This is a genomic window from Geitlerinema sp. PCC 7407 (assembly GCF_000317045.1).
In the GTDB taxonomy this organism is placed as follows: domain Bacteria; phylum Cyanobacteriota; class Cyanobacteriia; order PCC-7407; family PCC-7407; genus PCC-7407.
This window is the reverse complement of sequence record NC_019703.1, coordinates 3,182,151-3,297,493: the sequence shown is the minus strand read 5'-3', so window position 1 is coordinate 3,297,493 and position 115,343 is coordinate 3,182,151. Positions and strand designations below refer to the sequence as shown.

The window sequence follows — 115,343 nt, the reverse complement described above, 5'->3', positions numbered from 1 at the left end:
CTGCTGGTCACGATCATCACCGGCACCTGAAGCTGGTTGAGACCCGTCTCGCCAAAGACGCTGCTCGTGATCGGATTGATGGCGATCGCCGCCTTGATGCGGGGGTCGTGCAGGGTGACTTGGGACGCAGCCGTCTGGGTTTCCAGGGCGCGGCACTGGAGCAGCAGTGACAAATTCCAGGTATTAATCACGTCCAGACAATCTTCTTGCAGTCGCGGAAAATTTAGCGTCGCTCCGGCCGCCGCCAGTGCCGTATAGCCGCCAAAGGACTGGCCCAAAATGCCGATTTGATCCAGATTAAATCGGCCTTCTAGGGCGCTCCCAGATTGATTGAGGGTCGTGATCGTGTCGATCAGATAGCGAATGTCAAGGGGACGATTCACAAACTCCATCGGGTCGGCCACTTCGCTGGCGCGCCCCTCGATGAGGGCCTGGAGCTGGGCGTCGTTGCTGCCGGGGTGCTCTGGCACCGCGACCGCAAAGCCGTAGCTGGCCAGGTGAGCGGCCAAATAGGCAAAGGTGGTGCGATTGGAGCCGAGGCCGTGGGAAATAATCACCACCGGAGCATTGGGAGTCGCAGGCAGATAAAAGTCCACTGGAAAGGTGCGATCGCGGCTCGGATCGCGCAGCCGCAGCGTCTCGCGCCGGTAGTCCACCGGCCCGCGCGATCGCACATCCACCAGTTCTCCGCTCGGCAGCGGCGGCGTCAGCAGCGCCTCGGTGCGCGCCTGGGTCTTGACGGCCGCCACCGCCTGCCGCGTCTCCTGGACGATCGTGCTCAGCTCATCAGCAAACTCCAGACTCCGTCCCAGATCCACCCGAATGCCCGGTGTCGGAAACTGCTGCATCACATTCAAGAGGGTCATGCCCTCGGGCTCCGCCGCCGCCAAAATCAGCGCGGCCCGCAGGCCCAAAAATCCCGACTGGCGCGCTTCGGACTGGATCACTTGGCCCAGGCGATCGAGCAAAATTTCGCCCTGGGGCGAGTAGAGAAACTGGGACACCGCCACCGCATCAAAGCCAATGGGCGTCAGCAGCACCTCCCGCAGCTGAGCCAGGCGCTCTGGCCCCGCGTACTGCCCGTACAGGGCCAAATCCCCCGTGATTTCGCCGGTCCGCGCATAGATCTCTAGCTCTTTGATCGTGATGGATCGGCCCAGCAGTCCATAGGACAGATAAATCCGCTCAGCGCCCAGGCTGGGCTGGGCTGCCAGGAGGCTCCAAGGCAAAAGGCCTAGGCTAATGAGCTGGCCGAGGCGGGGCAGCAGCCGAGACCTGCGGAGGCGATCGCGCAGGGTGTCCCCGGGCGATCGCCCTCCAGCCGCAGAAGAACGTGAATTCATACTTATCCTTGCCTTGGATTGCCAGTCAATCGACAGCCACACCAACAGAACGCGCTATCTCAATGCCTCACTCAGCGTTTTCCCAGTTCCTGAACCTGCCCTAGGGATTTCTCTTCTACAGCCACTCTTGGCCCGGCGCTGCCCCGACTCGCTGCAGGCCCAAGCGCACCACCGACAGCGCCAAAATCACCAAGAAGAGAACCAAACCGATCGTGCAGGCGTAGCTCACTTCCAAATCCTGGAAAGCGCGCTCATAGACGTAGTACACAATCGTCTTCGAGCTGTTGTTGGGGCCACCCTGGGTCATGATGTAGATCTCTTCAAAGACCTTGGTGGCCGAAATCGCTGAGATGACCCCCACCAGCAGGAGGTAAGGGCGCATCAGCGGCACCGTCACGTCCCAGTGCTTGCGCAGCCCGTCCGAGCCGTCGATCGCCGCCGCCTCATACAGCTCTGCGGGAATGGCCTGTAGCCCAGCCAGATAAATCACCATGTAGTAGCCTAGCCCCTTCCAGATCGTGACTGCCATCACGCTAAACAGCGACCACGTCGGCAGGGTCAGCCACGGAAAACCCTCCGAACCCGGCAGCACCAGACGGACGACATGGTTGAGCAGGCCGTTTTCGTTATAGAGCCAGCGCCAGGCGATGCCCGCCACCACCATCGAGATCACCACCGGGGTGTAGTAGGCGGCGCGAAACCAGCTGATGCCCCGCAGCTTTTGGTTGACGAGGATCGCCAGCCCGAGGGGCAGCACCACCAAAACGGGAACGACCCCCACCAGATACACAAAGGTATTCCGCAGGGTTTGCCAAAAGACCGGATCGCCCAGCAGCCGCTGAAAGTTGCCAAACCCAATCCACAGGGGCGGCTGCGTGAGGTCGTAGCTGTAGCGCGTGAAGCTCAGCAAAAAGGCCTGGACCGCTGGCCAAAAGACGGTCAGGCCCAAAAGTGCCAGGGCCGGCAGCAAAAACCAGTAGGGCGTGAGCTGCTGCTGAAGTTTTGGCCAGTTTTGGGGAATTGGAAACTTTGTCGTCATGGGGAGAGGTCACTACGCGGGGAACGACAACGGGCGATCGCCCGACTGCTTGGGAGAGCTGCTGTTGATTAGCTAAAGCAGTAGAAGCCTCACGCCATCATCCTTGGCTTGGCGTGAGATAATGACGCTCCTCTGACCTATGCCCCAGGCTAGGGAAGGGAAGGGGGGGAAAACGAGCAAATCTTTCATGGCACAAAGTAAGTGGGATATAGTCAGGGCAAGGGTTTGAGCCAATCGCCGCCCTGAAATTTGAACCACGACAACTCAAAGTATGGGGTTGCATCCAGTCATAGCGAATTCGCGTTTCTGTGGATGCGTAAAACTTTGACAGTACCGAGGTTGAACATACATTGGTACTTGTTCAAAGTCTGCGGTAGGGCATTCCGTGGACTCAAAATAAAGCTCAGGATACGCCCGATGCAATAGCAGGGGTCACTGAGAAGCCTACACCGTATACGTCAGTATCGATGTAGGAGTCTGTCACAGCAGGTTTGGGCGGACTGTACTACGCCTCAACGAGCGAGCAGTCGGTGACGGCGACTGCAAAAAAACAGCTAAAAAAGCGGCAGATTGAAGCCGAGGCTGACGCCGACGAGCCCCCCATCAAAGTCCACCAAGTCGTTGCTGGAGTTCCCGAAGCGATATCCACCGTACACCGTGAGCTGGGCGCGCTCCGAAAACTGATAGTTCAAAACGCCCAAGAGCTGCTGATAAAAGTCATCGCGATCGCTCTCGGTAAAGTTGCTCAGGCCGAGCTGGTAAGCCAGACTCGCCTGAAATTCTTCGGTGACGTCGTAGCGCAAAGACGCGCCGAGGGAATTCAAAATGCGGCTGCGGTTGTCTGGATCGGCAAAGCTGACCTGAAGCTGATAGAGCGTGTCGAGAGCGAGCTTGTCAGTGAGCGGATCGGTGCGGCCCAGGGCCAAGCGGAGGGCGTGGTCATTGAGAAAGCGATCGCCCCCTTCCCGATAAAACAGGTTTTGGTTGCTCCAGCCCACCTCGCCGTACATCCGCGGCGACAGAGCATGACGCACGCTCGCCTCAAAGCGCAGCTCGTTGTAGTCAAACTCTGACTGGTCCTGATAGCGCACCAAGTTGCCGCCCACGGAGCCGATCAAGGCCGTCCGGGAGCTGAGGGGATAGACGCCCCACAGCTCCAGACCCGTCTGGATCAGACCGTCGGCGATCGGATCGCGAATCGAAAAAATATTGTCGCTGCTGAAATAGGTAGCGTTCCCCAGCAGATAGAGGGCGGGGGGTGGCGTGGGCGGCGTGGCTTCTGCGGTGGGCGTCGGCAAGGGGCGCACGCGAATCACGCCCAGTTCCGGATCGCCCAGCACCTCGGACTCGCCCGTGCCGTCGGTGGGGGTGGCAGGAACGCCGATGGGCGGGGCGGGCTGGCCCGGGCGAGGGACGGTGTCAAGCTGCCGAGAGGGCTCTGTGGGGTCTTGAATAATGGTCGAGGGAGGAGACTCTTGAGCGAACTGGCTAGGCCCTGAGGGAGCCGAGACCGGACCGAGCAGGCGCGCCGGCGCGTCCGGCGGCAGCTGCAAAAAGTCCGGGGGAGAAAAAGGGATGCTCTGGGCCGGAAACGGGCGATCGCCGCTCGTATCCAAAACAGCGGGCGCGTCCTGGATCGCCGTTATTTCGCTTTCCTCGGCTAGCGCAGCCGAGGGCTGAGCAATGAGGGCGATCGCCCCTATCCACGGGCCAACAACCCCCAGCGTCCCCAGTCCCAGAGGTCCTAGAACGCTGTCATGACCCAAGAAACAACTCTGATACATAGGTCTCTCCCATCCCTTGCTGTCAGCTTTCAGACGGCTGATCGTGCACTTCTGATCCTTGCGAGGGATGAATTGCACAAATCGTTAGCCTAGCATTGCCCTCAGTGGGTTCACGTAGAAATCACTGCTCTTGCCTAACCCTGATTCTCAGCGACCGGAAGCACCTGATTGAGTGAATTTAACAAAATTCTGTCAATGGAGAGATTTTCGCGCCGCAAAAAGCGCTGAATTGAAGAACTAACAATTTTCGACACACCCGCTGGGTCTGGTGATTACACTGAGATGAGGGGTGGGTGCAGATCAAAGAAGTCCGCGATCGCCAGACTGCAAGGCTTGGACGATATGCGCGACCATAGAGATGGGAGTATCAGGGAACCTACCAGCACCGCAACGGGTTCAATTGTGAATTGGCGAGCGGCGACACCCCTGCGCCTGGTTTTTATTTGGTTCTCAGCCGCGAGGAAAGAAGACTATGTCTCGGCGTTTAATCCTGGTCTTGACGGTCCTAATCTGGAGCCTAGGGGCACAAGCGAGTTACGCCCTGACTCCATTGACCCGGGCGACCGTGCAGCAGATCCGCAATATTGTTCGGCTCCAACCCCAGCGCCAGCCGGCTCGACCGGCCCGCCTCTCCGACCCAATGGTGCCTGGGGATGCGCTCTCGACGGGAAGTGGCTCTTCAGCGGATGTCGTCTTCAACGACGGCTCCCTCGCCCGCTTGGGCGCTCAAGCCCTCTTCAACTTCAAGCCCAACACCCGAGACATTGACCTGCGCGGTGGTACGGTCTTGGCTCTGATTCGGCCTGGTCAAGGCTTGACTCGCATTCGCACTCCCAACGCGACGGCGGGCATTCGAGGTTCTGCCTTGTTTGTGCGCTATGTGCCCGAGACGCAGACTAGTATTGTTGCGGCCCTGACCGACTCTGGCATTACGGTGTCGAATGAGCAGGGAACCCAAACGCTCGCCGCAGGCCAAATGGCGGTGTTTGAGGGCGATCGCCTGCAAGGCGTATACGAATTTGACCTGAGCTCCTTCTACGCCACCAGTGAAATCGTCAAGGGCCTAGATCTCTCCTCCGAAAATCCCCAGGCGATCGCCATTGAAGGGGCTGCCCTCGATGAAGTGCGAGCCGAGATCCGTCGGGGTCTGGCGTCCCAAGGCTCCTTGGCAGAAATGCCCATGCAGGAAAATCCAGACTTTCTCAGCGCGGTCTCTACCCGCACCGAAAGCTCGCCACCAGAGGGCGTTCCCCTGCGCCCCACGATTGATGTCCACCCAGACCGCTTGCTCGAAGCAGGCGAAACCCAGTTTCTAGAGGCGGTGCCAGCGTCCCAGTTTGAGCCCAACCCGGTGGCGCCGGCCCAGCCTCAGCCCGCAATCATGCGGGGCCTCGACATGATCCCGACGCGGCCCGGTGCTAGTCCCGCGCAGCCCGCGACCCCAGCCCAGCCCAACGGTCCTGGGACCCCAGCCCAGCCCGCGATCCCGGCCCAGCCCGGCGGGCGCGACAACAACGCGGCGACGCCTGCAACTCCGGCCCGGCCCAACGGTCCTGGGACTCCGGCAACGCCCGCGACCCCGGCCCAGCCCGGCGGACGCAACAACAACGCAGCGACGCCCGCGACCCCAGCCCAGCCCAATGGTCCTGGGACTCCGGCAACGCCCGCAACTCCGGCCCAACCAAATGCAGGCAACCCCGCTCCTCAGGGGCCTGTGGCTAATCAGCCGCCTCTCCAGGTAGACCCAGCGCCAGATCCTGCGGGGACGCCTACTACGCCAGCCGAGCCGCCAACGACGATCCCGGTCACTCCGGATACGCCTCCATCGCCCCAGCCAGAGCCCGACGTCACGCCGATGCCGGTGGAGCCACCCATCTCCGTTAACCCCGCTCCTGTGCCGGAGAGCACACCCTCTAGCGACGTCGGAATTGGTCTGAATTTGGCCAATTTGGGGATTAATCTGGGGGGGAAGCCAGGAAAATCTCCTAACCCGCCAGCAAACCCACCCGATAGACCCCCGGGCAACCCGGTATTTGATTTGCCTGGCTTGCCCAGACAAAACTGAGATTGTGTTTATTGGGCCTGAACGGTTTGCGGCGCTAGGTTGACGGTGGGCTAGCGTCAGGGGCGATCGCCGTTTCTGGCTCTTCAGAAACTTGGGCAGTATCAAAGCCCTCCGGCCACAGCAGCGTCGAGGGCCGCTCGTCCTCGCCGTCATCCAGGGCGTTTGCGAAATTGCCAGAAACAGCCGTCTCAGGCTCGCTCTCTTCGGCGATCGCGCCGCTGGACTGGAGCGATCGCAGCGCTGCCAGCGCCTCATCCGCAGACTGATAGCGCAGCTTGAAGTCATAGCGCACCATCTGACTCAGAATCATTGCCAGCTCGTGGCTCACGCGGGCCCGATGTTGCCAAACGAGATCCCCCGTCTTCGGGTCTTCCTTGAGCTGGTCCGGGGGAAGCCCCGTCAGCGCCTGAATGGCCGTCATTCCCACCGCGTACAGGTCACTCGTAAAGCGCGGCATCCCTGCGCACTGCTCGCTGGGCATGTATCCCCGCGTGCCGATGCCAATGGTCAAGGCCGCCTCTGTCCCGCCCTCGCCGCTGGCCTGGGTCTGCATCTCCTTGACCGCCCCAAAGTCAATCAGCACTAGCCTATTGTCGCTGTGGCGCCGAATGATGTTATTCGGCTTGATGTCCCGGTGAATCACCCCGTGGTGGTGGACAAAGATCAGCACCTCCAGCAAGTCCTCGAGCATCCGCAGCACGCGCGCCGAAGGAATCTGCTTACCGAGGGGGAGCTCCTCGCTGAGGGGATGGCCAATGATGAATTCCTGAATCAGATAAAACTCGGCATCTTCTTCGAAATAGGCCAAAAGCTGCGGAATTTGGTCATGTTTGCCGAGCTTTTCGAGGGTGGCGGCCTCTCGCTCAAACAGACGCCGCGACAGGGCCAAGACCTTCACATCATTGCTGGCGGGCCGCAGCTGCTTCACCACGCACTGGGGCGTGCCGGGGCGCTGGGTGTCTTCGGCGATGTAGGTCGCGCTAAAGCCTCCAGAGCCCAAGACTTTTAGCACGCGGTAGCGATTGCCGAGCAGCTTGCCCAGCACTTCCTGCTCCCGCTCGGCCAGCAAGTCTTGAAAATCATCCTGCTGTCCCAGAATTTCTTGGACGAGGGGCGCGCCAGCGTAGTGCTTGAGGGTGCGACGGAGCTGGCGGCGACGCTGCTGGTCTTGCCAGTAGGTGGTCCCCATGTAGCCAAAGCCCCCCAGGGCGATCGCCAGGATCGGCGTAGCCGTGGGCACTCGGCGCTGGGCATAGGTAAATAGGCTATAGCTGCCAATCAGCCAAGTCAGCACCAGTGCGCTCAGCCAGAGAAACTGGTGCTCCAATCGGCGCTGCCGACTGAGCAGGGCGCTAGCTCCCAGCACCAAAACCAAGACCAGTCCGCCTCGCGCCCCCGACCCGGGTAGCAAGTCGCCGATCGCTCGTCCCTCCAGCAGCGTCGCGATGCCATTCGCGTGGATCTCGATGCCTGCCATGGGCTGAGGATACAGGAGGCTGAGGCCAAAAGGCGTGTTGTGAAAGTCTTGGGCCGATGCTGCGGTGGCGCCGATCAGCACAATTTTGTCTTTGAAGTAGGCGCCGCTCTGGAGGTAGGTATTCCAGTTGCTCGGATCGAGAACGTGCCAAAAGGGGATTTGCTCGAAGGTTCCGGAAGGCCCATAGAAAAAGATGTCGCTGCCGCTGAGAGGCGGCGTGGAGGCCTGGGCAGACGCCAGGACTGCCTGGTCAAAGGACGGCACGTCGTCGGCGATCGTCTGTAAAAAGTCGCCATGATCTGGATTATTGCGCTGGACGTGCCAGAGATAGCGGCTGTTGAGCTCTTGGACTTCGCTGTTGGCACTCAGGGGATAGTTGATGTATCCCGTGAGGGTGCCCCCGGTCAGGAAGCGAGTTTGGGGCTCAGCGAGCTGAAACACGTAGCCGCCGCGATCGCTCCCCTCCTCAAACTGCGCTGCCAGCGTCACCTGGGAGCGGTAGCGCGCCAGGGTTTTGGCAAAGCGCTCGTCATCCGCCTCGCCATAGATGCCCGGCGCATCAAAAATCACGTCGACCCCGACCGCCTTGGCCCCCGCCCCTAGCAAGCGCTCGATGGCGATCGCGTAGGCCGTGCGCTGCCAGGGCCAAGATTGCAGCGGCGCCAGGAACGGGTAGCGCTCGGGCTCCATGGCGTGGATTTTGCCCTGCTGGATCGACTGCTCATCGATGGCCAAAATAACAATGTCCTGGGGCGGCGTCCTGGGACCGCGCACCTCAAAAAAGAAAGCCTGATTTTGGCGCTCTAGGAGCTGGACCAGGCCCACTTCGGTTGCCGTCCCCGCTGCTGCCAGCAAGGCGATCGCCCCCGCCAGGCTATGGCCCAACCGTCGGAGCGTCCACCACTGACGAGCTCGCAGCTTCAAGCGCTGGCCCAGCGACGTGGTATTGCTAAAAGCAGGTTTTTCTGCGGTCATCGGAAGCCTCCGAGAGACCCCGTCGTTGGAGGGCGGGGCGGAATAGGAGCGGCAATTGAGCGGGGTTCGATAGCAACCATTGTGCCCAAGTCCAACCCGAGGCGAAGACGATTTCTTTCCCAAGATCGACCTAGCTCAAGATTGGTCTGGGATCCCAAGCGACAAAAAAGCGCGTCTCCCTGCCCCTGATCTCCACCGGCGATCGCCCCTTTCCGTAAATTCTTTGACCGGAAAGGCTGTCCCGCGAGTCCCGGCTCTATCGCTGATCGAGCTTTTCTGCCACCATGAGCGAGAGGGCTTTGCAGTGCACCCTATAATAGGATCAGCTCAAAATACCCTCTTAATTCAGCCTATTTCCTACTCTAGACTTCCTTCAATGAGAATCCCAGTTAATTTTGCTTCTACCTAACCCTTACTCATCTGTGTAGTCAATTCCTAAAGAACTAAAATTACCCTTAACTCAAATACTTCTTTAGGCTCAAAACTTCGGTGTGAGGGAAATCAATCTCCCTTGCAGGTCTTTTCACCAATGCTAGCCAGCCCATAAAAGGACGCTGGCTCGGCTCAATTCTACAAATTTTAGGTCTAACCTTCTATGAGTTATCCCAAAAATCGGCTGTCGATTTTCGTCGACGGCAACAACATGTTTTATGCACAGCAGAAAAACGGTTGGTTCTTTGATCCTCGTCGCGTTTTAGAGTATTTCACCCGAGAACCCGGTATTAACCTGATCAATGCTTTTTGGTATACCGGCATCAAAGATCCTCAAGACCAGCGAGGTTTTCGAGATGCCCTGATCAGCTTAGGCTATACGGTCCGAACTAAAATTCTTAAAGAGTATTACGACGATAACTCGGGACGCTACTCCCAAAAAGCGAATCTCGATATCGAAATTGTTATTGATATGTTTAATACCGTTGAGCAATACGATCAGGTGATTTTGTTTAGCGGTGATGGTGATTTTGAGCGGGCGATCGAGCTGCTGCGATCGAAAAGTACGCACATCACGGTTGTTTCTACAGAAGGCATGATTGCGCGCGAGTTGCGCAATGCCACAGACCGCTATATTGACCTGAATGATATTCGCCCGTTTATCGAAAAAATGGATGCCTGACTGGCGAAAAGATAGCTTGCCCAGGTTGAGCGATCGCCGGCCCGACTTTTCGGAGTTCTGGGATACGGCGAGGTAAAGCCAGCGACTAGAATGGTCTTACGGTGGGTACGGGGGCGATCGCCCCGCAGCGGGTCTAGATGCAGCGGCCTGGGGCTGCTCCCCCCCTGTGAATGCTGCTGGTGACGACCCTTGATACTCTGATACTCAGCGCCTTGCTCCTGTGTTCAGCCATCGGAGACTGGGGCTGCTGTTCGCCCTGAGCGATGCGCCTCAAGCCCCGACGGCGTCTGAGATTGCTTTTTCCCTGCTGATTTTCTTTGAACTTCTGCGAGTCCTCAACAACTATGAGCACAAACCCCCCTCAGGATCGAATCATCATTTTTGACACCACCCTCCGCGACGGGGAGCAGTCTCCTGGCGCAACGCTGAATGTGGATGAAAAGCTGACCATTGCGCGCCAGCTGGCTCGGCTTGGGGTCGATGTGATCGAGGCGGGGTTCCCTTTTGCGAGTCCTGGGGACTTTGAGGCTGTACAAAAAATCGCTGCTCAGGTAGGTTCTCCCGACGGCCCCTCGATCTGCGGTCTAGCGCGCGCGACCCAGCAGGACATCAAGGCGGCGGCGGAGGCCCTCAAGCCAGCGGCCAAGCCTCGCATTCACACCTTCATTGCGACGTCGGACATTCACCTCCAGTACAAGCTGAAGAAGACGCGGCCCGAGGTGCTGGCGATCGCCGAGGAGATGGTCGCCTACGCCAAATCCTTCGTGGATGACATTGAGTTCTCGCCGGAGGATGCGGGCCGATCGGAGCCGGAGTTTCTGTACCAGGTGCTCGAGCGGGCGATCGCCGCCGGTGCCACCACCATCAACATCCCCGACACCGTTGGCTACACGACGCCAGCTGAGTTCGGCGCCTTGATTCGCGGCATCAAAGAGAACGTCCCCAACATCGACAAGGCCATTATTTCGGTCCACGGTCACAATGACCTGGGCTTGGCGGTGGCAAACTTCCTGGAAGCCGTCAAGAATGGTGCTCGTCAGCTCGAGTGCACCATCAACGGCATCGGTGAACGGGCCGGCAATGCTGCCCTCGAAGAGCTGGTCATGGGGCTTCACGTGCGCCGCCGCTACTTCAACCCCTTCTTGGGCCGCCCACAGGACTCCGAAGCGCCCCTCACCAACATCGACACCCGCCAGATCTACAAAACCTCGCGCCTGGTCTCGAACCTGACCGGGATGCTGGTCCAGCCGAACAAGGCCATCGTCGGCGCCAACGCCTTCGCCCACGAATCCGGCATTCACCAGGACGGCGTCCTCAAGAACAAGCTCACCTACGAGATCATGGACGCCCAGTCTATCGGTCTGACCGACAACCAAATTGTGCTGGGCAAACACTCCGGCCGCAACGCCTTCCGGACGCGCCTGCGGGAGCTGGGCTTTGACCTGGCGGATCAGGACCTGAATCGGGCTTTTGTGCGGTTCAAAGAGCTGGCCGACAAGAAAAAAGACATCTCCGATCGTGACCTGGAAGCCATCGTCAACGACGAAATCCAGCAGGCCCCAGAGCTGTTCCGGCTGGAGCTGGTGCAGGTCTCCTGCGGCAGCAACGCGCGGCCGACGGCGACGGTCACCCTGCGGACGCCCGACGGTGAGGAGCTGACGGACGCGGCCATTGGCACAGGGCCGGTGGATGCGGTGTACAAGGCGATCAATCGCGTGGTTGAGGTGCCCAATCAGCTGGTGGAGTTTTCGGTCCAGTCGGTGACGGCCGGGATCGACGCCATTGGCGAGGTGACGATTCGCCTCAAGCACGAAGATCGGCTGTTCTCGGGCCATGCCGCCAATACCGACATCATTGTGGCGTCGGCCCAGGCCTACCTGAATGCCCTGAACCGCCTCTGCGCGGCTTTGCAGCAGGGAGCGTCCCTCCATCCCCAGCGGGGCGCGGGGCTGACGTCGACGGATCCGGCGATCGCCCAAAGCCGCATCTAAGCCTCAACAGCTTCTAGGAAGTCACGTTTGCTGAGCCAGGAGCGCCCATGACGGGTGCTCCTGCTGAAACTCTGAGTTTTTTTGTCTATGCCCTATACTTCGCTCCCGGAGCTGATCGCCCAAGCCAAGGCCGGTCAGCAAATTGTTGGGTTGCCGACGGATACGGTGCCCGGCTTGGCGGTGCGCCCCGATCGGGGCGAGCTGATTTTCGCGGCCAAGCAGCGCAGTGAAACCAAGCCCCTGATTTTGCTGGGGGCCAGCGCCGAGGATTTGTGGCCCTTTGTGGGAGGTAGCGCTGAGGAGCAGGCTCTCTGGCGATCGGTGGCGGAGCGTCACTGGCCCGGAGCCCTGACGCTGGTCTTGCCCGCTAGCGATCGCGTGCCCTCTGCCATCAACCCCACCGATCCGACCACGGTGGGCCTGCGGGTGCCCCAGCGGGCGATCGCCCGCCACATCCTCGCCCAGACCGGTCCCCTGGCCACCACCAGCGCCAACCTCTCCGGGCAGCCAGCTTTGCAGACCCTTGAAGACATCGCGGCTCAGTTTCCCCAGGTGCTGCTGCCCCAGGCGGCGGAGGTGGCCGCCATCGAAGGCGATCGCCCAGCCACCTCAGGCACGCCCTCGACGGTGGTGAAGTGGACCGGCACAGACTGGGAAGTGCTGCGCCAAGGGGCGATCGCCCTGCCGCTGTAGCCTCTGGTATGGGCAGCTTGGCCCTACCACCATCTCTTTTCTGGACTTGTTGGAACGTAGTCTAGACGACTTCTTTTTCCAACTGCGCTTACGACTGGGTTCGCTCATTTTCTGAGGTCTCTATCTCAGGAAAGAGCGAATTTTTTGTTGCCAAAGTCCCTAAAGCCTGAGTGGCTCTGGAACACCTTGCTAAAATCCGAATTTCCAGAGGTTTTGGGCAACAATATCCCAAAATCACAGATCTGTCCGCGTGTAGATTCAAATTAGGCCGAAATCAAAGATGGTTATATAGGGTTCAGTCAGATGTCCAAGGGACAAACAACTGCAACCTCTACGGCGATTTTTTAAGCTGTTGCTAACCATTCAAATCAAAGTCTTTCGATTTTTCTGACTGATTTTTGTAGGCTAAATTCCTGAAATTTCAAGGAAAAAGCCTGCTTGTTTGTAGCGACAGCCTGTTAATCCAAGTTTTGGAAAAATGGGCGATCGCCGTCAAGACGCTGTGTGATTCTCCAGCAGCATTTTAGGACGCCAAGCTTTTGCTGGCGGCCAATGGGGCCTAAGTTCACCAATTTCTAAGATGAACTTCTAGGATGAGTTTTCTCATCAGAAAAGGTGACATTAAAGCGCCTTAAAGCGCTGCTTTGAAAGAATCACAGTACACCTGATGTTAAAAACGTGAGAATTTCATTATGAAAACCATTCGCCAAAACTTTTCTGCAATTGTCAAAGCAGCTCGAGTTCTTGTTTTGACCTTTGTCTGCACGCTGTTTGTGTTTGCTAGTGCTGCGCCTGCCTTCAGCAGCGATCTGCGCAAGGGTGAAGACGCCCTGAAGGGAATCCAAAAAGAATCGGAGCAGGTTCTGCGCGGCAACTCCGTCTCTCCCTCTCTGAAGGAAACCCAGCGCAAAGCCAATGAAGGAATTAACGAAGTGCAGGGCGCGGCTGACGCGGAGAAAATGAATCGCCCCAGCAACTCCCAAGGGGCCAAGACCGTCGAGGAATCGGCTAAAAACGTTCTGGAGTCGATGAAAGAAAAGGCTGAGGACGTGATTCGCTAGACTAGCTAGATTGCTGCTCTAGAGGCTGCAACGCCAAAGGACAAGCTTTTGATCCCCCCTTCATCATGAAGGGGGGATTGTTTGTGTTTGGGGGCGATCGCCCCAAGAGTCGCTAGTAACTAAGCCTAGTCGCAGGAAATAACGTAAACCCAGTCTTTGTACTGCGGATCGCGGTTTTCGGTGATGGCCGTGATTTTCTCGCGAAGCTGGTCGGTGATCGGGCGATCGCTGGAGAGCTTGTAGTTCTCGACTTGCTTGACCGGCGTGATCTTGGCCGCTGTCCCGCTTAGGAAAACCTCATCGGCGATCAGCAGCTCGGACTTGTCCACCGGCCGCTCGATCACCTCGAGGCCCATGTCCCGCGCGATGGTGATGATGCTGCCACGGGTGATTCCCTCCAGGATGTCCTGGTCGGGGCCGGGGGTGATCACCTGGCCGTTGCGGACGATGAAAACATTCATGCCCGAGGCTTCGCAGATTTTGCCCTGGGAGTTCATCAAGATCGCCTCGTCGTAGCCCGCTTCCACCGCTTCGGTCTTGGCCAGGGAGGAGGTGATGTAGGCGCCGCTGATCTTGCCGCGCAGGGGCAGGCTGCGGTCCTCTTGGCGGTACCAGGAGCTGATGCGGCAGCTCACGCCCTCGGGGGAGAGGTAGTCGCCGAGCTCTAGACCATAGATGAAAAAGTCTTTTTCGATCTTGTGGAGGCGGGGCGAGATGCCGAGGTCTGAGGTGTAGACGAAGGGGCGAATGTAGGAAGAGCTGCCAGGACGGTTTTTGCGCACAAATTCAACGATGGCCTCCTGAATTTTGCTGGCGGGGAGGTCATAGTTCAAAAAGCGAGCGCTGTTGCTGAGGCGCTTGCAGTGGAGGTCGAGGCGGAAAAGCAGATATTGGTTGGGATTTTCGGGATCGGCGATGCAGCGAAGACCGCCAAACGCGCCGGTGCCGTAGTGCAGCGCGTGGGTGGCAATGGAGATTTTGGCGTCTTCGAAGGGAACAAACTGGTTCTGAAAGTACGCAATGGGCAGGAAGTTGTGCATGGTTACGGCGAATGATGGTGCGATCGCGGACAGCAGCGAGATTCAGGGCGGCTGAGCGCTAGTGCAGCGCTGAAAAGCTCTCCGCAAAGCGGTTGGGCTTGGGTGCGGAGGAGGTCGCGCGGAAAGTGTTCTGCAAAGCAATTGTCGCGCAACTCGGCCCCTGAGAAAAACCCACGGACCAATTTGGGCGATCGCCCGATCGCTGTGCCGAACCTCTGCCGACGTTCAGGATCAGCGCCCCCAGGGCGGCTATCCGCCGATCCGGGCGCGCATCTGCTGCTGTAGGCTGCGGGCGTCGCTGTAGTCGGGGCGAATTTCCAGGGCGCGGTTGACCGACGCTAGGGCCTCTTCGTAGCGTCCCAGGTTCCACAGGGTGGCGCCGCGGTTGTTCCAGGCTTCGGCCAGTTGGGGATTGAGCTCGGTGGCGCGGTCAAAGGCAGCCAGGGCCTCGGCGTCTCGCTTGAGCATCAGCAGAGCGGCCCCGCGGTTGCTCCAGGCTTCGCTGTAGTTGGGGTTGAGGGCGATCGCCTGATCGTAGGCGGCCAGGGCTTCGCCGTGGCGGCCCGTGGCGTCGAGGGCAAACCCTCGGCTCCAGTGCGCTTCGGGGTAGTTGCTATTGAGGGCGATCGCCCGGTTGCAGGCTGAAAGCGCCTCATCAAAGCGCCCGAGCTTGTTCAGGGCGAAACAGCGTCCCTGATGGGCCTCCGCCGAACCCTCTTGAAGGGCGATCGCCTGATCAAAGGCACTCAGCGCCTCGGGATAGCGCTCGGCTTCTTGGAGTTTTTGGGCGCTTGCTAGGACCTGGGCGGCCTGCGGTCCCGAATTGGCCGGGGTTCCGGCGGGCGTCGCAGGCTGGGCCGCCGGGGCCGGAGAAGCCCCCGTCGGTGAGGCTGTGGCAGCGGCTGGGCTAGGACTCGCGCTGGGCGAGGGGCTGGGCGCGCTGCTAGGCGTCGGCGAGGCAGTCGGCGCTGGCGACGCTGCGGTTTCCGGAGGACTGGCCTCGGGAGACTGACTGGCCTGGACAGAGGCCTCCAGGGACTGCGGGCGATCGCCCAAGAGGCTCCACGCTCCCCAGGCGGTTGCCCCCAGGAGTAGCGCCGCCGCCACCCAGGTGATCGGCTGCAGCGCCAGCGGCGTTCCCCTAGAGGCACTCTGCGACGATCCTGTGACCATCATCGGGACCGTGGGGCCAGTCTGGCTGGACTTCTGAGGGGTCCAGCTGCCCGCGAGCCCCGCCTCCGGGACTAGGGTACTGCCCACAGAGCCCGCGTCAACGGTGGTCCCCTCAGTGGCCAGCGGACCCTCCAGACCCGGAATGGCTTGGGCCGGAACGCTTGGCCACACCACGGTGGTGGACGCCTCGCGCAGCTCCTCGGGGAGCGCCTCTAGGGCCTCTAGGGCCTCGACAGCCGTCGCATAGCGGGCTCGGAAGTCGTAGCGAATCAGCCGGTCCAAAAAGTCCGCCAGCTCGGGCGTCGTGTCGGGAGCGCGATCGCGCCAAACCACTTCCCCGGTTTGGGGATCTTCCTGCAAGTGGCGCGGATGCACCCCGGTCAGGGCCTGAATCGCCACCTTACCCACTGCATAGAGATCGCTGCTAAAGCGGGGATTGCCGCCCAGCTGCTCGTTGGGCATGTAGCCCTGGGTGCCAATGGAAATCGTCAGGTTCGTTTGGTGAGTGCGCGTGTCTGCCAGCTGAGTGCTCACCTGCTTGACAGCCCCAAAGTCAATCAGCACAATGCGGCGATCGCGCTGACGACGAATCAGGTTGGCCGGCTTGATGTCCCGGTGAATCACGTTCTGCTGATGCACAAAGGCCAGCACCGTCAGCAAGTCCTGCAAAAGCGCCACCACCTGCGCCTCACTCCAGGGCTGATTGCTCTGGAGCTCTTGGCTGAGCAGCCGACCTTCCACCAGTTCCTGAGCCAGATAGAACTCCTGACTTTGCTCAAAGTGGGCCAGCAGTCGGGGAATCTGATCGTGGCTGCCCAGCTGATACAGAACCTGAGCCTCCGTGTCAAAAAGGCGGCGAGCAGTCTGGAGACTGGCGCTATCTGAAACTTGGGGCTTGAGCTGCTTGACGACGCACCGCGGGTGTCCCGGCAGGTGCAGGTCCTCGGCCAGGAAGGTTTGGCCAAAGCCCCCTCCCCCCAGACGGCTCAGAACGTGGTAACGCCCACCCAGGGGCTGGGGCTCGTCGGTGGACTGCTGTCGCCGGAGAAAATTCAGTGCCATGGTGCGAGTCTTGATGGAACCTGCTGGAACATTCATCCCGGGTGGGGGCGATCGCTCTTTGATTTTCCTGCCGACTCCCCGGACGAAATCGGATGCCAGGAGGATGGATCAAAGAGCGTCTGGGCTTGCTGGGACTCGGTCTGGGGAAGGATCCGAGGTCGCGTATGATGCTGACAAAGGCTTGGCCTGCTTCCCTCGGGCTGACGCCCAACGGCTGGAAATAGTTTCACAATGGGCCTAAACCCTACGCGATATCCAGCCCAGTCACAGGAATATTTGAAGCTCGGCGGCGATCGCTCCTTCAGTATTCTTGGGATGCTCTATTGTGGTGTTCCCTAATTTCGGATGATCCTAACCAATTTCCCTTCCATCTTGACTTGAAAGAAGGCGTTGTATGTCTGCTGAGCCCCTTTACATTCAACTAATCTGGGAAGAGCCAAGCACCCGCGAAGTGCAGCGCCCCCTCCTAGCGGCCCCGGTGGCGATCGGCCGAGAGCTCGATCAAATGCCTGAGGAGCTGGGCGGTCAGGCGGTGTCGCGCCTGGTTTTAGACGATCGCCAGGTCTCGCGCTTTCACGCTTTGATCACGGTGACCGGCTCTGAAATCTATGTCGAAGATCGCAGCGCCAACGGTACATTTCTCAATGGCCAAATGATCCGCGGCGGCAAGCAGTTGTTTTCTAACAAAGACACCCTGCGCATCGGTCCCTACAAAATCACGGCGACGCTCATGGGCGGTGAGGATCTCAATGCCACGGAGCTCAATCCTCGCGAGCACACGAGCTTTGAGCGCCAGGAGCACCCCCCCTATCGCAATACGATGCTGATTTGGACAGTGGGGGGCGTGCTGCTGCTGTTGATGGCGGTCGGTGGCTGGGCCTTGGTTAGTATGTTGCTGTCGCGATCGCGCCCCCAGCTCCAGGAAGCGCCTGAGCCCACCAGCCAGCGCCTGCTGTGGCAAGGACCTGTGGCGGAGCTCCCAGGGGGCGATCGCCCTGGACAAAGCTAAGCTGCTCACATAGGACTAGACCGGAACACCATGCTGGGATTGACGCGCAGATTGCAGCGCAGGAGCGGGCGAGAAATGCAGGGACGTCTTGGGAGACGCCGAAGCAAGGGATCCTGGATCTGGCTGGGGGTGCTGGCGATGCTGCTCACCGTGATGCCGATGCCCACCCTGGCCCAGTCAGCACCAGACCTAAGCGCTGCCAAAGCTCCGGTGGTCCTAGATGGCCGAGAGCTCTTTGCCATCGGCAACTCGGGCAACTTCACAGCGGAGGAGCGGGCCGACATCATCAATACGGCGCTGCTGGCGGAGGTGGAGTCTGGGAAGCCGGTTGACCTGACCGTGGCCCAGGACAATAACTCAATTACCCTGCGCAGCCAAAGCACCGATCGCGCGCTGATGACGGTGACCCAGGGGGACGTGCTGCCGGGCCTGAGCGCTTATTCCCAGGCGCTGGTGTGGCAGCAGGATCTAGAAATGGCCATTCGCCGAGCGCGGCTGGAGCGATCGCCGCGCTATGTTAACGAGGCACTGCTGTTTGCGGCAGGAGTCCTGCTAGCGGCGATCGCCGGCCACTTTGGGCTCCGCCTCTTTGCCCGCATCGCCAACCGCCAGGTTACTCGTCTGCTGGGGCACCCAGCCTCGCCCCTGCACCCCTGGGAGCAGACCATCAAGCTCTTTATCCAGCTAGCGCTGCTGGGCTTTCAGACGGGGCTGTGGGTGGCGGTCGGCGTCTACGTTACCGATCTGTTCCCCCATCTGCGCAGCGGTCGCTACAAAATCTTTGACCTGCTCAACGCTCCTGTGGTGAGCCTGGGCGATACCTACTATTCGGCCCTACAGCTGCTGCTGCTCTTGGGCTTCACGGTGGGCCTCTGGTTTGCGGTTCGGGCACTGACGCGGCTGTTCAAGGCCTACGTGCTGGCGCGCACTGGCGCAGACTCGGCGATGCAGGAGGTAATCGCCGTCCTGACGCAGTACATCCTGATGTTCCTCGGGCTGATTGTGCTGCTGCAAATTTGGGGCCTTGACGTGGGCTCCCTGGCGATCCTGGCGAGCGTACTGGGGGTGGGGATTGGCTTTGGCCTCCAAAACATTGCCAATAACTTTATTAGCGGCCTGATTATCACCCTGGAGCGGCCGATTCAGGTGGGCGACTTCGTCAAGGTGGGCGAACTGGTGGGAGTTGTCGATCGCATTGGCGCGCGCAGCACCGAAATCCGCACCCTGGACCAGGTGACGATCATTGTGCCAAACTCGCGCTTCCTCGAAAGCGAAGTGATCAACTGGAACCACGGCAATCCTGTCAGCCGGATCAAACTGCCTCTGGGGGTGGCCTATGGTTCTGAGATTGAACGAGTGCAGGCGGCGCTGCTGGAGGCGGCGAAGGAACATCCCGATGTGCTGGTCAGCCCGACGCCCCAGGTCTGGTTTAAGGGGTTCGGGGACAGTGCGCTGAACTTTGAGCTGCTGGTGTGGATCGGGGAGCCCAAGAAGCAGGATCGCATCAAGAGCGATTTGTACTACCGCATTGAGGTGAATCTGCGGCGCTATGGGGTCGAGGTGCCTTTTCCCCAGCGAGACCTCAACGTGCGATCGCCCAATTTGGAGGCTTTTTTGGGGCGGTGGTTGCAGGATCATGCGCCGGCCCCGGAGCCCCAGCTGTACTATCCGGACGGGGCAACTCGCGATCGCCCTTCTACCCCTATTTCTCCTGATCCCCAGCTCATTCTTCCTGAGCGAAGTCCCTTAGCGGTGGGAGCTCACGGCCCTTTTCCCTGCGGCTTTTCGCTGGAGGACGTGGATCTGACGGAACTGGTGGCGGCGATGCAGGGCGAGCACGGGGTGGAGGTGCGCGATCGCCGCTACCTGTTCCATGTCTACCCCGATTGCTTTGTGGGGTCTGAGGCGGTGGAGTGGCTGCTCCAGGCCCTGCGCTGCTCTCGGGATGAGGCTCTAGAAGTGGGGCAAAGGCTGATGGATGAGGGGTTCATTTACCACGTCCTCGATGAACACCCTTTCCGCGATGGTTACTTCTTCTATACGTTCCAAAAGCCGAGTCAGGCGTCCTGAGCTCCCGCCGCAGCTTGCCTCCTAGACACCAGCGCTAGGCAAAGAATCGGCCGCTTGGCGCTGCTGCTCGAGGAAGCACACTAGCTCTGCAACGGTGACAAAAAGATTGAGGCCGAGGCTGTCGTAGATGTCGACGGCGAAGCAGTCGCGGAAGTCGTCGCAGAGGGCCTCTTCCCAGTCAAACCAGCACACGAGGGTCCACTTGAGGTCTTCGTGCAGGCGATCGCCCGGGCGAACCTGCGCCAGCGGCAGCCCCGAATAAATTTCGAGATGACGATAGGCAAAATCAGCGGTCTCTGGCGAGACGCCGAGGGGCCGCCAAAGCTGCTCAAACCACTCAGTTGGACTTAGGGCAGGGCGATCGCCGAGAGACTCCTGGACGCTTCTGCGGACTTCGAGGTCAGGACTGAGATCGGCGTAGGTCTGGACGCTATGAAGGATGTTTTTGAACTGTCGCCACATGTGCTGAGCGCCGCTAGCCTCGTTTGCTTGCTGCACTCAGTATTCCCACTTCCTGGCCGATCTCAAGATCGCAGGTGGATTTGCCAGAGCGATCGCCCGCTGAGAGGGCAGTTGGCGCCTTTTTGCCGCTCGCCTAGGAGGCGATCGCGCCCTTTATTCCTCAAACTGCCAAAGATCGCGGGCCACATTGGCGTCAAAAATTCGCTTGGCCCGCAAGATCATCAGGACTCGCCCCAGGATGGTCATATCCGGCGCCTCTTCGAACCAGTGGATTTGCAAGTCGCCGCTCTCTGCGCTCTCTGCGATGAAAAACGCGTCCGCCTCCCAGGTTCGCTGAGCCCGATCGACCACCACCATCACCTCTTCGGGCGTCTCGAAGGGGGTCGGTAGCTCCTGGCTAGTGGTCAGCACGGCCACGGGATCTTCGGCATTCACCAAGACCTGCCAGCCCGGCAGTGGCACCCAGGCCCCGGTCCCAGAAAACTTGACGATGCCAAAGGGCGGCTCATCTTCCGAAAAGGGCACGGCCTGGAGATCGTCGCGCTTGAGGGGCAGACGGCCCGCCACGGGCACGATGCGCGGCGACTCCTCGTCCGACTCCATCCGGTAAATTGGCATCAAAGGCTTGGGCCGGCGGGCCACCACTGTGAAGTCGGTGAGCAGCTTTTCGAGGTATTGGCGAGCCTCGGTGCTGTGGACGAACTGCAAGCCGCGGGCGATCAGGCGCGATCGCTCTTGGAGATCGTCCTTTTGGCGGGCTAGACGCCAGCACTCATAGGCGATCGCGTCTCCCGGATGGTTTTTGAACGCCTCGGGCACATTGCGGGTGCGCGAATAATCTCGCATCGCCTTAGCCAGATCATGGGCTTCGTCCATGTCCATCTTGCGCTCGTAGGCAAACGCCGCTGCCGCTTGGCGCTCGGCATTATTCAAAATCCGGAACTCATAGAGGATGTCGCTGCCCTTGCGCTCGAAGTACTCCCGGACAGCCTCCTCCACGTTCCCGCTCGTGATCGACGCAAACACCTGCGCCCCGACGATCACTTGGTTCTGCTGCACCGGCTCGAAGCCCGTCTCTTCGAACAGCGACTGAGGATTGAAGCCGGATTTCAGCAGCTTTTGGCATGCCTCTCCCCAGCCCACCCAGTTTCCTTCTTTGCGCCGGAGCTGACGCACGAGGTCTTCGGTTTCTTCGGGGCTGAGGGAAATGGACGAGTTGAGGGGAGAAGCCGAAAAGTCTGTCATGAGAACCCTAGAGGCTGACCAGCAAAACATTCAAACACAGGTGGACCCGGAAGGCCCGATCAAAACTCTAGCGCGATCGCCGACCTCCTTGGCCCTCTTTTCCCAACAAAATTCCGATTCCCCTTGACGAACCCCGATCCTTCAAGGCATTATAGATTTCGCGTCACGGGGGTATAGCTCAGTTGGTAGAGCACTTCAATGGCATTGAAGGGGTCAGCGGTTCGAATCCGCTTACCTCCATCCGTAAGACAAGCACCTGCGCAAAGCTCTAAAAAGCCAAGCGCTTCTGAAGCAAAAGAGGGACTCCCAAAAAGAGTCCCTCTTTTGTTTTGTTTTTAAACTTTTCAGCCTTGAGCTCAGCCGCGCCAAAAGTCTGCTGAGCTCAAACAATAATTATTCGTCTAAAGCTTTATCAATTTTCTCGGGAACTCTAGAACTGCTCACCCCTGCGTGCATTTTTCAGGTATCGCTTTTGGCCACCAGGAATGAGCTGAAATCGTTCTCTCGTCGATCGCTAAGTGCCATGACCTCTGATCCGATGTCCTTTGCTGATGCAGCTTTCAGGATTCTGCAATCTGCTGGAGAGCCATTGCACTATCAAGAGATCACGCGGCGATCGCTAGAGCAAGGCTTCCTGCAAACCGATGGCAAAACCCCTGACGCCACGCTCAACGCTCGGTTGGCCGTGGACATCAAGCAAAAAGGTGAACAAAGCCCCTTTGTTCGCATCAGGCCAGGGGTCTTTGGTCTGCGCATCTGGGGATTAGATCCGTTTATGCCCAATCAAAAGCCCAGCGCAACCAACAGCGAAAATCAACGCGTTCGAACACCACTGTTTCCAATTTATTCAGAAGTCCGTTTGGTGTTGCCGATTTGGCAGGGACACCTGAGGGCTCAGATTACGGGGTTGCGCTCTACGCTATCTGCGCTGTGGGGTAGTCCCCAAGCTCCTGTGGACTGGACCGATCCGGATGTTTGGATTCCCCAGCGCCTCCAAGGGAGCGATCGCGAACTGGCAGAAGCCATCTGGAAAAAGACCGATGGCAAGGTCAACCCTCGGCATGTTTATGGTCACTGGCTCTTGGCCTGTCAGTATGGCCTGCTGGCCGAGAATGCCGCAGGTCCGATGCTTCTGACTGATCGTGGCAATGACTTTGTGACTCAGGAGCAAGGGGACGCAGTCGCCTACATTGATGAGCATGAAGGCTTGCTGAAGATTCTGACGATAGTGGCCGAAAAGGGGACTGGACGACACAGTGACTTCGTGCCGGAGTGGGCCGAGTATTTGCAGCGTTATTCCCGCTTTGGGACCGATGGCACCATCAAGGACACCCTGTGGTGTCGTCTGCGAAATCTGCTGGAGCGAGGATTTCTCTCCAGAACTGGCACAACCTACAGCATCACGGATGCGGGCCTAGCCTACTTGCGGCGGACGGGGGGCTCTGAAGATACCGATAGTCCTGACGAGTTGCAAGAAATTTTGACCCTTGTTAAGCAACAAAGTGTCAGCATTCGCGCCAAAATTCGAGACCATTTGGAAGCGATGGATCCGATCGCCTTTGAGCATCTCATCAAGCAGCTTTTGGAGGCGATGAACTATCAAAATGTCATGGTTACAGCGCCCTCAAATGATAAAGGAATCGATGTAAAAGCTGATATTGAAATGGGTATTACCTCGGTGCGGGAGGTAGTTCAAGCCAAGCGCCAAAAAGGCAATATTCAGCGTCCTGTGCTGGATGCTCTGCGGGGCTCTCTGCACCGATTTGACGCGGTTCGAGGGACTATTATCACGGTGGGGGATTTCTCGAAGGGAACGGCGGCAGCAGCCGTAGAGCGAGGTGCTGCTCCCATTACCCTGATCAATGGCGAGAAATTAATTGACTTGCTGATTGAGCACAAAATTGGCGTTCGTACGCGATCGGTGGAAATTTTGGAGCTTGATCCTGACATGTTCAAGTTCACTGAACTCAAGTCAAAGGAAGAGGAGGAATTTGTCGGAAGTTAGTTGAAGTTTTGGAGTCAACAGAAACAAATAAAAAAAGAGGGCGATCGCCCTCTTTTTTATTCTGTTTTTGAACAGTCTAGTGAACTGTTAGTATCTGTGCCTTTACAGGTGTTTACTTGCTACCGACGAGCACTTCCCCTTTGAGCATTCGCTGGGCTGCGTCTAGCAGCGCCTCCTCCAGGTAGGGCTTCGTGAAGTAGCCGCGAGCGCCGAGCTGCACCGCCATCTGACGGTGACGATCCGCGCCTCGGGACGTCAGCATCGCGATGGGGAGGCGATTGAGCGAAGGATCTTTCTGCATCCGCGACAGCAGCTCTAGGCCGTCCATGCGAGGCATCTCGATGTCGCAGAACACCAAGTCGCAAGGCAAGCCCGATCGCAGTTTCTCCCAAGCCTCTTGACCGTCGCGGGCCTGCTCCACGCGGTACCCAGACTTGTTGAAGGTCATCGACAGCAGCTCGCGCACCGTGATGGAGTCGTCCACGATGAGTACCGTCGGCTCGGTCTTGACCACTGGGGGCTCCACTGGCACCTGATCGCCTTCTTCCCACAGCGCGCCGCCCACATCGCGGCGGGCTCGTCCCAGCGCTAGATCGATCAGCTCTAGGACGTCCGCGATCGGCATGATTCGGCCATCCCCGAGCACCGTTGCCCCAGCCACGCCAGCGGGTTTGGGCACGGGGCCTTCTAGCTGCTTGATAACGATTTCCTGCTCGCCCAAGACCTGGTCGACCTGGAGCGCAATGAAGGTTCCCGCACTGCGCAGCACCACGATGGAGATGATGTCATCGTCTTGGTGACCGCCGTAGACGCTACCGCGACCCAGGAACCGGTTGTGGCGCAGCAGCTCTGTCAGCGGCCGGAAAGGCAGCATCGTGTCGCGCCAGAGGATGCAAGGCTGACCTTCGGCGTTGGTCTGGATGCGGTCCTTGGGCAGGTCCAGCATGTCCTCGACCCCGTCCATCGGGAAGGCGATGCGGGCGTGGTTGCTGATGCAGCACAGCGCCTTGGAAATGCTGAGGGTCAGCGGTAGACGGATCGTGAAGTTGGTGCCACGTCCCAGGGTGGAGTCGGTGTTGATGGCGCCGCGAATCTCGTTGAGACTGGTGCGCACAACGTCCATCCCGATGCCGCGACCGGCGAAGTCATCGGCTTTGTCACGAATGCTGAAGCCGGGATGGAACAGCAGGTCGTAGACGTCGAGGCGAGACATTTGCTTGGCTTCGACGGGGGTGACCAAGCCCCGCTCGACGGCTTTGGCTTTTACCCGGTCGACGGGGATGCCGGCCCCATCGTCGGAGACCGAAATCACGGTTTGGTTCCCTTGGTGGAACGCGCGCACGGTGATGCGGCCAGTAGGCGCTTTGCCAGAGGCTTTCCGGACATCCGGAGCCTCGATGCCGTGGGTGATCGCGTTGTTGACCAGGTGGGTCATCGGATCGTAGAGCTGCTCTAGGATCATCTTGTCGATGAGGGTGTCGCGCCCTTCGATGACGAGTTCTGCCTGTTTGCCACACTTCATGGCGATGTCTCGCACCGCTCGGGGCAGCCGGTCGGCGATCTGAGCAAAGGGCACCATTCGAGAACGGTTGAGTCCTTCCTGAAGCTGGGTGGTGACTTGGCGGAAGGAGCGGGTGACCTGGTCGGTCTCGTCGACGATGTACTCGATGTCAGAGGAGGCCTCCCGTACCCGGACGATCAGCTCGATCATTTCCTGGGAGAGGGTGTGGAAGGAGGTGAATCGGTCCATCTCCAGGGCGTCAAAGTTTTCGCCGGTGGCGTGGAAGGCGTTGGAGTCTCCTTTTTTGTGGCTGCCCGGGGCGATCTGGTGGGTCCGGCGGCTGGAGAGCAGGGAGCTCTCGAGGAGCGATCGCTCGTAGAGGTCACGCATCCGCTGGCCCACGTCGCTGAGCTGCTGCACTTGGTAGAGCAGGTTGTCGAGGAACTGGCGCAGTCGCTCTTGGTCTTGCTCGAGGCTGTTGCGGTTGACCACCAGTTCCCCGACCAGGTTGTTGAGGTTGTCGAGGTGCTTGACGGGGACGCGCATGGTCTGCTCGACCAGGCCGCGGGGTCGACGGCTGAGGGTCGGCGCGGGGCCGCGAGCGGCTTTGGTGGAGGGGCCGAGGGTGTTGTCGGCGTCCTCTAGGAGTTTCTCGAGGTCGGCGAATTCGTTGTCGATGTCGCTTTCGATGTCGATCTGGGTGACGTGGGGCGCTGCGATCGCCGGAACTGCGATCGTCCCGTCGTCTAGAAGGGCGGCCAGCTCATCAAAAACTTGGCGATCGCCGGTTTCGAGGGGCAAGCTGGACTCTTCCGCCAGCAGAGACTCGAGCTCGCGGGCTTCCTCCGGGGCGAGGGTCTCGGTGACGGCGATCGCCCCTGTGTCGTCTGCGAGGAAAGCGGGAACTTCATCGGCGATCGCCAGCAGATCGTCATCAAAACTCAGATCTGTCTCAATCCCGCCCATCTCAGCCGACTCTAGGCCGAACAGATCCCCCTCAAAGGTATCTGTCTCCCCGGCGCCAAATAGGCTTTCTGTCAAATCGGCATCGCCTTCATCCATGCCAAAAATCAAACCATCCGATGTCACCGCCCCGTCCAGGCCAAAATCATCGGCCGTAGCGGCAGACTCTTCGCCCAGCTCGAAGTCAAACATGGCCGAAGACTCGCCCTCTCCGACCTCAGAAGCCTCTGTGCCGAAGAGATCGCCCAAATCATCATCAAGGCTCAAGGATTCCTCAGCGCCTAGGTCAAAGCCCAAGTCGTCAGCGGCTGCCTCAGTCTCGAAGCTCGGCTCAGCAGGCTCCTCGGCCAGATCCAGCCCGAAGTCCAGCTCATCGGTGGTTTCAGCAGCTGCAAAGTCTAGAGATTCTGCCTCGCCTCCGAGCTCGAACCCAAGGTCAAACTCATCGCTCTCCTCGGCTGCGTCAAATGCCAGGGATTCTGGCTCCTCGGTCAGGTCTAGGCCAAAGTCCAGCTCATCGGTGGTTTCGGCTGCCCCAAAGTCCAAGGCCTCTGACTCCTCGGCCAGATCCAGCCCGAAATCCAGCTCATCGGCAGCTTCAGCGGTTTCTGCAACTGGCTCTTCCAGACCCAGGTCAAAGTCCAAGTCTCCAGCTTCCTCACCAGCACCCAGATCGAAACCCAGGTCTTCCGATTCGCCAGCACCCAGATCGAAGCTCAAGCTCTCTGAGCCTTCCAGATCAAAGCTGAGTTCCGAGGCCGCTTCGGTCTCCTCCAGCCCAAAGTCGAGCTCATCCGCGGCTGCCTCAGTCTCACCGAAATCAAGGCCTAAGTCGTCGGTGGCTTCAGCGGCGAGGTCAAAGTCAAGCTCTGAGGTTTCCTCAGTGGTCTCGAGGCCTAGGTCGAATTCATCAGTGTCGCCCAGGTCCAGTCCGAGCTCACCGCTGTCCTCGGCTGTCTCGAAGCCCAGGTCGAATTCATCGGCGGCGCCCAGGTCAAAGCCCAAGTCGTCAGTGGCTGCCTCGGTCTCGAAGCTCAGCTCACCAGGCTCCTCGGTCAGGTCTAGGCCAAAGTCGAGCTCATCGGTGGTTTCAGCAGATGCAAAGTCTAAAGATTCTGCTTCGCCTCCGAGCTCGAACCCAAGGTCAAACTCATCGCTCTCCTCGGCTGCGTCAAATGCCAGGGATTCTGGCTCCTCGGTCAGGTCTAGGCCAAAGTCCAGCTCATCGGTGGTTTCGGCTGCCCCAAAGTCCAAGGTCTCCGACTCCTCGGCCAGATCCAGCCCGAAATCCAGCTCATCGGCAGCTTCAGCGGTTTCCGCAACGGGCTCTTCCAGACCCAGGTCAAAGTCCAGATCCCCCGCTTCCTCACCAGCACCCAGATCGAAGCCCAGGTCTTCCGAACCTTCCGGCTCAAAGCTAAGCTCTGATGTCGCTTCGGTCTCCTCCAGCCCAAAGTCGAGCTCATCCGCTGCTGCCTCAGTCTCACCGAAATCAAGGCCTAGGTCGTCCGTGGCTTCGGCGGCGAGGTCAAAGTCGAGCTCTGAGGTTTCCTCAGCGGTCTCAAGGCCTAGGTCGAATTCATCGGTGTCGCCCAGGTCAAAGCCCAAGTCGTCAGTGGCTGCCTCAGTCTCGAAGCTCAGCTCACCAGGCTCCTCGGCCAGATCCAGCCCGAAGTCCAGCTCATCAGTGGTTTCAGCAGCTGCAAAGTCTAAAGATTCTGCCTCGCCTCCGAGCTCGAACCCAAGGTCAAACTCATCGCTCTCCTCGGCTGCGTCAAATGCCAGGGATTCTGGCTCCTCGGTCAGGTCTAGGCCAAAGTCCAGCTCATCGGTGGTTTCGGCTGCCCCAAAGTCCAAGGTCTCTGATTCCTCGGCCAGATCCAGCCCGAAATCCAGCTCATCGGCAGCTTCAGCGGTTTCTGCAACTGGCTCTTCCAGACCCAGGTCAAAGTCCAGGTCTCCAGCTTCCTCACCAGCACCCAGATCGAAACCCAGGTCTTCCGATTCGCCAGCACCCAGCTCAAAGCCCAGGTCTTCCGAGCCTTCCGGTTCAAAGCTGAGCTCCGAGGCCGCTTCGGTCTCCTCCAGCCCAAAGTCGAGCTCATCCGTTGCCGCTTCAGTCTCACCGAAATCAAGGCCTAAGTCGTCGGTGGCTTCAGCGGCGAGGTCAAAGTCAAGCTCTGAGGTTTCTTCAGCGGTCTCGAGGCCCAAGTCGAATTCATCGGTATCGCCCAGGTCCAGTCCGAGCTCACCGCTGTCCTCGGCGGCCTCGAAGCCCAGGTCGAATTCATCGGCGGCGCTCAGATCAAAGCCCAAGTCGTCAGTGGCTGCCTCGGTCTCGAAGCTTAGCTCAGCAGGCTCTCCTCTCTCTAGGTCAAAGTCGAGCACATCCGCTTCTGCGGCCTCGAATCCCAGAGATTCGGGTTCCTCAGTCAGGTCTAGGCCAAAGTCGAGCTCATCGGTAGCTTCGGCCGCTGCGAATTCCAGAGAGTCTGACGCGTCTGCTGCTAGTCCGAAATCCAGATCATCGGCGGCTTCAGGAGTTTCTGCGATCGGCGCTTCTAGGCCGAGGTCAAAGTCCAAAGCCCCGGCTTCCTCGCTCGTGTCGGCCAGATCGAGGCCGAGTTCGGGTTCTTCGAGACTATCAAGCCCAAGATCTTCCTCGCCAGCTGTAGCTTCTGGAGCCGTAAGCTCTTCGGCGGCAAAGCCTAGATCAAAGTCATCTGCGATCGCCTCCGTTGCGCCCTCCATGTCCAGAGACGCTGCGGTTTCGGGCGCTGGCTCACCTGCTAGATCTGCCAAACCTAGATCAAGGTCTGGTGCCTCCGCGAAGCTGTCGTCTAACAGCGCCGCAGCCTCGGTCTGCGCTGCTTGATCGGCCCACAGGTCTTCCTCAAGCTCGATCGCGGCTTCTGCCGCTGGTTGCGCTGGCTCCTCACTGAGCAAATTCTCGGTAGATGCGAAATCTGTCAGAGCAGACGCTTCTAGGCTGGTTTCGCTGATGTCGGTGCCGAAGAAGTCCTCAATCTCGTTGCTGGTGCTTGGGGAGCGATCGCCTTTTTGATCGCTATCAAAGAAGGTCTCCCAATCGTTGCCAGTACCAGTCTCGGAGGCTGTACTCGCTCCGGTCGACTGCTCAAAAAGATCCGCTTCGAGGCCGAGGGCTGGCTCTTGGGTGTCGTCAGGGCTCAGCTCCCAGTCATCGGCGGCGATCGCCTCGGAGGATTCGCCAAAGACATCGGCCTCAGGAGCGCTGGTCTCGGAGAACAAGGCTGCTTCGGGGGCTGTGGCCTCCTCGGGAGGCGTATCCCATGCATCTTCTTCGAGATCGAAGGACTCTAGACCAAGGGCCTGATCGATGGCGGCATCGGCTGCGGCGTTCTCGCTCTCGATCGCGTCCCAGGCAAGCTCTGGGCCTGTCAGCTCGAGGCCGGTGCCGTCGACTGGAGTGTCGTCAGTTAAGCCTGCTAGATCTGCGAAGTCTTCTGCTTCCTCTGCCTCCGCTGCTGAGCTTTCTGGCGCCAGATCGAGTTCGGCAGCATCCCAGTCTAGCCCTGAGAAATCGTCCTCGGAGGCTGAGGCTGCTTCTGTTTCGTCGACTTCTGAAAGCGCTGCTGGCGCTGGCTCGGCTGAGTCAGCAAAAGCGTCGAGCGACATCTCAGCAAAGGCATCACCGGCCTCAGCATCGCCGTCAAAAAGATTGTCCGTAAGCTCGCTCTCGCCAGCCGATCCGCCGAACAAATTGGCAAGCTCGCTGCTTTCGGCGGCGCCGAGTTGGTCGGTCCGCTCCTGAGACAGCCCGCTGCCAAAGAGGTTGCCCAAGTCGTCTTCTGGTGAGGCGATCGCCGCTGTTTCTTCCAGACCTAGGTCCAGGAAATCCTCATCGGCGGTCGTGCTTTCGCCAGGTTCCTCCAGCAGGGCCGCCGAAAAATCCAGTTCAGACTCCGCTACTTTGTCAGCGTCACCGCTTTGGGCCTCCGTCAACAGATCAAGGCCCTCCAGCTCTTCGTCTAGACCCAGGTCGCCCAACCCATCCTCAAATGAGGCGCCAAAGTCGTCTTGTAACAGGTCTTCCGCTTCATCAAAGGGGCTGGACGAATCCTCGTTGAGGTCTGTCATCAGCTCCTCATCGTCCACTGGCATTTCCCCGAAGAGCGAACCGAGGGCCGCCAGCTCAGGAGCCGGCTGGCTGACCGCTGACGGGGTTTCAGCCTCAAGATCAACGGCGTCAATTTCGGCAAACAGGTCGCCCAGATCTCCCGACGGCTGGCTCAGATCGCTAGGGGGTTCGACCGTTACTGGCTCGAGCAGATCGTCAAAGAGGCCAGCGGAGTCGTCACCTAGATCAAAGTCAAGGTCGGCGATCGCGGCTGTTTCCTCGCGCTGCTCCGCCGCCTGCAAAAATCCTGAAAGATCGTCTTCAGCGCTGCTGCTAGACGCGGTAGATTCCTCAAACAGCAGATCGGCAAAGTCATCGGAGAAGTCGCTCGCTGCGTCGAGGTCCAGGGAGCTGAGAATCTCGTCGGCGGTGCTGCCCAGAATCTCTTCTTGCTCCCAGGTGATGTCGAGATCTGGCACGTCTCCCTCGAAAAGGTCGGCCAGGGAATTGAGCTCGGCCATGCCGACTTCGGGGCCGGGGCGATCGCCCGTCGCCTTGTGGAAGTCCAAATCCGACGCCGACACAGCTGCTGGAGCTTGGTTAGTCGAGCTGTCGGCGATCGCCGAGAAGTCGAGCTCTCCGGATGGCGATTCGGCAAACATCGCATCTAGGCTCAGCTCACCCGTCACAGCCGTCACTGGCAGCAGCTCTTGCAGGGCGGGACTCACCGCAATGTCGGCACTCCGGCCCGCCAGCACCAGTTCCTGGCCCTGCTTAATCTCCCGAATCACAATCGGGGCCAGGGTGTGATACGTGTTTTCGGGACTGGCGATCGCCAGCCGAGCCGACTCTAGCAAATCACACCAGTTGCGCAGATCAAACTGTTCCCCCGTGCGCTTGAGGCCGCTACAAATCTCTTGCAGCTGCTGTCGCCGCTCCAGCGTATCTGCCTGCTTAAACAGCTGCAGCATATCTCGAAGCTGGCGGGGCACATCGCTTTGGAAAATGAGCTGTAGCGCACTTTCTTCTTCGGCTTGGACAGGAGCACTGGCAGACGCTGCAGCCTCGGGCGCAATCCAGGTCTCTTGGGTCTCTGGCGTGATCACCCCTCCCGTTGCAGCAACCATCTGGGTGAGACGGCTGCCCAGCTCCGCAAATACAGGCTCTACTCCAGCCATAATCTCGCGAGCCTTCTCCTCCGTCAGCCCAAACGGAGTTTGCAACTGCCCCAGCAGCTCCTGCAGCGTGTCCAGGCAGCTCAGCAAAAGTGACTCAATGTCTTGGTCAACCTTGACGGGGTGCTCTTTCAAAATCTTGAAACAGTCTTCCAAGCGGTGGGAAGTTTGCTGGATGCTGTCAATGCCGAGCATGGCAGCCCCACCCTTCACCGAGTGAGCCGCGCGGAAGAGCTCATTGAGCATCTCGGGATCTTCCAGGGTGCTTTGCAGGTTCAGCAAACCTTGCTCCAGGGTATTGAGGTGGTCCCTTGCCTCCTCGATGAAGTACCCCATGATCCGCTGTTGTTGTTCTGACTGCATAGCGGTATCCCTTCCCCTAAAAGTTCTAGATGGCTCCAGAGGCGATCGCGATGTGCTTGCTTCTGGTTCCAGAGCGCCCGACATGAAGGCACGGCCAGTGGAAAAAACTCCACCGTCCCTTGTCCTCTTCACACCACCGACTGCGGCTTTGGTGACCCTCAGCAGCCCTCTCTGGCTTTAATGTATCCGATCTCTCACCAATCGACATGAAGGCTTGTCTGTCCCCATTTCAAGACGATTGGGAGGAGTCGATCGCCTCAACTTTAAACCGTTCCACCGAGGTCAGCAGGTCCCGCGCAACCCCCACCAGACTTTGCAGAGAGCCCGAAACTCGCTGAGCTTCCTGGGACGTTTCCTGCGCCGTCAACTCCACCGATTGCATCACCTGGGCCACGGCTCGAGAGGTTTCGGTTTGCTCCACCGTATCCGCCGTGATGGAGCGCACCAGAATGTCAATGCGGTTGGACACTTGAATGATGTCTTCGAGGGATCGCTTGGCTTGTTCTGCCAGCTTTGTTCCCTCGATCACCTGCTGGGTGCCTTCTTCCATCGCCGTCATCACGGACCCCGTCTCGCTCTGGATCTGGAGCACGATTTGCTCAATCTCCTTCGACGCCTTGGCGGCCCGGTCTGCCAGCTGTCGCACCTCATCGGCCACGATCGCAAAGCCTCGGCCCGCTTCTCCCGCCCGCGCCGCCTCAATACTGGCGTTGAGGGCGAGGAGGTTGGTTCGAGACGCAATCTGAGAAATCAGCGCCACAATCTTCGAGATTTCCTGGGACGACTCAGCGAGGCGCTTCACCTTCCGGGTGGTTTCCGCCACCGTTTCGCGAATCGTCAAAATACCCGCCACGGTGCGCTCCACTGCCTCGCCCCCTTTCAGAGCGGTCGACGATGCTGAGCGGGCCACCTCTTCTGCTTCCCGGGCGCTCTCGGCCACCCGCTGAATCGAGTCCGTCATCACCTGCACCGAGTTCAGCGTGACGGCCAACTCCTCCGCTTGCCGGAGGGCGTCAGAGGACAGGCCCCGGGCGAAAATCTCGTTGTCCGTAGCGCTCTTGCTCACCTGGCGAGCGGCGGTCTTCACCTGCTGCACGATTTCCCGCAGGTTCTGAATCGTCAAGTTGAAGGAGTCAGCAACGGCGCCCAAAACGTCTGCCGTGACCTCTGCCTGGACAGTCAAGTCTCCTCGGGCCGCCCCTTCCACGTCGTCCAGCAGACGAATCACTTGGCGCTGGAGGTCTTCTTTGGCCTGCTCTTGCTCTTCGGCCTTGCGCTGCGCTTCGCTGGTGGTGGTGAAGATCACGCGGGCCATGTGGTTGAAGCCGGAGGCCAGCTGACCGAACTCATCTTCCGAAAAGACCGTTGCCCGCGCTCCCAAATTGCCTTGGGACACGGACTGGAACTGCGATTGTAGATCGTCGGTGGTTCGCTTGACCTGCCGAGCCATTGCCTGGCTCAGCACATAGGTCGTGCCGCCGCTGGCCAGACCGGGTGCAAAGACCATGGCAAGCTTGGTCCATGGAGGAGAGTTGTTTGCAGAGATATGGACTGTCACGGCTACGGCGGCAGCCGAAACGAACCCGGCAGCGATCGCTGTATATATTTGCTTGGCAGCCAAGGGTGCATTTTCGAAGAATGCAAGCCAGCCCTGCTCGATGGAGACGGCGGGTTCTTTGATCTGGCTGTCGGACTGGGTGAAGCTGGGCAGATGCTCGGAGGTGCCGGAGATGCTGAACAGCTCATCTTCGCCTATCACCGAGCGATCGCCGTCATCCGCGAGGCCGCTTGCAAAGTCGTCGAAGCGCACCTCATCTGTGGCCGCTTCAGTGCGCCCGGTCCCCATGCCAAAGCTGGTGCCAGCCGAGGGGGTCGTAAAGCCCGCCGAATTTTCTGACAAATCGAAGTCGGGCAGATCCCCTAGGTCGTCAAACTCATCGAATTCGTCTAGAAAGTCAACGTTGCTCTGGCTACCGAGGGAGTCAAAGGAATCCATCGCTGAGAGGACGGGCGCGCCGCCGTTGGACGAGCGATAGGCCGCGTCTTCATCGAACGTGTCGAAGGCGTTGTCGTTAAAAGCGTTGTCGTCAAAGGCGTCATAGCCGCCAAAAGACTCAGCCTCGTCCTCAGGCTGGGGTGGAGCGATAAACGTCTGCTCGTCTTGGTCATAGGTTGGCTGAAAGCCGCCGTAGGGTGCGCTGCCCATCCCGGCTGCGTCAGCCCCTGCATCCCCCATGAAAAACGTTTCGTCCTCGGTTTGGCTGTAGCCATAGTCGAAGGATTCTAGGCTGCCTTGGTCTTCGAGGGTGCTGCCTGCGTTGGCCCAGTCGTCGGCGCTGCCCTCGTCGCCGAGGCCAAAGTCCCCTGGATCGAAGGTGTCATCGTAGCTCCCCGCGTCTGGGCTGTAGGAAGCCGGATAGTCCGGGGCCTCCGGAGTCTCTGGGGCGGATGAGGTGTCGAACGGGGACTCTGGGGCGATCGCGCCGTAGTCGGCCTCCTCAGCGCCAAAGTTAGGCTCATCTGCAAAGAAGCTCTCATTGTCAGCAGCGGCCTCCTCGGTGCCAAAGGCATCGTCTAGGGCGAAGGGGTTGCTGGCTTCTGCAAAAGCATTTGCTTCGTCGGTACTCAGATCGGCGTCGAGGCCAAAGGGATTGTCAAAGGGAGTCTCGGGCTCAGAAGGGGCGATCGCCCCTTCTGAGCCCATCGTGCCAAAGGGGTTGTCCGCTGCCGCCGCCGATCCGCCAAAATCATCAAAATTAAAGTCCGAAGCATCCCCCAACAAGTTCTCGTCGAGATGCTCATCCTCAAAAGACTGCCAGCTCTCCGCGCCAAAGCTGTCAGCGGCAAAAGCATTGTCTGCTTGGGCAAAGGCATCGTTTGGCGTTGCAGCAACGTCGGCGCCGTAGGCCTCTTCTAGATTGCTAGTGTCAGGGACACCATAGGCGTCCGGCCCGTAGGCGTCGATGTCACCCTCGGCAGCAAGATTGAACTCAGAGGTGTCAAAGGCAGCCGCAGCGCCACCACTGCCTGCGAACTGTTCGGCGTAAGCAAGACCGCTATTGGCATAGTCAATAAAATCTGGCTCTGAGGTCAGCCCCAGCACCGCTGAGTACTCCTCCTGAGCAACCTGATACTGCTGCAAGCCGTAGCAGTAAATGTGCCCCCTCAGCAGGCGTGCACTCGGATCCTCGGGAAAGTCCTGCACCAGTCGGTCAATGACACTGGCCGCAGTCTCATAGTCCTGCTGCATGTAGGCCATTTGGGCCTGTTGGTATTCTTGCGCGTAATCGATGCTCGAACCCATCTGCCTTCTCCTGCCGTTGCACGTCTGCCGTTTCGCTAGAAGCTCACGCTATCTGTTGTAATGCTTGTTAAGGGCACCCCGATCGCTTCTACCGTAGCTCGTCTGTTGCCAGATCGGACCTCCTAGAACTTGGGGAAGCAAACCACTGCTCAAAGGACCGGCGCGCCTTCGATGATGACTCGGCTGCCAAACGGGGCTGTGCTTCATGTTGCCCACCGTGCCGATCGCAAAATTGCGATTTGGTCCAAAAGCCGAAGCACTGTATCAGCGTCTGGATTGATGACCCACTCCCCCCGCAAAAATGGAGCCATGCTGTCGGGGACGCTCGTAGGCATCTGGATGTCTTCGATATCGAGCCAATCCATCTCATGGATGCGATCGACGGCGAGTCCCATCATGAGGTCCTGATCTTCGATCGCAATGACAGAAATGTCAGGTCGGTCGGTGTTCAGGGGGGCTGAGTCTCCCAAAAACTGCCCCAGATCGGCCACCCAGATTACCCGCCCCCGCACATTGAGCGTGCCCAAGAGGAGGGGTGAGACATTAGGAATGGGGGTAATGCGATCGGGGGTTGGGGAGATGACTTCGCGAATGCCGATCGCTGGCAGCGCAAACTCATTACCTGAGGGAACAAAGAACCGAAGATGTAACTCTCCTTCTGGACTTTCCAGTTCTTGAAACTCTGGTGCTTGATCTTGGCCTCTGCCAGTCAAAAAATCAGGATTCCCGACCATCGGCGACTCTACCCTCGCAGTAGTTGCTTAACGGTTCCTACCAGCTCGGTTGGCTGAAAGGGTTTGGCAATGTAGGCATCGGCTCCCTGCTTCATGCCCCAGTAGCGATCGAATTCTTCGCCCTTGGAGGAGCACATCACAATAGGGACATTTTGGGTCTTGGGGTCAGCTTTGAGGCGGCGACAGACTTCGTAGCCGTTCATGCGGGGCATGACGATATCCAGCACGACGAGGTCTGGACAGTGCTTTTGCACCTGTTCCAAGGCTTCGACACCATCAGTGGCGACGGCTACGCTGAGACCGCTTCCTTTGAGGAGGTCGGTGATCATTTCCCGTTGCGTGACGCTGTCTTCCACAACCAGAACTGTGCTCATTGCAATTGACCTCTTGATACCCCGTCCAAACTAACCTGCATTGAGTCAATGAAAGCGATCGCAACTTGGGCGATTTCCCGCTGTATAGCTTGTATATTAATCCGAACCTTGACAAGTGCAGGCGGCGGATTCCGGAAACGAACGGATGAGCTTAGCTCCCCTCCGTTAGATTGCCCAAAATCACCCTCAAACTCTGCAAAGATCGGAGAGTCTTTGGGAGTTTTGAGCACGAATTGTTGCATCTTATTCGAAGGAAAGTCAGGGGCTCCCGAAAACAAAGTTGGGCTTGGGTGCGTCAAGTATAAGACTAAATTTTGATTTTGCTAGGGACCGGAACGGGCAGGCGCAAGAACCGGGCGGCGGAAGGCCCAACGTGAAGGCTAGCGACTGGGGATATCAAAGCAGGCTTTGATCAAGACGCTGATGATCGTATGGTGGGGCGATCGCCCTCAGCAAAAAACCGCGAGCACGGAAAGTGTCGCAGAATCAAGGCCTCCAGCGATTCAGGATGATACCGAATCTGCCTGATCGTGAATGTTAAGTTTTACTTCGTCTCCGAGGGCTTCAGCCAGCAAGACGTCCGGTTTTGGCAGCTCAGGATTGCCCACGCCGACGTACTTTTCAACGAGCATCAGCAGCTCACTCTCGCCAAAGGGCTTGGTCAGATAGTCCGTTGCGCCGACGATCCGGGCTTTGACGCGGTCAATGAAGCCATCCTTGCCCGTCAACATAATGATGGGAGTCTGCCGAAAGGCGGTGGAGCTGCGCAGCATGGCGCAGATTTCGTAGCCGTCTAGCTCTGGCATGGCGATGTCACACAGGATCAAGTCGGGCTTGAGGTGAAAGACCAGGCTCAGGGCTTTGAGGGGGTTGCCAATGGCGGTGGCTTCGTAGCCGTGACGGTTGAGAATGTATTCGACTGCTTTGCGGATGGTGGTGCCGTCGTCGATGCAGACGATGCGCGGGGGACGGGCCTCGGGCCAGGTGCTGAGGCCGCGGCTAGCGTAGCTCGGGGCGGCGACGGTGGGATAGACGAGCTGGACGAGGCCCTGCTGGATGTAGGGATAGACGGCGCGGGCGACGGTCAGGATGTCGCGGTTGAGGTAGCGGGCCATCTGGCGAATGGAGGTCTTGCCGTCGATCCAGCGCTCGACGGTTTTGAAGGTGGTGATGGGCAGGGCTTCGCGCAGCTGCTCTGGGTTGGCGATCGCCGGACACTGGTCTGGGGACTGGATGTGGGGATGAAGCTGCTTCCAGGCCTGAACCTGCTTGATGATGTCCGTGACGATGGGCGCGATCTCGAGGGTGGTGAGCTGGGGGGTGAGCGGCGGACTGATTTCAAAAATGAAGGAGCCGTGGTGCAGGCTGAGCAGATCAAACAGCGTCTCGTGCACCATGCTGCGGATGATGCTGCGTCCTTGGGAGGGAGTCAGGAGGTGGTTTTCTAGGAGGGACCACAGATAGCCGTACTCGGGAGCGTTGATGGAGGCGATCGCCGACATCGAGACGCTATCGAGGGCCGCATCGACTTTGTAGCGCCGCAGGTAGTCCCGCAGCCGCAGCAGATTGCCGTCTCCGCTGGTGGCATAGGCGATGTGACCATTGACAAAGAAAACGAACCAAGAGTGCTCCGACGGCGGACGCGCGCGATCGCTCGGCAACCCCCCAAACGGCGACGCCGAAACATAGGTCTCCACAAACAATTCACCGGTTCGCTGACCCAGCTCAATGAGTTGGAGAATGCTACGAATATCGATTTCGTTTAAATGTCCCTGCATGCAGCGCCGATGCTCTCCTAAGGGCCTCCGGGGGCGTCTCTCCGTCTTCACTCGCGGCGATCGCCTCAGGGTCTGCCCTAAGCCGTGCCAACACGTTAACTTAAAAGTTAACTTGATTGTAAAACCTCCTTGAAGTCCCGCATCTTAATATTCCTGTCCGGAAACGCCATCGCCAGAACCAGGGTATAACCTGTAGTAGCAACCATTGGCCTTGGACTGGGTTTCGGCGAGTTTCATCGAGAACCCATTGGCCGTCGGTCAGGATCTCGGGATAGCATTCAATAACATGGCAGACGCAACTTCGGGGCGATCGCTCGTCTTGGTGTGTTTCGCGTTTTTCACAAACATTTCTCCCTGCGATTTGATTTACCATGGCGATTAATCTGTAGGGGGTTAAGTCTGTTGCAGGACTGGGCATAGACACGGAAGAGGACTATCGGCGTGCTGTATCTAGCGGAAGTACAAAAAACCACAGCGAGCTTTGGCCTAGGCGGCAAGGTAGAACTAAAGTTGCTAGCCTGCCAACGCTCTGAACAAAACTGGACGGCAGTTCCTGGAGAAGAAGTCATTGCAGCAGAAGAAGCTAAAAACTTCAACGCTGGGGCTCTAGTACTTGCCGACCTAAACAACAACCGTCAGGTCAAACGGGTGCAGGAAGCCGGACGGCAGCTAGTCAGCATCCTGCAAAACTTCTCCCGCATGCAGGAGAAGTTCAAAACCCAAGAAGAAGAAATCGAGCAGTGGAAGCAGTCCTTGACCTACCAAAGTCAAGAGCTCAACCGCCGCGAAATGGAAATGGAAGCGCGGCGCGAGCAGCTTCAAGCCCTCGAAGAAGACTCTGAAAAGCTAGAGCAGCAGCGCCAGGAAATCGCCGGAGCCCGTGAAGAAGCCGATCGCCTGCGCGAAGAAATCGAGCGCAAGAGCCAAGAGCTAGAAGGCGCCTGGGAGCACCTGCGGGGCGAGATGCGCCGCCTAGAAGAGACCAAGGAAGACATTCAAAAGTCGGCGGGTCTCGACGCTGAGCAGGCCAATAAACTCCACGAAATCCTGAGCCGTATCTCGGGCGCTGTCGCTCCCACCGACCAGATCCGTGAGCAGGTCAATCAAGCCTTTGGCCTGATCAGTGGTCAGCAGACCCTCCTCGATCAGCACTGGCAGCGTCTAGAGCAAAAGCGCAGCGAAGCTGAGCAGCTCCAGGCAGAAGTCGATCGCCAGAGCCAGGATCTCGAGACACGCTGGCAAGAATGGCACCAAGCCCAAGTCTCCCTGGACCAAGCTTGCGGTGAAGTCAAAATCCAGCAGACCACGCTCCAGCTCAAGCAAGAAGAAGCCCAGAACCTGAGCCTGCTGCTGCAAAATCAGGAAGATCTCTATCAGCAGATGTATCGCCTGGCTGAGTCATCTGACGATGTCCAGGTCAGCGCCCGCATTGACCTGGAAGCCCTCGACAAGATGCCCGTTGATGAGCTGCAATCCCTGGTCCAAGACCTCCAGCGCGACCAAGATAAGGTCTATCACTTTGTGAATGACCAGGAAGAAGAGCTGCGCCTACAGATGGAAGAAATCGAAGCGCTCCAGCAGAAGATTCAGAGCGCCAATGACTACGATCGCCTCGCCCTGGAAACAGAGCTGGCCGAGGAGCAAGATCGCTACCAGATGCTGAATGAAACCCTCGTGGGCCAGCGCCGGAACCTGCGGGAGCGCCAGGAAGTCTTGGCCAAGCACCAATCGGTGTTGCAGCGCCGTCAGGGAATCCAGGTGGACTCGTCCCAGGAGCGTCCGACGGTGGACCTCGGGCCGGTGCTGTCCCAGCTCGATAGCCAGCGGCAGCAGCAGGCAGAGGTGCTCCAAAAGCTGGAGGGCCAGGTCTCTCAGATGCGGGGCGCGATCGAGCAGGCTCAGGGCATGATCAGCCAGCAAACGGGAGAGCAAGACGCCAAGCGCAACGAGCTCAAGCAGTGGGAAGAAAACCTGCGATCGCAGCGGAGCACCGTGGCTGAGCTGTGGGGACAGGTCAACCTGTATCAGGAGTGGCTGCAGCCGACCCAGGACAGCCTCAATGGGTTGCGCCAGGCTTCTGAGGCGATCGCCGGGATTTTGGGACAGTTCCAAGAAGCCAGCGACTACCAGCTCCAGGCGATCGCCGACATGCGGCAGGTGATGCAGAGCCTGGTGGCCGAGCAAGCGCCGGAGCTGGCCGCTTCTTAGTCGCTTGTGCGGGGTGCCCTTGCCTGGCGCGTTTTGCTCAGGTTTTGGCCAGGATTGACGTGTTTGGATCGATAGTCCTATGACCTTGGTGGGCCGGGAGAACGCTCTCCCGGCCTTTTTGCTCTGCGATCGCGCGTATCTTGGCCCTAGGACATTGGCCCGACCAGCTCGATCCACTCACCCTGGACTCGGGCGATCGCCCCGCCCGGAAAGGGGTCGCTCTGGTGGCGCTGGGGGGCGCTCAGCAGCGCCACAACTTTCTCGATATCGCCGAAGGTAGGCTGCTGAGGCAGATGGAGCTGTAGCCACTGGCGAAGCGATCGCCGCTGGAGGGCAAGAGGAGCGCCCTGGAGAATGCGGCGGTTGATCCGGCAGGATGGCTGATCGGCAGCAGGATCCTGGGCGCGCAGTCGCCAGGCGGTGGCTTCTGCTTCGAGATACTGCACATCGTCCTGGAGCAGCTCGGCTGTCTGGGCCAGGGCCTGCTCGGCCCGTGGATTGAAATGGTCGCTTAGGTAGGGCAGCAGTTCCTGCCGAATCCGGTTTCGCCGGTAGCTCAGGTCTTGATTGGTGCTGTCTTCCCAGACCGGCAGCTGCCCGGTGCGGCAAAAGTCGCCGGTCTCGGTCCGGGTGAAGTTGAGCAAGGGGCGCACTAGCTCGACATCAGCCGCAAGGGGTCTGCGCCAGGTGAGGGCCTGGAGGCCGTCGGCCCCGCTGCCCCGCAACAGGTTAAATAGCAAAGTCTCGGCGCGATCGCTGGCGGTGTGGCCCGTCAGGATGCGCGAGAACGCCCCTTGCTGGGCGATCGCCGTCAGGGCCTCATAGCGCCACTGCCGCGCCGCCGCCTCGCTGGGGAGCGATCGCCCAGCCACCTCCTGGAAGTAGTCAACTCCCCAGGCCTGGGCCAGCGATCGCACATGACGGGCGTTGGCCTCGGAGTCTGGGCGCCATCGATGGTCGCAGTGAGCGATCGCCAAGGTCCACTCCCACTTGGGCTGAAGATCAACCAGCAGCTTGGCCAGACAGAGGGAATCCTGGCCGCCCGAAACGGCAATGAGCAGGCGCTCCCGAGACAAAACCAAAGCCCGCTGCCGCAAGGTTTGGTGTAACCGAGCGTGCAGCGGGCTCCAGGGCGAACGAGGTCTCACTGGGACTCTAGAAAAACCAGCCGTAGGAGTGGAGTCCTTTGCCCAGCAGGTTGACCCCCAGGTAGCAAACCCAGACCACCACAAACCCGCTCGCTGCCAGCAGCGCCGGTCGCCGGCCTTGCCAACCCCGAGTGATGCGGGCGTGGAGGTAGGCCGCAAACACGAGCCACGTGATCAGCGCCCAGGTTTCTTTGGGGTCCCAGCTCCAGTAAGAGCCCCAGGCTTCGTTGGCCCACACGGCTCCAGCAATGATGCCGATGGTCAGCAGCGGAAAGCCCAGGCCCACCATCCGGTAGCTGACGTTGTCGAGGGTGTCGGCCAGACTGAGGCGCTGGGGAGAAAGGCTGGTGGCAGCGACAGCGGCGCTGGCGGCGGTGAGGACAGCGGTGCTGCCCGGGCGATCGCCTCCGGCCAAGACCGGCGCTGAAGCTTCTTCTGCTCCGTCGGCCCGCCGGACCCGATAGGTCCGGAAGCCCCCCGTGCCTACCGAGCTACCGCGCAGCTCCACGGCCTGGCCCCGCGTGACCACCAGGAAGGCGATCGCCATCAGAGCTCCCACCATCAGGGCGGCATAGCTTAGGAGCATCACGCTGACGTGCATCATGAGCCAGTTGGACTTCAGGGCCGGTACCAGGGGCTCAGCGTGCTGCATCGTGTCGGGCAGCGACAGCGCCGCAAAGGCCGTAATGCCCATGGCCACCGGAGCAGTCACCGTGCCCACCAAGCGGCTTTCGCTCATCCGCTCGGCCACCAGATGCATGGCCGTGATGCCCCACGCCACAAAGAAAAGGGACTCGTAGAGATTGCTCAGGGGGAAGTAGCCAGCATCTAGCCAGCGCGCTCCCAGCAGGGCCGCAATGCAGAGATTGGCGATCGCCATGCCCGCTGTGCCCACCGTTGGCAAGAAGCGCAACCCAGGGAAGGCAGCCCCCAGCCAGTACAGCAGCATCGTGATAAATAAGACGGCAAAGGACACGTTATCCAACGTGGCTTGCAGTTCAACCAAATTCATGGTGTGTGCTCCGGCAAAAAAGGAACGAAGATTCTCAAAAGACGGATATCAAAGCGCTTGGAAGGCGATCGCGTTGCGGCTGAGCGGGGGCCTAGGTCCCCGAGCTTCTGCTGGCCGACGCCCTGGCAGGGAATCCCTGCAAGTCCAGGGACCAGCGGCCGGGATGGTGCTGCTCACCAAAACACTATCCTATCGACTATTGGGCGTCTCTCCTATGGGAGAGGCCAAGGGGCGATCGCCTTAGCCAAAGCAGCAGAAGCCTCACGCCACCATCTTTGATTTGACGTTGAGATGAATGCGAACGAGCGAACGACGCTCCTCTGACCTATGCCGCAGGCGCGAGGAGGGGAGATGGAGGAAACGAGCAAATCTCTCATGATACAAAACGGGTGAGATAATCAGGCTAAGGGTTTGAGCTAATCGCCGCCCTGAAACTTGAACCTTGACAACCTGGAATAGGGGGTTCTGCCTAGAAACAGACGATTCGTCGTCGCATCTGTGGGCAGGTAAAATTCCAGCAGTACCAAGGAGAGAACAACACTCTTTGTATTGTTCCGGTGCGGTGGGGCATCCCGTATCGTCAATAAAGCTCAGGAAACGCCCGATGGGATACCAGGGGTCACTGAGAAGCCTACGCTGCATACGTCAGTATCAGCGTAGGAGTATGTCACGTGCTGGATTTGACAGCGCCGCTCGCCTCCTCCGGTCCGCGCTGAGCTGCGGTATCGCCGGTGCTGTCCGGCAGCAGGCGGCTGCTGGTGGGGCTGGGCAGGGGGCGAACTTCGCCGACCTTCTTCAGCCGCAGCAAGATATCAAAGCGGGTATTGCGCCCGTCGCGAATGGCGGCAGTGATGCCGATGGTGCGCATGGCTTCGATGAAGGTGCGCTGACTTTCGGGGAGCTGGACCCAGGGCTTGAGCGCTTCGAGGGTGCGATCGACGTCAATGAAGAAGCGGCCGTTGAAGGGCTGCTGAAGCTGGTTGGACGGCAGCGATCGCTGGAAGAGGCTGTTTTCTGAAAGGGGGGCGGCGGGCTCGGGATTGATGGTCTGGGCAATGGTGTCGCCGACGCCCAGGGTGAAGAAACCGACATTGCCGCTGAGCCAGCCGTGGGTCACCGTAATGGCGCCATACTCCGAGGTCCAGTTGACGACGGGCTGGCCATTGACCCGCGCTTCGTTCACCTTCAGGCGATACTTCTCGGCCATGGTGCTGTCTAGTTTGGCCATGGTTTCCTCGGCGGCCGAGCGATCGCTGGCCTCCACCAAAAACATCAGGCCCACGGGCAGGTTGGGCGGGGCGCTGCTAGTGGTGGGCACCAGCGCCAGGGACGCTTCCCCTTCCATCCAGCTGAGAAAGTCTTTTTCCCAGTCTAGGCCGACGGTGGATTGCAGGGCCTCTTTGAGCCAGCTGGGGCTAAAGGGGGCGTTGGGATTGGCTTCGGCTGCGGGCTCGTAGGACTCCCACAGCCGCTGGAAGTTGCCGTCGGAGAGCATCATCAGGGTGTTGGCTGGTAGGCGGCTGGGCAGCTCGCCGGCGTCGTTGGCGATCGCGTGCTTGCGATCGCTGTCCGGCCGCAGCCAGGAAACCCCCTGAAACAGCACCCCCTCCTCTTGGAGGACGGCGTGGGCCACCATGCCCTGATTTTGGCGCAGGAGGCTGATGGCCTGGGGCGGAAAGGGCTGGGCCAGCGTTGCGGCGGTGTTGGTGGCCAGGGCCGGAACATTGAGATAGACCCGGAAAATCGGGGGCGGCGTTTGCAAGTTGGCCAGGGCGTCCACAAACCCCGGCGTCGTCACCAACGAGCGATCGCCCTTGAAGGTATCGATGGCTTGCTGCACCCCTTCCACGCTGGTAGACACCACCAGATACTCTTCCCCCAGCTTGGCCATGGCGTAGGGCGTGGCGGTGCCGGCGGGCGTCGTCTTGATCGGAATCTCTTTGTAGGTTTCCTCGCTCCAGGCTTCTCCTTTGGGCGGTTTATTGAGCAGAGGCTGCAGGCGCTCGGGGTTGGCGATGGGCATCACCCACAGCAGGCTCTGGGGATCGATGGGCGCTGGAGGAGTGGCGCTAGAGCCGGTTTGGGCCTTGGCCTCCCCGGGCGGCGCGCTGGCCAGGACCGCCACCGTAATTTCACGGCCGACCCAGGGCCGGATGTCACGCTGAAAGTTGTAGCCGTTGGCGCTGAAGAGGCGATCGCGCCACTGGGTGAGCTGGGTATCAAACGCTTTCTGGGACTTGGGGGTGCCGAACGCGCGCAGCCGGTCCCACTGAGCAGCGTCGGTGGACAGCGAAATCGTCGCGATCGCTTCCTCGGGAATCACTGCGCTGCCCGGGGGCAAATCCGTGGTGACGGGCCGCCGCTGCATGAGCCAATAAGCGACTGCTCCGCCCCCGATGAGCAGAACCGCTGCGCTAAGCGTCAGCAAAATTGAGGAGCGCTTTTTCTCTTTCTCGGGCATGGGCTTGTGCAGAGTCAGCAGTGCAATTGCCAATGTAGCAGGCTCACGGGGACGGTCGCGACGGGGGCGACAAACCCCTAGCCTGCGGCGGTGGACTGGTGGATGGGGCGATAGAGGGTGTCCCGCTGCTGGGCCGGTCGGCCGAGGGAGGCGATCGCCCCTCGCAGATCTTCGACCTGCAAGCAGGTTCCTCCGGTCGCTCCCGCCATGCTGGTGATGTGTTCTTCCATAAGGGTTCCCCCCAGGTCGTTGCAGCCCCAGGTGAGGGCTTCGGTTGCCCCAGTCAGCCCCAGCTTCACCCAGCTCGGCTGATGATTAGCAATCCAGTTGCCCAAAAAGATCCGGGCCACCGCCATCAGCTGGAGGGCGTCCGCCAGGACGGGCTGGTCGCGACCCACGCGCCGCCGGAGCGCCTTGGGAGCCTCTTGGCCCACGTAGGGCAGCAAAATAAACTCCGTAATCCCCGTTCCGCCGGGCAGCGATCGCTGCTGGAGCGATCGCAGCTGACCCAGGTGACGCATTTGCTGGGCCGGGGTTTCGATGTGGCCCGACAGCAGCGTGCTCGTGGTGGGCATCCCCAGGCGATGGGCCGCCGAGACAATCTCCAGCCAGGTGGCCGCGCTGATTTTTTCGGGACACAGCACCCGCCGCACCGCATCGTCGAGCACCTCGGCCGCCGTACCCGGCAGGGAGCCGACGCCCGCTTCCGCCAGCGCCGCGATCACCGCCTCGTAGCTCAGATCATCTTCCCGAGCGATGAACTGGATCTCCTGGGGCGAAAAGGCGTGGAGGTGCAGGGCCGGAAACGCCGTGGTCAGGGTTTGGACCAGATGAACGTAGTAGGGCAGTGACTTGCCGTCGCGCTTGGCGTGGACATTCAGGCCGCCCTGCATGCACAGCTCCGTCGCGCCGCGCGCCACTGCATCCGCCGCCTTGGCCACCAGGGCGTCTTCGTCCAGCCAGTAGGCCCCTTCGTCCTCCAGGTCTCGCCGAAACGCACAAAAACTACAGTGCTGCTCGCAGATATTGGTGAAGTTGATGTTGCGGTTGACCACGTAGGTCACGGTGTCCCCAGCCTGACGCTGGCGCAGCGCATCTGCCGCCGCCCGAATGGCCGCGATCGCCCCCGGATCGCTCTGGCGCAGCAGAACTTCGCCGTCCGCCTCCGAAAGATCCTCGCCAGCCAGGGCGCAGGCTAAAATCGCATCAATCGTCCGGTCCGCTGCATGGGTCAAAGAAAAAGACATCTCAGGGCACTTGCATGGATTAACAGCCGCCGACCCCTTTGCACGGTGGTCAAGGAGTCTTCTCACGAAAGGACCGGCCCAAGCCGATCGGTCTTTTGGCGATCGCCTGCCACCGGGAAGGTTGCAGTATCAAAGGACAGACTGCCTGATCGCCAAGACGCAGTTTCCATTGTGGCAGCCCGCACCGGAATTCCCCAGGGGGGTCGTGTTAGTACTCTCATGGGAATTCTAGAGACGGGCGATCGCCACCCCAGCGCTGGCATCTCTCAAAACCCCTTCAAAATCCTCTCTCAATTCGCACTGATTCATTTTTTATCTGCTCGTTGCCCCGTTCTTCGTCCTGCTCAGTCCTTGTCTACGCTCAGGAGAATTCAAAATGTCTGTGAAAAAACTGATAGCCCCCGCCGTTGGTGCCGTCATTGTTGTTGCAGGCGGCCTAGCTGCCTATCAGTTTCTGTTTAAGGGCGGGCTCAAAGATGCCTCTAGCCCCCTCGCCAGTGCTGAGATCGTCCCGGACGAAGCCCCGCTGGCGACCTTTATCTCGATGGATTCCCAGGGTTGGGCAGAACTGCAAAAATTTGGCACCCCCGAAGCCCAAAAACTGGTCGGCTCCAACCTAAACTCCTTTAAATCTCAGCTCCTCGCAGGCTCCGAGCTCAATTTTGACCAAGATCTCAAGCCGTGGATGGGAGGGCTGATGGCTACCTTTGTCCCGGCGGCCCAGGGCGCTCCGGCGGAGCAGTCTCAGCTGCTGATGGTCGTGGGCGTCAAAGACAAGCTCAAGGCCCAGCAGTTTGCCAACAAGCTCAAAGAAGACAAGACGCTACAGACCAAAGAAACAGATTACAAGGGCGTCAAAATCACCGAATCTACCCGCAACAGCACCAAGCTGTACTCTGCCCTCCTCGGTGATCACCTGGCCCTCTCCCCGTCCCAGACGGTTGTCCAGCAGGCCGTAGACACCTTCAAGGGAGAGCCTTCGCTGGCGGACGTCAAGGGAGCCCGCCAGACCCTGTCGCGATCGGTGGACCTGCCCAACTCCATTGCCCAGGTCTACATCACTGACTACGCGGCGGCGATTCAGCAGCTGTCTGCCAGCAACCCCGGCGCGCCGCTGCCTGCCTCGACCCTGGAGCAGCTCAAGCAGGTGAAATCTGTGGTGATGGGCGTGGGAGTCGATGATGACGGTCTGCGGATCAAGGCCCTGACCCAGGTGGATCCCAAGGCGGTCACGGTGAAGTACGAGACGGTGCCGGGGAAGGTGATCAGCGAGTTTCCGGCGGAGACGATCGCGCTGGTGTCGGGCCAGGGACTGAAAACGCTGTGGACGGGTCTGGTGAATCAGGCAGAGACGGACCCCGCGACGCAAACCCTGGTCACCCAGGTGCGCCAAAACCTCCAAATGGTGAATTTAGACGCCGATAAGGAGGTGTTTGGCTGGATGGATGGGGAGTTTGCGCTGGGGGCGATCGCTGCTAATGAAGGGGTGCTGGCACCCTTTGGGGCCGGGGCGGCCATGGTCCTGCAAACGAGCGATCGCGCCACGGCCGAAGCCACTCTCAAGAAGCTAGACACCCTGGCCCAGGGCAATTTCTTGACCATCGGCCAAAAAGAGGTCAATGGCATCCAGGTGACAGAGTGGCGGCTGCCCCAGCAGACGATCTTGGGTCACGGCTGGCTCGACAACAACTCTATCTTCATTGCCATGGGCGATCCGCTGATTGGCGCGATCGCTGCTAAGCCCGAGCAGCCCCTCGACAGCAGCCCCAACTTCAAGGCCGCCACAGCCTCCCTGCCCAAACCCAACGCGGGCTACTTCTACGTCAACATGGACAGCGTCATGACCCTGCTCGATCGCTCCATCGTGCAGCCCCAGCAGGGCGTCATTCCCCCCAACGCCAAGGCTGTGCTGACCTCGATTCGGGGTGTGGGCGTGACGGCGACCTGGCCCGAGAAAGGAACCAGTGAGCTGGAAATGCTGGTGTCTCTCAAGCCGACCTCGGAGTTCACCCAGTCTCAAAAACCGGCTCAATAGACGCTTCAATTCAGGGCTTCAATTCAGGGCTTAATAAAGCCCTGAATTGAGTGGGGGAGAGCGCGCCTCTTCCTAGATCAAAAGCCGAGGGCGATCGCCCTCGGCTTTGGGTTGTGCGCTAGAGACTGAGCGCGTCTAGCGGAGCCGTTTCAGAGCTCTTCTATCGCTTGCCGTTACTGTTGCCGTTGCTGTTGCCGTTGCTACTACCGGCGGTGGCCAGCACTCGCTCGGCTTGCTTGTCCGGCACCTCCTGCAAGTGGGAGTGCTGCCAGCGGAAAGTGCCGACCCCCATCGTCATCGATCGTAGCTCCACGATGAAGTCATGCATCTCAGCTTCTGGCAAATAGCCCGAGACCTTGTCCCAGCCTTTCCAGTCGGCGATGCCCTCATAGCCCAGGATTTGGCCGCGGCGGCCATTCACCAGGCGCAGCACATTGGACGTAAAGTCGCTGGGAATCCAGACCTCAATGGCGACGATCGGCTCTAGCAGGGTCGGTGTGCACTTGGCCATGCCCTCCTGCATCGCCATGCGAGCGGCCTGTTTGAAGGCTTGCTCGGAGCTGTCTACCGAGTGGTAGGAGCCGTTGGTCAAGGTGACCGCCACATCAACCACCGGGAAGCCGAGAGGACCATGGGCGAGGGATTCCCGCACCCCCATCTCAACCCCGGGGATGTACTGCCGAGGCACCACGCCCCCCACGATGCTTTCTTTGAAGCTGAAGCCTTCGCCCCGGGGCAGCGGCTTGATGTCGAGATAGACATCCCCAAACTGTCCGTGACCGCCGGTTTGGTGCTTGTAGCGACCGTGAATGGACGCTTGGGCCTGGCGGATGGTCTCCTTGTAGGGAATTTGGGGCAGGTGGGTGCTCATGGGCAGGTTGTACTTCCGCCGCAGCCGGTCGAGGGCCACTTGCAGGTGGATGTCGCCTTGGCCCCACAGGATGACTTCGTGGGTGTCCCCGTGCTGTTCCCAAACTAGGCCAGGGTCTTCTTCGATCAGCTTGCCGAGGGCGCTGCTGAGCTTGACTTCATCGCTGCGCTTCTCGGGGGCGATCGCCAGCGCAAAGACCGGCGGCAGCTTCTCGGCCCGCGGCAGCTCTTGGGTCGCGCCGCCGTTGAGCGTCAGCGTGTCCCCCGTTTGCAGTCCCTCGGTGCGGCTCAGGGCCACCACGTCCCCGGCTTCCGCGCGGTTGAGGCTCTGCTGCTGCTGGCCTAGGAGGCGGTACATGCCGCCGATGCGAATCCCGTTGATGGTGGCGTTGTCCTCGAGGACGCCGCTCCACACGCGCACCAGAGACATCTTGCCGCCCTGAGGCGCGTAGTAGGTTTTCAGGACTTGGGCGATCGGCTCTGTCTGGTTGAGCTTGAGGCCGCGCCGCTCCACGGTCACCTCCGGATCGGGCGCTTCGCGCAGCAGGGCGTCGAGGAGGGGCCGCACGCCGTAGTCCTCAGAGGCCACGCCCACGAAGACCGGCACAATCAGGTCAGCGCCTAGCTCCATCTTGAGATCTTGCAGGATTTCTTCCTGGGGCGGCTCGATCTCTTCTAAAAGCTCTTCCAGCAGATGATCGTCAAAGTTGGCGAGGGCCTCGAGCATTTCCTCGCGGGCTGCATGCTCTTGCGCTTTGAGGGCGGCGGGGAAGGGCACGGGGTCAGCGGGCGCGCCTGCGTGGTAGTGGAAGGCCTGCTCGGTGACGAGGTCAATAAACCCCGTGAGGTGCTCTCCTTGGCCGATGGGATATTGATGCGGAATCAGGGGCCGACTGGAGACTTCTTTGAGGGCGTGGAGGACGTCCATATAGTCGCCATTGCTGCGGTCCATCTTGTTGATGAAGACCAGATGGGGAATTTCCCAGTCGTCTAAAAACTTAAAGAGGGGGGCGAGGGTGAGGGCGCGATCGCGCTCTGGTTCACACACGACGATCGCCGCATCAACCCCGATCAAGGCGTTGTAGGTTTCCTGAACAAATTCAATAGAGCCGGGACAATCTAAGAAAGAAAAACGAACGCCGCCATACTCGGTCATGGCGGCGTTTACTTCAACGGTCATCTGGCGATCGCGGGCCTCTGGCGAAGCATCCCCTACGGTGTTGCCATCCTGGATTCTGCCCTTGCGGGAAATCGCTCCGGTAACGGACAACAAGCTCTCTAGTAGGGTCGTTTTGCCGCTCAAATAAGGACCCACGATCGCCACGTTTCGTGAACGGGACAGGACTTTTTCGTTCATCATAAAATCTCCTTGGCAGCACCCCCGAAATGACTTTCCGTTAGTACTGCGATCGCAACTAAAATTCAGTCAATCCCTAAGTAAGAAATCCAGGAAAACTCTTGAAGCGAAATGATATCTGCTCTTACTTAAGCTCATTATCCCGGCTTTGATTCTGTTAGGACCGAATTGCAATTAGTTTTAAGATTCGGTTGTTAAAGCGTTAAGGATATTGACGATTTCGAGTGGTTTTTAACCTTCCTTCATCTCGAAATGCAGAGATTTGCATCGAGATTTTTGACGTCCTTCGGCTGCCCGGGCGTGAGAGGCTGAGGCGAAGCGGGTGCCCGGTCAGTAGCCCTTAATCGGCCATGGCCATTCATCGGAAGAAGCGACAGACGAAATAAAGCAGCTTCTCAACAGATTGACTTCTAGAGCCGACTGCGGGGCGCTGTTGGGTAGGCGAGGCGCGCAGTCTACCTCATAATCCCAAGGCTTTGCGGGCGATCACCAATAATTCTTAATGATTAAGCTAAAATTGTTGAAGTCTGTGAACGTTACCGCTCTAGCTTGGCTCTCCTCCGAAACCTCCCTATCCATCGATAGGCGAGCATTCCTCGGAAAACGTCATCTTTTCGAACGTTCTGCTCCGACAATCCCTTAGTTTCAACCTATGACTCTTCCCATTCGTAACGTCGCCATCATTGCCCACGTCGACCACGGCAAAACCACTCTTGTTGATGCCCTTTTGAAGCAATCCGGCGTTTTCCGCGAAGGGGAAGAGGTTCCGGACTGCATCATGGACTCCAACGACCTAGAGCGGGAGCGGGGCATCACGATTCTGTCCAAAAATACCGCTGTCCGCTACGGCGAAACCCTGATCAACATCGTTGACACACCGGGCCACGCTGACTTCGGGGGCGAAGTTGAGCGCGTCCTCGGTATGGTCGACGGCTGTATCCTGATCGTCGACGCCAACGAAGGCCCCATGCCCCAGACCCGCTTCGTGCTCAAAAAAGCGCTGGAGAAGGGCCTGCGTCCCATCGTCGTCGTCAACAAAATCGACCGTCCCCGGGCTGACCCCCACTCGGCTGTCGACAAGGTCCTGGACCTGTTCTTGGAGCTGGGCGCTGACGACGACCAGTGCGACTTCCCCTACCTGTTCGCGTCCGGTCTCGGCGGCTTCGCGCGGGAGACCCTCGAGAGCGACAACGCAGACATGCGGCCTCTCTTTGAAGCCATCCTGCGCCACGTTCCGCCGCCAGTGGGCGATCCGGAGAAGCCTCTGCAGCTCCAGGTGACGACCCTCGACTACTCGGAGTACCTAGGCCGCATCGTCATCGGCAAAATTCACAACGGCAGCATTCGGGTGGGCCAGCAAGCGGCTCTGATCACCGAGAGCGGCGCTGTGGTGAAGGGTAAAGTGACCAAGCTGATGGGCTTTGAAGGCCTCAACCGTATCGATATCGAATCGGCGACCGCCGGTAACCTCGTGGCCGTGGCGGGCTTCAGCGACGCCAACATCGGCGAAACGATCACCTGCCCTGACAATCCCCAGGCGCTGCCGCTCATCAAGGTCGATGAGCCGACCTTGCAGATGACCTTCTCGGTGAATGACTCTCCCTTCGCGGGCCAGGAAGGAAACTTTGTGACCTCTCGCCAGGTGCGCGATCGCCTGATGCGCGAGCTGGAAACCAACGTGGCTCTGCGGGTCGAAGAAACCGATTCCCCGGATAAGTTTGCGGTCTCTGGTCGCGGTGAGCTGCACCTCGGCATCTTGATCGAGACCATGCGTCGTGAAGGCTACGAGTTCCAGGTGTCCCAGCCTCAGGTGATCTACCGGGAAGTGGGCGGCCAGCCCTGCGAACCCTACGAGTGCTTGGTGCTGGACGTGCCCGAAGAGGCTGTGGGCGGCTGCATTGAGCGCCTCGGTCAGCGTCGCGGCGAAATGCAAGATATGCAGGTGGCCGGCAATGGCCGATCGCAGCTGGAGTTTGTGATCCCGGCGCGGGGCCTGATTGGTTTCCGCGGCGAGTTTATGCGCTTGACCCGTGGGGAAGGCATCATGAACCACAGCTTCTTGGACTATCGTCCTCTGTCGGGGGATATCGAGACTCGCCGCAACGGTGTGCTGATCTCTTTTGAGGAAGGTGTGGCGACTTTCTACGCCCTCAAGAACGCGGAAGATCGCGGCTCCTTCTTCATCACGCCGGGCACGAAAGTGTACAAAGGCATGATCGTGGGCGAGCACAACCGGCCTCAGGATCTGGAACTGAATGTCTGCAAAACGAAGCAGCTGACCAACCACCGCGCTGCTAGTGGAGATGAGCTTGTGCAGCTCCAGTCACCGGTGGAAATGAGCCTAGAGCGGGCGCTGGAGTACATCGGCCCCGATGAGCTGCTGGAGGTGACGCCGGAGTCGATCCGCCTGCGGAAGCTGCCAGCAAAAAAGCTCGCTAAGCGCTAAGACGGCTTCTGTGTTTCAACTTCGTCTCAATTCAATCTTGAAGTGCTAAGCCGATAAGGCCGCCATTTCGTGAATTTGAGATAGCCAACCCTTGGGGCGATCGCTCCAAGGGTTTTTTGCGTGATCCCCGAGCCAGCCAACAAAAAAACAAGGGGCGATCGCCCCTTGCTCGCAGCACTAACCTAATTTGTCTTTACTGGCTTGGCCGCCCTAGGCTGCGACCGGGAACTCGCCCAGCATCTTGACCTCTGGCATCAACGCCAAAGCCCACTGCTGGCTAACCTTTTCCTGCACATGGCAGATCAGGCGGAAGATGTCGCTGGCTTGGGCCCCGCCGCAGTTCAGAATAAAGTTTGCATGACGCTCAGCAACTTGGGCTCCCCCAATTTGGTAGCCCTTGAGACCCGCATGCTCAATCAGCCAGCCCGCCGTCTTGGGGCCGGGATTACGAAAGACGCTGCCGCAGCTTGGCAGGTGATAGGGCTGCGTGCGATGGCGGGACTTGAGATGCTCGTTGGTGAGCGCAGTCACGGCCTCGGGATCGTGACCGGGCTGTAGCTGGAAGGTTGCCTGGGTGACAAACTGGCTCCCGCCTTGCAGGATCGAGGTGCGATAGCGATAGCCGAGATCCTCAGAGAGCAACGTTGCCGCTTGGCTATCGGGGGTGATCACGTTTGCGCTGAGCAGGATGTCAGCCATGCAGCCGGTGTGGGCACCGGCATTCATGACCACAGCGCCCCCGACGGTTCCAGGAATGCCCACTGCCCACTCTAGGCCGCTCCAGCCGCGAGAGGCTGCTTGCCACGCGAGGCGCACCAGGGGTTCGCCGGCCGCAGCGGTGATGCGCCCGGTTTCTTCGTCAAAGTGAGTCTGCCGCAGATGACGGGTGCAAATAACCAGCCCCGGCAAGCCGCGATCGCTAATGAGTAGATTCGAGCCTGCGCCCAATAGCGTGATAGGCATCGGTTCGGGCTGAGACTGAGCCCACTCTAGGCTGAGTTCTAGCTCTGTCAGAGTGCGAGGAGAGACCAGCAGCTCAGCCGGACCCCCGACCCGAAAAGAGGTCAGGGGCGCAAGGGAGGCTTGGCGCTTGATCAGGCAGTTGGTACCTCGCAGGAGGATCGGATCTGTAGAAGTGGTAGAAGGCGTTGAGCGGTACACAGGGGAGCGAGATTTAGGCGTTTTTAGGCCGATGGGATCGTTAATGACCGACGAAGAGGTCGTTCTGGGAGGATCTTGGGAGAGCGTCATGATAAGTACAGCCGTTCATTTGTCTCGAATGATGCGCCAGCTAAGGACAGCGTCGTCCCCTTAGCTCAAGAATCAGCGATGTGATTGGGCTTTACAGAGACCTGTTCAGGGGGCATTTGGAGAGAAGCCACAACATCAGGAATCACCTGATTGAGGTTGCCTGCTCCCAAAAACACGACCAAATCTCCAGGCTGTAGCGTTTGGGTCAAGAAGGTCCGCACGTCGGCTAGGGAAGCTTGGTAGTGCACACAGGAATGATGCTGGGCGATCGCCTCAGCTACCTGCTCTCCAGAAATGTCAACCTCTTTGATCTCTCCTGCACTGTAGATGTCTGTTGTAATAACGACATCTGCCGCAGAGAATGACTGAGCAAATTCATCGAGAAACGTAACGGTACGACTGTAGCGGTGAGGCTGGAAAACGGCAATAAGACGGCGATCGGGGCGATCGCTCACCTGCAAGTGAGCCGCAGCTAGCGTGGCCTGAATTTCGCTGGGGTGGTGAGCGTAGTCATCCACAAAGCGGATATTATTCACCTCGCCCCGCAGCTCGAAGCGGCGGCGAGCGCCATCAAACGTCGCGATCGCCTCAGCGATCGCCGCAAAATCGAGCCCCAAAAGGCGACCAACCGCCACCGCCGCCAGCGCATTGCTGAGATTGTGGCGACCGAGCAGCTGGAGCTTGAGCGTGCCCAGCGCCATACCCCGCTCCCACACCTGAGCCGTCGTACCATCCGCCCGGTAGCTCACCTGATCAACGGCGTAATCCGCGCCAGAATCACGATCGAGGCTGTAGCTAATGGAGGGCTTGAGGCGATCGCGCACCACCGTGCAGTCCCAGCAGCCCACCAGCGTCTCGCACTGACGGTTAAACGTCTGGAACGTCTCGATCACCTCATCTAGCGTGCTGTAGTGGTCTGGATGGTCTAGCTCAATATTGGTGACCACCCCAATTTCAGAGCGGAACTTCACTAGCGAGCCATCCGACTCATCGGCCTCTGCCACCAAAAGCGAGCTCTCACCCAAGCGAGCATTGCCTTCCCAGGCGCTAACTTCTCCTCCCACCACAATGGTTGGATCGAGGCCCGCCTTTAGCAGCATGTATCCAATCAGGCTGCTGGTCGTCGTCTTGCCATGGGTGCCAGCGACCGCAATGCCCCGCGATGCCTGGACCAGAGCTGCTAAAAGATCTGAGCGATGGAAAACAGGACAGCCTAGATCGAGTGCCGCTTTATACTCAGCATTTCCGGTACTGATGGCCGTTGAGCAAACCACCTGTGGAAGCGTGTGGGGATCGGCTGTACAAATGCCCCCGTGGCCGCCAACGATCCCAACTAATTCTGTTGATTTCTCCAGAGTAGCTGCCGTTTCCAAGCGAGCATTTTTTTGGAAATACTCTAAATTAGAAGCGTCCTGACTCAGAAAAATATGAGCCCCCAGCTCCTGTAACCGCTGGGTAATGTGATTGAGGCGAATGTCTGAACCGGATACAGGCAGCTTGCGCTTCGTTAAAATATAGGCTAGGGCTGACATTCCAATTCCACCGACGCCGATGAAATGGAATGGTTTGCCGCTGAAATCAACAGAATTCAGCATTTTTACTCCTCACACACCACACCACACCGATAACACGCGATATCATATCAAGAATTGCTTTTTTGCGACATGACCTGCTAGGGATTTGTGCTTTTTGACCCAAGTCGCTTTCGCAAAATTAATCTGCAAAAACTCAGTCTCCTGGCATAGTCCTACAGGCCGGGCAGCGCTCTTATCTGTCTCTATTGATACGGCGAAAAGCAAATATCTATCCGGAAGTTTATAGAAGATTAATTGCTGCTTTTGACCGCAATCTTTTGCAGTTAACCCGAATATGGGAAGAATAGCAGTCTTCGGCGGCACCTTTGACCCAATTCATCGGGGCCATCTGGCGATCGCCCACGCTGCCTGCAAGCTGGCCGACCTCGAGCAGATCATCTGGGTCCCGACCTACGATCCGCCCTACAAACAGCGATCGCGCCCGGCACCCTACTACCACCGCCTCTTCATGGTGAAGCAAGCGATCGCACCCTTCTATCCCGCTTTCACGGTCTCTGACATTGAAGCACGTCACCCCGACCCATCCTATGCTGTTCATACATTTTTAGGGCTTCGGTCCCAGTATCCTCACCATCAGTGGTCTTGGCTCATTGGTCTAGACGCCTTTATGTCTTTACCTCGCTGGTATGGTCGTCAGCACTTTGCCGAGGCTTGTCAGTGGTTGATCGTCCCTCGGCATCTGTTAGCAGCTAGAGTGCCCGCGATCCCTTGTGCAGCTAACACCCAAAGCTTAGACACCACCCAGCAAGCTATGGCCGCCTGCCAAGCAGTCGCCCAGCAAATGGCCCAGCAGCACCTAAAAATTCAGTGGCAAATCTTGGGCATCCCTCCCGTGGCAGTATCGTCGAGCCTGGTGCGATCGCGCTGCCAGTCTGGACAGCCGATCGGCAACTTGGTGCCCAAATCTACTCGCCACTATATAGAAGTGCATCGACTGTATCAGGATTTTGCGGAAAGTGGATCTTCATGAGCCGCTGGGGGCGATCGCACATGCCCCTTGGAGGACCAGATCACTCCTCGTCACAGGCTTCGTCACAGGAGACTTGCCAAGTTGATGGTCATACCAGCGGCTGCCTTCCTGTCCAGTACTTTGGCGATCGCATTTCCTTATAGAGTGTTTCTGAACGTGACCCAAGATGTCTCACAATTTTAGGTGTAATTATACTTAGGAATTTATACTCAATTTTACAAAATTCACAACCCTAAAGATACTAGATTTTTGCTTGCAGAGACCCAGCCTCAATGCTGTCGAGAATTTACAACCTCGAAAAGCTCCCTAAAAGCTGACATCTACCGCTGACTCTCATAGACCAAGAAAGCTGACTTTGCAGTCTTGCTGACAGCAGCACCGTCGGGGTGAAACTGCTGCCAGGACGCCCAGAGAGACGCTAAACCCCTGATCGACCATTCCCCCAAACGCAGAGCCAGCGAGGCAATTTCAGCAGGCCTGAGACAGACAAAATTTAGTTTTTTTGTCATCTAAGCCTTGATGATTGATATCCCCCTAATAAAAGCCTTGTTAAAGAAGTTTTCTCGAAAAAATACGTAAATTCTAGATCTATCTGCCTTAATCCTTAGGATGGTTATTCAAACAAAAAATCTGAGCAAGAAAAATTTGGTCTAAATGCAGATACGGATGAAATTAGAATGGTTGTATACCGCAAAATTCGCCTAGAAAATATGAAATTCTGAGAAAATATTTTTAATTAAAAATTGTAAAGATGTCTAATTGCTCCAAGAAATTTCATCGCTTTAATCAGGCTGTCTTTAAATCGAATTTAATCGTATGTCTTCAAAAAAATGAAGACAAACTTAAAAGAATAAATTTTTCGAGGGCACTTTCAAAAATATTTTATGTACCTTTCTAAACAAGGCAAAATAAAAATATTTGCTTCAATCCTTTGTAAGGCAAGGATCTCAAGAATTGCTGAATCTTGAATGAATTGACCGAAATCCTATGGTATTCAAGCTTTAAATCTTCAAAAAATGACATTAAAAATAGATTCTTGATGCCATGATAAAGCCGATGAACTGAAGGTCTGTATGGTACGACATTCATGACTCCAGCCAGGGGATCAAGATGATTTTAATCCTCGAACTGACACCTTTCTCGAAACTCGAGAATAGCTTGGCGCAGTCTCCTTGCGATCGCTCCCCTCAGCTCCTCTGGAGAGCCTGTCCTGGGTCCTGAATCGAGGCCGTCCTCCCATTGAGCAAAATTTTGCAAGGGACTTAACCAGGGATTCATGAACGTGTATGATTGGGTTCAATACTAGGCATTTATTTAGTACACAGAGGGCGAGACGCAGTGATTAGAGTAGCGATCAATGGATTTGGACGGATTGGACGCAACTTCTTGCGGTGCTGGCTAACTCGGACCAATAGCCAGCTGGAAGTTGTTGGTATCAATGACACTTCCGATCCGAAAACCAACTCTCACCTGCTCAAGTATGACTCCATGCTGGGGACGCTGAACGCGGATATCAGCGCAGATGAGAACTCCATCACCGTCAACGGACACACCATTAAGTGCGTTTCCGACCGAAACCCACTCAACCTCCCCTGGGCTGACTGGGGTGTTGACCTGATCATCGAATCCACTGGCGTCTTCGTCTCCGAGGAAGGAGCTTCTAAGCATATCGCAGCGGGCGCGAAGAAGGTTCTGATCACTGCTCCTGGCAAAGGTGGCAACGTCGGAACGTTTGTGATGGGCGTGAATTCTGACCAGTACAAGCACGAAGATTTCAATATCGTCAGCAACGCCAGCTGCACCACCAACTGCTTGGCGCCGGTGGTGAAAGTCCTGAACGACAAGTTCGGCATCATCAAAGGCACAATGACCACGACCCACAGCTACACCGGCGACCAGCGTCTGCTGGATGCGAGCCACCGGGATGTTCGCCGCGCTCGGGCTGCTGCTCTGAACATCGTTCCAACCTCCACCGGTGCTGCTAAGGCTGTAGCGCTGGTGATCCCCGAAATGAAGGGCAAGCTGAACGGCTTGGCTCTCCGGGTTCCCACTCCCAACGTTTCTGTTGTGGACTTCGTTGCTCAAGTTGAGAAGAAGACCTTCGCAGAGGAAGTGAATGAAGCACTGCAGGAAGCCGCTGCTGGCCCGATGAAGGGAGTCCTTGAGTACAGCGATCTGCCTTTGGTTTCTTCTGACTATCGGGGTCATGATGCTTCCTCCATCGTGGACGCAAGCCTGACGATGGTGATGGATGGCGACTTGGTGAAAGTGGTGTCATGGTATGACAACGAGTGGGGCTACAGCCAGCGGGTTGTTGACCTGGCTGAGCTCGTTGCTCAGCGCTGGGCTTAATCGCTTCAACGCTTAGCCACCCTATAGTTAAGCCCCTCAACACGTCGTGTTGAGGGGCTTGCTGTTTTTGCTGCTGCTGTTCCCTTGTCTGCCCTTGCAAGCAAGGGGTGAAATGTAGGAACGGTTGCCTTAAAAGTGCTGAAACCCCTGGTCGAGACTTAGCGTTTCGAGGGGATGGTGATGAGCCTCGATGAGCTGAACCTGGGGTTCGGCGGTGATGGTGCCCACGACGCAGGCGGGCGATCCAAGCCTCTGTACCAGGCGATCGCCGATCGCCTTGGGTAGAGCCAGCACGAGCTCGAAGTCCTCGCCTCCGTAGAGAGTCCATTGGCGAGCCTGATCGAGGCCCACCCACTCAACGAGACCCGGGGGAATCGGCAGGCGATCGCGCTCCAAATGAGCCCCGACGCCGCTAGCTCGGCAAATCTGAAGAACCGCGTCCGCCAAACCGTCGCTGCTGTCCATGCCGGCGATCGCCCGCTGCGAACTGATTTCGGCACAGATTTCGGCCAAGATCGGCAGCACGTCCAAGCGAGGCTGGGGGCGCTGGTGGGCCTGAATCCAGCGATCGCGATCCGGCCCGGCGACCTCCCTGCTCCGCTCAGGATGCAGCAGCAGCTCGAGCCCTGCCCGAGAAGCGCCGTGCCAGCCCGTCGCCACCAAAACATCCCCCGGCTGAGCAGCACTGCGCCGAAGAATGCGGCCCTCGATCGCCGATCCCAGCGCCGTAATGCTGACTGTTAGGACCGGACTCCGGCAGACGTCGCCGCCTAGCAGCGCCCCACCATAGCGATCGAGACACGCCTTCAGGCCCTCATACAGGCCTTCGACCCAGGCAATAGGCGTCTCTCCTGGCAGCGCCAGCCCGACCGTAATCCCGAGCGAATCCGCCCCCATCGCCGCTAGATCCGACAGATTGGCGGCGGCGGCTCGCCAGCCTGCATCCGCAGGTGACGTCGTCCGCACGTCTGGCGACGCGAGACCCAAACTAAAGTGAACGCCATCAACCAAGACGTCTGTGGTAGCGACCAGCGATCGCCCTGAGGGCACGCTCAAAACCGCCGCATCGTCCCCAACGATTTGGGGCGGACAAAATCGCTGCAGCCGCTGCAAGAGAGCCTGCTCACCGAAGTCCCGAACTCGCACTTCGCCAGCCTCGGGACCTAGATTCGTGGAGGTCATGCCGCAGGGGCTACCAGGTTCTCAGCACCGCGAATCACCTTGGCTGCTTCGATCTTGTCGCCCTGCTTGAGCTTCTCTAAGACCTCTTTGCCTTCGGTAACATAGCCAAAAACGGCATAGCGACCATCGAGGAGGTTCAGGCCCGCAGGCGTCAGCTCTGGCTCAAACAAGAAGAAGAAGAACTGCGACGATCCGCCGTTGGGCTCATCACCCGGACGCGCCATGCCGAGGGTGCCAAACGCAGAGAAAGGCAGCACAGGCTCTGCCCGGTAGAGACCCAAGTCCTCAGTGGTGGCGCCGTAAATCGGTTCTGAATCGCCCTGAAGCAAGACCTCTAGCGGAATGCCCCGATACTGGCCGGTTTTGGGATCGATAAACCCTTCTTCGGGGCCTGGGGGATCGCCCACCTGCAACACGTAGAAGTCTTCGGCCCGAATGAACTCTAGGCCGTCGTAGAAGCCACGCTGTACCAGGTCTACAAAGTTACCGGCAGTGACCGGTGCGCTGTAGCCATCCACTACGGCTTTCACTTCACCTTTGCTGGTTTCAAAACTGATGGTGGCTCGTCCCTCGAGGCGAGGCAGATTGGCGTATTCGGCGGGCACGCTGAAGGGAAAGTCGGAGACCATCAGCTCTTCGAGGTCACTCACGCGATCGAGGGCCTCTCCCCGCTTGAGCCAAAGCGCTTCTTTGTCTTTGGCGTCGCTGATTTCTTGGAGCTCGGCTACGTTGGCCTGAATCTCCTGGATGAGAGCCTCGGCTTTGGGGCGATCGCTCTGGGCCACCGACGCCAAAAGGGCCTCCGGCTGATTCAGAACGCGCTCTGCAATAACAAGATCTTTCTTAATAGCGTTCCAGCGGCGGTTGGCGCGCAGCTGGGTCGCAATATCTTCCAGGTTGGCCTGGAGTTTGCGGACGGGGGCATTGTCGATGGGCAGCGCGTAGCGCAGGAGGGCTTTGCCATCGGTGATAGCGTTGCCCTGGGGCAGGCGGCTTTCGCGCGCGGAGCTGCCGCCTCCATCCCACTGGGCAGCGCTGAGGCCCGTCGACATCACAATCAGCAGCAGCGCTAGTGCACCATTTTTTATCCAGTGCTTGATAGCGGCGAATTTTGAATGGCTCCAGAGCATCATAGGTCGATCGTTGACTACAGGATTGGATCAGATGGGCGATGCCGGTGACCACCCCAAGCGCAGGCATTCTATAAACGAAGGGCTCGGGAATGAGACGGCCTTCTTCATCTTCCCACAGGGCTGCCCCCCTCCTCGGCGCTTTGGCATCATAACCAGGGGCGATCGCCCGGACCTAGCCAGAGAACTTCTGGCGTAGCACTGCTAGGGAAATACGCACAGAGCGGTACAATAAATTGCCGATTGTTCTCCCCAAGCGCGAAGTTCATGATCTCCAGCAACGACTTTAGACCCGGTGTCACGATTGAGCTAGATGGGGCAGTCTGGCGTGTCGTGGAATTTCTCCATGTGAAGCCAGGAAAAGGATCTGCCTTTGTCAGAACCAAGTTGAAAAGCGCCCAAACCGGCAGCGTGATCGAGCGGACCTTCCGGGCCGGGGAGACGGTTCCCCAGGCAACGCTCGAAAAGCGCACCATGCAGCACACCTATAAAGAAGGTGATCAGTACGTCTTCATGGATATGGAGACCTACGAGGAAAGCCGCCTGTCTGCCAATGAAATTGGCGATCGCGTGAAGTACCTCAAAGAATTGATGGAAGTAAACGTGATCACCTGGAACGGCCAAGTTCTCGAGGTAGAGCTGCCCAACTCGGTGATCCTGGAAGTGACTGAAACTGACCCAGGTGTCAAAGGCGACACAGCAACGGGCGGTACCAAGCCTGCCATCGTTGAGACCGGTGCCCAAGTAATGGTGCCGCTGTTCATCTCGGTGGGTGAGCGCATCAAAGTCGATACCCGGAACGATACCTATCTGGGCCGGGAATAGCGCCGAAAGTCTGCGGGCAGCGCCTTCGCTTGTCCCAATGCTTTCTTGTTCAATTGTGGGGTCATAGGCACTGTGCAACTGAATTTAAACGAACTCCGTGAATTACTCGCAGCCATCAACCAGACAGACTTCACGGAGCTGACGTTGAAGGATGCTGAGTTTGAGTTGACGATTCGTCGCGGTGGCCGGACAGAGTATCTGCCGGTTGCCGATACGGTTTTTGCGGGCGAAGGGAGCACAGTGACGCTGGGGATGACTCCACCAGCGGCGGTGGCACCGCCGACTGCTGCTCCTCCGGCGGCTGCTGAGGCGAGCCCGAAGCCTGCGCCGGCACCCGCTCCTCAGGCGGACCAAAAGCTGCTGGATGTTACTTCGCCGATGGTGGGAACGTTTTATCGTTCTCCTGCGCCGGATGAGCCGCCGTTTGTGGATACGGGCGATCGCATTCGTCTAGGCCAAACGGTGTGCATCATCGAAGCGATGAAGCTGATGAACGAGCTCGAAGCAGAAGTGGCAGGCGAGATTGTCGAAATCTTGGTCCAAAATGCAGAGCCCGTGGAGTACGGCCAAGTGCTCATGCGAGTCCGACCCCTTTAAGGCATTCTCATAGCGATGTTAAACGGCAGATGGAAAATGTTCTCGTCCATCTGCCGTTTTTGCTGGGTTGATCGCTCTGGCCATTTTGCCAATCCACGCGTCATGCCCAGGCGTGGCGGAGCGCTGGAGAGCCCCTGAGTCTCGGGATAGGGCGATCGCCTTCTCCAAAAGAGTGCTTGCGGGAATACAGTCTAGGATGCGGCGATTGGAGTAGGCTGAAGGAGCAATGCATCCTAGGGCTAGGGTGTTGAGGTATTTTGATTGTTTGGAGCGCTGGCGATGATGCCGTAGCGACCCTTTAGACAATTTCCGACAGAGGCAAAGGTCACTCATGTCCGACAATCGTTCTGGTGCTTTCGTTGGTGGGTTTCTCCTTGGTGCGGCGGTGGGAGCTGTGACCGGGCTGCTGATCGCTCCTCGCCCGGGCCGTGAAACTCGGCAACTCCTCAAAAAGTCCGCTGATGCTTTGCCAGAACTGGCTGAAGATTTATCGACGAGCGTGCAGCTTCAGGCTGATCGCCTCTCTGAGAGCGCGCTGCGCAACTGGGATGGCACCTTGACGCGGCTGCGAGAGGCGATCGCGGCTGGCCGAGAAGCGAGCTACCGCGAGCGGCAAATCTTTGAGCAAACGGAGCCGATCGCTACCCCCGCTCGAGACAGCAGCGAAGCCAAAGCCTTCGAACAGCTCTGATCTCGACACGACCTCGCTACGAGAATAGGCTACTCTATTGCTGACCCTGACCTTGAGCGCCGGCGATCGCCGATCCGCGTTCCTCCAGGGTTGGCAAGATTAGAATGACAGGCATGGTGTCTATCTACCTTCCGACATCGCCTCGCTCGTTCCCCGCTCCGATCCCTCTCAGAAGTCCTGGTAATGGATCCTCTCTTTTGGCTAGGCCTCTCGATCTTGCTCGTTGCTGTCAGCCTGACCGCGCTGCTCTTCGTCGCCATCCCCGCTTTTCAAGAACTGGGACGAGCAGCCCGTAGCGCCGAAAAACTCTTTGATACCCTCAATCGCGAACTGCCGCCCACCCTAGAGTCCATTCGCCTTACGGGGCTTGAGATTACCGAATTGACCGAAGATGTGAGCGATGGTGTCCAGAGTGCTGGACGCGTGGTGAAGCAGGTCGATGACAGCCTGCACGGCGCTAGGCAGCAAGCAAAGCGAGCCCAGGCGACCGGGCGCAGCTTGGCGGCAGGCGTCCGCGCCGCTTGGCGAACTTTCACCCGTCCGGCGCCCGCCCAGACCAGCGGCCGCCGCACCCCCAATCGCCTCGCTCCCTCTTCGCGGCCTCCCCTCGATCTGCGCGAGGAGCGGACCTACTACTCCAGTGAGGCCGCGGACACCGAAGAAGAGAAGCTGCCCTTGGGGGCCTCCGGTCGAGAAGAATTCCCAGAAACTCCTGAGCCGCGCACTCTAAATGGTCGCGAATCGACCGAAAACCTCTATCGCGTGGCCAATCCAGCAGATGCGTCTGCGGCCGACGAAGCCTGAGCCTGGCACCCCAAAAAGCGCAAAAATCATTAAATAATTTCTGTCATTTCTTTTAAACAATTCTGGCGACCTAGCTGCGCAAGATGCTGAAAGCAGCCTTTGCAAACTCTCTAGCTGGGGAGCTGCTTTCGTCTGGCGGGGCTCGGGCTGCTTTGGCCGATGTCGCTACCCGAGAGACCTCGGATAGCCGCTAGCGATCGCTGCGGGTCCGTAGTATTCTATTAACTTAAGGTAAACAAGTGTAACGAATTTTCGCTTTTCCTCATTTTGCTACCTTGTTTCCCGAATCTGCGTTGCGATGCAGACTGAGGCTTCCGACGGTTCACTAGGATTTCCGATGCAGCACTTCTTCCCCTCGCGGCTCCTTAAGGTTTTCAGTGCGTTTCTTTTGTCCTTGTCAATCTGGGCGATCGCGCCAGCGGCTCAGGCCTACGACAATCCTGACTTGCTGCCCAGCGTGCAGACCCCCATCATTGATCTGGCTGGAGCCCTGACCCAGGTCCAGGAAGACAGCCTTGCCCAAGAAATCGAAGAGTTTGAAAGTGGGACCGGCTGGAAGTTGCGGGTCCTCACCCAGTACGATCGCACCCCCGGCCGAGCCGTTCGCGACTTCTGGGGCCTCAATGAAAAGAGCGTGCTCCTCGTCGCAGACCCCCGCGGTGGCAACCTGCTCAACTTCAACGTCGGCGATGCGGTCTATGAGCTGTTGCCTCGCACCTTCTGGGTCGAGCTCCAAACGCGCTACGGCAACCAGTTCTATGTCCGCGAGAACGGAGAAGATCGCTCCATTCTTGACTCTCTGCACTCCGTCAAGGCGTGTCTGAGTCAGGGCGGCTGCCAAGTCGTCCCGGGCCTGCCCCGCGAACAGTGGATCTTGACCCTGATCACCTCTTGCTTGGGTGGCGTTGTTCTGGGCTTTGCGGCTCAGCCCCGCAAGAGCGGCCAGCTCGTTGCTTGGCAGTGGGCTTTGATCTTCTCGCCCTTGTGGGGAATCTTGTTTATTGCCTTCGGCATTGGACCTGTGGTGACGCGCACCTCCGACTGGCTGCCCCTGGTCCGCAACCTGGCTGGCTTTAGTATCGGTGCTTTGGTGGCTTACCTCTCTCCGATGCTGGGCAGCGATTCTTCGCCGTCCGAAACGTAAGCGTAAGGAAGTCGAGGCTGGCGAAGAAATTCGACCAGCCAGTCCTTGACGTGATAGGTTGCTCGGCAGTCGTCTTCGTTGTAGCAAACGATGGAGTCCAAGAAGCTGCGATCGCCCGTTGTCAGCCACTGGTTGTACCAGTAAATCGACTGGGCTCCATCTGCCGAAGCATCTCGCCAATCAAACCCCACCCAGCGCGCAATGGGCTTGAGAGCGTAGCTCTCGACCGGCAACATGACCGTCCGGGTGACCCAGGCGTGCAGATCCACGAAACGATGAAGCAGCGCCTCGACTGAATCTAGAGGGGTGTTGTAGAGCTGGGCGAGCCGCCGCACCGTCTGGACTTCGTAAGCGCAAAAGTGAAAGACGGGTGACTGGGGGTAGGCCAGCATCAGCTCTAGAAAGTCTTTCCAAACAGCGGCCTCGGCCGAGGGGTCCTCGGCCAAAAACGGATAGAACGTTTCGGTTTGAGTCCGCCGATCGACCATCAGCACCCCGTGCAGATAGGCCAAATTCAGATCCGGCTCAGCTTCGATGTCGAAGTAGAACTCAACAGGCGCCGTGGGCAAGTGGTGAAAAGGCGCGATCGCCCCATTCCCGGAGAAGCCCTGAGACCAAAGACTGGGGTCTGCAACCAAAATAGCCTGGTTACTCAGCGTCGCTTGGGCTTGCCACACCAGTTTTTGGGCGACCTCACGACCAAAGCCGGGCAGCGGCTCTAGCTGAGCAGGTCTGGCGAGAGCCAAAGACTCTACGGTGGTGAGCTTCAAACCCTGCAAAAAACTGTAGCGGCTGGGCGTCACGCCCGGCAGAAGCGATAAATGCTGCTGCTGCTGCGCAATGTCGTAGCAGTGTCCATACCAGTGGCAAAGACTGCAGCGATTGCGCGAAATAAAAACCTCGGGCTCCACCGGTTCGCTCAGGGTGCGGGTACATTCCTCCAGAATGGACTGCATCCTGGGGACTCGCTCCACCAAGTCCACTTCGTAGGCTCCCCGCTGCCGCAAGATCAGCCAAGCTGCTTCTGGCCAAGCTCCCTGCATCTGGGCCAGGAGATGGGCTTGGTAGGCAGCAACGAGCTGATACTCGAGCTTGGGCCGCTTGCCGAGCTTGATGTCGACAGGGACATAGTGCCAGTCGCCAAGCAAAGAATCACCGGGCTGCTTGACGAGAAGATCGGGCTTGCTGATGAAAGTGTGGCCTGCCGGGTCGGTGATCAGCAAAATGCCCTGATGAATCGCGTCGACCCCCTGCTGCATCAGTTCTAGGGTGGCGGACGCTCCTGCTTGCCAGTCGTGCTCAGGGTAGATCGGCCGGTGGTAGGCGAGGGGACCGTCCGGCAGACCAAAGGGCAGCCATGCCCAGTCTGTCAGCACCGATCGCTGGTGCAGCAGACTGTCCTGAAACAGCTTCAAGAGATAGTCACTGGGTGGATCGCGCTGGGCTAGGTCCCCGTGCACATCCAAGAAAGCCCGTCGAGGGCAGCGCTGATAGTGGAGGAGAAGAGCGTCAGTTAACAGCACGCTTTCACGCTAGCGCAAAATCTTGAAAATAGCTTACAGCCGTTTGTGGGCTCTTCGTGAGGATTTTGGAGAATGTTGCGGCTAGGGGGCGATCGCCTCTGACGAAAAAAACCGCTCAGGCGATCGCCCAAGCGGGGAAATGATGGTCTTACCAAAGCGGAGTCAGTGCTGAACTGAAGCTCTCGGCAAAACCCTAAAAACCAAGCTCAAAGCGCTTAGCGCTCAAAGCCACCGGGATTGAGGCGCACGTTGGCGCAAACCAGGCCAGGACCCACCGGATCGCCTTGGGTCGAGTGCAGGTTGATGTAGCCGATGTCCGCCAGGGGCACCGGAGTATCGAGCATGACAGGAGCATCGGGGCTGCCCACGCGAGCAAAGCCGCTCTCGCTAGACTCGAGGGCTGCGGCTGCGCCGAGGTCGGTGAGCACGCCACCAGCGCCTTCACCCTTAAAGAGCGCCTTGTCCCCTTCACAGCTGGTGGGCATGCCGCCGTTCATGGCGCCGTGGAAGTGGTAAGGAACGGTTTGGCTTGCTTCGAGACCCATGACGGTGAAGTAGTAACCCGTCACTTCATCGTCGCTGTTGACCATGAGGCTACCGCTGCCCATCACTTGGTCAAAGCGCGGCTCGTAACCAGGAATGGTCCGGGTGGTTGCATCTTCGGTGGTGCTGGTGAAGACGATGGGCTCCATGCGGGTGCCCTCTTCTTGAGCGATCGCGCTGCTGGCCATGCCCAGAACGGCTAAGGTTGCCAGAGTGCCTTTGTAAAGACGTTGCATGTTTCTAGTCTCTCCTCGATGTTGTCGGATGGTGCTCAGCAACCTTGGGTTGACGGCATTGCCCATTACCCCGGGCGCCAAACACACATCTCAAAAATCAATTTGCACAGATCTCTCATCGGTTGACTCATGGCCAACGGAATGAGAGTTTCCCTGAAAACTCAGGGATTTGCTGAGGGATGGAGCAAGCGCTTCTGTAGCTGAATGAGTCAGCGTGGAAGCGAGGCCGGTCCGCCAGCGAAGGAGCACACGATCGAAAGCAGACGCTTAGGCTGACTGATTTCGGGGTTGCTATAGGTGGTGAAAATCTGAGGCTGATGGAATTGTCATCAAAGACAATGCTGCAAAAGCGCAATTGGCCTGAGAGCAGCGAGAAAAATCTTGCTCCCGTCAACCTCGAAGGAAAGAAGTCCAGCCCTAATTTCAGCGCTTTTTCGCGGCCAGAAACATTCTACAGGATTCTTCCTGGAGGCAGGATTTTGCGAGGGCCTCTCCGAATCCTGGCAGGCTTGCCTAGGGAGAATATCAAAGGCCTGGAAGGGAGGTTGATACAATGCTGGGGCTTCTGCTGTTGTTTGTGGGTGTCTGTCCCTATGGATTCTCGGTCTGCCAGCGCTGGTCTCATGGCGCAACACCGCCAGCTTTTTCCTGCTCTCCAGGGCAAGGCCTATTTCAACTACGGGGGCCAAGGCCCAATGCCCCAAGCAGCTCTGGATGCGCTTTTTGAGGGATACCGCACGGTGCAGGCGCGGGGACCTTTTTCGCAGTCGGCGGGAAGCTGGGCGACCGAGGTGACGGAGGCGCTGCGAAAGGCGATCGCGGCTGAGCTGAGCGTGGAGCCAGGGACCATTAGCTTGACTGAGAATGTCTCGGCGGGCTGCAACGTCGCGCTGTGGGGCCTGGACTGGCGATCGGGAGACCACTTGCTGCTGTCGGACTGCGAACACCCGGGGGTGGTGGCTGCCGCCTATGAGGTGCAGCGGCGCTTTGGGGTAGAGGTGTCGGTGTGTCCGCTGCAAACCACCCTCAATGGCGGCGATCCGGTGGCGGCGGTGATGGCCCATGTGCGGCCCCAGACGCGCTTGGTGGTGCTAAGCCACGTGCTGTGGAATACGGGTCAGGTGCTGCCCCTGAAGGCGATCGCCCAGGCCTGTCGCCAGGCAGACACGCGAGAGCCGCTGCGAATTTTGGTCGATGCGGCCCAGTCGGTTGGAGCGATTCCCTTGGATCTGGCGGATTTGGGAGTAGATTTTTATGCCTTTACAGGCCACAAGTGGTGGTGTGGTCCTGAGGGGGTGGGGGGCCTGTACGTGCGGCCCGAGGCGCTAGAGTCGCTGCGGCCTACTCTGATCGGCTGGCGAGGCGTGGTGCAGGTCACGGACGGGGTGATTTGGCAGCCGGATGGTCGACGCTTTGAGGTGGCAACGTCGGCTTATCCGCTGTACTGCGGTCTCCGGGCGGCGATCGCGGTTCACAATCAGTGGGGAACCGCGCGCGATCGCTACGAGCGCATGGTGTCTCTGAGCGATCGCCTGTGGCGAGGGCTGTCAAAAATTGAGGCGATCGCCCGTCTCAAAACCACACCGCCCGAAGCGGGCCTCGTGGCCTTCCAGCTTCGCTGCCCGGAGCCCGATCGCCAGCATCCCCGCCTGGTGCAGTTCCTCGAAGCTCAGCACATTTATATTCGCCTGATTCGTGACCCCAACAGCGTCCGCGCTTGCGTCCACTACTTCACCACCGAGGACGAAATCGATCAGCTCCTAGCTGCCGTGCGCGCCTTCTGCGCCTCGCGAGAATTTGCGTCCCTAGAATCTGGGCGAGCAAGCTAGGATACAAAGATCTTCTGAGCGCCTGCTTCCGAAGGCGCAGCTGCTTCTCTCTCCTTTCAGTCAAGAACGCGTAAATTCTTGAAAAGGGAGAAGAAGCCAGCGCCATATTGCCTAAGCAATACGGCGCTGAGAGTCCGTCCCTTGTTGTTCCCTGTCCATAGCCATGCCGCTGTGCCCCTTGCCATGAATCGCCAAGCGATCGCCCAGATCCAGCGCTTGCAGTACCAAGCCGCTTCGCTTTTGATCTATCAGCACACCTTGCAGGGTCGGCTAAGTCGCTACTTCCTCGAGCTTCTGGCGGCTCTCTTGCAGGCCAATGTAGATCCCCTCGCTTGCCTACAAGCCTACGGTCGCTGGTTTCAGGCCCTCGCTGACAAGAACTGTAGCTGGCAAACCTATCTTTTGCGGCAAATTGCCCGAGCCGACAATCCCTTTGCTCGGCAGGTTCAGCAGAGAGAGCCTGCGGCGCTTCCCCCGGCTCTGATTACAGCGGTTCAAGAAGATCTGCGGCGGCTACAAGCTCTGTATCAATGCACCAATCAGCAGCTCAGTCAGTGGGTCCAAGATGCCTGTAACTTGCCCGATCCGCCCACCGCTTGGGACGAATATCTGCCTGAAGCTGAGGCCAGGCTGACTGCGGCAGAGCAACGACTGCATGAAAAATTTCAGCGGCTAGATGACTGGTCGGAGGCCTGCTCAGAGCTAGCAGCTTACTACCGAGAGTGGGGAGCAGGGCTGTTTGCTGAATATCGAGCCCTGCGGTGGAGGTCAGGGGATTGGGTTGGCATCCTGAACCCTGACCCCATTCGATGGACGTCACTCGTGGGCTATGAGTTCCAGCGCGAGACTCTCCTCAAAAATACGGAAGCCCTGCTGGCAGGATACCCCGCCCTGAATGTCCTGCTCTACGGGAGTCGCGGGACTGGCAAGTCTTCTCTGGTGAAGTCCCTGCTCTCGGAATATGGCGATCGCGGTTTGCGGCTAATCGAGGTCTCCAAGGCGGACTTGCAGGACTTGCCGGCGATCGTGGAGCGCGTCCGCCCGCTGGCCCAGAAATTTGTCATTTTCGTGGATGATCTGTCCTTCGAGGAAGAAGAAGATCAGTTCAAGGCCCTCAAGGTCGTGCTGGAGGGCAGCATGACGGCTCGGCCCCAAAATGTCGTGGTCTACGCAACATCCAACCGCCGTCACCTGATTCGCGAATTTTTTGGCGATCGCCCCCGGCCCAGCAACGCCGATGAAATCAGCTCCTGGGACACCTTCCAAGAAAAGCTCTCCTTTAGCGATCGCTTTGGCCTGACCTTGACCTTTGAGGCCCCAGACCAGACCACTTACTTGGCGATGGTGCGCCACCTCGCGGCCCAGGCTGACCTTTCTCTGCCACTGGCCGAGCTGGAGTACCGGGCCTTGCAGTGGGCAACCCGCCACAACGGCCGCTCTGGCCGCTCAGCTCGCCAATTCATTGACTTTCTGGTGGCAGACTTGGCGTTGGCGCAGCCCTAGGGGCGATCGCTGTCTGATAAATCTACGGAGACTGGGCACCAGACACCTCGGCGATCGCAAAAATAGCGTCTGCGATCGATCAATAACGCTTTTTGATCCTTGAAGAAACGCCCCAAACAATGAACTTTAATCCCAGGTCTGCGTAGTATTACGCATTTTTTGAAGACTTGGAGTCTGGCCAATTTTGTGATTTACAGTAGCCAGAATTTTCGGTAAGAGGGTTTCTCGATTGATCGGACGTGACATACTCCTACGCTGATACTGACGTATGCAGCATAGGCTTCTCAGTGACCCCTGGTATCCCATCGGGCGTTTCCTGAGCTTTGTTGACGATACGGGATGCCCCACCGCACCGGAACAATACAAAGAGTGTTGTTCTCTCCTTGGTACTGCTGGAATTTTACCTGCCCACAGATGCGACGACGAATCGTCTGTTTCCAGGCAGAACCCCATATTCCAGGTTGTCAAGGTTCAAGTTTCAGGGCGGCGATTAGCTCAAACCCTTAGCCTGAGTCTATCTCACCCGTTTTGCATCATGAGAGGTTTGCTCGTTTCCTCCCTCTCCTCTTCTCGCGCCTGCGGCATAGGTCAGAGGAGTGTCGTTCGTTCGCTCGCATTCATCTCAACGCCAAATCAAAGATGATGGCGTGAGGCTTCTGCTGCTTTAGCTAATCCTCTGAAAAATCTCCGTGTTCACACCCTGAAATTTCTCATCAATGCACAAATTCTCTTTCTTTTGAGCCTTGCGTAGCCCGAGTTACCTAGAAACACGGATCCGCAAAAGTACGTAGATTTGAATGAAGAGTCTTCTGGGTGACAGAGTTCTTCTAAGCCTTTCATGAAAAGCGTTTTAGCTTAAAGCTTTCATGAAAGATTGAATTTACGGCAGACAGGAAGCCTGTTCGTTAAATAACATTAGGAGAGTACAAGGAGACGTTTCAAGCAGTTGATTCCACTCCTTGCGATCGCTCCTCTCTCTTCGCAGGTGCGCGGAGAGAAGCGCAAGTAATTCATTGATCTTTCACTCACTATTCCAATGAAACTGACGCATCTTTCTGCTTTAACAGGCCTCGTTGCGGGTGGTTGCCTCGCCCTCTCCTCGTCTCCTGCTCAAGCATTTTCCTTCACCACCAACTACACTGCCGAAGCTGGCTCCCGAGGCAATATTTGGCTCAACTCTGTCACCCTCGGTGACGGCAGCACCGTTAGCGATTTCTCCTTGGTCAAGCGCGCCAACCTGATCGCTAATGACACCTACACCGGCGGCAACACCGGGGCAGCCAGCTCTGATCGGGGCGACGAAGCCTCGGGCGTCCAGCTCGAAGCGGCCACCAGCGCCAGCATTGCTTCGAGCTTGGGTAACCTGAACCTCAACAACATCATCGACACCGAAGACACGGGTTCCTTCGTGATGGACCTGTTCTTTGAGAGCGCTGTGGATACCCTGTTCTTCTGGGAGCGCGGCATGAACAGCAAGCTGGCAGTTCAGGCCATTGACGCAGCGGGCAACCTGCTGGGCAGCTCTCTGCTGATTGACTCTGCGACTTGGGCCAAGGCTGGTTTCAACATCAACACCACCGAAATTGGCGACAAGCAAGCGGTGGGTTCTCTGGGCCTGAACTTGGCAGATCTGGGTCTGAGCGGCTCCTTTGCTGGGGTTCGCCTAGTGTCTCAATCCAGCTTCAACGGTCCTGACTTCAAGGTTGTGGGCGCTGCAACGGAGAGCGTTCCTGAGCCTGCAACGCTGGCCGGTCTGGGCCTGATTGGCGGTGGCCTTGTTCTGTCTCGTCGCCGCAAGGCCAAGCAAGCCTAGTCGCTGACCGTCAAACTTTGACGAAGACAATCTAGCCTCACAAGCTGAGCCCAGGGCCAAATGCCTTGGGCTTTTGTCGTGATGGAGCTGTCGACTTGATTAGATGAGGAGTCTTGGTCTAGCCTTTGGGTGCCTGGACGATGCCGCATTTGGAAAAGCTATGACTGGTGAGGCTGTGGATTGGATTGTGATTGGGGGCGGAATCACGGGCGTGGCTCTGGCCTGGGAGCTCCAAAAGCGGGGACTGGCGGTACTGTTGCTGGAGCGCCACGCGCCGCTGGTGGGGGCGAGCCGCTATAGCTATGGCGGAATTGCGTATTGGGCGGGACAGACACCCCTGCTGCAAGCCCTGGGTGAAGCGAGCCGCAAGCAGTATCAGGCTCTGGCGGAGGAGTTTGGCGGGGCGATCGAATTTCGAGAAATTGATTTGTTGCTGACCCTAGCGCCTGAGGACGATCCGGGGGCGATCGCGGCCCGCTTTCGAGACTGCGCCGTGGTGCCGGAGCTGCTGAGCCAAGAAGATGCGTGCGCCCTGGAGCCCCTGCTCCATCGGGAGGCGATCGCCGGAGCGCTGCGAGTGCCCCACGGCCATGTGCGCCTGGAGGCGCTCACGGCTGCCCTGACCTCGGCCTTCCAGGCGCTGGGGGGCCGCGTGGTGCTTGGAGAAGCCCAAGGATTTTTGTGGGAGGGCGATCGCTGTCGAGGGGTCCGCACGGCGACGACGGAGCTGTGGGCCGATCAAGTGGTAGTGTGTGCGGGCGGCTTTAGCCGAGATTTACTGCGTCAAGGGGGTGTGCAGGTGCCGCTGTACTTCAGCCATGCCGAAGTGCTCGAAGCGCCCCCTGTTCCTGTCAAGCTGCAAACGATGGTGATGCCGGCGGTAACGCGGCGCTTTCAAATGGAGGCTTTGGCGGGGGCCGCAGAGTGCGATCGCCTGTGGCAAGAGCCAGATCAAGAAGTGATCGCGCCGGTCCTAGACGTCGGCGCGATCCAGTTCCTCGACGGTAGTCTGCGCATTGGCCAGATTAGCCGGGCTCTCAGCAGCGCCTCGGCTCAGGTCAGCCCAGCCGCCAGTGAGGCGACCCTGCGCTCGGGAATTGGCCGAGTGATGCCGTTTCTCAAAGATGTCCCAGCTCAATGGCATCACTGCCTGGTGGCCTTTAGCCGAGATGGCTTACCCCTCATCGGTGAGGTGCCTCAGCGCCCTGGACTCCAGGTCTTTTCGGGCTTTAGCAATCCCCTGGCGATGGTGCCGTCATTGGCAGAGCAGTTTGCCCGCTTTGTGACCGGGGATGAGGAGACGGTGATTCCTCAGATGAGTCCTGGGCGATTTTTGGTCAGGTAAAAGGGGACGAGATGCAGTTGTCCCCTTCGCTGAAATGACCCTAGGGGCGTTTAGGCGCTCAGGCGGCTCCACTGCACGTAGGGCAGCTTGTTCGCCGTAGCGGCGATCGCGTCGGCCTGGGCGACGAGCTGCCCGCACGCATCCCAGGTGCCCGTGACGAACATTTGGCGGGGGCCTTCGCCCATGGAAATGGGGGCGACGACCTCACCAATGCGCACCTGCTTGGCGTCCAGATCGAGCTGCATTTCGGCTTGGGGCTGGGCGGCGATCGCCTCTTGCAGACGCTTGACGTCTTCTGCGCTGGCGGTCACGCAGGGCACCCCGATCGCCACGCAGTTACCGAAGAAAATCTCCGCGAAGCTTTCGCCCACCAGCGCCTTGATGCCCCATTTGGCGATCGCCTGGGGCGCGTGCTCTCGCGACGACCCGCAGCCAAAGTTGCGGTTGACCACCAGGATGCTGGCCCCCTGGTACTCGGCTTGGTCAAAGGGGTGCTCACCCTGGAGCTGGATGCGATCGTCCGCAAAGGCGTGCTGGCCGAGCCCCTCGAAGGTGACGCACTTGAGAAAACGGGCAGGAATGATCCGATCGGTATCAATGTCATCGCCCACCAGAGAAATGCCGCGCCCAACCACGGCTTTGACTTCGCTGACCATCACTTGTTGCTCCTATTGCTCCTAAATGGAAATGGCAATCAAACTCGAACCAAGAACGAACCAAGACTGAAGGCGATCGCCCCATAGCCCGGGCGCGCTGCAAATTCCTAGATCAGCTCTCGCACGTCCGTCACTTGGCCTGTGACCGCTGCGGCCACCACCATGGCCGGACTCATCAGCAGCGTGCGACCAGAAGCCGACCCCTGGCGTCCCTTGAAGTTGCGGTTGGACGACGAAGCGCTGATCTGGCGACCCTGGAGCTTGTCCGGGTTCATGGCCAAACACATCGAGCAGCCAGCTTCTCGCCATTCGAAGCCCGCCGCCGTGAAGATGGCGTCTAGGCCTTCAGCCTCTGCCTGGTGCTTCACCCGCTCTGACCCCGGCACCACAAAGGCCTTCACCCCTGGGGCCACCTTGCGGCCCTCAGCGACTTTGGCGGCCTCTCGCAGATCGCTGATGCGGCCATTGGTGCAGCTACCGATGAAGCAAACATCCACCGGCGTGCCTTTGATCAAGGCGCCCGGCGCAAAGTCCATGTATGCGTAGGCTTCCTCGGCCACAAACCGGTCCTCTTCGGGCAGCGAGTCTGCGGTGGGGATGGCTTCACTGATGCCAATGCCCTGTCCCGGCGTGATGCCCCAGGTTACCGTGGGCTCGATGTCAGCGGCGTCGAAGACCACCACATCGTCGTATTCGGCGTCGGCGTCGCTAGCAATGCTGCGCCACCATTCGACGGCGCGGTCCCAGTCGGCTCCCTTGGGCGCGCAGTCCCGGCCCTGGAGATAGTCAAAGGTCACTTGGTCAGGATTGACGTAGCCGCAGCGAGCGCCCCCCTCGATGGCCATGTTGCAGACGGTCATCCGCTCTTCCATGGTCATCTGCTCGAAGGTGGTCCCGGCGTACTCGTAGGCGTAGCCAACGCCGCCCTTGACGCCCAGCTTGCGGATGATGTGGAGAACCACGTCCTTGGCATAGACCCCCGGACGCAGGGTCCCGTTGACTTCGACCCGGCGCACCTTGAGCTTGGCCAGCGCCAGAGTCTGGGAGGCGAGGACGTCCCGCACCTGGCTGGTGCCGATGCCAAAGGCGATCGCCCCAAAGGCGCCGTGGGTGGAGGTGTGGCTGTCGCCGCAGGCGATGGTCATGCCGGGCTGGGTGAGGCCTTGCTCGGGGGCGATCACGTGGACGATGCCCTGGCTACCAGAGCCGACGTTGTAGAAGGTGATGCTATTTTCCTGGCAGTTGCGCTCTAGGGCCTGGATCATTTCCTCGGCCAGGGGGTCTGCAAAGGGGCGGGCCTGGCTCTCGGTGGGCACGATGTGGTCAACGGTGGCGATCGTGCGATCGGGGAACATCACCTGGAGACCCCGCTCCCGCAGCATGGCAAAGGCTTGGGGACTGGTCACTTCGTGAATCAGGTGCAGACCAATCAGGAGCTGGGTTTGGCCAGAGGGCAGGGTGCCGACGGTGTGCAAATCCCAAACTTTATCGAAGAGTGTGCCTTTGCTCATTGCTCATTACCTTGGCAGAGGAAATACCAGAACCGCCCGGCAGCCGGAGGCCGCGATCGGGGATGGAGCGGTAAGTGTTCGATCACCAGCCTAGGAAAGGAAGAATCCAATGTCCAATATATCTTTAGGGCATGATTAAGACTTTTGAGATCTCAAAGCTCGAGATGACCCGAAAAAAGGGCGATCGCCTCCGAAAGAGCCTTGATTTCCGCTGAATCTGCCTTCGATCCATCGAATTTTTGGCAAAAATCTCTGGGAAGGTGTCGCGTGAGTAGGCAAAAAGCGCTAACCCCAAGACGCTGGTGGAAGCTGGCGGGCTGGGGCTGTCTGGGGACTGTTGTGGTGGCCGTGGTCAGCTTTGGGGGATTTGTGGTGTGGGTCAAGCACGACATTCAGACGACGCGCGCTTCGATCCGCCAGCTGGCTCGCACGGGGAGCTGTGTGGGGTGTGATTTGTCCTATGCCAACTTGTCGGGGCTGGATTTGCAGTTTGTGGATTTGTCGGGGGCTAATTTGCGGCGGGCGGACCTGCGGGGGACGGTGCTGGGAGCAGCGACCCTGGTGGGCACGGACTTCACGCGGGCGGACTTGTCGGGGGCGGTGCTGCGCCAGGCGTCTTTGGACGACGCCATCTTCGATCGCGCGAACCTGACGGGGGCGGATTTTCACTGTGGGGCCGGTACCTGCACGACCTTGCAGGGGGCCAGCTTTCGCCAAGCCAACCTGACGCGCGCAAACCTCGTGTGCCTGGACTGCTTTCCAGATGGAGAGCGGGTAGGGCTGGCGGAGGTTGACCTGCGCGGGGCGAACCTGACGGAGGCGGATCTGCAATACTCTCGCCTGGATGGCGCGAAGATAGAGGGAGCGGTGTTTTGCAGGACGACGCTGGCGGATGGCAAGGTGGCTGAGCCTGACTGCAAGGCACCGACGTCGACGCAGTAGGATGCCAGATGGATCGGGCGATAGGGGTATTTGGGGCGATCGCCCTTGTGATAGCCGGAATTTTGCTGGGGCCGAGGCTGCGCCAGTGGCGGCGCGATCGCCTGAAGCGGCAGCCCTTTCCACCGCTGTGGGAAGCCCTAGTCGAGCAATACGTGCCGGTGTATCCGCGCCTGACGCCCCTGGAGCGGCAGCGACTGCGGGGCTTGATTCAGGTCTTTTTGGCCGAAAAGCAGTTTATCGGCTGTGGCGGGCTGGTGGTGACCCTGGAAATGCGGGTGGCGATCGCCGCGATCGCCTGCTTGCTTCTGCTCAATGGCCGCGAGAGCTACTTTTCGCGCCTCCGGTCCATCTTGGTGTACCCCGATGTCTACGTGGTCCAGGAAACCAAAGCCACCGCGCCCCACATCGTCGAAGAGCGCCAGGTGGCCCGTCTGGGCGAGTCCTGGAGCCGCGATCAGGTGGTGCTGGCCTGGGCCCAAATCCAGCGCGATCGCGCCAACTGGCGAGACGGCCACAACGTGGTGCTCCACGAATTTGCCCATCAGCTCGACCAAGAAGATGGCGAGGCCGAAGGCGTTCCCTTCCTAAAAAACCGGGCCGACTATCAAACCTGGGCGCAGGTCATGGCCGCAGGCTACGAAAAGCTGTGCCGGGACGTCGGTCGGGGTGCCAAAACCGTCCTCAACCCCTACGGCGCGACCAATCCGGCAGAGTTTTTTGCCGTGGCGACCGAGACATTTTTTGAGAAGCCGCGCCAGCTCCAGAAGCGCGAGCCGGAGCTCTACGAGCAGCTTTGGCAGTACTACCAGCTCGACCCCAGCGCTTGGGTTTGAGCACGCTTTAACCCCAGAGGTTTCGACAGAGATTTCGATAGATCTGTCTAGGCTGGTGGAGAAAACTAGAGCTCGAACTGGACGATGACTTGAAGTCTCTTTTTTAAAGCTCAAAAAAGGGGTTTAAAGCTCAAAAAAGGGGCGATCGCCCCTTTTTTGAGAACAGCATATTAAGAACAGCGCAAACTATCCCATCAAAATGACGCGATCGAGGACATGAATGACGCCATTATCTGCCTCAATATCGGCCGCGATCACCGTTGCATTCTTCACTTCAAAGCCGTCTGAAGTATCAATGCGAATGGGCGATCCTTCGATGGAAATCACAGAATCCACCTTCTCAAGATCCGCTTTCATCCACTTACCTGCGACGACGTGAAACGTCAGAATCCGAGCAAGCTGCGGCGTGTTTTGGACCAGAGTTTGCACCGTGCCAGGCGGCAGCTTGGCAAAGGCATCATCCGTGGGCGCAAACACCGTAAAAGGGCCTGGGCCTTTCAGCGTTTCGACTAAGTTGGCAACCTGAACAGCAGTCACCAGCGTTTTGAAACCTTCTGCACTTACTGCAATATCAACAATGTCAGCCATTCCGGTTGTTTCACAAGACGATTTTGAACACAGAAGATCGGCGCGCCAATCTGGCGCGCCAAGCCCCTAGCGATAGTCCTGACGCTGAATGTCTCGCAGACGCGCTTCGGGACGCTTGAAGCGATCGATCTGCATCTCAAAAAACTGACGATTGGCCATCAGGTGCTTGGGATTTGGATCGTCTAGGGGATAGAGCAGCGCCGTGCGCAGCGCCTGAATTACCGCAGAGGTGACATTGTACATCGATCGCTGGAAGCTAATTCCCAACTGGATCAAGAGGTCATCATCACCCCGGCAGTATTGCTTGTAATAATCCAGCAAATAGGGCGGCAGGAAATGCAGCATGTCCTGCATCAGCAGCGTCGGCGGAATGCCGGCGGAGCCAACCGGAAACACATCCGCGTAGAGAATCCCGTAGTGGAAGTCGTCCTGCTCGCCGGGAACCTGCTTGGCCTGGGCATTGTAGGACTTCGTGCCCCGGAAGGGAGAGGTCCGATAAAACACCGCTTCCACGTAGGGCAGAGCGGCTTCGTAGAGCCACATAAAGCCCTTGGACTTGGGAATGATTTCGTAGCACTCGCCCCGAATGTAAACGTGGTGGTAAATCGGACGACCGGCGATCGCAAAAATGCCGTTGACCAAGAAGTTCATCGCCTCAGGAACCGTGGTCAGCTTGCCCTCATCGTAGAGGTCAGACATCTCGAAGAAGACCGGCGCCATCACCTCCCAAAACAGCCCCAAATTGGCGTAGTAGGATAGCTCCCGCACCTGCTCCAAAAACATATCGGGGAACATCTTGTACAGCCCCAGCATCACAGGATTGCCCTGGAAATAGGCCCGGATGGCGCGATCGGCGTTGGCTTTGTACTCGTCGGTGTCGAGGTAGGGGTCAAACTGACCGCCCATGCCGCGATGCCAAAACATGGCGCGCATGCAGGCTTCAGCAAACTCCATATTTACGCGATCGTGGGACAGGTGATGAAACAGCTTGGGTAGTTTCTGCTTCAGTTCCCCCTTCTCAATGAACTCGAGCAGCTCGGGATGGACCGTCGCCTCTCCCCGCCAAATCCGCAAATCTGCATCATCTCCGGCGTAGTGATTGTGCAGATCGAGATATTCCTGGGGCAAGAAGTACTTGAATGCCGGCAGCGGATTGAGAAAGACGTGCTCAGCGATGTAGAGCAGGTCTCGCCAATAGAAATCCATTGGCACGGCATAGGCCTTGTAAATCCCAATAATCTGCATGAGATTTTCGGGGGTATCAGGTAGCATCGAGCCGCCCGCTTCTAGGCGATGGATAATCCCTGAAAACTCGTGAGTGGAGGGGGAAAGGATGGTCTGTGGAAGCGTTGTGAAAGTCATGATGAAGTCCTCGAGATGAAGCATTTCTGATTGGCTCTAGGCTGACCACCGGAGCCATTTTGGCTAAGCCATTACTGCTTTTCTAGCGACGAGAGACCACTGATAAAGGGCAACTTTTTGCTGAGGTCTTGGGCGATCGCAGGTTGCGTCAGAGGCGGAACTGCGGCCGCAACCATAGCGGTGGTGGTGGGCTCACTCCAGCGAACCAGCCAGCTTGGCTGAATCCCCAAGAAAAAGATCGTGATCGCTAGAACCAAGGCCGGAATGCGCTCGCGCCATTCCACTTTGGGGAAGTAGGCGATCGAATTGTCCAGCTTGCCGAAGCAAGTGCGGTTGAGCAAAATCACAAAGTAAACCGCCGTCAGGCCCGTGCCCACCACGCACAGCAGGGTTTGCAAGGGAAACACGGAGTAGCTGCCCTGGAAGACCAGAAACTCAGAGACAAACCCCACTAAGCCCGGAATGCCAGCGCTAGCCATGCCGCCGAGGACCAGCAGAGCGCTCACGAGGGGCAGACCGCGAATGGGATTCATCAGGCCGTTCAGAACATCCAGCTCCCGGGTGCCGACCTTGGTCTCGATCACGCCAACCAGATGGAACAAGATCGCCAAGATCAGACCGTGGGCAACCATTTGGGCGACGGCTCCAACCAGGCTCAGAGGCGTTGCGGCTGCTCCAGCCAGCAAGATGTAGCCCATGTGGCCGATCGAGCTATAGGCCACCATGCGCTTGATATCTTTCTGCGCGATCGCGATGGTCGAGCCATACAACACACTGATCGCTGCCCAGGTTGCCAGTCCCGGTGCCAGGGTCGCCCACGCCTGTGGAAAAAGCCCAAAGCCAAACCGAAAGATGCCGTAGGTTCCCAGCTTGGCCAAGACACCTCCCAGCAAGATCGCCACTGGCGCAGAAGCCGCAACGTAGGTATCTGGTAGCCAAGTGTGCAGGGGAACTAGGGGAATCTTGATCCCAAAGCCAATGATGATAAAGCTCAGCAGCACGATCTGGAGCCACAGCGGCAGAGACTGACCCATCAGGGCCTCATAGGCAAAGCTGCTAGCCCCTTGGAGCCAAACTAGGCCCAGGAATGCCACCAAAATCAGCGCTCCCGAAAGGGCGGTGTACAGCAGAAACTTGGTGGCAGCATAGTTGCGCTTTTCGCCGCCCCAGATCGAAATGAGCAGGTAAAAAGGCACCAGCTCCATTTCGTAGAACAGGAAAAACAGCAGCAAGTTCTGCGCCAAAAAGGCACCCGCGACAGCACCGCTGACGAGCAAAACGAGGCTGTAAAACAGGCGAGGCCGCTGCGTTTCTTCTTGGCTGCTAAAGATGGCAATCCACGTTAGCAAGCTGTTGAGCACCAGCAGGGGCAGCGATAGACCATCAACTCCCAGCTGATAGTTCAAGCCCAGAGACTCTAGCCAAGGCAAATACTCTGAGAGCTGCAAGAGCGGATTGGTGTAATCAAACTGAGTCGCAATCCAAAGGGTCCATAGCAAAATCAGACCACTGATGGTTAGAGCTGCCAGCTTTAATTGGCGAACGGGTAAAACGGTAATGGCGATCGCACCAAGAACCGGAAACCAAATCAGTGTACTTAGCATAAACAAGTCCACAGAGGGTCAGGATCAGAAAAAAGAGCGGTTCGCATTAGACCAGGGTCACAGATCCAGTATCCAGGTCGTAATAGCCGCCAACAATTTTTAGCTTGTTTTCTTGAATGAGTTGAGCCAGCACAGGGGACGCTTTCAAATGCTCAACCTGAAGCCGAACGTTGGCTTTACAGAGATTTGCGATGGGATCACCGGGCTGCTTGCTCGCTTGCTCAGTCGCAGGCTGAATGGCATCGATCAAACTGCCAATTTGGCCAGGAACCTGTGCGCCCTTGGCGGCGGCAGAGATGGCACCACACCGCTCATGGCCCAAGACCAAAATGACCTTCGTTCCCAAGATAGCGGCACCAAACTCAAGGCTGCCGGCTTCCTCGGGCGTGACAACGTTGCCTGCAACGCGGCAAACAAACAGATCGCCCAATCCCTGGTCAAACACAATTTCAACAGGAACCCGGGAGTCTGCGCAGCCCAGGACCGACGCAAAGGGATGCTGTCCCTTTGCCACCTCTCTGAGGCGGAACATCGTTCGGTGGGGATTTTGCCGCTTGCTGCTGACAAAACGCTGATTGCCGTCTAGCAGCTGTTGCAGGGCCTGATCGGGGGTTAGGTCATCTGTAGGAGAAGCTGTCCGGACTGGCTCGTCGGCCAGAACTGGGCTATGCAGCTCTCTCGTCAGAAGCCCAGCGCCGATGGCTCCAGCACCCAGCTTCAGCACATTTCGTCTCGAAAAATGCATGTCAATCTCTCTCGTCAGATTACCAAGTACAGAATTGATGGGAAATACAGATGGGAAGTACAGAGCTGATGGGAAGTGTCGGCTGTAGCGTAGCCTAGGGCCCGCTAAGCCTGTGATGGGGACCTGCTTGCTAGCGTTTCAGTACGCTAGTGCAAGAAGAATGACCAGCTCATGGTGAGGGCGATCGCCGCCATGCCAAAAGCAATTGTCAGAATGTAAAACTGTCCTTGTCCGGTGTTGCTATACTTGAGCGCCTCTCCGCTAAAGAGCGACGCCAAACCGACCAGATTAACCATGCCATCAATGACTTGGCGATCGAACCAATCGGTCAGGCGAGAAGCCCGATCCACAAAAAACACAATGCTGGATCGGTAGAGCTGCGGCGTATAGAGGTCGTAGGCAAAGAAGCTTTGCAGACGTCGCCATGGCAGCTGGATCGGCTTGGGAATGCTCTGGCCGACGTAGACCACAGCTCCCAGACCGCTGCCCAACAGGCTCGAAACCAGCAGCAGGAGCGCCGCTTCTTTGTTGAGCGTTGCCCAGCTCGGTAGCAGGGACAGACTCTGCAAAATCAAAGGTAAATGCAGCGTCATTCCCATCATGACCATCATCGGTAGCGAGATCAGCCAGAAATTTTCGGGCGATCGCTCCGTCATCGGCTTGGGAGAACCCGCAAAAATCAGGCCAAACTCCCGCACCAAGCTAAATCCGGTCAGACCATTGACCACCAGCAAAATGGCAACTAGCTCTGGGCGACTCTCCCAAAGACCATCGGCCAGCTTCAGCAGCGCCCAAAAACCACCCAGCGGCGGCAGGCCAATCAAGCCCGCAATGCCAGCCAGACAGCACAAACCCGAAATCGGACGACGACTCCACAGACCACCCAGCTGGGTCAGATCTTGGGTAATGCTGTTGAGCACGATCGAACCCGTGCTCATGACCAGCAGCGCTTGGGCCAGCGCGTGGCTGAGAATCAGCATCAGCGCCGCATCGGTGTGCCCCGTGCCCACCGCCACAAAAACCAGGCCCATGTAGGCACTGACCGAGTAGGACAAGGAGCGCTTGACGTCAATCTGGGCGATCGCAATTAGCGTGCCCCCGACCGCCGTCACACTGCCGATCACAACCATTGCCGTCAGCACAACCGGCGAAAGCGCTATCACAGGCTGGAGCTTGATCAGCACCCAAGCCCCCGTCGCCACCACCACCGAGTTACGCAAAATCGTGCTGGGAACAGGGCCTTCCATCGCCTCGTCCAGCCATAGGTGCAGCGGCAGCTGAGCGCACTTGCCGATCGGACCTGCTAGCAGAGCCAGCCCTACCAGCGTCGCAACCGCCGGATCGAGCTGAGCCGTCTCCGCCCACTGCGCCAGCTCGTCAAAGTTCCAAGTGCCAGCCAGCGGATAGATCGCCAGCACACCCATCAGCAAGAACAAGTCGCCGATCCGCTTCGTCAAAAAAGCGTCCCGAGCGCCCGTAACTACCAAGGATTGATTGAACCAAGTACCCACAATCAAGTAGGTTCCCAGGGTCAGAACTTCTAGGAAGATATAGGTGAAAAAGAGCGAGTTGCAGAAAGCCAAACTGCACATTCCCGCCTCGAACAAAGCCAGCAGCGCAAAGAAACGCGACCAGCCCCAGTCCATTTCCATATAGCCGATCGCGTAAATTTGCCCCAGCAAATTGAGGCCTGTCACGACCAGGCTGGCGCCGACGGTCACGCTAGAAATTTCGACTGGAAACGATAAATCTAGCCCGGCCACCTGCAGCCACGGAAGCGAGAGCTGCTGAGCTGGCTGCTGCCAAGTCAGGGGGAAAACGCTCAAGCTGTGAAGAAATGCGAGAAAAGTCATGCAGACATTGACGTAGCCTGCAGGACGAGGCCCTGTACGCCGAATCAAGGCTGGTGACCACAGAGCGGACGTCACTGCTCCGGTGATCGCGTAGCAGGGAATCAGCCAAACGGTTTGCAGCAGAAATTGAGCCATCCAGTTTACCTGTAGGACTTCGAGCAAAAATCGGTGAGTGCAACGAAGGCGGCTCTCTCCGAAAATGAAAGAGCTGCCTAAAAGCAGTCAAACAACTATGAAGAATGAGGACTTGGATCAAGTCCGCTCTATCAAAAGCATAAATCCAAATAGCTATAATTAAAAATCAATCTTTTTTGGACGTGCTATAAGCAAAACTCTATCGGTAGTATTTTTGATCCAAAAAAGTATAAAGTTTTTTGACTTGCTCTGGCCTGATGTGGCCCCTAGCTGCTGATCAAGCGCGCAACAGGGGCGATCGCCTAGGTCAAACAAGCTATCTTGAGCTGGGATAGCTTGCCTCTGTACATGTGGACAAGATTGATCTTGTACTTGAGAGCTGAGGTGGCAATCTAATTCCCCAGACTAACCGCTTAGCTTGTTGTGTAATTTTTAAAAATCTTGTCTGGGTCCCGCTCGCGTTCTATTTTTTTCCTTAAAAGTCAGAATTTGTCATAGACCTGCTTGTTATTATATAAGCCAGCTGAATCATATATAAAAATAACTAAAAACCTAATGCTTAACATGAAAATTGATAAATTCACTAACAAAATGTGTATTTGGGTTTTGGCTACAAAACTCAAGATCTATGTCTGTACGACAAAATACTGTAGCTTAAGCTTAATTATGAATATAGATAATTCTACTCAAAAACATCTGACACAAGTTATTAGGCAAGCCCCGAATCGAGAATGGATGGAGCAGTATCTTGATTTGATAGAAGAGGTAATTCACATAGGAAGATTTGAGAATGATGATCCCCGATTTGTGTTGTCTATAAATTCGGCTAAAAAATTCTCTGTAACCATTAATGGGAGATATGTTCTTTCTGCCTTTCGTAAAGGCAGACCGCTAGTAGGCTTCACTCTGCCCTACGGCTTTGAAGGTTTATCTGAATTAATATCTCGATCTGAGATGCCAGAATTTAGATCGCGACAGTGGAAACCTCATGCAGGAGAAGTTGCAGAAAAATGTCCTTACTTTTTGGCTTTTGAGGGCTTTCCAGAGAGGCTATTAACTATTAAGCAAAAAATTGCTTGGAAGCGAGCTGTTTTAGATGAAATGGAACGCTGTGACAAATCTCCTTATAAGCGTTTTCATAAGCCTTTTCTTTATGAATTAGTTATTGATTTGGGCTTTAGAAAATTGTCTCTTGACGAGATTTTTTATGATGACTATTCTGATGAAGTGAATTCAAAGGAGATTTTTCAAGAAGGATCAGTACGTCAAGTTCTGACAAAGTATTATGAGAGAAATTCAAAAGCACGCCAAAAATGTATTGATCGTTACGGTACGAGTTGCTCAGTTTGTGACTTTAACTTCGGCAAGTCTTTTGGTGAACTAGGCGAAGGCTTTATCCATGTTCACCATTTACGCCCTATTTTTGAAATAGCTGAAGAGTATGAGGTTGATCCCATAAAAGATTTGCGCCCAGTTTGTCCCAACTGTCACGCAATGATTCATCGTTCTTCCTCACCGCTAAGTATTGAAGAACTTAAGTCACGATTAATTCGCTTCAAGGCCCAAACTGATACTTGACAACTCTGATGAAGTGAATTACCTGAACCTGCTTGTGTACAAGACAAAAGTACTAGTCATCACTGAATAGGAGCGCTAGCGATCACAATAGCTCTATCGTTTTAAAGTCGAGATTATAAGATGCCAAAGTTTCTGAATACCAGTGCTACCAACTACTTCCTTGAAGAGCTGATAAAGGGTGCGAAGGACCGCCTTATCTTGATTAGTCCCTTCTTGAAACTCAACGATCGCATTAAAGAGCTTCTCGCTGACAAGAACCGCCTGAAAATCGATGTGCGTATTGTCTATGGCAAAAGTGAGCTTCAGCCTGAAGAGATTGACTGGCTCAAGGCAATGACCTATATCCGCACAAGCTTCTGCAAAAATCTTTATGCCAAGTGCTATATGAATGAAGAGCTGTGCATTATTACGAGTCTTAATCTTTATGAATTTAGTCAGGTCAATAATAACGAAATGGGTGTGCTCATCCGTCGCGCCGACGATGTAGAACTCTACAAAGATACCTATGAGGAAGCACAACGCATTATTCGTATTAGCGAAGAGGTTCGAATCTCGCTGGAGCGTCTATCGAGTGAGCCTGAAGGCCAGCCTGAAGCTGAGGAAAAAACCATCGGTAAGCTGAGCACCTCGAAGCTTGCTCAAAAACTAGGAATGAAAACTGTCGAGCTGACTGAGAAGCTTGTGCAGGCTGGGTTCTTGGAGACCCGAAATGGCAAGTACTTTATAACTGCTACGGGTAAGGAAGCTGGTGGTGAGTTTCGCATGGGTTCAAAGTTTGGTCCGTACTTTATCTGGCCTGAAAATCTTCAGTTCCCAAATAACGTGCTGACTTTGAAGCCCAAGCTAAAGTCTGATAATTAGGATGAAAAAATGTCCCTAAGAAATAGTATCAAAGGCTGGATTGGCGAAACGAAAGGGGCGATCGCTCAATGGGCTTTTCTCGACAGTAAAGTTTATACTTCTCTCAACAATGTGACGTTGCAAACAAACAATGGCACGACGCAGATCGATCACGTAATCGTTTCAAAATACGGAATCTTCGTCGTCGAATCCAAGAATATCGAAGGCTGGATCTTCGGTAACCCCAAAGCTGCCCAGTGGACCGTTTCCAAGCCGGGTCGCAAATTTCAGATGCAAAACCCATTGCGCCAAAACTACAGACATGTAAAAGCGATCGTCGATTTTCTCAAAATCGAAGAATCGAAAATTCACTCCGTCGTTATGTTCTGGGGAAAGTGTCAGTTCAAAACCGAAATGCCAGCCAACGTTATGAATAAAGGCTACGCAACCTATATCAAGAGCTTTGATCAGCAACTCTTTGCGGATGATGAAGTTGTCAGTATGGTTGAAGCCCTTCGCAGCGGCGCGCTTCCGAAGACGTGGGCAACACGAAACGCACATATTGACTCAGTCAAGGAACGTCTCTCCAGCACAACAACCTGTGCGAAATGTGGCAGCCCGCTGACCCTACGAACGGCCCGCAGCGGTGCGAATGTGGGTAAAAAATTTTATGGGTGTACGGCTTATCCTAAATGTCGCCACATTGTGCCCTATACAGGGTGAAAAGCTCTAACGCAGCAATATCATAGATAAAATTGGCTTCCTGGATTTGCGAAAATCCATCACTGAAATACCTATGAAATCTGGTCTGCGCAGCGGAAAGCTCACAAAGTGGAATGATGGCCGTGGGTTCGGTTTTATTCGACCCGCTGACGGAGGCGAAGAAGTCTTTCTGCATATTTCCGAGCTGAAAGATGCGACTCGTCGACCGCGGACAGACGACACGATCTACTACTACTGCGTAGCTGACTCAAAAGGAAAAATTCGTGCTTCTAATGCATTCATTCTGGGAGCTAGAAGCAAAATAAATACTGCTTCGACCTCTTCAACAAATACTGCACGATCTTCTAACGCCCTTAAGCTGGGCTCTCTAATTCTTCAGACAGTTTTGCTGTCCTTGATTCCTGTGCTTGCTGCCGCCTACTACGCACGGACAACAGGAAACGCCATTCCGGTTCTCCTGTATCCTGGCATGAGCTTGGCGACCTATGTTTTATATGCTGACGATAAATCTCGAGCCAAACGAGACGATTGGCGAACTTCTGAAAAAACGCTGCATATCTGTGAACTTGCAGGCGGATGGATAGGAGGATTCCTCGCTCAGAAAATCTTGCGTCACAAAAGCCGAAAACAGTCTTATCAAAGTGTTTTCTGGGCGATCGTTGTAGTTCACTATTTTGCTTGGCTGTTCTGGCTGCTTGTGGGAAAAAATTTGTAGGCTGAACTTCTGTAGACAAGGGATGTGGCTTGCTTGATTTGCTGTATGAATCGACTTTTGAGCTAATCAATGGCACTGTCTAGCGCAGGCGGCCCGATCGCAGGATGCTGATGATCAGCCAGAGGCCGAGGAGACTGGCAACGCTAAAGAGAATCGTGCTGACGAGATAGAGCTGGCTGGTTTGGTCCTTGCTGGCGATCGTGGCTGCACCGATCACCAGAGACCCCACCAAAATGCTGAACGAGAGACGATTCGCAGAGTCATCTAGGCTGCGGCGGAGACCGTCGATATCTCGGAGCGTGAGATTCCAGCGGAGGGTTTCCGAGGTCATGCGATCGAGCAGCATCTCCAGCTTGCGCGGCGTTTGCAGCGACAGACTCTTCACATCCAGGGCCGTCCGCAGCAGGGTCTGGGTCGGGTTGTCCCCCACAAGCTGTCGCTGAAAAAGATCCGTCATCAGCGGCCGGATTTCGTCCAGGAGATTCACCTCCGGATTGAACTGGCGCGCGACGCCCTCCAGATTGGCCAGACACTTCGCATAGAGCCCCAGATTTCCCGGCAGCTTCACGCGGTTCTCCCGCGCCACCTCCAGCACTTCATAAAATACGTGGCTGAAGTTGAGCTGGGACAAGCTGAGGTTGTAGTACTTGCGTAGCAGGCGCGTATAGTCGCTCTCCAGGCGCGCCGGACTGACGATCTGGCTTGACTCCGACATTTCTAGGGTGAGCTGACAGCACCGCTGGGCGTCCAGGTCGACAATAGCCAGCACCATTTCTGTCAGGAGGCGCTGGGTTCGCGGATCGAGGCGGCCCATCATGCCGCAGTCGAGGAGCGCGAGCCGGCCATCCTTGAGGTAAAACACGTTGCCGGGATGGGGGTCGGCGTGAAAAAAGCCGTCAATGAAGATCTGCTGAAAAAAGGCCCGAAAGAGAATCGTGGTCACCGCTTGCCGCTCAATTTGGCTGTCGCCGTTGTTTTTGGCGGTTTGCAGCGTGGCTTTGAGCAGGGCTTCGCCGTCCAGCCACTCCATCACCAGCAGTTTTTCGCTGGTCAGCTCCCAGTTGATTTTGGGGACGACCAGGCGATCGGGATCGAACCATTTTGACTGGGAGAGATTGCGGCGCAGCTGGTCGGTGTAGGCTGCCTCACTGGTGAAGTCCAGCTCGGCCCGCAGCGCGTCGGTAAACTCCTCTGCCAGCGCCACCAGGTCGTAGTCTTTGCCAAAGTCTGTCAGGGCGACCAGCTCCGCGAGTCCTTTGATCAGGGAGATGTCTTGCTCGATGACCTCATCGATGCCGGGACGCTGGATCTTGAGGGCGACGGTGCGGCCGTCCGCCAGGATGGCTTGGTGGGTTTGGGCGATCGAGCCTGCGGCCACTGGCTGGGGGTCAACCTGGGCAAAGACGCTGTTGATGGGCTGACCGAGCTGCTGCCGCAGGACCCCTTCGACCTCGCTCCAGGCGACCGGCGGGACATTGGCCTGGAGATCGCTCAGGGCGTCGATGTAGTCCGCCGAGAGAATGTCGGGGCGGGTGCTCAGGAGCTGGCCCAGCTTGACGTAGACGGGGCCGAGCTCGGTCAAGATATTGCGCAAGACGGCCGGAGTGGGCAGGTCTGGCTCGTTGGCTTTACCGCCGGTGAGGAGGCGCCGCATGTAGTCCCAGCCGTTGCGCAGGACGACTTCGGCGATGTCACGCTGACGGGAGCTGGTTTGGGTAATGCGGGCAAACACGGCGGGGGCCTCCGGGGATGAAAGGGAAAGCTAAAAGGCTCTCTTGCTTTAGTAGAGCAACTTTCACGGCGATCGCCCACCTGCGCCAGATAGAACCTTCTCCCGAAAACGGCCGAATTAGACTGCGCTGCCCAGCATTCACCCTAGAAGCCACTGAGCTGGGGGTAGGTGCTGGGCTGGAGCATTCTCAGGAGCGGCCTAGAGGCGATCGCGGAATCGCGGATCTGCCTGGATTTCCTTGAGCACCTTTTTGATGTCCTGGGTGCGGTCCTTGCGCACGATCAGCGTCACATTGCCATCGCGCACCACCACCGTGTCTTCCAGGCCAATGGTGACAATTAAATCTTCTGGGTTTTCGGAATATAGAATGGTGCCCTCGGTATCCATGCCGATGTGAGCGGCCAGCTCCACATTGGGCTGGTCGGCCTGAACCAGCCGCTCCAGGGCGTTCCAGTCTCCTAGGTCATCCCAGCCAAACGCCACCGGCAGCACGTAGGCCTGACCCGTCTTCTCCATCAAGGCGTAGTCGATGCTGGTCTTGGGCACGTTGCTGTAGGCCTGGGCACCGGCCGCGGCCAGGGGCTCGAGGATCTGCGGGGCGTGGGCGCGCAGCTCTCGCAGCGCCACGCCCGCCCGGAAAATGAAAATGCCGCTGTTCCAGCTAAAGCGGCCGCTGGCCAAAAATTGCTCAGCGGTGGCCACGTCGGGCTTCTCGGTGAAGCGGCTCACGCGGTAGGCCGGCAGATCTTGGTAGGTGCCTGCGGCTTCGCCCGCTTCGATGTAGCCGTAGCCCGTGGCCGCGTAGGCGGGCTGGACGCCCAGGGTCACGATGGCGTCTTGGTGCTGGGCCAGCTCGGCGGCGGCGGCCAGGGTGCGCTGAAACGTTGCTTCATCACTGATCCAGTGGTCCGCCGGAAAGAAGCCGACAATGGCGTCTTCGCCGTAGCGCTTGGCGACCTCTAGGGTGGTCCAGGCGACGGCGGGGGCGGTGTCGCGGCCCTCGGGCTCCACGAGTAGGTTAGCTGGGGGCAGCTCTGGCAGCTGGGTTTGAATCCCGCTTTCCAAATGGGAGGCGGTGATCACCCACAAGTTATCCCAGCCATTCGCGGTGGCCAAGAGGCGCTGGGCGGTGGCCTGCAAGAGGCTGGTGCCGCTGCCGTCGAGGCTGAGAAACTGCTTGGGGCGATCGCGGCGGCTCAGGGGCCAAAACCGCTCCCCCTTACCACCGGCCAGGATAACGGGAATCAAAGGGCTGGTCATAAACGTCTGTGGGCTTCAAATTTCAGCAATATCCTAGCCTACGCTCTGCCGCTCCTTTGACGGGAAGTGCGGGAGCTTCTGGCGATCGCCGTCGTCAACGGAGGGCAGACGCTAGAGTGGAAACCATGCTGCCGACCAGAGTGATGGGTGTGTGGATTCGTGCGCTGCTGCTAATGCTGCTGACGGTGGGGGTCGTGGTGGCCTGCCAGCCTCGAGATTTGTTGCGCTTGGGCGATGGGCTAGCGCCGCGGCCCTTGCCCACGGAGGCCCCGTCACCGACGCCGCGATCGCCCGCGATCGCCCCCGTCCCTGCTGCTGAACCAACCCCAACACCAATACCCCAAGTCGTGGGCGATCGCCTCTGGCAAGACCTCGAAGCCCTGAGCTTTGAGCGCTTTTCGGTGGCCGATCGCGATCGCGCCCAAGCCTACATCACCCAGCAGCTCCAGGCCGCAGGCTGGACCGTCACGCCCCAGCCCTTTGACGACGGGGCCGGGGTGAATCTGCTGGCGGAGCGCCCGGGGGCCGCGCCCACCGCTGACACCCTGCTGCTGGGGGCCCACTATGACACCGTGGCGGACTCTCCAGGCTCCGACGACAACGCCACCGGGCTGGCGGTCTTGCTAGAAGCGGCCCGCCTGCTGGGCGATCGCCCCACGGTTCGGGGGCTCAAGCTGGCCTTTTTTGACCTCGAAGAAGCGGGCTTGCGGGGCAGTTTGGCCATGGCCGCTGAAGATGGGCTGATCGCCGACTTGGCCGGAGCGGTGGTCCTCGACATGGTCGGCTACGCCTGCCGCGAGCCCGACTGCCAAACCTATCCCGAGAACCTGCCCATCCAGCCGCCCAGCAACACCGGCGACTTTGTGGCCGTGGTGGGCGACATCGAGCATCCCGGCCTGCTGACCGCGTTTCAGGAGGCCCGCCAGAGCGACTCCCCCGGCGTGTTCACTTTGCCCGTACCCTTCAAAGGGCTGCTCACCCCCGACACCATGCGCAGCGACCACGCGCCCTTTTGGTATCGGGGGCTCGGAGCGGTTTTGGTGACGGACACGGCCAATCTGCGCAACCCCCACTACCACACGAGGAGCGATCGCCCTGAGACCCTCGATCGGGATTTTTTCATTGGGACGGCCCAGATTGTTGTCAACGCCGTGACGTCCATCCTCGATAGCGCCGAGCCCCTGGGTGTGCCGGGGCCTGCATTGCCGCCCTCAGGCTAGACGAGCCGCGCCCCCTGCTGATCCACAGCGAGCGATCGCACCTCGGCTTCGATCCCTTGCTCCGCCCAGGCGGTCTGGATGGCCTGCTCCACCGTGGGGGCTGCCTCTGCGCTGGTCAGCGCCAGCAGGGTCGGTCCCGCGCCGCTGATCACCAAGCCGTAAGCGCCAGAATCCAGCGCGCTCTGGTACACCGCGTTGAAGCCACGAATCAAAGCTTGCCGGTAGGGCTGATGAATCCGGTCTTGCAGCGCCGTCGCCAGCCAGTCGCCCCGCCCGCTCTCCAGGCCGCGCACCAGCAGACCCAGGTGGGCCACATTAAACACCGCATCCGCTCGGCTGTAGCTGCTGGGCAGGACGCGCCGCGCCTCCTCCGTGGACAGCTCAAAGTTGGGAATGGCTACTACAGGCACAATGTCCGAGTGCCAGTCGATCTCGCAGATTTCCCAGGAGTCATCGGTGCGCGAGGCCGCCAACCGGCACCCACCGATCAGCGCAGGCACCACGTTGTCAGGATGCCCCTCCATGGCGATCGCCAACTCCATGAGCTGAGCCTCGCTCAGCGGCTCCCCGGCCAGGGAATTGGCCCCCATCAGGCCCCCCACGATCGCCGTCGCCGAGCTGCCCAGGCCCCGGGCCAGCGGAACGCCCAGCTCAATGTCGATCGCCACTGGCGGCACCGCATGACCCAAAAACTGGAAGACTTTGACGAAGGCCTGGTAGACCAAGTTGTTGGCATCGACATTCACGCGATCGGCTTCGGTGCCGCTCACTGTAATGGTGACCGCGCTGTCGCTGGTCTCCTGCAACCGAAAGCCAAACTGATTGTGCACCGTCAGGGCCGCGCCGAGACAGTCAAAGCCAGGGCCAAGGTTGGCCGTAGTGCCCGGTACGACGACGGTTGTAGATGAGAGAGAGGCAGCCGTATTCACAATATCGACCCAACAAATATAGAGGATAAGCCGGGGGGCGATCGCCACCGGTCTTGCATTTTAGCAAGATAGGCGGGAAGCCCCACGCTCTCCGGGAAGAGAGCGGAGAGTCTGTCATCACCCTCCGGCTCTGCTCTTGTGGTCCAGGTCTGAGTGAACTGTCATTGCAGGGAGAAGTTGCCAAATCCTCCTGCTGAGTTCCTCCCCACAGCTCCATCTCAGCAGCTCAGGACTAGAACTGCCCCGGATGATCGTCGAGGGCCAGCAAGAAATTGATCAGGTCCGTTTGCTGACGAGGATTAAAGCCCGTTGTCCGATCGACAAAGAAGTCGTGGCCGCTGCCATCCAGATTGGCGTTGACCAACTCTGGGTGGGATCGGTTGGCCTGCACGACCTCGCGTCGCAGCTGGCTATCGACGAGGGCCCGCAGGCTGCTGGCCGGATCCGCCGCAATGCCCTTGCTGAGGGTGCCCCACAGGCCCAAGCCGCTCTCATCTTCGACCGTGAAGCGACCATCTTCAGACACCTCCAAAGCGCCCTCTCTCACGGCCACGCCGCCATCATGGAGATAGGGCGCGCTCAGGTACAGACCCAGCAGGGAAGTGGTTTTGTAACCACCATCGGGCAGCACCCCTCGCGGCAGAGACGTCGATGACTTTGAGATTCCCCGCGTCGGCACATCCAGCACTTGCGCCGTCTCGGAGACCGGCACGGAGGCATCAAAGCTGTAGAGCTGGGGCGCTACCAGCAGCTCATTGAGAGACAGGCGAGATTCGGCCCGAGCGGGGTTTGTGCCAATGCGGCGCAGCGGGTGAATGCGGTTATCCGTGAAAAAGGGCGCTACGTGGCAGCTAGCGCAGTTGGCCTGCCGGAAGACCTTGGCACCCCGCTGGACGGATCCGCTCGCGATCGCCTCTTGGTTCGCCGGGGTCTTGTTGGCTGGCGGCACGAGGCTGTTTTGCCAGGCGGACATGGCGTTATTGGCGAACATGAAAGGACCACTGGCGACATCGTCCGATTGACCGGAGTCGGGGGTAAACACGAGTCCGTTATAGGTGGCAAGGCTGGGCCGAGCGTTGGGATACTGCCCAGCGCCGGGGGCGACGATCTGATCTTCTAGTTCAGCCTGGGCTGGGTTTGGCGCAACCAATCTGAGCCACTGGGAAGGCTTGATGGGTGGGCCGTCGGGGAGCCGGAGCTGCGGATTGGCGGCGTTTTGCAGCATGGTGCCGAGGTAGACCTCGGGATCGATGCCAATGGTTTCGGCGCTGATCTGCGCTGCGGCCAAGAGGTTGATTTCGGAAGAGTGAACAGCGTTGTTGGTGACGCTCAGACCGGCAAAAGGCCCCACTGCAAATTCACCACCAGCCGTGTAGGGATGGTTTTGGAAGGTGAAGAGACTGGGAATTTGGGTGGTGTTGCTGATACTGTCGGGCGAGCTTTCGAAGTGGCCAAAGGGCACCTGGAGCACGAGCCGATCAAAGGCTTCCTCAAATTTTTGAGGATCTGGCAGCTGAACGGGTTGATTGTTGCTGTCTAGGATGGTTTTGCCATTGCCCTGGTACTGGGGATCGAGGGGGTTGATGTTTAGGCGAGCGAAAGCCGCAGCGGAGTTGGGGGCTAGGGCGACGAGTAGGGGAATATTCAGGTCGCCGTTGGGCACGCCATCTAGGCGATCGCCCCCGGGAGACTGGGTCACATGGCAAATGGCACAGGTGATGTTGCCCTGGGAGGTGAGACCGATGGGGAAACTGCCGTTTCTGGGGACATCGAGGCCGGTGGGGACCGAAGCCCCAGCAGGATAGGTCCAGCCGCCCAGGGAAATCTCTTTTTGCAGCTGAAGAACGACGTTGTTGGTAGGCTCTCCGCCTAGACCCGCGATCGCCGCCCCCAGCTCCGGGAAAACCGTTTGTAGGCCGGTCCCAAACCCAAAGACACCTTGAAGTCCAAAGGTGTCGCCAATTTTACGCTCGAAGAAAATTTTCTCTCCCTGATCGATCAGGTCCTCTGTAATTTCCACAGCGCCAACTTTGAGATAGGACTCGGCATTCCTGGGATCGAGCCCTTGCCGACGAACCAAGCGGGCTGCCTGAGCCGGATTCAAAAGCTCACCAAAGTAGTCGTAGTGGCCTGTGGGCTGAGTAGGAACGGGGCGCAATAGAGGGTCCATTGCCAAGCTTTTGCGGGCTCCCATGGTGATCGTAGAGATGAAAAAAGCGGCAAGACTTGCCAAGAAGATCAGCAAGAAAGTTAAAACGCGTTTGTGCCAGCGCATGTTTTTTAGAACGTGATTAAAAGACTCGACAAAGCAGCAAAAAATTGGAAGCCAATTCATGAATTAACCGCCGCTCTACAGAACCAGCGATCGCGCTTTATCGGGCGATCGCTTCCCCAGGCCTGTAGCCGAAATCTTGATCAAAATTCACATGAACCCTTGACTCTGGCGCTCCAAAATTCAGCTAAAACCGTCGAATGTTCGACGATCGGGACTCTGCCTTTGCCAGCTTGGATGAACCCCTTGATGGGCACCTTGAGGGTCATCTGTGGCCCTAAACCCACCCTCTCCACAAACCCTTCACCAAAAGGTTCTTGGAGCGATTGGTTTACAAAATAAAACCTGTTGCGATCGATCTGAAAACGATTTGAAGCGCATTATTGAGTTGATGTATAGCTTATATTGTCTGACGCAAATAAATGCTTGATTTGCTTTAAAAATTTTTGAGTTTCCTGAGAATAAAAATGAATGATCTCAATTGAATTGCCCAAAGGACTCGACAGAAGAAGTGATTAAAGAAATCGCAGCATCAATTGTGACCAGAGTTGTGATTTTTCGAGGCTGACCCTCCTGCCCTTCGAGGGGCGATCGCCCCTTGTCCAGCTTTGCTTCCCCTCTAATCTTTAATCCGTAGAATCCCGTGGTCCTGCCAAAATGGCCGTAATTTTACGTAAATTATTTTTTCTAGAACTCAATCTCAAAGATTCATAACAGTTTGAAAAATGAAAATCAGTCACCCCCTTTTTCAAAGTGCGCTGCTTCTGCTGTGGGGAGTGAGCGTCGCCAGCCCGAAGGCGATCGCTCGGGAGCCCGATTTTCTGTGCTACTGGCAGGATGACTCCGGGGCAGTCGTGGATCTCTCGGGCCTCTGTCGCGGTGGCGGGCGATCGCCCGAAGACGCCAACACCCTATTTCTCCAGGACTTTCAGGCGATCGCCCGCCAGTCCCCGGCCAGCGTCCAGCCAGATCTGGTCAGCAGCATCACTGACTTCCCTGACAGCGCGATCGCCGCCGCCAAAACCACCTGTCGGGTCCTGCGCTTTGCTGGCCCCGCTGCCGCCCAGCAGCGCAAGGCCCGTCTGGCGGCCCTCACTGGCTCTGCCAGCGGCTCCGCCCGCCAAGATCTCATTCACACCCTGGCCCTACAGCACTATTGCCCGGACCTGGCGGGGCGCTAGACCCATCGCTGACTTTCCCCCGACTGCCGCTAAGATAGTCTCAGCCAAAAATATTTTTGCTTTGTCAACTATCCCAGGCTAGGTTATGCTGCAAGACTCCGAAAAAAGCAAAAGCTTGGCCAATTCGTAGATTTTCGGATGACTCCGGGGATCACTTTTCTCTATGGCGCTCCTGGTCGCGAGGCAGTTTCGAGGGCCATTGTGTAACAAGCAGTACAAAAAAGCCCTTGGGAGTGCGTTTAAGTGTTCTAAAGTCGTCGTAAAGTCAGCAATTGCTCACACTCGACTCGCAGCGACTGTGATTGATTCAGACGACTCATCACGCGTGGTCCAGCGGAGTTGCTGGAGTAATGGCAGGGAAGGGGATATGGTCGTGACGCAGGACAAACCGTTAGCAGCCGTTTTCCGCCAGATCAGTGGCGGTGCGTTTCCACCCGTTGTGGAAACCTTTGAGCGCGGCAAGACAATCTTTTTTCCTGGTGATCCCGCTGAGCGGGTCTACTTTCTCCTGAAAGGGGCCGTGAAGCTCTCGCGGGTCTACGAAGCCGGGGAAGAAATCACCGTTGCGCTACTGCGAGAAAACAGTGTTTTTGGCGTTTTGTCGCTGATTACGGGGCATCGCTCCGATCGCTTCTACCATGCGGTGGCCTTTACGCCGGTGGAGCTGCTGTCGGTGCCCATCGAGCAGATGGAGAAGGCCCTCAAGGAAGACCCAGAACTCTCGATGGTGCTGCTTCAGGGGCTCTCGTCGCGAATCCTGCAAACGGAGATGATGATCGAAACCCTAGCTCACCGGGATATGGGGTCTCGGCTGGTGAGCTTTTTGCTGATCTTGTGCCGGGACTTTGGGGTGCCGAGCCCCGAGGGCATCACGATCGACCTCAAGCTCTCCCACCAGGCGATCGCGGAGGCCATTGGCTCCACGCGGGTGACGGTGACCCGCCTGCTAGGCGATCTGCGCCAAGAAGAAATGATCGCGATCCACAAGAAAAAGATCACGGTGCACAACCCAGTCGCCCTGAGCCAGCAGTTTACCTAGGCGAGGCTGCTGGAGGGCCAAAACCCACCCTTTTCCAGGGTTCCCCTGCGCCCCGCTTTTCCCGGTTGATTTGCAGCCATGATAGAAAATACATCTACCTGGATTGTTTCCCGCCAGGGGCTGGGATACTGTCCTTGGGGGTGCTCGATCCTGAGCTGTTGACCCTGCTGAGCGCGATCGCCTGCCATTCTCTGCCACCGTGTTAAACAAACGGACCAGGGGGGACTAGCGGCTAGAAGCGTTAGGCTAGGGTTCATGACGACTTTTGTTGGCATCTGCTGTACAACAAAAGCAAGGCTCAGCGAGACGGCCTGCCTTGACCGTGACAAAGCCTGCCCTAGCGGCAGACTCGGGCAATTGAGAAAATCAATTTCTCTCGATTGTTCAAGGGAGCGTTGGTATCAGCCGTAGGGGTTTGTGGGGAGTTAATGACCACTGGGTACATCCTAATTTTGGCAACGTTGCTGCTAGGCGGCGTGATCGCCACTGTGGGCGATCGCCTGGGCACCAAAGTTGGCAAAGCTCGCCTGAGCCTGTTCAATCTTCGCCCCCGGCAAACGGCGGTGCTGATTACGATTTTGACGGGGAGCGTGATTTCGGCTGCAACCTTAGGCGTGTTGTTAGCCATTGATAGCCGCTTGCGCACCGGGATTTTTGAGCTACAAGAGATCCAAGATGGGCTGGCGATGGCCCAGCGAGAACTAGAAGAGACCCGCGAGCAAAAAGACGGCGTTGAAGCCGAACTGGGCGAAGCGCGATCGCGCCAAGAAGCCGCTCAGCGCCGCCTGAATGCAACCAATCGCTTTTTGTCCGAGGCGCTGGAGCGCCAGACCCGCACCGAGGAGCAGCTGAACCAGGCCCAAAGCCAGCTCGATCGCACCGAAGATCAGCTCAGCCAGGTCGCCTCCAATTTCCAGATCGCCCAGGATCGTCTGGCCACAGTGACCCGCCAGGCTAGCATCCTGCGCAATGAAATTCAGGAGATCCAGGCAGAGCGGGCCGAGTTGATTCGTCAGCGAGATGCTGAACTGGCAGAGCGGGACGCCGTAATTGCCGATCGCGAAGCCGAAATCAGCGCTCGGGATGCCGAAATTGCCCAGCGAGACCAGACCCTGGCTCAGCGAGAGGCGCGCCTGCGGGATCTGGAGGCCCAGCGAGAATTTTTGGAGCAGGATGTCCGGACCCTCGAGCGAAACTTCCAGGTGCTGCGCCAGGGAAATGTGGCCCTTCTGCGCAACGAGTCTCTGGCCTCGGCAGTGGTGCGAATTCCGTCGCCCGCCACGGCCAGCAGCGTTGTCGATCGCCTGCTCCAGGAGGCCAATCGGGTCGCCATCCGCAAAACTCGGCCTGGCACCACGGTTTTCAATGAGCGGGTTATCCAGGTGCCCCAGGCCGAGGTGGACCAGCTGATTGAGCAGATCAGTGATGGGCGCGACTACGTGGTGCGCATTCTGTCGGCGGGGAACTACCTGGTGGGTGAGGCGCAGGTTCTGGTGTTTGCCGATGCGGTGCTCAATCGCCTGGTATTTGCTGAGGGGGAGGTGATTGCCTCGACCTCGGCGGATCTGGCCACCTTGAGCAATGACGAGCTTTCTCAGCGCATCGATCTGCTGCTGCGCCTGTCGCAGTTTCGGGCGCGTCAGGCGGGCATTTTGTTCTCGGAGTCGATTCAGATTGGGGATGGCCGCCTAGATACGCTGGTGAGCTTTGTAGAGCAGCTCCAGGCCCAGGAGGGGCTGGTGAATATCCAGGCGGTAGCTTCGGAAAATACGTTTACCGGCAGCCCGCTAAGGGTGAACCTGATGGCGATGCAGGGCAGTCGCGTGCTGTTCCAAACCCCGGAGACGGGGCTGGAGGCACCACCGGAGGAGGAAGCGGGTGTCACGGCCAACTGAGGAGCAGAAATGGTGATTGTAGGGTTTGATCCGGGCCGCCAAAAGTGCGGCGTGGCGGTGATGGGGCGCGATCGCACGCTGCATGACCATCAGATCGTGGCGTCGGAGGCGGCGATCGCCCATCTAGAGGGGCTGCGCCAGCGCTACGCGATCGAGCTGGTGGTGATGGGGGACCAAACGACCTCCAAAGAATGGCGAAAGCGCCTAGAAGCTGAGCTCCAGCCTGCGGTGCCGGTGGTGCGCGTCGATGAGCGCTACAGCACCCTGGAGGCGCGCGATCGCTACTGGCAGATGTATCCGCCCAAGGGGCTCGGACGCTGGATGCCGCGATCGCTGCGGTCCATTCCGCGGCCCATTGACGATATCGTGGCTATCCTGCTGATTGAGCGATACCTTGCCCAGGGCTTGTCCTAGGGTGGCTAGGCTGAGGGCTGGAGCGTTCGGTGCGCCTAGAGCTTGGCGCGAATGGTGAAAGAGTAGTCGCCCCCGGGCTCTAGCTTGTAGTCGCTTTGCTCCAGGAAGCGGGTCAGGGGCTCGCGAATCAGCGCCCGTCCGAGGGATGGCTGGACCTGCAACTCGCCCCGGCGAAAGTGCCACGCAAACTGCCAGGCAAACTGATTAGCCGTGACCTCCCCCTCGATTTTGCCGTGGTGCCAAGACTGATGAGTAATCCGGACGTAGGCGGTGGTGTTGGGCAACCGATGAGCACTCACGAGGTTAGAAAGGTTTTTGCTTGGTGAGACGTCGAGCCTCAGGCTCTAGTATCCAGAGTACAAAACCTTTTGGGACGTGCGTCAAGAGGACTTGATTGCCGCGGCTCATAGAGCGAGCGGCGGCTCGCTGGGCAGCTTCGAGGGTCGGAAACAAACGCAAATAGCTGTAGAGCTGGCCGCCATGGGCGATCGCCCCCGTTGGTCTGGGCAAATCCGGCGCCGTAATGTGGCAGTGCTGAACCTCGCGACTATCCAGCACCCTCGCCTCGGCCAAGGTCTCTGCGGGTTGCCAATCAGTTTGCCAGTCAGACAAAGAGTAGCTGGACATAAAAAAGGGCATCTCCTAGGGCTGCAAAACTGGCATCTCCAAGGCAGACTGCGCGAAGGGATGGCCATCCTCTTTCTGCTTTCGCCCGCAGCCGCCCACTCCAGCAAAAGCACCCTAATCTGAGCAGTCTACCCCTAGAGTGCAGCAAGGCAAAGGGATTTGAAGCGTGCGTTCCCTGGCATTGGCAATGATTTTCAAAAAGAAGGAGAGGGGCGATCGCCAGCAATCTCAGTCGTGGAGATAGCTCCAAATCTATGACCAGCGATCGCCCCGTGCCAACGGGCAAATTACCCAAAACGCTGCGTTTTTCCGTCCTTAGGGGGTTGACTTGGCAGTTTCCGCCAAATTGAGATTGTTGTAGCGATTCATCGCCATCTCGACCCCGCGTCCTAGGCAAACCTCCGTCACCTCCGTGACGATGTTCAGCACCGCCGTCACCAGGGGCTTTTCCTCCGCTGCGAACTGGCCCAGCACGTGGGACACCGTGTCCTTGTCGTGGCCTGAGGGCGTCTTGGGCGCCCCGATGCCGATGCGCAGACGAGGAAAATTCTGGGTGCCCAGATGAGCCACCAGAGACTTCATGCCGTTGTGGCTGCCCGCCGATCCAGACAACCGCAGCCGCAGCTTCCCGAGCGGCAGGTCCATATCGTCGTAGATCACCAGCACAGACTCAGGCGGTAGCTTGTACCAGTCCAAGACAGCCCGCACAGACTGCCCCGACCGGTTCATGAAGGTCAAGGGCTTGAGCAAGTGAATCTTGTCGCCATGGGGGCCGCGACCGCTGCCCACCAGGCCCTGAAACTTGCGCTCCTCGCTCAGCGAAACGCTCCACCCCGACGCCAGCCGGTCAATGGCATCGAAGCCGATGTTGTGGCGAGTGTGGTCGTACTTGGAGCCAGGGTTGCCGAGCCCAATGATGAGTTGTGGAACCACCGGGCCTGAGGACGCTGCGGGCATGGGAGGAAAACAAAATTGCAGAAGGACAAAGAAAACGAGCGCCTAGATAGGCGCTAGAAAATCGCCGTTTCGCTGGGAGAGGCGGCGATAGAACGCTGTGATGAAGCGTTTTTAGCCAACCCGATCGGCCGTTGCCTCAGAGGGAGTTTCAGTACTGTTGGCAGCGTTTCCGGCACCTTCGGTCGCCGGAGACAGGGCTGCTGGTGGCGTGGTTTCTAGGGATGCCTGCATAGGGGGCTGCATGGCCCGCTCGATCTGCTCGGCCTCTCGCCGAAACTCATTCTCAAATTCTTTGGAGGCATCCTGGAAGCCGCGAATGGCTTTGCCGAGGCTGCGACCGATCTCCGGAAGTTTTTTGGGGCCGAAAACGAGTAGTGCAACGACCATGATTATGGCCATTTCCGGTAAGCCAACGCCGAAAACGTTCATGCAGTCATCCTCCAGGCAGGGTCACTTAGCTTTTAGTATAGTGTGCGCCCAGGCAGCGATTTAAACGAAAAGACCCGGCAGGGCCGGGTCAGTGCTGGAAAGACCGCTGGGTGAAACAGGTCTTCGCTAGCGTGCTGTGCGATCGACGCTTAGCCGCCGAGGCTTCTCCAATCCACGTTGATGCCTTCGAGCAGGATGGAGGAGTTGTAGACTTGCAGAATGATGAGCAGGAAAACGAGGAATAGCAGCATGAAGCCTGCCATCACAGGGGTGGTTCCCCAGCCTGGGGCAACCTTGCCGTACTCGGAGTTCAGAGGCTTGAGGACATCTCCCAACCTAGTCCGCTGTGCCATGAGTCACCTATAACCTAAATTTGGAGAGAATTTTTTAATGTTCTGTAATACTAATATCATAATGTTTCAACTGCATCCTTAATTTTTATGGATACCACCGCTCTTGCCCTTGGTGTTTCGATTTGTGCATTTCTAGTCGTCATTACGGCACTCTCTATCTACACTGCCTTTGGGCCGCCGGCCAAGAACTTGGCTGATCCCTACGATGAGCATGAAGACTAAAGAGGCAATGGTCGCTTTGCTTCACAAAAGTTCATTACAATCCTGGGGCAATAAAGAGTGATTTTGCAGCCGAAAAGTTGCAATTTGCCAAGGTTGAATTAACGCAGAAAAAGAAAGATTTTCGGGGGACTCTGGTGCACTAGCGCAAGGGTCGAGCGATCGCTCTAGGATGTCCAAACCCTGGGCGATCGCCAACCCCCCAGAATTTTGGAGGGTGAGGGTGCTGGCGCTGCCTTGGGCTTCGTAGCAGCGAAGGATCCAGCCGTTGCCATCTTCCGCGCGCTTGAAAGCGCTGAGAATTACGCCGTCGCTCATCGGCAGCAGGCTCTGGCTGGGGGGTAAGGTGCCCTGATGGGGAGCTGAGCGGAGCAAAAGGGCCTGAAGGGGCTGGTTGAGCTCGTGGCCCCGGTGGACGGTGCGGGCGCTTTGCCAGCGATCGCGGTGGGGATAGAGCGCATAGGTAAACCGGTGCTGGCCGCGATCGGCGTTGGGGTCGGGCCAGTTGGGGCTACGCAGGAGGCTGAGGCGCAGCTGGCTCGGGCGGGCGTCGTAGCCATACTTGCAGTCGTTGAGCAGGCTGACGCCGTAGTCGTCCTGGCTGAGGTCGGCCCAGTGGAGTGCGGGCACCTCCCATTTCGCGGTTTCGGCGGAGGTTTGGGGCCGGGTGGGCCGCTCGATGGCGCCAAAGGGAATTTCGTAGGTGGCGCGATCGCTCTCCACCGCCAGGGGAAAGGCGGCTTTGAGCAGGACTTGGCGATCGCGCCAGTCCACTTGGCTGGCGATTTTCAGCAGGTCGGTCCCGGCATCGAGAATGTAGTCTTGGCGAATGATAGAGTCCCCCAAGCGGCGCTGGACCCGAATCTGCTGACGCAGGGGGCCACGCTCGATCCAGGCGATCGCCTCTAGGGTGGCGGCGGGCAGGGGGTGCGCTTCGTAGTTGGGATCGATATTCCAGGCGTCCCAGTACTGGCCGCGATCGCGAAAGGCCTGGAGCTGGTTGCCGGGACCGCTGAGCACCTCGCGCTGCTGCGCCTTGTCAAAGACGCGCTGAAGGTCGCCGCTGTCAGGGTCAACGTCAATTTGCAAAAACTCGTTGCTTAAGCGCCAGGGCGGCGTTTCTGCTGGAGCCGGGACGGGGGCGATCGCCTGCTGCCTGAGCCAGTAGGTGCGATAGCCCAAGGCGGGCACCTCGGCGGCAAAGATGAGCCGAGGTTCTGGGAAATCTGGATCTTCCTGGAGCACTTGGGACAGAATCGGCTGACCGTCTAGGTCCCAAACTTGCCAAGCGTGGCCTGGGTCCGGGGAGCTGGGCAGCGCCAGGGTGACCAGCTCAGCGCGCGACCAGTTGAGGGCGTTGAAGACCACGATGGGCCGCGCCTCTAGCCAGGGCGGGCTCGGGAGCGCCAGGGCAGCGGCGATCGCCTGGAGGGCCTGGTCTCGGACCTGGCGAGCCGTTTCGGCTGCTGTGGCCCAGGACTGATTTGCCTCCTCAAAGACCTCGGGAATCGACGATCCGGGCAAAATGTCGTGGAACTGATTGAACAAAACCTGTTTCCAGGCCTGCTCAAGGGCGCTCTGGGGATAGGACGCGCTGGCGACCCAGCTTGCGAGCGACGCAAACAGCTCAGCCTGGTACAAAAGCTGCTCACAGCGCCGGTTGGCGAGCTTTTGGTCAGCGTGGCTGGTGTAGCAGCCCCGGTGAAACTCCAGATACAGCTCGTCCTGCCACTGGGGCAGCGGCTCGGGCAGCTCAGCGGCGATCGCGTCGAGATAGGCCGCCATGGGGGTGAACTGGATCTGCGGAAATAGGGGCGATCGCGTCCAGCGCCGCGCCACCTCCAGCATGTCTCGGGTGGGGCCGCCGCCGTGGTCCCCTACCCCCGGCAGCCAAAAGGCCTGACGACTGCCGGTTTGCTGCTCCCAGTCCCGGGCGTAGGTGCCCATCTTGACCGGGTCGGTCGCCTCGCCGATGGGCGGCGACATCCAGCTGAGGATCTCGGTGCCATCGGGCGATCGCCAGCGAAAGAAGCCGTGGGGAAACTGGGTCGTGTCGTTCCAGCGCAGCTTCTGGGTGACGAAGTAATCGATGCCCCCCTGCCGAAAGATCTGGGGTAGCTGCCAGCAAAAGCCAAAGCTGTCGGGCAGCCAGGCCACGCGGCTAATCTGGCCAAACTTGGCCTCGGTGTAGCGCTGGCCGTAGAGGACTTGGCGAGCGATCGACTCTCCGCTAACTTCGTTAAACTCCGGCTCCACCCACAGACCGGCGATGATTTCCCAGCGGCCCGCCCGGACCTGCGCCTGAATGGCGGCAAAAAGCTCGGGCCGGTTGGCTTCGAGCCAGGCGTAGAGGGCGGGGCTGGAGTGCCCAAACAGCAGCTCAGGATAGTCGCGCTGCAGGTCCAGGGCCGACTGGAAGGTGCGCTCGGCGGCCTCCCAAGTCTCGGGAATCGGCCAGAGCCAGGCCAGATCGAGGTGGGCATGGCCCAGCAGGTGCAGGCGGCGATCGCGAATCCAGGGCGTCTCAGCGGCGATCGCCGCCCGCAGACGAACCAAAGACGCATCAAACACCGGGCGATCGCCCACCTGTTCCCAGGCCAGCCCCCCTAGCGCTTGGGCCAGCTCCGCTTCCTGCTCTGGCCGAAAAGCGCTCAGGTAGCCCTGCACCACGGTCAGCTCATCGGCCACAAAGCCCGGCTCGGGCCGAGATTCATCGCCGAGGGCCTCAAAGATCAGCTGCGATCGCACCAGCGCTCCGTCGTCGTGGCCTGGACTGACCAGCCGAATCGCCAAGTCGATCGCCTCTCCCGGCTGGGCCGCCGCCGCCAGCAAGATTCGCGCCGAGCAGTCAAACAGGTCCCCGACCTGCACCCGCTGACCATTGACAAACACCTCGGCAGACTCCGCCCACCAAGTCAGGGCCACCCGCAGCGTCAGCCCCGTCAGCGGATACCCCGCCAGCGTCGCCGGGATCACCACCCGCTGGCCCAGCCACAGCACCTGCTGTCCGCGGGACCACGCAATGTGTCGGCGATCGTTTAGGGGCGCTGGGGTCCAGGCGTCCCAGGTGCGCGCGTCCGTTGCCTCGGCGATTGCCCACTCTCCTAGGTGCCAGCGCCACTGCTGCTGCAAATCCTGCTGGGTTAGCGATCGCAAACGCGCGATCGCCGAAGCAATTTTTTCTGAAGCGGCGAGAGAGGCTGGCAAATCCGACATGAAACGCTCCGATACGGCTCAAAAACTCCCCCGCAGAAGTATCAAAAATCAAGGCAAAAAGCCAGATTCACGGGGTTTTACGGAAAAACTCCAAAAGCTGCGCGCTTTGAAGCGAGAGGTTCCGATTGTAAGGCTTTGTAACGCTCAGCCTGATCAACGGGCTCGGCTGCCTGGGGAGGGCGAGGCGGCTTTCTCCAAGAGCGATCGCCCGCTCAATCTCAGCCCCAATCGCCTTTGTGCGAGACTGCTGGCGGTCATGCACCTCTAACTTTTTACAAAACACCCCCGGAGGAATCCCTCCAGGGGTTGTAGTCTCTTAATAAAGACAGACTCATTCACTGCCCCAGTTCTGAGCAACTGGGGTTTTTCTGACTAACGGTATATCACAAGGCCGCGCGGACATCACCGGAATTTCTTAATTTTCGGTAAATTCTTAAACCGCCTCAACACCTGCGCCGCGATCGCCCATTCTGCAAGGACCTTCGGCCATGGCGAACCCATTTCCGCTACAGTGGAATCGCGGTTCTCCCCATGAATAAAAAGTACTGGCCGCTCTTCCAACGCTGCTGGTTCCTGGCGAGAAGCCGCGTCTTCGGTGACCCCTGTCTGCGCGATCGCCCCTTTCTCGATAATGTCTATTATTTCCGTTCAAGATCTGAGCAAGGTCTACCCCGTCGCCCTCAAAGACCCTGGTCTGGGGGGGACGGTTCGGCATTTTTTCCGTCGCACCTACCGCCAGATCAAAGCGGTTCAAAGCGTTTCTTTCTCCATTGAGCCTGGGGAAATTGTGGGCTTCTTGGGACCCAACGGCGCTGGCAAAACCACCACCCTCAAAATGCTCACGGGGCTGATCCATCCCTCCTCGGGCCAGATCCAGGTGGCAGGCCATGTGCCCTTTCAGCGCAAGGCGGCCTTTCTGCGCCAGATCACCCTGGTCATGGGCCAAAAGCAGCAGCTCCTGTGGGATTTGCCAGCTCTGGACTCGCTGCGGATCAACGCGACGGTGTACGGCCTCTCGGATCGAGACTTCCGGCAGCGCCTGGGGGAGCTGACCGAGATGCTGTCCCTAGAGAGCAAGCTCAACCAGCCGATCCGCAAGCTCTCCCTGGGCGAGCGCATGAAGGCTGAGCTTTTGGCGGCCCTGCTCCACCAGCCGAAGGTGCTGTTTCTCGATGAGCCGACCCTGGGCCTCGACATCAACGCCCAGGCCAGCGTGCGGGAGTTTCTGCGTCTCTACAATCAGCGCTACCAGGCGACGGTGCTGCTGACGAGCCACTACATGGCCGATATCACGGCCCTGTGCGATCGCGTGCTGCTGATCTATGCCGGAGAGCTGATCTACGACGGCAGCCTCGACGGCCTGCTGGAGCGCTTCGCGCCCTACCGAGAAATCAAGGTCGAGCTGGCTATGCCCGAATCGGCGGAGCGCTTGGCGATCTATGGGACGGTGCAGGCGGTGGAAGGGCGATCGGTGCGCTGGATGGTGGAGCGCGAGAGCCTGACGCGCAGTGTCTCGCAGATCTTGGCGGAGCTGGATGTGCTGGACCTGTCAGTGACGGAGCCGCCCCTCGAAGAGGTCATTGGCAGCGTGTTTCGCTCGGGAGTGGTGGCATGAATCAGGCTTGGAAGCGGATTGGGACGCTGCTGTCGGTGTACTACGCCTACATGCTGGAATACCGGGCGGAGCTGGTGCTGTGGGTGCTGTCGGGCTCGCTGCCGCTGATTTTGATGGGAATTTGGAATCAGGCGGCGCAGCAGGGCCAGTTTGGCCTCGAGCCGCTGCAATTTGTGCGCTATTTCTTGGTGGCCTTTATGGTGCGCCAAATCACCGTTGTTTGGGTGATTTGGGAGTTTGAAAAAGAGGTGGTGCAGGGGCAGTTATCCAACTACCTGCTCCAGCCGATCGATCCGGTGTGGCGCCATGTGGCGGAGCATGCAGCAGAGCGATTTGCCCGGTTGCCGTTTGTGCTGATTTTGCTGGCCCTGTTTTTGGTGCTCTATCCTCGGGCTGCTTGGGTGCCGCAACCGGGACAGTTTTTGCTGTTTGCGATCGCCGTTATCCTGGTTTTCGCGCTGCGATTTTTGATCCAGTACACCTTCGCTATGTTCTCGTTTTGGACTGAGCGAGCCACTGCCATTGAGCAGTTTTGGTTTCTGATTTATCTGTTTCTGTCGGGCATGATCGCCCCCCTCGATGTCTTTCCTGAAGGGCTCCGAGCCGTTGTCAGCTGGCTGCCCTTTCCGTACCTGGTGTATTTTCCGGCTGCTTTGCTGACGGGCCTGCCGGTGAACGTGGGCCAAGGCTTTTTGGCGATCGCCCTCTGGGGACTCTTTTTCTGGGTGCTCAACCGCTGGCTCTGGAAACGCGGCCTCAAGCGCTACTCCGGCATGGGCGCTTAGCTTTGGAGCGCGGCTCTAGAAACCACAAAAAGCGCCCCTACTAGGGGCGCTTTTTGTGGTTAAAAATCAGGCTGGAATTGCATCAATCTCGAACCAGTGGCCTGACCTAGTGGTGGGGTTCGCCCAGCAGGACCACGGAGCCTTCGAGATTCTCGATGATGGGGGTGAGCAGATCGCTGATCGCCAAGCCCCCAGCACTGGTTCGGCGGGAGATAAAGCGCAGAACTACCAAATCAAAATCAGACTCTAGGCCCAGGACCACCTTTGCCACATCCTCCGAGGACACCACCCAAACCGGGGTTGCCTTGGGTAGGCCGACCTGAGTTGCCATGGCCGTCAGCTGCTCTTGGAGCCAATTGACCTGAGCGGCGGGCGTGAGAGGGGTGCATACATGCAGAAGCGTCACGTTGGCTTGATTTTGGGCGGCGAGGAGCTGGCTAAACTGCAAAACCGGGACGGCTTGGGTGGTCACCGTTTCGATCACCGCCAAAATCCGCTGAATCTTGTGGGGAGCGTCTAGCAAGCGGGTGACGGCTACTGTGCAGTGGGAGGCCCAGAGGACATTGTCGATCATGTTGCCAAAGAGCCAAGTTCGCAGGCTGGTTTGATCGCCCCAGCCCATCACGATCAGCTGGGCGTCTTGTTCCAGGCTGGCCAGACTCACGCCCTGGGCGACATTGTTGTCAATGCGGACGAGGGGCTGGGCCTCGATGCCGTGCTCCCGGCTCAGCTCCACCGCCCGCTGCACCAGATTTTGACCCTGAGTGAAGGCGCTGGTCAGCTCCTCGGTGGGGCTCTGGGTGTGGCCGAGGGCGATCGCCAAGGGCACGATACGCCCCTGGGCCTGCTTGGCCAGCAGCGCCGCCATCTCGATCAGATTCTTCTGTGTATTGGGGTTAGAGACGGGCACCACAATCGTAAAAGGATGCTGGGGCGTCGCGTGGCTGCCCAGGGGCATTGCTTCTAGGGCTAGTTCTTCGGCCGGCAGCTTGAGGCCAACCGCCGATCGCGCTGTGATAATCGGCCCCAGCGTCGCGGTCACCAGCATCAAGACGATCACGCTGTTGAGAACTTCCTCGGTGAGCAGGCCCGCCTTGTAGCCCACCAGCGTCGCAGCTAGCGTCGCGGCCACCTGGGGCAGCGACAGCGACCACATCGCGATCATCTCCTGCCAGCTGTAGCGGTAGGCCAGCTTGGCCAACAGCGCCGCCACAAACTTGCTGCCGATCAGCGACAGAACGATCGCCAGAGTCAGACCAAAGGATGTCAGCGTCTTGATAAACGCCGGCACATTGATCAGCAGCCCCATATCAATAAAGAAGATGGGAATAAACAAAACGCTGCCGACAAAGATGACCTTTTCTTTGACCGGACTTTCGCCGACCACATCGTTCACGGCGAGGCCTGCCAAAAAGGCCCCAATAATTTTCTCAACGCCGATGAGCTGCGCACCTAAAGCCGCCAAGAAAACTGACAGCAACACAAACAAAAATTGGTTGCCTTCTTCATCACCGGACTGCTTGAAAAAGTGCCGACCAACCCAGTCAAACCCAAACAACACGACACAGGAATAGATGATCAAAGATCCCAGTAAGGTGATCAAATTCAGGGTCGTGAAGTCCCCCGCATGAATGCCGACACAGACGGCCAGCACCAAGAGCGCGCCAATATCGGTAAAGATGGTGGCGCCAATAGTAACGGTAACAGCCTCGTTTTTGACGACGCCCATGCGGCTGATGATCGGGTAGGCCAGTAGAGTATGGGAGGCGAGCAAAGAGCCAATCAGAATCGAAGCATTCCAGCCAAATCCGAAGGCTCGCCCCAAAATAATCCCGGTAACCATTGGCACTGCAAAGGTCAGACTGCCAAAGCCAATTGACCGATTTCGGGTCACCCGAAATTGTTGAATATCAATTTCGAGACCTGCCACAAACATCAGGTAGACAAGACCAATGTCAGACAGGAGGGCAATGATCTTGGAGTCGGATTGTAAAAGGTTTAGGGCATTGGGGCCTAGGACAATTCCAGCGACCAAAAGTCCTACTAGTTCGGGCAGGCCCAAGCGTTTAAAAATGAGGGGGACCATCAAGATGACGGCCAATAAAAGGGTGAAAGGAACGATGGGTTCCTCTTGAAAAAACGTAATGACAGATTCCATAGAGGGGTAACTCAGGGCGCGATCGCGCAAAAAGAAACGGAACGTTTGGGATGACAGGAAATGGTTTTGTTCAAGGGATAGAAGAATGACTCCGAAGGGATGCTATCACTATCGGCTCTGTTCTAGGGAATTGCTGTTGTCTGGCGTACCTCGAGACGGGAGCGATCGCCCTTGGAGCCAGTGAGCCAATCACCTCGATCGAACGGGCTAAAGACCCCTAAAGTCAATCTCTTTGGGTATGCTAGGAGATCTTGCCAAGACGGATGACTGCCAAGCGCGCCGGCTCATCTTCTCAAGTTTGTATGCCCCAAGTGATTAATAATAGTAAATAGTAACGATAGGATTTTCCCTGCGGTGATGATTGGTTTTCTTGATGAAAAAATAGACAAACCGATCATCTTTTGCGTCTGATTTTAGGGTCTGAGATTTTCTGACCTGACTATAGAAAAGCTTAAGAATTTTGGGTCCAGGGAATCATATTAAGCGCTTGTTTTGAGGTCGGAGTAGAGCAAGGTCTAGGGTGCGATAGGTGACGAGGGCGCTCAGGCAGCTCAGGAAAAGGCTGGGTACTTGAAAAAGGATCCCCGATCGCCGATTGCCGTGAGTTTGCTGCCTTGACTGTGCAAGGGGCAGAAATTTGCTTTAAAAATGGAAGAAGAGCCGTCTCAGGCTCAAAGACGCCCTTCTAGGGGCGATCGCAGCCTCCCATAGGCGTTTGGTCATCCAAACCAGCCCAATCTTCTTTCTACCTGTTGGCGCGATCGCCACGCTGCTTTTGCTTGCTCCCTCCACGCTTGCTGAGCCGATGCCCTACACCACCGCTGATCTCATTCGCATACTGGATCAGGAGCTGCGCGCAACCCGTCTAGGCCAGCGCGTGCTGCTGTCGCCAGAAGACCGCATCAACGATCCGGTCCTGGCCAAAGCGCTGGGCACCGATCAGATGAGCCGGATCATGGCCTACCAGGACTTCCGGACCGAAATCCACCGCTACCAGCAGAAGCACCAGATCTCGGGTTTGGTGTGGCACGAGTGTCGCTTTCGCGGCAAGAGTGTCTACGTGCCAGAGCTGCATCCCCAGCTGTCGGCGGTGGAGGGCGACAAAGAAACCCTGATGGCGGCCAAGGCGGAAATTTTGGCGTTTTGGTGGGACGCTGCTGAGTCCTTGACCCTGTGGGGGGCGGCCTATGACCCGCCGCCGCTGTCGCGCGCGGCGGTAGAGCAGCTGATTGAGGCGGCGGAGTGGGCGGAGATTTCGGCCATTCAGGCGGAGCTGTACCTGGGGCTGTGCTGGGGCGATCCCAAGGAGTATCACTGCCAGTGGGCCTACCCCGACTCGGGCTGCCACCGGGTGGTGGCGGCGGCGGGCAAGCCCACGGATGTGAAGATGTGGCTCTAGGAGGCGGTGCTGACGGTTTCGCTGGAGCGGGTCGCGCCCGGTAGCGAGGGCCGCAGGCACAGATAGACCAGAGGGCCGATCAGGGGAACCAGGGCGATCGCCCCTAGCCCCGACGCCAGAGTCAAGCCGCGCCGCCGCAGATCATCGCCCAGCAGCGCCGGAAACAGCAGCGACAGCAAACAGAAGTCAAGGGTCATGATGTGAACAAAGCGATCGCTGCGCCACTGAGCAACAAAGGCGCTCCAGTCTCCCTGGCTGAGGCCGTAGGCCAAACAGGCGATCGCCCCTAAACTCAGGACCACCCCCAGCAGCCGACTATCCCAAAACTGAAGCAGGCGGCTTTTTTCGCCTGAGAAGGTCGGGTTGGGCTGGCGCAGGGCCAGGTAAGGCAGCAGCGCAAAAGCCCCCACGCCAAAGGAAAGGGCGGCAAAGGGCCAAGCCGGCAGCTTTTGGCCGTGGCCGTCGGCGTAGAGAACCGCCCCGTAAATCATGGGCCAGATGCCCATAATGTTGAACTCCGCCACGAGCAGGGGATTGATCGCGTCCCACTGGCCGGATGAGAGCCGGACAATCAGGTCGAGGGTGTCGGGCTGGTTCGGTGGCGCAAAGCCGAAGGCATAGATCGCGAAGCCCAGCCACAGCAGCCCAAAGCCGAGTTTTCTGATCATGGTGATGAATGGTGAATTTGAACGCCAAATTATTATGGTAGGCCGAGGCTTTCGAATCTGAGGAGGAACCAAAGACATGACCTATGGTGTGGTGCTCGTGACCGCTCCCTCTGAAGCGGTGGGGCGATCGCTCGCTCGATCTCTTGTCGAGGCGAAGCTGGCGGCCTGCGTCAGCCTCACGCCCATCACGTCGATCTATCGCTGGCAGGACACGATTTACGACGAGCCCGAATGGCAGCTGGTGATCAAGACGGACCTGGGCCAGTTTGAGGCGATCGCCGCCCACATAAAGTCAGCGCACCCCTACGACGTGCCCGAAATCATTGCCCTGCCCATCACCGCTGGCCTCCCGGCCTATCTGCAATGGATCGGCGAAAGCACCGCCGCCCCCTAAACCCGGAAAAACTCGACCGTTGGCAGCAGCGGATCGCCGACCACCCCAAAGCCTGTGAAGCTCCAGCGCTGGAGCACCGACGAGAGCTGGGAGCTCGGCACCGACTCCACCGCAAAGCTCGTCGCCACATCGGGCGCGTGGGTGTTGAGATAGCTCAGGGCGTCCGCGTGCTCCCGAAAAACCAGCACATAGGTCTGGGTCGGCGCTCCCTCGCTGGCGTCGGGCGATCGCTGACGAGCCGCCAAGTAGCGCCCATCCTGGCGCGATCGCAGCAAATGATAAACCTCATAAACCATGGCTGATGGCCCAATAGGGTGTCAAAACGAGACCACAGGCGCTCTAGCGCAGATCTTCTAGACGAATCCGCGGATCGGCGAACTTCAGCAGCAGATCCGCCAGCAAGTTCCCCAAAATCAGCATCAGCGCGCCCATCATCAGACTCGCCATCACCAGGTACAGGTCCTGGGACTGCACCGCGCCCAAAATCAAGCGCCCCAGCCCCGGCCAGTTGAAGAAAAACTCCGTCACAAAGGCCCCATTCAGCAAGCTGGCGAACTCAAACCCCAGCAGCGTAATCAGGGGATTGATCGCGTTGCGCAGCGCATGAACGTAGATCACCCGGTTTTCGGGCAGGCCCTTCGCCCGAGCCGTTTGGATATAGTTTTGGCGCAGCACGTCCAGCAGCTCTCCCCGCGTGATCCGCTGGAGCCCCGCGAAGCTGGCCACGCTGAGGGCGATCGTCGGCAAGATCATGTGCCAGCCGATATCTAGGGCTTTCCCCACCGGATTGAGGTCAGCGTGATCAATGCTGGTCATGTCGCCCACGGGCAGCCACGGCGACAGATTTTGGGCCAGGATCAGCAGCAGCAGCGCCGTCACAAAGCTAGGAAAGCCCTGACCGACATAGCTGAGCACCCGCAGGACCCGGTCCACGCGCTTGTTTTGATTCACGGCGCCGATGATCCCTAGGGGCAGCGCCACCGCCCAGGTGATCACCAGGGAAGAAAAGGCCAGCAGCAGCGTCGCCGGTACGCGCTCCCACAGCAGAGACGCCACCGATCGCTGATAGACAAAGCTGGTGCCGAAGTTGCCGTGGCTGACAATTTGCCAGAGCCAGCGGCCATACTGCTCGATCCACGGGCGATCGAGGCCGAACTGCTGGCGCAGCTCCTCTAGGCGCTGGGGCGAAATCTGGGGATTTTGGCGCAGGGTGCTGAGGTAGTCGCCCGGTGCCAGCTGGATCACGAAAAAGCTCAACGCAGAGGCAAACAACAGCGTGATCAGCGCCTGCAAGAGTCGCTTGAGAATATAAACAGTGGTTTCACTCCTCAAAAACCGCGCCGGTCCGCCCTTGGGATTAGCCCAGTTTCGGAAGCGATCGAGGCTGCTGAATGTCATGACCTGTAGACCTCTGCGGAGCGTTTGTCGATGGCGTGAGGCGCCTTAGTACTCAACCAGCGACACAATGGGCACTTCGGGCAGGCGCTGACGGCCGCCCAAGTCGCGTAGCTCGATAATAAAGCCAAAGCCCACGAGTTCGCAGCCGGAGCGCTGGATCAGATCTGCGGTGGCGCTGGCGGTGCCGCCCGTGGCGATCAGGTCATCGACGATCAAGATGCGGCTGCCTTCGTGCAGGGCATCTTGGTGAATTTCGAGGCTGTCGGTGCCGTACTCCAGCTCGTACTCGACGGTGTGCACGGCGGCGGGCAGCTTGCCCGGTTTGCGCACGGGGATGAATCCGGCATTGAGCTTGTAGGCCAGGGGTGTCCCGAAGATAAAGCCCCGAGACTCCATCCCGACAACGTAGTCGACATTCATGTCTGCGCAGTGCTCGGCGAGGGTGTCGATGGTGTAGCGCAGGCCGTCGGAGTTGCGAAGCAGGGTGGTGATGTCCCGAAACATGATGCCGGGCTTGGGGAAGTCAGGGATGTCGCGAATGAGGGACTTGAGATCCATTGCGTTAGCAGGCTGGGGTGAATGTTTCGAGGGTGCAGGTGTGGTACCACGCAGCACCCTGCATATAGTGACAGCGATGGGCCTGCTGACGCAATCGCAAATTAAACCGTTAAAAAGGCATGACGAACCAAGGGGGCGATCGCCTTTTGATTTTGCTCGGGGCGGCTATTCCTTCTAGCTTCTGTCTTGCTGAAGAGGTGCAGGTTGGGGCAGCGATCGTAAGGTGGCAGTGAAAGAAGGCTGCTGAGAGGCGCAATTGCTATGGTGACCCCAGACCCCCGCAACGCTCGCGATATGTATGACTACCAGGCGGCGGTGAGCGGTGAAGAGGCTGTTGGCGGGACGGCTCCGACGCCGGACCAAGATGATACGGAGGATCTGGCAGCGGCGGCGGGTATCGAAGTGCGCGATCGCCATCCGCTCCACACTCGCGACTTGCTAGAGCAGCGAGACGATCGCCGCTGGGAACTCGATCCCGATTCGGACAGCGACGCTAGAGATCTGGAAGAGGGCGATCGCTAGGT

At 58.3% G+C, this 115,343-nt stretch carries 86 protein-coding genes and 1 tRNA gene (1 of these 87 only partly in view); 40 read left to right on the top strand and 47 right to left on the bottom strand.

Annotated elements, in window-relative coordinates; genetic code table 11:
• The 3 genes from GEI7407_RS13375 to GEI7407_RS19650 all read right to left on the bottom strand — a co-directional run.
• Window positions 1–1,343, bottom strand: partial view of an alpha/beta hydrolase gene (locus tag GEI7407_RS13375; protein WP_015172721.1) — the 5' portion only. The gene continues 409 nt to the left of window position 1, outside the view; only the first 1,343 of its 1,752 coding nucleotides appear in the window; its start codon is at window positions 1,341–1,343; the stop codon falls past the left edge of the window.
• Between the two features lie 115 nt (window positions 1,344–1,458).
• Complete coding sequence (locus tag GEI7407_RS13370) at window positions 1,459–2,382, bottom strand: carbohydrate ABC transporter permease (protein WP_015172720.1); 924 nt, start codon at window positions 2,380–2,382, stop codon at window positions 1,459–1,461.
• Between the two features lie 554 nt (window positions 2,383–2,936).
• On the bottom strand, window positions 2,937–4,166 hold the full coding sequence (locus tag GEI7407_RS19650) for a hypothetical protein (RefSeq protein WP_015172719.1): 1,230 nt from the start codon (window positions 4,164–4,166) through the stop codon (window positions 2,937–2,939).
• A gap of 472 nt (window positions 4,167–4,638) precedes the next feature.
• Between GEI7407_RS19650 and GEI7407_RS19645 the strand changes: the two genes are divergently transcribed.
• Window positions 4,639–6,231, top strand: coding sequence for a FecR domain-containing protein (locus GEI7407_RS19645; RefSeq protein WP_015172718.1), 1,593 nt, complete (start codon window positions 4,639–4,641; stop codon window positions 6,229–6,231).
• Between the two features lie 34 nt (window positions 6,232–6,265).
• Here the strand turns inward: GEI7407_RS19645 and GEI7407_RS13355 are convergent, their stop codons facing one another.
• Window positions 6,266–8,683, bottom strand: coding sequence for a serine/threonine-protein kinase (locus GEI7407_RS13355; protein WP_015172717.1), 2,418 nt, complete (start codon window positions 8,681–8,683; stop codon window positions 6,266–6,268).
• Window positions 8,684–9,278: 595 nt separating this feature from the next.
• On the opposite strand from GEI7407_RS13355, the gene GEI7407_RS13350 reads away from it, so the two are divergent.
• The 4 genes from GEI7407_RS13350 (at window position 9,279) to GEI7407_RS13335 (ending at window position 13,542) form a co-directional block, all read left to right on the top strand.
• Window positions 9,279–9,797 (top strand): NYN domain-containing protein, encoded by a 519-nt coding sequence (locus tag GEI7407_RS13350; protein ID WP_015172716.1) that lies wholly within the window; start codon window positions 9,279–9,281, stop codon window positions 9,795–9,797.
• Between the two features lie 344 nt (window positions 9,798–10,141).
• Window positions 10,142–11,788 carry a 2-isopropylmalate synthase gene (locus GEI7407_RS13345; protein WP_015172715.1) on the top strand — a complete coding sequence of 549 codons (1,647 nt, stop codon included), beginning with the start codon at window positions 10,142–10,144 and terminating at the stop codon, window positions 11,786–11,788.
• Between the two features lie 87 nt (window positions 11,789–11,875).
• A complete protein-coding gene (locus GEI7407_RS13340) occupies window positions 11,876–12,481 on the top strand; it encodes an L-threonylcarbamoyladenylate synthase (protein ID WP_015172714.1) in 606 nt (201 codons plus the stop codon).
• Between the two features lie 692 nt (window positions 12,482–13,173).
• The gene (locus GEI7407_RS13335; RefSeq protein WP_015172713.1) at window positions 13,174–13,542 is read left to right on the top strand and encodes a hypothetical protein; all 369 of its coding nucleotides are present in this window, start codon (window positions 13,174–13,176) and stop codon (window positions 13,540–13,542) included.
• A 125-nt stretch (window positions 13,543–13,667) separates the two neighbouring features.
• On the opposite strand, the gene GEI7407_RS13330 is transcribed toward GEI7407_RS13335, so the two are convergent.
• Both GEI7407_RS13330 and GEI7407_RS13325 read right to left on the bottom strand, forming a co-directional pair.
• A complete protein-coding gene (locus GEI7407_RS13330) occupies window positions 13,668–14,582 on the bottom strand; it encodes a branched-chain amino acid transaminase (protein ID WP_015172712.1) in 915 nt (304 codons plus the stop codon).
• A 249-nt stretch (window positions 14,583–14,831) separates the two neighbouring features.
• Window positions 14,832–16,817, bottom strand: coding sequence for a protein kinase domain-containing protein (locus GEI7407_RS13325; RefSeq protein WP_015172711.1), 1,986 nt, complete (start codon window positions 16,815–16,817; stop codon window positions 14,832–14,834).
• A 394-nt stretch (window positions 16,818–17,211) separates the two neighbouring features.
• On the opposite strand from GEI7407_RS13325, the gene GEI7407_RS13315 reads away from it, so the two are divergent.
• Together GEI7407_RS13315 and GEI7407_RS13310 are read left to right on the top strand one after the other, a co-directional pair.
• Entirely contained in the window at window positions 17,212–17,826 is a 615-nt protein-coding gene (locus GEI7407_RS13315; RefSeq protein ID WP_015172710.1) for an FHA domain-containing protein, read from the top strand.
• Between the two features lie 75 nt (window positions 17,827–17,901).
• Window positions 17,902–19,896: a mechanosensitive ion channel domain-containing protein gene (locus GEI7407_RS13310; protein ID WP_015172709.1), complete on the top strand. Its 1,995-nt coding sequence runs from the start codon at window positions 17,902–17,904 to the stop codon at window positions 19,894–19,896.
• A 21-nt stretch (window positions 19,897–19,917) separates the two neighbouring features.
• On the opposite strand, the gene GEI7407_RS13305 is transcribed toward GEI7407_RS13310, so the two are convergent.
• Both GEI7407_RS13305 and GEI7407_RS13300 read right to left on the bottom strand, forming a co-directional pair.
• On the bottom strand, window positions 19,918–20,394 hold the full coding sequence (locus GEI7407_RS13305) for a hypothetical protein (RefSeq protein WP_150109791.1): 477 nt from the start codon (window positions 20,392–20,394) through the stop codon (window positions 19,918–19,920).
• 117 nt (window positions 20,395–20,511) lie between these two features.
• Entirely contained in the window at window positions 20,512–21,603 is a 1,092-nt protein-coding gene (locus tag GEI7407_RS13300) for a RuBisCO accumulation factor 1 (RefSeq protein WP_015172707.1), read from the bottom strand.
• 167 nt (window positions 21,604–21,770) lie between these two features.
• On the opposite strand from GEI7407_RS13300, the gene GEI7407_RS13295 reads away from it, so the two are divergent.
• Window positions 21,771–21,843: transfer RNA gene (locus GEI7407_RS13295), tRNA-Ala, on the top strand.
• Between the two features lie 283 nt (window positions 21,844–22,126).
• The gene (locus GEI7407_RS13290) at window positions 22,127–23,608 is read left to right on the top strand and encodes a restriction endonuclease (protein WP_015172706.1); all 1,482 of its coding nucleotides are present in this window, start codon (window positions 22,127–22,129) and stop codon (window positions 23,606–23,608) included.
• A gap of 112 nt (window positions 23,609–23,720) precedes the next feature.
• Here GEI7407_RS13290 and GEI7407_RS20755 read toward each other — a convergent pair whose 3' ends face one another.
• From GEI7407_RS20755 to GEI7407_RS13260, 5 genes are all read right to left on the bottom strand, one after another.
• Window positions 23,721–31,709, bottom strand: coding sequence for a response regulator (locus tag GEI7407_RS20755; RefSeq protein ID WP_015172705.1), 7,989 nt, complete (start codon window positions 31,707–31,709; stop codon window positions 23,721–23,723).
• A gap of 229 nt (window positions 31,710–31,938) precedes the next feature.
• Window positions 31,939–35,013 (bottom strand): methyl-accepting chemotaxis protein, encoded by a 3,075-nt coding sequence (locus GEI7407_RS13280; protein ID WP_015172704.1) that lies wholly within the window; start codon window positions 35,011–35,013, stop codon window positions 31,939–31,941.
• Window positions 35,014–35,216: 203 nt separating this feature from the next.
• Window positions 35,217–35,747 carry a chemotaxis protein CheW gene (locus GEI7407_RS13275; RefSeq protein WP_015172703.1) on the bottom strand — a complete coding sequence of 177 codons (531 nt, stop codon included), beginning with the start codon at window positions 35,745–35,747 and terminating at the stop codon, window positions 35,217–35,219.
• 8 nt (window positions 35,748–35,755) lie between these two features.
• On the bottom strand, window positions 35,756–36,121 hold the full coding sequence (locus GEI7407_RS13270) for a response regulator transcription factor (protein ID WP_015172702.1): 366 nt from the start codon (window positions 36,119–36,121) through the stop codon (window positions 35,756–35,758).
• A 503-nt stretch (window positions 36,122–36,624) separates the two neighbouring features.
• Window positions 36,625–37,899: a response regulator gene (locus GEI7407_RS13260; RefSeq protein ID WP_015172701.1), complete on the bottom strand. Its 1,275-nt coding sequence runs from the start codon at window positions 37,897–37,899 to the stop codon at window positions 36,625–36,627.
• 441 nt (window positions 37,900–38,340) lie between these two features.
• On the opposite strand from GEI7407_RS13260, the gene hmpF reads away from it, so the two are divergent.
• Window positions 38,341–40,107, top strand: a complete 1,767-nt coding sequence (gene hmpF / locus GEI7407_RS13255; RefSeq protein ID WP_015172700.1) for a pilus motility taxis protein HmpF — start codon at window positions 38,341–38,343, stop codon at window positions 40,105–40,107.
• 146 nt (window positions 40,108–40,253) lie between these two features.
• On the opposite strand, the gene tilS is transcribed toward hmpF, so the two are convergent.
• From tilS to GEI7407_RS21400, 5 genes are all read right to left on the bottom strand, one after another.
• Window positions 40,254–41,255, bottom strand: a complete 1,002-nt coding sequence (gene tilS, locus GEI7407_RS13250; RefSeq protein ID WP_015172699.1) for a tRNA lysidine(34) synthetase TilS — start codon at window positions 41,253–41,255, stop codon at window positions 40,254–40,256.
• A 7-nt stretch (window positions 41,256–41,262) separates the two neighbouring features.
• Window positions 41,263–42,267 carry a c-type cytochrome biogenesis protein CcsB gene (gene ccsB, locus GEI7407_RS13245; RefSeq protein WP_015172698.1) on the bottom strand — a complete coding sequence of 335 codons (1,005 nt, stop codon included), beginning with the start codon at window positions 42,265–42,267 and terminating at the stop codon, window positions 41,263–41,265.
• A gap of 667 nt (window positions 42,268–42,934) precedes the next feature.
• Window positions 42,935–44,761: a DUF3352 domain-containing protein gene (locus GEI7407_RS13240; protein WP_051030769.1), complete on the bottom strand. Its 1,827-nt coding sequence runs from the start codon at window positions 44,759–44,761 to the stop codon at window positions 42,935–42,937.
• 44 nt (window positions 44,762–44,805) lie between these two features.
• Window positions 44,806–45,975: a 7,8-didemethyl-8-hydroxy-5-deazariboflavin synthase subunit CofH gene (gene cofH, locus GEI7407_RS13235; protein WP_015172696.1), complete on the bottom strand. Its 1,170-nt coding sequence runs from the start codon at window positions 45,973–45,975 to the stop codon at window positions 44,806–44,808.
• A gap of 62 nt (window positions 45,976–46,037) precedes the next feature.
• Complete coding sequence (locus GEI7407_RS21400) at window positions 46,038–46,196, bottom strand: hypothetical protein (protein WP_190274136.1); 159 nt, start codon at window positions 46,194–46,196, stop codon at window positions 46,038–46,040.
• A gap of 155 nt (window positions 46,197–46,351) precedes the next feature.
• On the opposite strand from GEI7407_RS21400, the gene GEI7407_RS13230 reads away from it, so the two are divergent.
• Window positions 46,352–48,010 (top strand): DUF3352 domain-containing protein, encoded by a 1,659-nt coding sequence (locus tag GEI7407_RS13230; protein WP_015172695.1) that lies wholly within the window; start codon window positions 46,352–46,354, stop codon window positions 48,008–48,010.
• A gap of 160 nt (window positions 48,011–48,170) precedes the next feature.
• Here the strand turns inward: GEI7407_RS13230 and GEI7407_RS13225 are convergent, their stop codons facing one another.
• A complete protein-coding gene (locus GEI7407_RS13225) occupies window positions 48,171–50,237 on the bottom strand; it encodes an elongation factor G (protein ID WP_041268446.1) in 2,067 nt (688 codons plus the stop codon).
• Window positions 50,238–50,889: 652 nt separating this feature from the next.
• Between GEI7407_RS13225 and typA the strand changes: the two genes are divergently transcribed.
• On the top strand, window positions 50,890–52,683 hold the full coding sequence (typA, locus tag GEI7407_RS13220; protein WP_015172693.1) for a translational GTPase TypA: 1,794 nt from the start codon (window positions 50,890–50,892) through the stop codon (window positions 52,681–52,683).
• 210 nt (window positions 52,684–52,893) lie between these two features.
• Here the strand turns inward: typA and murB are convergent, their stop codons facing one another.
• Together murB and murC are read right to left on the bottom strand one after the other, a co-directional pair.
• Window positions 52,894–53,934: a UDP-N-acetylmuramate dehydrogenase gene (gene murB / locus GEI7407_RS13215; RefSeq protein ID WP_015172692.1), complete on the bottom strand. Its 1,041-nt coding sequence runs from the start codon at window positions 53,932–53,934 to the stop codon at window positions 52,894–52,896.
• Window positions 53,935–53,999: 65 nt separating this feature from the next.
• Entirely contained in the window at window positions 54,000–55,529 is a 1,530-nt protein-coding gene (gene murC, locus GEI7407_RS13210; protein ID WP_015172691.1) for a UDP-N-acetylmuramate--L-alanine ligase, read from the bottom strand.
• A 274-nt stretch (window positions 55,530–55,803) separates the two neighbouring features.
• Here murC and nadD point away from each other — a divergent pair, with 274 nt between their 5' ends.
• Window positions 55,804–56,499, top strand: coding sequence for a nicotinate (nicotinamide) nucleotide adenylyltransferase (gene nadD, locus GEI7407_RS20305; RefSeq protein WP_015172690.1), 696 nt, complete (start codon window positions 55,804–55,806; stop codon window positions 56,497–56,499).
• A 1,338-nt stretch (window positions 56,500–57,837) separates the two neighbouring features.
• Window positions 57,838–58,851 carry a type I glyceraldehyde-3-phosphate dehydrogenase gene (locus GEI7407_RS13200; protein ID WP_015172689.1) on the top strand — a complete coding sequence of 338 codons (1,014 nt, stop codon included), beginning with the start codon at window positions 57,838–57,840 and terminating at the stop codon, window positions 58,849–58,851.
• Between the two features lie 129 nt (window positions 58,852–58,980).
• Here the strand turns inward: GEI7407_RS13200 and thiL are convergent, their stop codons facing one another.
• Both thiL and GEI7407_RS13190 read right to left on the bottom strand, forming a co-directional pair.
• Window positions 58,981–60,033, bottom strand: a complete 1,053-nt coding sequence (gene thiL, locus GEI7407_RS13195) for a thiamine-phosphate kinase (protein ID WP_015172688.1) — start codon at window positions 60,031–60,033, stop codon at window positions 58,981–58,983.
• On the bottom strand, window positions 60,030–61,166 hold the full coding sequence (locus GEI7407_RS13190; RefSeq protein WP_015172687.1) for a peptidylprolyl isomerase: 1,137 nt from the start codon (window positions 61,164–61,166) through the stop codon (window positions 60,030–60,032). Before GEI7407_RS13190 ends, thiL begins: the two co-directional genes overlap by 4 nt.
• Before the next feature lie 264 nt (window positions 61,167–61,430).
• Here GEI7407_RS13190 and efp point away from each other — a divergent pair, with 264 nt between their 5' ends.
• From efp to GEI7407_RS13165, 5 genes are all read left to right on the top strand, one after another.
• Window positions 61,431–61,988, top strand: a complete 558-nt coding sequence (gene efp / locus GEI7407_RS13185; RefSeq protein ID WP_015172686.1) for an elongation factor P — start codon at window positions 61,431–61,433, stop codon at window positions 61,986–61,988.
• Window positions 61,989–62,060: 72 nt separating this feature from the next.
• Window positions 62,061–62,585: an acetyl-CoA carboxylase biotin carboxyl carrier protein gene (gene accB / locus GEI7407_RS13180; protein ID WP_015172685.1), complete on the top strand. Its 525-nt coding sequence runs from the start codon at window positions 62,061–62,063 to the stop codon at window positions 62,583–62,585.
• A gap of 331 nt (window positions 62,586–62,916) precedes the next feature.
• Window positions 62,917–63,276, top strand: coding sequence for a YtxH domain-containing protein (locus tag GEI7407_RS13175; protein ID WP_015172684.1), 360 nt, complete (start codon window positions 62,917–62,919; stop codon window positions 63,274–63,276).
• 183 nt (window positions 63,277–63,459) lie between these two features.
• Window positions 63,460–64,080, top strand: coding sequence for a DUF948 domain-containing protein (locus GEI7407_RS21690; RefSeq protein ID WP_015172683.1), 621 nt, complete (start codon window positions 63,460–63,462; stop codon window positions 64,078–64,080).
• A gap of 337 nt (window positions 64,081–64,417) precedes the next feature.
• On the top strand, window positions 64,418–65,224 hold the full coding sequence (locus tag GEI7407_RS13165) for a TPM domain-containing protein (protein WP_015172682.1): 807 nt from the start codon (window positions 64,418–64,420) through the stop codon (window positions 65,222–65,224).
• Here GEI7407_RS13165 and GEI7407_RS13160 read toward each other — a convergent pair.
• Together GEI7407_RS13160 and GEI7407_RS13155 are read right to left on the bottom strand one after the other, a co-directional pair.
• Window positions 65,176–66,747: a TM0106 family RecB-like putative nuclease gene (locus GEI7407_RS13160; protein ID WP_015172681.1), complete on the bottom strand. Its 1,572-nt coding sequence runs from the start codon at window positions 66,745–66,747 to the stop codon at window positions 65,176–65,178. The two genes, GEI7407_RS13165 and GEI7407_RS13160, sit on opposite strands and share 49 nt — an antisense overlap.
• A gap of 215 nt (window positions 66,748–66,962) precedes the next feature.
• Window positions 66,963–67,526, bottom strand: coding sequence for a hypothetical protein (locus GEI7407_RS13155; RefSeq protein ID WP_015172680.1), 564 nt, complete (start codon window positions 67,524–67,526; stop codon window positions 66,963–66,965).
• Window positions 67,527–68,119: 593 nt separating this feature from the next.
• On the opposite strand from GEI7407_RS13155, the gene GEI7407_RS13150 reads away from it, so the two are divergent.
• The 4 genes from GEI7407_RS13150 (at window position 68,120) to GEI7407_RS13135 (ending at window position 74,016) form a co-directional block, all read left to right on the top strand.
• Window positions 68,120–69,355 carry an aminotransferase class V-fold PLP-dependent enzyme gene (locus GEI7407_RS13150; protein ID WP_015172679.1) on the top strand — a complete coding sequence of 412 codons (1,236 nt, stop codon included), beginning with the start codon at window positions 68,120–68,122 and terminating at the stop codon, window positions 69,353–69,355.
• 183 nt (window positions 69,356–69,538) lie between these two features.
• On the top strand, window positions 69,539–70,858 hold the full coding sequence (locus tag GEI7407_RS13145; protein ID WP_015172678.1) for an ATP-binding protein: 1,320 nt from the start codon (window positions 69,539–69,541) through the stop codon (window positions 70,856–70,858).
• A 1,036-nt stretch (window positions 70,859–71,894) separates the two neighbouring features.
• Window positions 71,895–72,671 carry an exosortase-dependent surface protein XDP2 gene (locus tag GEI7407_RS13140; protein WP_015172677.1) on the top strand — a complete coding sequence of 259 codons (777 nt, stop codon included), beginning with the start codon at window positions 71,895–71,897 and terminating at the stop codon, window positions 72,669–72,671.
• Between the two features lie 160 nt (window positions 72,672–72,831).
• A complete protein-coding gene (locus GEI7407_RS13135; protein WP_015172676.1) occupies window positions 72,832–74,016 on the top strand; it encodes an FAD-binding oxidoreductase in 1,185 nt (394 codons plus the stop codon).
• A gap of 50 nt (window positions 74,017–74,066) precedes the next feature.
• On the opposite strand, the gene leuD is transcribed toward GEI7407_RS13135, so the two are convergent.
• Entirely contained in the window at window positions 74,067–74,672 is a 606-nt protein-coding gene (gene leuD, locus GEI7407_RS13130; RefSeq protein WP_015172675.1) for a 3-isopropylmalate dehydratase small subunit, read from the bottom strand.
• A gap of 107 nt (window positions 74,673–74,779) precedes the next feature.
• Window positions 74,780–76,183 (bottom strand): 3-isopropylmalate dehydratase large subunit, encoded by a 1,404-nt coding sequence (gene leuC / locus GEI7407_RS13125; protein WP_015172674.1) that lies wholly within the window; start codon window positions 76,181–76,183, stop codon window positions 74,780–74,782.
• Window positions 76,184–76,450: 267 nt separating this feature from the next.
• On the opposite strand from leuC, the gene GEI7407_RS13120 reads away from it, so the two are divergent.
• Window positions 76,451–77,125, top strand: a complete 675-nt coding sequence (locus GEI7407_RS13120) for a pentapeptide repeat-containing protein (protein WP_015172673.1) — start codon at window positions 76,451–76,453, stop codon at window positions 77,123–77,125.
• An 8-nt stretch (window positions 77,126–77,133) separates the two neighbouring features.
• Complete coding sequence (locus GEI7407_RS13115) at window positions 77,134–77,958, top strand: zinc-dependent peptidase (RefSeq protein ID WP_015172672.1); 825 nt, start codon at window positions 77,134–77,136, stop codon at window positions 77,956–77,958.
• 186 nt (window positions 77,959–78,144) lie between these two features.
• Here the strand turns inward: GEI7407_RS13115 and GEI7407_RS13110 are convergent, their stop codons facing one another.
• The 5 genes from GEI7407_RS13110 to GEI7407_RS13090 all read right to left on the bottom strand — a co-directional run bounded on the left by GEI7407_RS13110 (window position 78,145) and on the right by GEI7407_RS13090 (window position 84,245).
• Window positions 78,145–78,546 carry a fasciclin domain-containing protein gene (locus GEI7407_RS13110; RefSeq protein ID WP_015172671.1) on the bottom strand — a complete coding sequence of 134 codons (402 nt, stop codon included), beginning with the start codon at window positions 78,544–78,546 and terminating at the stop codon, window positions 78,145–78,147.
• A gap of 66 nt (window positions 78,547–78,612) precedes the next feature.
• Window positions 78,613–79,908 carry a CO2 hydration protein gene (locus GEI7407_RS13105; protein WP_015172670.1) on the bottom strand — a complete coding sequence of 432 codons (1,296 nt, stop codon included), beginning with the start codon at window positions 79,906–79,908 and terminating at the stop codon, window positions 78,613–78,615.
• A gap of 71 nt (window positions 79,909–79,979) precedes the next feature.
• Window positions 79,980–81,512: an NADH-quinone oxidoreductase subunit M gene (locus GEI7407_RS13100; RefSeq protein WP_015172669.1), complete on the bottom strand. Its 1,533-nt coding sequence runs from the start codon at window positions 81,510–81,512 to the stop codon at window positions 79,980–79,982.
• Between the two features lie 46 nt (window positions 81,513–81,558).
• Window positions 81,559–82,257 (bottom strand): carbonic anhydrase, encoded by a 699-nt coding sequence (locus tag GEI7407_RS13095; RefSeq protein WP_015172668.1) that lies wholly within the window; start codon window positions 82,255–82,257, stop codon window positions 81,559–81,561.
• A gap of 146 nt (window positions 82,258–82,403) precedes the next feature.
• On the bottom strand, window positions 82,404–84,245 hold the full coding sequence (locus GEI7407_RS13090; protein WP_015172667.1) for an NAD(P)H-quinone oxidoreductase subunit F: 1,842 nt from the start codon (window positions 84,243–84,245) through the stop codon (window positions 82,404–82,406).
• A 666-nt stretch (window positions 84,246–84,911) separates the two neighbouring features.
• Here GEI7407_RS13090 and GEI7407_RS20300 point away from each other — a divergent pair.
• From GEI7407_RS20300 to GEI7407_RS20295, 4 genes are all read left to right on the top strand, one after another.
• On the top strand, window positions 84,912–85,823 hold the full coding sequence (locus GEI7407_RS20300; RefSeq protein WP_150109790.1) for an HNH endonuclease: 912 nt from the start codon (window positions 84,912–84,914) through the stop codon (window positions 85,821–85,823).
• Between the two features lie 120 nt (window positions 85,824–85,943).
• Window positions 85,944–86,684 (top strand): phospholipase D family protein, encoded by a 741-nt coding sequence (locus GEI7407_RS13085; protein WP_015172665.1) that lies wholly within the window; start codon window positions 85,944–85,946, stop codon window positions 86,682–86,684.
• 9 nt (window positions 86,685–86,693) lie between these two features.
• Window positions 86,694–87,386: a nuclease-related domain-containing protein gene (locus GEI7407_RS13080; RefSeq protein WP_015172664.1), complete on the top strand. Its 693-nt coding sequence runs from the start codon at window positions 86,694–86,696 to the stop codon at window positions 87,384–87,386.
• A 73-nt stretch (window positions 87,387–87,459) separates the two neighbouring features.
• Window positions 87,460–88,101, top strand: coding sequence for a cold shock and DUF1294 domain-containing protein (locus GEI7407_RS20295; RefSeq protein ID WP_015172663.1), 642 nt, complete (start codon window positions 87,460–87,462; stop codon window positions 88,099–88,101).
• A gap of 79 nt (window positions 88,102–88,180) precedes the next feature.
• On the opposite strand, the gene GEI7407_RS13075 is transcribed toward GEI7407_RS20295, so the two are convergent.
• Window positions 88,181–89,833: an AarF/ABC1/UbiB kinase family protein gene (locus tag GEI7407_RS13075; protein ID WP_015172662.1), complete on the bottom strand. Its 1,653-nt coding sequence runs from the start codon at window positions 89,831–89,833 to the stop codon at window positions 88,181–88,183.
• Window positions 89,834–90,031: 198 nt separating this feature from the next.
• Complete coding sequence (locus GEI7407_RS13070) at window positions 90,032–91,093, bottom strand: mannose-1-phosphate guanylyltransferase (protein WP_015172661.1); 1,062 nt, start codon at window positions 91,091–91,093, stop codon at window positions 90,032–90,034.
• Between the two features lie 125 nt (window positions 91,094–91,218).
• Here GEI7407_RS13070 and GEI7407_RS13065 point away from each other — a divergent pair, with 125 nt between their 5' ends.
• On the top strand, window positions 91,219–92,313 hold the full coding sequence (locus tag GEI7407_RS13065) for a M28 family peptidase (protein WP_015172660.1): 1,095 nt from the start codon (window positions 91,219–91,221) through the stop codon (window positions 92,311–92,313).
• Here GEI7407_RS13065 and thrB read toward each other — a convergent pair.
• Together thrB and GEI7407_RS13055 are read right to left on the bottom strand one after the other, a co-directional pair.
• The gene (gene thrB, locus GEI7407_RS13060; protein WP_315863849.1) at window positions 92,310–93,284 is read right to left on the bottom strand and encodes a homoserine kinase; all 975 of its coding nucleotides are present in this window, start codon (window positions 93,282–93,284) and stop codon (window positions 92,310–92,312) included. The two genes, GEI7407_RS13065 and thrB, sit on opposite strands and share 4 nt — an antisense overlap.
• Before the next feature lie 190 nt (window positions 93,285–93,474).
• Window positions 93,475–95,517 (bottom strand): hypothetical protein, encoded by a 2,043-nt coding sequence (locus GEI7407_RS13055; RefSeq protein ID WP_015172658.1) that lies wholly within the window; start codon window positions 95,515–95,517, stop codon window positions 93,475–93,477.
• Window positions 95,518–96,239: 722 nt separating this feature from the next.
• Here GEI7407_RS13055 and GEI7407_RS13050 point away from each other — a divergent pair.
• The 4 genes from GEI7407_RS13050 (at window position 96,240) to GEI7407_RS13030 (ending at window position 100,043) form a co-directional block, all read left to right on the top strand.
• On the top strand, window positions 96,240–96,695 hold the full coding sequence (locus tag GEI7407_RS13050; protein WP_015172657.1) for a hypothetical protein: 456 nt from the start codon (window positions 96,240–96,242) through the stop codon (window positions 96,693–96,695).
• A 367-nt stretch (window positions 96,696–97,062) separates the two neighbouring features.
• Window positions 97,063–97,734, top strand: coding sequence for a global nitrogen regulator NtcA (gene ntcA, locus GEI7407_RS13045; RefSeq protein WP_015172656.1), 672 nt, complete (start codon window positions 97,063–97,065; stop codon window positions 97,732–97,734).
• Window positions 97,735–98,162: 428 nt separating this feature from the next.
• Window positions 98,163–99,629, top strand: coding sequence for a DUF3084 domain-containing protein (locus GEI7407_RS13035; protein WP_015172655.1), 1,467 nt, complete (start codon window positions 98,163–98,165; stop codon window positions 99,627–99,629).
• Between the two features lie 9 nt (window positions 99,630–99,638).
• The gene (locus GEI7407_RS13030; RefSeq protein WP_015172654.1) at window positions 99,639–100,043 is read left to right on the top strand and encodes a pre-16S rRNA-processing nuclease YqgF; all 405 of its coding nucleotides are present in this window, start codon (window positions 99,639–99,641) and stop codon (window positions 100,041–100,043) included.
• Between the two features lie 35 nt (window positions 100,044–100,078).
• On the opposite strand, the gene GEI7407_RS13025 is transcribed toward GEI7407_RS13030, so the two are convergent.
• The 5 genes from GEI7407_RS13025 to psbH form a co-directional block, all read right to left on the bottom strand.
• A complete protein-coding gene (locus GEI7407_RS13025) occupies window positions 100,079–100,342 on the bottom strand; it encodes a DUF3146 family protein (protein ID WP_015172653.1) in 264 nt (87 codons plus the stop codon).
• A gap of 4 nt (window positions 100,343–100,346) precedes the next feature.
• Window positions 100,347–100,670 (bottom strand): hypothetical protein, encoded by a 324-nt coding sequence (locus GEI7407_RS13020; protein ID WP_015172652.1) that lies wholly within the window; start codon window positions 100,668–100,670, stop codon window positions 100,347–100,349.
• A 315-nt stretch (window positions 100,671–100,985) separates the two neighbouring features.
• Window positions 100,986–101,627: an aminoacyl-tRNA hydrolase gene (pth, locus tag GEI7407_RS13015; protein WP_015172651.1), complete on the bottom strand. Its 642-nt coding sequence runs from the start codon at window positions 101,625–101,627 to the stop codon at window positions 100,986–100,988.
• A gap of 111 nt (window positions 101,628–101,738) precedes the next feature.
• Window positions 101,739–102,056, bottom strand: a complete 318-nt coding sequence (locus GEI7407_RS13010) for a TatA/E family twin arginine-targeting protein translocase (protein ID WP_015172650.1) — start codon at window positions 102,054–102,056, stop codon at window positions 101,739–101,741.
• Between the two features lie 149 nt (window positions 102,057–102,205).
• On the bottom strand, window positions 102,206–102,409 hold the full coding sequence (gene psbH / locus GEI7407_RS13005) for a photosystem II reaction center phosphoprotein PsbH (protein ID WP_015172649.1): 204 nt from the start codon (window positions 102,407–102,409) through the stop codon (window positions 102,206–102,208).
• Between the two features lie 87 nt (window positions 102,410–102,496).
• Between psbH and psbN the strand changes: the two genes are divergently transcribed.
• A complete protein-coding gene (gene psbN / locus GEI7407_RS20290; RefSeq protein ID WP_015172648.1) occupies window positions 102,497–102,631 on the top strand; it encodes a photosystem II protein N in 135 nt (44 codons plus the stop codon).
• Between the two features lie 21 nt (window positions 102,632–102,652).
• Here psbN and GEI7407_RS13000 read toward each other — a convergent pair whose 3' ends face one another.
• Window positions 102,653–105,844 (bottom strand): alpha-mannosidase, encoded by a 3,192-nt coding sequence (locus GEI7407_RS13000; RefSeq protein ID WP_015172647.1) that lies wholly within the window; start codon window positions 105,842–105,844, stop codon window positions 102,653–102,655.
• A 631-nt stretch (window positions 105,845–106,475) separates the two neighbouring features.
• Between GEI7407_RS13000 and GEI7407_RS12990 the strand changes: the two genes are divergently transcribed.
• Window positions 106,476–107,459 (top strand): ATP-binding cassette domain-containing protein, encoded by a 984-nt coding sequence (locus GEI7407_RS12990; protein ID WP_015172646.1) that lies wholly within the window; start codon window positions 106,476–106,478, stop codon window positions 107,457–107,459.
• A complete protein-coding gene (locus GEI7407_RS12985) occupies window positions 107,456–108,244 on the top strand; it encodes an ABC-2 family transporter protein (protein WP_015172645.1) in 789 nt (262 codons plus the stop codon). The genes GEI7407_RS12990 and GEI7407_RS12985 overlap by 4 nt, the downstream gene beginning before the upstream one ends.
• 106 nt (window positions 108,245–108,350) lie before the next feature.
• On the opposite strand, the gene GEI7407_RS12980 is transcribed toward GEI7407_RS12985, so the two are convergent.
• On the bottom strand, window positions 108,351–110,402 hold the full coding sequence (locus GEI7407_RS12980; RefSeq protein WP_015172644.1) for a cation:proton antiporter: 2,052 nt from the start codon (window positions 110,400–110,402) through the stop codon (window positions 108,351–108,353).
• 805 nt (window positions 110,403–111,207) lie between these two features.
• Here GEI7407_RS12980 and GEI7407_RS12975 point away from each other — a divergent pair.
• The gene (locus GEI7407_RS12975; protein ID WP_015172643.1) at window positions 111,208–111,801 is read left to right on the top strand and encodes a hypothetical protein; all 594 of its coding nucleotides are present in this window, start codon (window positions 111,208–111,210) and stop codon (window positions 111,799–111,801) included.
• On the opposite strand, the gene GEI7407_RS12970 is transcribed toward GEI7407_RS12975, so the two are convergent.
• A complete protein-coding gene (locus tag GEI7407_RS12970; RefSeq protein WP_015172642.1) occupies window positions 111,798–112,469 on the bottom strand; it encodes a hypothetical protein in 672 nt (223 codons plus the stop codon). The two genes, GEI7407_RS12975 and GEI7407_RS12970, sit on opposite strands and share 4 nt — an antisense overlap.
• 76 nt (window positions 112,470–112,545) lie before the next feature.
• Between GEI7407_RS12970 and cutA the strand changes: the two genes are divergently transcribed.
• Complete coding sequence (gene cutA, locus GEI7407_RS12965) at window positions 112,546–112,863, top strand: divalent-cation tolerance protein CutA (RefSeq protein WP_015172641.1); 318 nt, start codon at window positions 112,546–112,548, stop codon at window positions 112,861–112,863.
• Here cutA and GEI7407_RS12960 read toward each other — a convergent pair.
• Genes GEI7407_RS12960 through GEI7407_RS12950 form a run of 3 tightly spaced genes read right to left on the bottom strand, consistent with a single transcriptional unit; the run spans window position 112,860 to window position 114,819 of the window.
• Window positions 112,860–113,159 carry a hypothetical protein gene (locus tag GEI7407_RS12960; RefSeq protein WP_015172640.1) on the bottom strand — a complete coding sequence of 100 codons (300 nt, stop codon included), beginning with the start codon at window positions 113,157–113,159 and terminating at the stop codon, window positions 112,860–112,862. The genes cutA and GEI7407_RS12960 overlap by 4 nt on opposite strands.
• 43 nt (window positions 113,160–113,202) lie before the next feature.
• Window positions 113,203–114,261, bottom strand: coding sequence for an ABC transporter permease (locus tag GEI7407_RS12955; protein ID WP_015172639.1), 1,059 nt, complete (start codon window positions 114,259–114,261; stop codon window positions 113,203–113,205).
• Between the two features lie 45 nt (window positions 114,262–114,306).
• Complete coding sequence (locus tag GEI7407_RS12950) at window positions 114,307–114,819, bottom strand: adenine phosphoribosyltransferase (protein WP_015172638.1); 513 nt, start codon at window positions 114,817–114,819, stop codon at window positions 114,307–114,309.
• Window positions 114,820–115,080: 261 nt separating this feature from the next.
• Between GEI7407_RS12950 and GEI7407_RS12945 the strand changes: the two genes are divergently transcribed.
• Window positions 115,081–115,341: a DUF6335 family protein gene (locus tag GEI7407_RS12945; protein WP_190274135.1), complete on the top strand. Its 261-nt coding sequence runs from the start codon at window positions 115,081–115,083 to the stop codon at window positions 115,339–115,341.
• The last annotated feature ends 2 nt before the right edge of the window (window positions 115,342–115,343 follow it).

Bases quoted from the DNA above. Each gene is read 5' to 3' on its own strand.
- GEI7407_RS13370 (WP_015172720.1), bottom strand. From the start codon at position 2,382: ATGACGACAAAGTTTCCAATTCCCCAAAACTGGCCAAAACTTCAGCAG.
- GEI7407_RS19650 (WP_015172719.1), bottom strand. From the start codon at position 4,166: ATGTATCAGAGTTGTTTCTTGGGTCATGACAGCGTTCTAGGACCTCTG.
- GEI7407_RS19645 (WP_015172718.1), top strand. From the start codon at position 4,639: ATGTCTCGGCGTTTAATCCTGGTCTTGACGGTCCTAATCTGGAGCCTA.
- GEI7407_RS13355 (WP_015172717.1), bottom strand. From the start codon at position 8,683: ATGACCGCAGAAAAACCTGCTTTTAGCAATACCACGTCGCTGGGCCAG.
- GEI7407_RS13350 (WP_015172716.1), top strand. From the start codon at position 9,279: ATGAGTTATCCCAAAAATCGGCTGTCGATTTTCGTCGACGGCAACAAC.
- GEI7407_RS13345 (WP_015172715.1), top strand. From the start codon at position 10,142: ATGAGCACAAACCCCCCTCAGGATCGAATCATCATTTTTGACACCACC.
- GEI7407_RS13340 (WP_015172714.1), top strand. From the start codon at position 11,876: ATGCCCTATACTTCGCTCCCGGAGCTGATCGCCCAAGCCAAGGCCGGT.
- GEI7407_RS13335 (WP_015172713.1), top strand. From the start codon at position 13,174: ATGAAAACCATTCGCCAAAACTTTTCTGCAATTGTCAAAGCAGCTCGA.
- GEI7407_RS13330 (WP_015172712.1), bottom strand. From the start codon at position 14,582: ATGCACAACTTCCTGCCCATTGCGTACTTTCAGAACCAGTTTGTTCCC.
- GEI7407_RS13325 (WP_015172711.1), bottom strand. From the start codon at position 16,817: ATGGCACTGAATTTTCTCCGGCGACAGCAGTCCACCGACGAGCCCCAG.
- GEI7407_RS13315 (WP_015172710.1), top strand. From the start codon at position 17,212: ATGTCTGCTGAGCCCCTTTACATTCAACTAATCTGGGAAGAGCCAAGC.
- GEI7407_RS13310 (WP_015172709.1), top strand. From the start codon at position 17,902: ATGCAGGGACGTCTTGGGAGACGCCGAAGCAAGGGATCCTGGATCTGG.
- GEI7407_RS13300 (WP_015172707.1), bottom strand. From the start codon at position 21,603: ATGACAGACTTTTCGGCTTCTCCCCTCAACTCGTCCATTTCCCTCAGC.
- GEI7407_RS13290 (WP_015172706.1), top strand. From the start codon at position 22,127: ATGACCTCTGATCCGATGTCCTTTGCTGATGCAGCTTTCAGGATTCTG.
- GEI7407_RS20755 (WP_015172705.1), bottom strand. From the start codon at position 31,709: ATGCAGTCAGAACAACAACAGCGGATCATGGGGTACTTCATCGAGGAG.
- GEI7407_RS13280 (WP_015172704.1), bottom strand. From the start codon at position 35,013: ATGGGTTCGAGCATCGATTACGCGCAAGAATACCAACAGGCCCAAATG.
- GEI7407_RS13275 (WP_015172703.1), bottom strand. From the start codon at position 35,747: ATGGTCGGGAATCCTGATTTTTTGACTGGCAGAGGCCAAGATCAAGCA.
- GEI7407_RS13270 (WP_015172702.1), bottom strand. From the start codon at position 36,121: ATGAGCACAGTTCTGGTTGTGGAAGACAGCGTCACGCAACGGGAAATG.
- GEI7407_RS13260 (WP_015172701.1), bottom strand. From the start codon at position 37,899: ATGCAGGGACATTTAAACGAAATCGATATTCGTAGCATTCTCCAACTC.
- ccsB (WP_015172698.1), bottom strand. From the start codon at position 42,267: ATGAATTTGGTTGAACTGCAAGCCACGTTGGATAACGTGTCCTTTGCC.
- cofH (WP_015172696.1), bottom strand. From the start codon at position 45,975: ATGTCTTTTTCTTTGACCCATGCAGCGGACCGGACGATTGATGCGATT.
- GEI7407_RS21400 (WP_190274136.1), bottom strand. From the start codon at position 46,196: ATGAGAGTACTAACACGACCCCCCTGGGGAATTCCGGTGCGGGCTGCC.
- GEI7407_RS13230 (WP_015172695.1), top strand. From the start codon at position 46,352: ATGTCTGTGAAAAAACTGATAGCCCCCGCCGTTGGTGCCGTCATTGTT.
- GEI7407_RS13225 (WP_041268446.1), bottom strand. From the start codon at position 50,237: ATGAACGAAAAAGTCCTGTCCCGTTCACGAAACGTGGCGATCGTGGGT.
- typA (WP_015172693.1), top strand. From the start codon at position 50,890: ATGACTCTTCCCATTCGTAACGTCGCCATCATTGCCCACGTCGACCAC.
- murB (WP_015172692.1), bottom strand. From the start codon at position 53,934: ATGACGCTCTCCCAAGATCCTCCCAGAACGACCTCTTCGTCGGTCATT.
- murC (WP_015172691.1), bottom strand. From the start codon at position 55,529: ATGCTGAATTCTGTTGATTTCAGCGGCAAACCATTCCATTTCATCGGC.
- nadD (WP_015172690.1), top strand. From the start codon at position 55,804: ATGGGAAGAATAGCAGTCTTCGGCGGCACCTTTGACCCAATTCATCGG.
- thiL (WP_015172688.1), bottom strand. From the start codon at position 60,033: ATGACCTCCACGAATCTAGGTCCCGAGGCTGGCGAAGTGCGAGTTCGG.
- GEI7407_RS13190 (WP_015172687.1), bottom strand. From the start codon at position 61,166: ATGATGCTCTGGAGCCATTCAAAATTCGCCGCTATCAAGCACTGGATA.
- efp (WP_015172686.1), top strand. From the start codon at position 61,431: ATGATCTCCAGCAACGACTTTAGACCCGGTGTCACGATTGAGCTAGAT.
- GEI7407_RS13175 (WP_015172684.1), top strand. From the start codon at position 62,917: ATGTCCGACAATCGTTCTGGTGCTTTCGTTGGTGGGTTTCTCCTTGGT.
- GEI7407_RS21690 (WP_015172683.1), top strand. From the start codon at position 63,460: ATGGATCCTCTCTTTTGGCTAGGCCTCTCGATCTTGCTCGTTGCTGTC.
- GEI7407_RS13165 (WP_015172682.1), top strand. From the start codon at position 64,418: ATGCAGCACTTCTTCCCCTCGCGGCTCCTTAAGGTTTTCAGTGCGTTT.
- GEI7407_RS13155 (WP_015172680.1), bottom strand. From the start codon at position 67,526: ATGCAACGTCTTTACAAAGGCACTCTGGCAACCTTAGCCGTTCTGGGC.
- GEI7407_RS13150 (WP_015172679.1), top strand. From the start codon at position 68,120: ATGGATTCTCGGTCTGCCAGCGCTGGTCTCATGGCGCAACACCGCCAG.
- GEI7407_RS13145 (WP_015172678.1), top strand. From the start codon at position 69,539: ATGAATCGCCAAGCGATCGCCCAGATCCAGCGCTTGCAGTACCAAGCC.
- GEI7407_RS13140 (WP_015172677.1), top strand. From the start codon at position 71,895: ATGAAACTGACGCATCTTTCTGCTTTAACAGGCCTCGTTGCGGGTGGT.
- GEI7407_RS13135 (WP_015172676.1), top strand. From the start codon at position 72,832: ATGACTGGTGAGGCTGTGGATTGGATTGTGATTGGGGGCGGAATCACG.
- leuD (WP_015172675.1), bottom strand. From the start codon at position 74,672: ATGGTCAGCGAAGTCAAAGCCGTGGTTGGGCGCGGCATTTCTCTGGTG.
- leuC (WP_015172674.1), bottom strand. From the start codon at position 76,183: ATGAGCAAAGGCACACTCTTCGATAAAGTTTGGGATTTGCACACCGTC.
- GEI7407_RS13115 (WP_015172672.1), top strand. From the start codon at position 77,134: ATGGATCGGGCGATAGGGGTATTTGGGGCGATCGCCCTTGTGATAGCC.
- GEI7407_RS13110 (WP_015172671.1), bottom strand. From the start codon at position 78,546: ATGGCTGACATTGTTGATATTGCAGTAAGTGCAGAAGGTTTCAAAACG.
- GEI7407_RS13105 (WP_015172670.1), bottom strand. From the start codon at position 79,908: ATGACTTTCACAACGCTTCCACAGACCATCCTTTCCCCCTCCACTCAC.
- GEI7407_RS13100 (WP_015172669.1), bottom strand. From the start codon at position 81,512: ATGCTAAGTACACTGATTTGGTTTCCGGTTCTTGGTGCGATCGCCATT.
- GEI7407_RS13095 (WP_015172668.1), bottom strand. From the start codon at position 82,257: ATGCATTTTTCGAGACGAAATGTGCTGAAGCTGGGTGCTGGAGCCATC.
- GEI7407_RS13090 (WP_015172667.1), bottom strand. From the start codon at position 84,245: ATGGCTCAATTTCTGCTGCAAACCGTTTGGCTGATTCCCTGCTACGCG.
- GEI7407_RS20300 (WP_150109790.1), top strand. From the start codon at position 84,912: ATGAATATAGATAATTCTACTCAAAAACATCTGACACAAGTTATTAGG.
- GEI7407_RS13085 (WP_015172665.1), top strand. From the start codon at position 85,944: ATGCCAAAGTTTCTGAATACCAGTGCTACCAACTACTTCCTTGAAGAG.
- GEI7407_RS13080 (WP_015172664.1), top strand. From the start codon at position 86,694: ATGTCCCTAAGAAATAGTATCAAAGGCTGGATTGGCGAAACGAAAGGG.
- GEI7407_RS20295 (WP_015172663.1), top strand. From the start codon at position 87,460: ATGAAATCTGGTCTGCGCAGCGGAAAGCTCACAAAGTGGAATGATGGC.
- GEI7407_RS13070 (WP_015172661.1), bottom strand. From the start codon at position 91,093: ATGACCAGCCCTTTGATTCCCGTTATCCTGGCCGGTGGTAAGGGGGAG.
- GEI7407_RS13065 (WP_015172660.1), top strand. From the start codon at position 91,219: ATGCTGCCGACCAGAGTGATGGGTGTGTGGATTCGTGCGCTGCTGCTA.
- GEI7407_RS13055 (WP_015172658.1), bottom strand. From the start codon at position 95,517: ATGCGCTGGCACAAACGCGTTTTAACTTTCTTGCTGATCTTCTTGGCA.
- GEI7407_RS13050 (WP_015172657.1), top strand. From the start codon at position 96,240: ATGAAAATCAGTCACCCCCTTTTTCAAAGTGCGCTGCTTCTGCTGTGG.
- ntcA (WP_015172656.1), top strand. From the start codon at position 97,063: ATGGTCGTGACGCAGGACAAACCGTTAGCAGCCGTTTTCCGCCAGATC.
- GEI7407_RS13035 (WP_015172655.1), top strand. From the start codon at position 98,163: ATGACCACTGGGTACATCCTAATTTTGGCAACGTTGCTGCTAGGCGGC.
- GEI7407_RS13030 (WP_015172654.1), top strand. From the start codon at position 99,639: ATGGTGATTGTAGGGTTTGATCCGGGCCGCCAAAAGTGCGGCGTGGCG.
- GEI7407_RS13020 (WP_015172652.1), bottom strand. From the start codon at position 100,670: ATGTCCAGCTACTCTTTGTCTGACTGGCAAACTGATTGGCAACCCGCA.
- pth (WP_015172651.1), bottom strand. From the start codon at position 101,627: ATGCCCGCAGCGTCCTCAGGCCCGGTGGTTCCACAACTCATCATTGGG.
- GEI7407_RS13010 (WP_015172650.1), bottom strand. From the start codon at position 102,056: ATGAACGTTTTCGGCGTTGGCTTACCGGAAATGGCCATAATCATGGTC.
- psbH (WP_015172649.1), bottom strand. From the start codon at position 102,409: ATGGCACAGCGGACTAGGTTGGGAGATGTCCTCAAGCCTCTGAACTCC.
- psbN (WP_015172648.1), top strand. From the start codon at position 102,497: ATGGATACCACCGCTCTTGCCCTTGGTGTTTCGATTTGTGCATTTCTA.
- GEI7407_RS13000 (WP_015172647.1), bottom strand. From the start codon at position 105,844: ATGTCGGATTTGCCAGCCTCTCTCGCCGCTTCAGAAAAAATTGCTTCG.
- GEI7407_RS12990 (WP_015172646.1), top strand. From the start codon at position 106,476: ATGTCTATTATTTCCGTTCAAGATCTGAGCAAGGTCTACCCCGTCGCC.
- GEI7407_RS12985 (WP_015172645.1), top strand. From the start codon at position 107,456: ATGAATCAGGCTTGGAAGCGGATTGGGACGCTGCTGTCGGTGTACTAC.
- GEI7407_RS12980 (WP_015172644.1), bottom strand. From the start codon at position 110,402: ATGGAATCTGTCATTACGTTTTTTCAAGAGGAACCCATCGTTCCTTTC.
- GEI7407_RS12975 (WP_015172643.1), top strand. From the start codon at position 111,208: ATGCCCTACACCACCGCTGATCTCATTCGCATACTGGATCAGGAGCTG.
- GEI7407_RS12970 (WP_015172642.1), bottom strand. From the start codon at position 112,469: ATGATCAGAAAACTCGGCTTTGGGCTGCTGTGGCTGGGCTTCGCGATC.
- cutA (WP_015172641.1), top strand. From the start codon at position 112,546: ATGACCTATGGTGTGGTGCTCGTGACCGCTCCCTCTGAAGCGGTGGGG.
- GEI7407_RS12960 (WP_015172640.1), bottom strand. From the start codon at position 113,159: ATGGTTTATGAGGTTTATCATTTGCTGCGATCGCGCCAGGATGGGCGC.
- GEI7407_RS12955 (WP_015172639.1), bottom strand. From the start codon at position 114,261: ATGACATTCAGCAGCCTCGATCGCTTCCGAAACTGGGCTAATCCCAAG.
- GEI7407_RS12950 (WP_015172638.1), bottom strand. From the start codon at position 114,819: ATGGATCTCAAGTCCCTCATTCGCGACATCCCTGACTTCCCCAAGCCC.
- GEI7407_RS12945 (WP_190274135.1), top strand. From the start codon at position 115,081: ATGGTGACCCCAGACCCCCGCAACGCTCGCGATATGTATGACTACCAG.